At 36.2% G+C, this 115,343-nt stretch carries 87 protein-coding genes (2 of these 87 cut by a window edge); 45 read left to right on the forward strand and 42 right to left on the reverse strand.

Annotated elements, in window-relative coordinates; translation table 11 throughout:
- On the reverse strand, nt 1-4,089 hold the 5' portion of the coding sequence (locus tag I600_RS19575; protein WP_058103274.1) for a PKD domain-containing protein. Its footprint begins 3,939 nt before the window's first position; only the first 4,089 of its 8,028 coding nucleotides appear in the window; it begins with the start codon at nt 4,087-4,089; its stop codon lies off the left edge, out of view.
- A 398-nt stretch (nt 4,090-4,487) separates the two neighbouring features.
- On the opposite strand from I600_RS19575, the gene I600_RS04390 reads away from it, so the two are divergent.
- From I600_RS04390 to I600_RS04400, 3 genes are all read left to right on the forward strand, one after another.
- Nucleotides 4,488-5,174 carry a hypothetical protein gene (locus tag I600_RS04390; protein WP_058103275.1) on the forward strand — a complete coding sequence of 229 codons (687 nt, stop codon included), beginning with the start codon at nt 4,488-4,490 and terminating at the stop codon, nt 5,172-5,174.
- A gap of 114 nt (nt 5,175-5,288) precedes the next feature.
- Nucleotides 5,289-5,900 carry a formyltransferase family protein gene (locus I600_RS04395; protein ID WP_058103276.1) on the forward strand — a complete coding sequence of 204 codons (612 nt, stop codon included), beginning with the start codon at nt 5,289-5,291 and terminating at the stop codon, nt 5,898-5,900.
- Nucleotides 5,900-7,003: a GNAT family N-acetyltransferase gene (locus I600_RS04400; protein WP_058103277.1), complete on the forward strand. Its 1,104-nt coding sequence runs from the start codon at nt 5,900-5,902 to the stop codon at nt 7,001-7,003. Before I600_RS04395 ends, I600_RS04400 begins: the two co-directional genes overlap by 1 nt.
- A 47-nt stretch (nt 7,004-7,050) precedes the next feature.
- Here the strand turns inward: I600_RS04400 and I600_RS04405 are convergent, their stop codons facing one another.
- The 9 genes from I600_RS04405 to I600_RS04445 all read right to left on the reverse strand — a co-directional run bounded on the left by I600_RS04405 (nt 7,051) and on the right by I600_RS04445 (nt 17,936).
- Nucleotides 7,051-8,232, reverse strand: coding sequence for an OmpA family protein (locus I600_RS04405; RefSeq protein WP_058103278.1), 1,182 nt, complete (start codon nt 8,230-8,232; stop codon nt 7,051-7,053).
- Nucleotides 8,233-8,351: 119 nt separating this feature from the next.
- Nucleotides 8,352-8,759 (reverse strand): hypothetical protein, encoded by a 408-nt coding sequence (locus I600_RS04410; protein ID WP_157490842.1) that lies wholly within the window; start codon nt 8,757-8,759, stop codon nt 8,352-8,354.
- Nucleotides 8,760-8,790: 31 nt separating this feature from the next.
- Nucleotides 8,791-9,930 carry an N-acetyl-alpha-D-glucosaminyl L-malate synthase BshA gene (gene bshA / locus I600_RS04415; protein ID WP_058103280.1) on the reverse strand — a complete coding sequence of 380 codons (1,140 nt, stop codon included), beginning with the start codon at nt 9,928-9,930 and terminating at the stop codon, nt 8,791-8,793.
- Nucleotides 9,931-9,949: 19 nt separating this feature from the next.
- Entirely contained in the window at nt 9,950-12,859 is a 2,910-nt protein-coding gene (locus tag I600_RS04420; RefSeq protein ID WP_058103281.1) for a glycoside hydrolase family 3 N-terminal domain-containing protein, read from the reverse strand.
- A gap of 94 nt (nt 12,860-12,953) precedes the next feature.
- The gene (locus I600_RS04425) at nt 12,954-13,436 is read right to left on the reverse strand and encodes a hypothetical protein (RefSeq protein ID WP_058103282.1); all 483 of its coding nucleotides are present in this window, start codon (nt 13,434-13,436) and stop codon (nt 12,954-12,956) included.
- Between the two features lie 17 nt (nt 13,437-13,453).
- The gene (locus tag I600_RS04430) at nt 13,454-14,245 is read right to left on the reverse strand and encodes a (Fe-S)-binding protein (protein WP_058103283.1); all 792 of its coding nucleotides are present in this window, start codon (nt 14,243-14,245) and stop codon (nt 13,454-13,456) included.
- 8 nt (nt 14,246-14,253) lie between these two features.
- A complete protein-coding gene (locus I600_RS04435; protein WP_058103284.1) occupies nt 14,254-15,579 on the reverse strand; it encodes a (Fe-S)-binding protein in 1,326 nt (441 codons plus the stop codon).
- A gap of 15 nt (nt 15,580-15,594) precedes the next feature.
- The gene (locus I600_RS04440; RefSeq protein WP_058103285.1) at nt 15,595-16,560 is read right to left on the reverse strand and encodes an MlaD family protein; all 966 of its coding nucleotides are present in this window, start codon (nt 16,558-16,560) and stop codon (nt 15,595-15,597) included.
- Between the two features lie 47 nt (nt 16,561-16,607).
- Nucleotides 16,608-17,936: an N-acetylmuramoyl-L-alanine amidase family protein gene (locus tag I600_RS04445; RefSeq protein ID WP_058103286.1), complete on the reverse strand. Its 1,329-nt coding sequence runs from the start codon at nt 17,934-17,936 to the stop codon at nt 16,608-16,610.
- Nucleotides 17,937-18,115: 179 nt separating this feature from the next.
- Here I600_RS04445 and I600_RS04450 point away from each other — a divergent pair, with 179 nt between their 5' ends.
- Nucleotides 18,116-20,803 (forward strand): putative LPS assembly protein LptD, encoded by a 2,688-nt coding sequence (locus I600_RS04450; RefSeq protein WP_082642887.1) that lies wholly within the window; start codon nt 18,116-18,118, stop codon nt 20,801-20,803.
- Between the two features lie 20 nt (nt 20,804-20,823).
- Nucleotides 20,824-21,204 carry a RidA family protein gene (locus I600_RS04455; RefSeq protein WP_058103288.1) on the forward strand — a complete coding sequence of 127 codons (381 nt, stop codon included), beginning with the start codon at nt 20,824-20,826 and terminating at the stop codon, nt 21,202-21,204.
- 4 nt (nt 21,205-21,208) lie between these two features.
- Here the strand turns inward: I600_RS04455 and I600_RS04460 are convergent, their stop codons facing one another.
- The 4 genes from I600_RS04460 to I600_RS04475 all read right to left on the reverse strand — a co-directional run bounded on the left by I600_RS04460 (nt 21,209) and on the right by I600_RS04475 (nt 28,791).
- On the reverse strand, nt 21,209-22,060 hold the full coding sequence (locus I600_RS04460) for an N-acetylglucosamine kinase (protein WP_058103289.1): 852 nt from the start codon (nt 22,058-22,060) through the stop codon (nt 21,209-21,211).
- Between the two features lie 88 nt (nt 22,061-22,148).
- Nucleotides 22,149-23,150 (reverse strand): type I glyceraldehyde-3-phosphate dehydrogenase, encoded by a 1,002-nt coding sequence (gene gap / locus I600_RS04465; RefSeq protein ID WP_058103290.1) that lies wholly within the window; start codon nt 23,148-23,150, stop codon nt 22,149-22,151.
- A gap of 23 nt (nt 23,151-23,173) precedes the next feature.
- Nucleotides 23,174-24,160, reverse strand: coding sequence for a 6-phosphofructokinase (gene pfkA, locus I600_RS04470; RefSeq protein ID WP_058103291.1), 987 nt, complete (start codon nt 24,158-24,160; stop codon nt 23,174-23,176).
- A 158-nt stretch (nt 24,161-24,318) separates the two neighbouring features.
- A complete protein-coding gene (locus tag I600_RS04475; protein ID WP_455429466.1) occupies nt 24,319-28,791 on the reverse strand; it encodes a translocation/assembly module TamB domain-containing protein in 4,473 nt (1,490 codons plus the stop codon).
- 44 nt (nt 28,792-28,835) lie between these two features.
- On the opposite strand from I600_RS04475, the gene tsaD reads away from it, so the two are divergent.
- Together tsaD and I600_RS04485 are read left to right on the forward strand one after the other, a co-directional pair.
- Complete coding sequence (gene tsaD, locus I600_RS04480; RefSeq protein WP_058103292.1) at nt 28,836-29,864, forward strand: tRNA (adenosine(37)-N6)-threonylcarbamoyltransferase complex transferase subunit TsaD; 1,029 nt, start codon at nt 28,836-28,838, stop codon at nt 29,862-29,864.
- Between the two features lie 17 nt (nt 29,865-29,881).
- Nucleotides 29,882-30,589, forward strand: coding sequence for a 16S rRNA (uracil(1498)-N(3))-methyltransferase (locus I600_RS04485; protein ID WP_058103293.1), 708 nt, complete (start codon nt 29,882-29,884; stop codon nt 30,587-30,589).
- Here I600_RS04485 and I600_RS04490 read toward each other — a convergent pair whose 3' ends face one another.
- Entirely contained in the window at nt 30,590-31,381 is a 792-nt protein-coding gene (locus tag I600_RS04490; RefSeq protein WP_058103294.1) for a DUF1223 domain-containing protein, read from the reverse strand.
- A 34-nt stretch (nt 31,382-31,415) separates the two neighbouring features.
- Here I600_RS04490 and I600_RS04495 point away from each other — a divergent pair, with 34 nt between their 5' ends.
- From I600_RS04495 to I600_RS04530, 8 genes are all read left to right on the forward strand, one after another.
- Nucleotides 31,416-32,066 (forward strand): DUF4159 domain-containing protein, encoded by a 651-nt coding sequence (locus I600_RS04495; RefSeq protein WP_058103295.1) that lies wholly within the window; start codon nt 31,416-31,418, stop codon nt 32,064-32,066.
- Nucleotides 32,067-32,069: 3 nt separating this feature from the next.
- Entirely contained in the window at nt 32,070-33,167 is a 1,098-nt protein-coding gene (locus I600_RS04500; protein WP_058103296.1) for an AI-2E family transporter, read from the forward strand.
- Nucleotides 33,168-33,173: 6 nt separating this feature from the next.
- Nucleotides 33,174-34,352, forward strand: coding sequence for a THUMP-like domain-containing protein (locus I600_RS04505; RefSeq protein ID WP_058103297.1), 1,179 nt, complete (start codon nt 33,174-33,176; stop codon nt 34,350-34,352).
- 393 nt (nt 34,353-34,745) lie between these two features.
- Complete coding sequence (locus I600_RS04510; protein ID WP_245188841.1) at nt 34,746-37,916, forward strand: SusC/RagA family TonB-linked outer membrane protein; 3,171 nt, start codon at nt 34,746-34,748, stop codon at nt 37,914-37,916.
- Between the two features lie 4 nt (nt 37,917-37,920).
- On the forward strand, nt 37,921-39,615 hold the full coding sequence (locus tag I600_RS04515; RefSeq protein WP_058103298.1) for a RagB/SusD family nutrient uptake outer membrane protein: 1,695 nt from the start codon (nt 37,921-37,923) through the stop codon (nt 39,613-39,615).
- Between the two features lie 295 nt (nt 39,616-39,910).
- Entirely contained in the window at nt 39,911-43,243 is a 3,333-nt protein-coding gene (locus I600_RS04520; RefSeq protein ID WP_058103299.1) for a VCBS repeat-containing protein, read from the forward strand.
- A gap of 379 nt (nt 43,244-43,622) precedes the next feature.
- Nucleotides 43,623-46,913 carry a SusC/RagA family TonB-linked outer membrane protein gene (locus I600_RS04525; RefSeq protein WP_082642888.1) on the forward strand — a complete coding sequence of 1,097 codons (3,291 nt, stop codon included), beginning with the start codon at nt 43,623-43,625 and terminating at the stop codon, nt 46,911-46,913.
- Nucleotides 46,914-46,965: 52 nt separating this feature from the next.
- A complete protein-coding gene (locus I600_RS04530; protein WP_245188842.1) occupies nt 46,966-48,723 on the forward strand; it encodes a RagB/SusD family nutrient uptake outer membrane protein in 1,758 nt (585 codons plus the stop codon).
- A 92-nt stretch (nt 48,724-48,815) separates the two neighbouring features.
- Here I600_RS04530 and I600_RS04535 read toward each other — a convergent pair whose 3' ends face one another.
- The 3 genes from I600_RS04535 to I600_RS04545 all read right to left on the reverse strand — a co-directional run bounded on the left by I600_RS04535 (nt 48,816) and on the right by I600_RS04545 (nt 59,515).
- Entirely contained in the window at nt 48,816-50,018 is a 1,203-nt protein-coding gene (locus tag I600_RS04535; protein WP_058103301.1) for a cytochrome c3 family protein, read from the reverse strand.
- A 15-nt stretch (nt 50,019-50,033) separates the two neighbouring features.
- Nucleotides 50,034-50,750 carry a carboxylesterase family protein gene (locus tag I600_RS04540; RefSeq protein ID WP_058103302.1) on the reverse strand — a complete coding sequence of 239 codons (717 nt, stop codon included), beginning with the start codon at nt 50,748-50,750 and terminating at the stop codon, nt 50,034-50,036.
- 179 nt (nt 50,751-50,929) lie between these two features.
- Nucleotides 50,930-59,515, reverse strand: coding sequence for a T9SS type B sorting domain-containing protein (locus I600_RS04545; RefSeq protein WP_058103303.1), 8,586 nt, complete (start codon nt 59,513-59,515; stop codon nt 50,930-50,932).
- A gap of 126 nt (nt 59,516-59,641) precedes the next feature.
- Here I600_RS04545 and I600_RS04550 point away from each other — a divergent pair, with 126 nt between their 5' ends.
- Nucleotides 59,642-60,763 (forward strand): PQQ-dependent sugar dehydrogenase, encoded by a 1,122-nt coding sequence (locus I600_RS04550; RefSeq protein ID WP_058103304.1) that lies wholly within the window; start codon nt 59,642-59,644, stop codon nt 60,761-60,763.
- 69 nt (nt 60,764-60,832) lie between these two features.
- Here I600_RS04550 and murQ read toward each other — a convergent pair whose 3' ends face one another.
- Both murQ and I600_RS04560 read right to left on the reverse strand, forming a co-directional pair.
- Nucleotides 60,833-61,645, reverse strand: a complete 813-nt coding sequence (gene murQ / locus I600_RS04555) for an N-acetylmuramic acid 6-phosphate etherase (protein ID WP_058103305.1) — start codon at nt 61,643-61,645, stop codon at nt 60,833-60,835.
- A 4-nt stretch (nt 61,646-61,649) separates the two neighbouring features.
- Nucleotides 61,650-62,399 (reverse strand): DeoR/GlpR family DNA-binding transcription regulator, encoded by a 750-nt coding sequence (locus I600_RS04560; RefSeq protein ID WP_058103306.1) that lies wholly within the window; start codon nt 62,397-62,399, stop codon nt 61,650-61,652.
- 200 nt (nt 62,400-62,599) lie between these two features.
- On the opposite strand from I600_RS04560, the gene nagB reads away from it, so the two are divergent.
- The 8 genes from nagB (at nt 62,600) to acs (ending at nt 74,136) form a co-directional block, all read left to right on the forward strand.
- The gene (gene nagB / locus I600_RS04565) at nt 62,600-64,528 is read left to right on the forward strand and encodes a glucosamine-6-phosphate deaminase (protein WP_058103307.1); all 1,929 of its coding nucleotides are present in this window, start codon (nt 62,600-62,602) and stop codon (nt 64,526-64,528) included.
- A gap of 82 nt (nt 64,529-64,610) precedes the next feature.
- Nucleotides 64,611-66,128: a glycoside hydrolase family 10 protein gene (locus I600_RS04570; RefSeq protein ID WP_058103308.1), complete on the forward strand. Its 1,518-nt coding sequence runs from the start codon at nt 64,611-64,613 to the stop codon at nt 66,126-66,128.
- A gap of 1 nt (nt 66,129) precedes the next feature.
- A complete protein-coding gene (locus tag I600_RS04575) occupies nt 66,130-67,404 on the forward strand; it encodes an MFS transporter (protein WP_139254400.1) in 1,275 nt (424 codons plus the stop codon).
- Nucleotides 67,397-68,953, forward strand: coding sequence for a glycoside hydrolase family 3 protein (locus tag I600_RS04580; protein ID WP_058103310.1), 1,557 nt, complete (start codon nt 67,397-67,399; stop codon nt 68,951-68,953). The genes I600_RS04575 and I600_RS04580 overlap by 8 nt, the downstream gene beginning before the upstream one ends.
- Before the next feature lie 15 nt (nt 68,954-68,968).
- The gene (locus I600_RS04585) at nt 68,969-70,045 is read left to right on the forward strand and encodes an anhydro-N-acetylmuramic acid kinase (protein ID WP_058103311.1); all 1,077 of its coding nucleotides are present in this window, start codon (nt 68,969-68,971) and stop codon (nt 70,043-70,045) included.
- Between the two features lie 132 nt (nt 70,046-70,177).
- Nucleotides 70,178-70,438 (forward strand): DUF4212 domain-containing protein, encoded by a 261-nt coding sequence (locus I600_RS04590; RefSeq protein WP_058103312.1) that lies wholly within the window; start codon nt 70,178-70,180, stop codon nt 70,436-70,438.
- A 23-nt stretch (nt 70,439-70,461) separates the two neighbouring features.
- On the forward strand, nt 70,462-72,156 hold the full coding sequence (locus tag I600_RS04595; RefSeq protein WP_058103313.1) for a sodium:solute symporter family protein: 1,695 nt from the start codon (nt 70,462-70,464) through the stop codon (nt 72,154-72,156).
- 72 nt (nt 72,157-72,228) lie between these two features.
- On the forward strand, nt 72,229-74,136 hold the full coding sequence (gene acs / locus I600_RS04600) for an acetate--CoA ligase (protein WP_058103314.1): 1,908 nt from the start codon (nt 72,229-72,231) through the stop codon (nt 74,134-74,136).
- Between the two features lie 72 nt (nt 74,137-74,208).
- On the opposite strand, the gene I600_RS04605 is transcribed toward acs, so the two are convergent.
- A complete protein-coding gene (locus tag I600_RS04605; protein WP_058104277.1) occupies nt 74,209-75,927 on the reverse strand; it encodes a hypothetical protein in 1,719 nt (572 codons plus the stop codon).
- A gap of 161 nt (nt 75,928-76,088) precedes the next feature.
- Nucleotides 76,089-77,312: a multidrug effflux MFS transporter gene (locus tag I600_RS04610; RefSeq protein ID WP_058103315.1), complete on the reverse strand. Its 1,224-nt coding sequence runs from the start codon at nt 77,310-77,312 to the stop codon at nt 76,089-76,091.
- Between the two features lie 108 nt (nt 77,313-77,420).
- Between I600_RS04610 and udk the strand changes: the two genes are divergently transcribed.
- The 9 genes from udk to I600_RS04655 all read left to right on the forward strand — a co-directional run bounded on the left by udk (nt 77,421) and on the right by I600_RS04655 (nt 84,339).
- Nucleotides 77,421-78,035 (forward strand): uridine kinase, encoded by a 615-nt coding sequence (udk, locus tag I600_RS04615; RefSeq protein WP_058103316.1) that lies wholly within the window; start codon nt 77,421-77,423, stop codon nt 78,033-78,035.
- Nucleotides 78,035-78,367 (forward strand): FtsB family cell division protein, encoded by a 333-nt coding sequence (locus I600_RS04620; RefSeq protein WP_058103317.1) that lies wholly within the window; start codon nt 78,035-78,037, stop codon nt 78,365-78,367. Before udk ends, I600_RS04620 begins: the two co-directional genes overlap by 1 nt.
- A gap of 188 nt (nt 78,368-78,555) precedes the next feature.
- On the forward strand, nt 78,556-79,329 hold the full coding sequence (locus tag I600_RS04625) for a ParA family protein (protein WP_058103318.1): 774 nt from the start codon (nt 78,556-78,558) through the stop codon (nt 79,327-79,329).
- A gap of 2 nt (nt 79,330-79,331) precedes the next feature.
- On the forward strand, nt 79,332-80,240 hold the full coding sequence (locus tag I600_RS04630) for a ParB/RepB/Spo0J family partition protein (RefSeq protein ID WP_058103319.1): 909 nt from the start codon (nt 79,332-79,334) through the stop codon (nt 80,238-80,240).
- Nucleotides 80,233-80,892, forward strand: coding sequence for a DUF5683 domain-containing protein (locus tag I600_RS04635; protein ID WP_058103320.1), 660 nt, complete (start codon nt 80,233-80,235; stop codon nt 80,890-80,892). Before I600_RS04630 ends, I600_RS04635 begins: the two co-directional genes overlap by 8 nt.
- Before the next feature lie 2 nt (nt 80,893-80,894).
- A complete protein-coding gene (gene dapB, locus I600_RS04640) occupies nt 80,895-81,596 on the forward strand; it encodes a 4-hydroxy-tetrahydrodipicolinate reductase (RefSeq protein WP_058103321.1) in 702 nt (233 codons plus the stop codon).
- 94 nt (nt 81,597-81,690) lie between these two features.
- Nucleotides 81,691-83,391 (forward strand): signal peptidase I, encoded by a 1,701-nt coding sequence (lepB, locus tag I600_RS04645; protein ID WP_058103322.1) that lies wholly within the window; start codon nt 81,691-81,693, stop codon nt 83,389-83,391.
- A gap of 5 nt (nt 83,392-83,396) precedes the next feature.
- Entirely contained in the window at nt 83,397-84,026 is a 630-nt protein-coding gene (locus I600_RS04650; protein WP_058103323.1) for a WbqC family protein, read from the forward strand.
- Nucleotides 84,019-84,339 (forward strand): DUF6122 family protein, encoded by a 321-nt coding sequence (locus tag I600_RS04655; RefSeq protein ID WP_058103324.1) that lies wholly within the window; start codon nt 84,019-84,021, stop codon nt 84,337-84,339. The genes I600_RS04650 and I600_RS04655 overlap by 8 nt, the downstream gene beginning before the upstream one ends.
- Here the strand turns inward: I600_RS04655 and I600_RS04660 are convergent.
- From I600_RS04660 to I600_RS04690, 7 genes are all read right to left on the reverse strand, one after another.
- Nucleotides 84,326-85,351 (reverse strand): endonuclease/exonuclease/phosphatase family protein, encoded by a 1,026-nt coding sequence (locus tag I600_RS04660; protein WP_058103325.1) that lies wholly within the window; start codon nt 85,349-85,351, stop codon nt 84,326-84,328. The genes I600_RS04655 and I600_RS04660 overlap by 14 nt on opposite strands.
- A gap of 1 nt (nt 85,352) precedes the next feature.
- Nucleotides 85,353-86,231, reverse strand: coding sequence for a rhomboid family intramembrane serine protease (locus I600_RS04665; protein ID WP_058103326.1), 879 nt, complete (start codon nt 86,229-86,231; stop codon nt 85,353-85,355).
- Nucleotides 86,232-86,234: 3 nt separating this feature from the next.
- Nucleotides 86,235-86,978 carry a rhomboid family intramembrane serine protease gene (locus I600_RS04670; RefSeq protein ID WP_058103327.1) on the reverse strand — a complete coding sequence of 248 codons (744 nt, stop codon included), beginning with the start codon at nt 86,976-86,978 and terminating at the stop codon, nt 86,235-86,237.
- Nucleotides 86,979-88,832: a DNA mismatch repair endonuclease MutL gene (gene mutL / locus I600_RS04675; RefSeq protein ID WP_058103328.1), complete on the reverse strand. Its 1,854-nt coding sequence runs from the start codon at nt 88,830-88,832 to the stop codon at nt 86,979-86,981.
- Entirely contained in the window at nt 88,832-89,104 is a 273-nt protein-coding gene (locus I600_RS04680) for a riboflavin synthase subunit beta (RefSeq protein WP_317038720.1), read from the reverse strand. The genes mutL and I600_RS04680 overlap by 1 nt, the downstream gene beginning before the upstream one ends.
- Before the next feature lie 155 nt (nt 89,105-89,259).
- Nucleotides 89,260-89,742, reverse strand: a complete 483-nt coding sequence (gene ribH / locus I600_RS04685; RefSeq protein ID WP_058103330.1) for a 6,7-dimethyl-8-ribityllumazine synthase — start codon at nt 89,740-89,742, stop codon at nt 89,260-89,262.
- Entirely contained in the window at nt 89,742-90,509 is a 768-nt protein-coding gene (locus I600_RS04690) for a tetratricopeptide repeat protein (protein ID WP_058103331.1), read from the reverse strand. Before I600_RS04690 ends, ribH begins: the two co-directional genes overlap by 1 nt.
- Before the next feature lie 123 nt (nt 90,510-90,632).
- Here I600_RS04690 and recF point away from each other — a divergent pair, with 123 nt between their 5' ends.
- From recF to I600_RS04705, 3 genes are read left to right on the forward strand one after another with little or no spacing between them, the layout of a single operon-like run.
- Nucleotides 90,633-91,712: a DNA replication/repair protein RecF gene (gene recF, locus I600_RS04695; RefSeq protein ID WP_058103332.1), complete on the forward strand. Its 1,080-nt coding sequence runs from the start codon at nt 90,633-90,635 to the stop codon at nt 91,710-91,712.
- Nucleotides 91,712-92,131, forward strand: a complete 420-nt coding sequence (locus I600_RS04700; RefSeq protein ID WP_058103333.1) for a lipocalin family protein — start codon at nt 91,712-91,714, stop codon at nt 92,129-92,131. The genes recF and I600_RS04700 overlap by 1 nt, the downstream gene beginning before the upstream one ends.
- On the forward strand, nt 92,131-92,427 hold the full coding sequence (locus tag I600_RS04705) for a DUF721 domain-containing protein (RefSeq protein WP_058103334.1): 297 nt from the start codon (nt 92,131-92,133) through the stop codon (nt 92,425-92,427). The genes I600_RS04700 and I600_RS04705 overlap by 1 nt, the downstream gene beginning before the upstream one ends.
- Before the next feature lie 72 nt (nt 92,428-92,499).
- Here the strand turns inward: I600_RS04705 and I600_RS04710 are convergent, their stop codons facing one another.
- Both I600_RS04710 and I600_RS04715 read right to left on the reverse strand, forming a co-directional pair.
- A complete protein-coding gene (locus I600_RS04710) occupies nt 92,500-92,919 on the reverse strand; it encodes a nucleoside-diphosphate kinase (protein ID WP_058103335.1) in 420 nt (139 codons plus the stop codon).
- A 45-nt stretch (nt 92,920-92,964) separates the two neighbouring features.
- Complete coding sequence (locus I600_RS04715) at nt 92,965-93,981, reverse strand: alkaline phosphatase D family protein (protein ID WP_058103336.1); 1,017 nt, start codon at nt 93,979-93,981, stop codon at nt 92,965-92,967.
- Between the two features lie 75 nt (nt 93,982-94,056).
- Between I600_RS04715 and I600_RS04720 the strand changes: the two genes are divergently transcribed.
- From I600_RS04720 to I600_RS04730, 3 genes are read left to right on the forward strand one after another with little or no spacing between them, the layout of a single operon-like run.
- Nucleotides 94,057-95,073, forward strand: a complete 1,017-nt coding sequence (locus I600_RS04720; protein WP_058103337.1) for a DHH family phosphoesterase — start codon at nt 94,057-94,059, stop codon at nt 95,071-95,073.
- A complete protein-coding gene (gene gldI / locus I600_RS04725; RefSeq protein WP_058103338.1) occupies nt 95,070-95,621 on the forward strand; it encodes a gliding motility-associated peptidyl-prolyl isomerase GldI in 552 nt (183 codons plus the stop codon). The genes I600_RS04720 and gldI overlap by 4 nt, the downstream gene beginning before the upstream one ends.
- Nucleotides 95,622-95,634: 13 nt before the next feature.
- Nucleotides 95,635-96,771, forward strand: coding sequence for a peptidylprolyl isomerase (locus I600_RS04730; RefSeq protein WP_082642940.1), 1,137 nt, complete (start codon nt 95,635-95,637; stop codon nt 96,769-96,771).
- Nucleotides 96,772-96,840: 69 nt separating this feature from the next.
- Here the strand turns inward: I600_RS04730 and I600_RS04735 are convergent, their stop codons facing one another.
- Complete coding sequence (locus I600_RS04735) at nt 96,841-98,325, reverse strand: aminoacyl-histidine dipeptidase (RefSeq protein ID WP_245188843.1); 1,485 nt, start codon at nt 98,323-98,325, stop codon at nt 96,841-96,843.
- A gap of 29 nt (nt 98,326-98,354) precedes the next feature.
- Between I600_RS04735 and I600_RS04740 the strand changes: the two genes are divergently transcribed.
- From I600_RS04740 to I600_RS04750, 3 genes are all read left to right on the forward strand, one after another.
- Entirely contained in the window at nt 98,355-99,422 is a 1,068-nt protein-coding gene (locus I600_RS04740; RefSeq protein WP_058103339.1) for a DUF3810 domain-containing protein, read from the forward strand.
- Nucleotides 99,423-99,596: 174 nt separating this feature from the next.
- A complete protein-coding gene (locus I600_RS04745) occupies nt 99,597-102,551 on the forward strand; it encodes an amidohydrolase family protein (protein ID WP_058103340.1) in 2,955 nt (984 codons plus the stop codon).
- A 38-nt stretch (nt 102,552-102,589) separates the two neighbouring features.
- Entirely contained in the window at nt 102,590-103,882 is a 1,293-nt protein-coding gene (locus I600_RS04750; protein ID WP_058103341.1) for an amidohydrolase family protein, read from the forward strand.
- A gap of 75 nt (nt 103,883-103,957) precedes the next feature.
- On the opposite strand, the gene I600_RS04755 is transcribed toward I600_RS04750, so the two are convergent.
- From I600_RS04755 to I600_RS04800, 10 genes are all read right to left on the reverse strand, one after another.
- Nucleotides 103,958-104,365, reverse strand: a complete 408-nt coding sequence (locus tag I600_RS04755) for a hypothetical protein (RefSeq protein WP_058103342.1) — start codon at nt 104,363-104,365, stop codon at nt 103,958-103,960.
- Nucleotides 104,366-104,386: 21 nt separating this feature from the next.
- The gene (locus tag I600_RS04760; protein ID WP_058103343.1) at nt 104,387-105,577 is read right to left on the reverse strand and encodes a molybdopterin molybdotransferase MoeA; all 1,191 of its coding nucleotides are present in this window, start codon (nt 105,575-105,577) and stop codon (nt 104,387-104,389) included.
- Nucleotides 105,578-105,630: 53 nt separating this feature from the next.
- The gene (locus tag I600_RS04765) at nt 105,631-106,413 is read right to left on the reverse strand and encodes a sulfite exporter TauE/SafE family protein (protein ID WP_058103344.1); all 783 of its coding nucleotides are present in this window, start codon (nt 106,411-106,413) and stop codon (nt 105,631-105,633) included.
- The gene (locus I600_RS04770; protein ID WP_058103345.1) at nt 106,397-107,470 is read right to left on the reverse strand and encodes a HesA/MoeB/ThiF family protein; all 1,074 of its coding nucleotides are present in this window, start codon (nt 107,468-107,470) and stop codon (nt 106,397-106,399) included. Before I600_RS04770 ends, I600_RS04765 begins: the two co-directional genes overlap by 17 nt.
- Complete coding sequence (locus I600_RS04775; RefSeq protein WP_058103346.1) at nt 107,467-108,060, reverse strand: NTP transferase domain-containing protein; 594 nt, start codon at nt 108,058-108,060, stop codon at nt 107,467-107,469. Before I600_RS04775 ends, I600_RS04770 begins: the two co-directional genes overlap by 4 nt.
- Nucleotides 108,044-108,517 (reverse strand): cyclic pyranopterin monophosphate synthase MoaC, encoded by a 474-nt coding sequence (moaC, locus tag I600_RS04780; RefSeq protein WP_058103347.1) that lies wholly within the window; start codon nt 108,515-108,517, stop codon nt 108,044-108,046. Before moaC ends, I600_RS04775 begins: the two co-directional genes overlap by 17 nt.
- Nucleotides 108,517-109,500, reverse strand: a complete 984-nt coding sequence (gene moaA, locus I600_RS04785) for a GTP 3',8-cyclase MoaA (protein ID WP_082642890.1) — start codon at nt 109,498-109,500, stop codon at nt 108,517-108,519. Before moaA ends, moaC begins: the two co-directional genes overlap by 1 nt.
- Nucleotides 109,501-109,617: 117 nt before the next feature.
- The gene (locus tag I600_RS04790) at nt 109,618-110,034 is read right to left on the reverse strand and encodes a molybdenum cofactor biosynthesis protein MoaE (protein ID WP_058103349.1); all 417 of its coding nucleotides are present in this window, start codon (nt 110,032-110,034) and stop codon (nt 109,618-109,620) included.
- Nucleotides 110,034-110,273 carry a MoaD/ThiS family protein gene (locus I600_RS04795; RefSeq protein ID WP_058103350.1) on the reverse strand — a complete coding sequence of 80 codons (240 nt, stop codon included), beginning with the start codon at nt 110,271-110,273 and terminating at the stop codon, nt 110,034-110,036. The genes I600_RS04790 and I600_RS04795 overlap by 1 nt, the downstream gene beginning before the upstream one ends.
- 100 nt (nt 110,274-110,373) lie before the next feature.
- Entirely contained in the window at nt 110,374-111,171 is a 798-nt protein-coding gene (locus I600_RS04800) for a DUF6503 family protein (RefSeq protein WP_245188844.1), read from the reverse strand.
- An 82-nt stretch (nt 111,172-111,253) separates the two neighbouring features.
- Between I600_RS04800 and I600_RS04805 the strand changes: the two genes are divergently transcribed.
- The 3 genes in view from I600_RS04805 to I600_RS04815 are tightly spaced (at most 46 nt apart) and all read left to right on the forward strand, a layout consistent with a single transcriptional unit that may run on beyond the window.
- The gene (locus I600_RS04805; RefSeq protein WP_058103352.1) at nt 111,254-112,057 is read left to right on the forward strand and encodes a TrmH family RNA methyltransferase; all 804 of its coding nucleotides are present in this window, start codon (nt 111,254-111,256) and stop codon (nt 112,055-112,057) included.
- Between the two features lie 46 nt (nt 112,058-112,103).
- Nucleotides 112,104-113,336 (forward strand): M48 family metallopeptidase, encoded by a 1,233-nt coding sequence (locus I600_RS04810; RefSeq protein WP_058103353.1) that lies wholly within the window; start codon nt 112,104-112,106, stop codon nt 113,334-113,336.
- Nucleotides 113,337-113,380: 44 nt separating this feature from the next.
- Nucleotides 113,381-115,343, forward strand: the 5' portion of a protein-coding gene (locus I600_RS04815; RefSeq protein ID WP_058103354.1) for a RelA/SpoT family protein. It continues 242 nt past the right edge of the window; the window shows 1,963 of its 2,205 coding nt (coding positions 1-1,963); its start codon is at nt 113,381-113,383; its stop codon lies beyond the right edge, outside the window.

Genomic DNA, 115,343 nt, shown 5'->3' on the forward strand with positions numbered 1-115,343 from the left:
TAAGATAGTCCAATCATTACCAATTCTATAACTAATTCTCCATTCAGAATTTGGTTGTGGTTGATTAGGATATACTCCACCAAAGGTGATATAATTAACTTCCTTTCTATTAGCCCAATCTACCTGCCATTTAAAACCGTTATCTACATCTGGAGTTCCTAAGTTTTCACCATTGGCAACACCATATTCATTAAAATCAGTGACAACAAAGTAATTATCCTGTAATGGATCATATAATATAGCTTCAGGTGTACCTCGACCATTTTCTACCGAACCGCTTAATACAGCATCTGACAACAAGGCTAAATTCACATTAGCGTTTGCATTATTATCCACTGCACCTCCATTTGCAACAATTTTTATCGTTGATTCATCAGCGTTACCATCTGCATCAGTAACCGTTAATGTAGCATTATAAGTACCAGGTACCGTATATTCATATATTGGATCTTCTTCTGAAGACGTAGAACCATCTCCAAAATCCCAAGCGTAGGAAACTATGCTAACATCATCTGTAGAACCACTGCCCGTGAATTCAACAGTCAAAGGCGCAGGACCCGATTGAACATTGGAAGAGGCATTGGCCACCGGTATAACAGGAACTCCATCAACAGTTATACTTTGCGTAAAACTATCACTTAATCCATCAGCATCCGTTACCGTCAAAGTAACATCATAAGTTCCTGGACCTACAAAATCATAAACTGGGTTTTGTTCATCTGATGTCTCACCATCTCCAAAGTCCCAATCAAAGGTCACAATACCAACATCATCAGTACTTTCGGAAGTATCAAAAGTTACCTCCAGATCATTAGTTGTATAATCAAATCTTGCAGTTGGAGCACCATCATCTTCCAAATATTGAAACAAGGTTGCTTTTATAGGTTGGTCAGTGTCGTCAATTCTTAAAGAGTTACCTCCTCTTGCCCTTAAATGCGTACTTTCAATATCATTTACGCCATCACTATATAATTGCATACGGAAAGCATCAGCTTCAATAGGCTCTTGAGATTTACCTCCCCATTCATAAATTCCAGAATCGATCCAACCACCAACTCCTTCTTCTATTAATATCCAGTTGTCTCCTTGACGATAACTAAGTCTCCAAGCCGTATTGGGTTGAGGTTGATTAGGATAAGTACCCCCAAAAGTAATATAGTTGACTAACTTTTTATTCAACCAATCTACTCTCCAAGTAATCGCTTCATCTATAGGTAATGTACCCGCATCATGATATTGAAGAACTCCAAATTCATTCCAATCCGTTGCTACAACGTAATCATTGATTGAAGGGTCATATAATATATCCTGGGCTACCCCACGCCCCTCTTCACCATGTATTTGACTAGATAATATTGCATCACCAGCCAAGGCTACATTAATATTCTCATCTGCTGTATTATTAACAGCGCCACCAGTTACAGTAATTTCAATTGATTTTGATTCTGTTTGACCATCATTATCTGTAACTGCCAAAGTAGCGGTATAAACACCTGGTACTGTATACGTATGACTAGGATCTATTTCTGAAGATGTTCCACCGTCACCAAAAGTCCATTCATATGAATCAACAGACTCGTCATCGGTAGATTCATTACCTGTAAAATTGACTATCAAATCTATATTACCAAGCGTTTTATCTGCCGAAATTACCGGTGTGGGTGGAATTGATAAGTTAGTAATCCACTCCTCCAATAAGGCCACACCTGCTTCATCTACCTGACCTTTGGCTAACCACGGCATCATTACACCTGGTGTAGTACTATTAGCTCTATGATAAATTTGAGATTTAGATGGATCACCTACAAAAATAATCTGCTGATCCGATGGCATTTCTTCCACAGGTTCCGCAATTGATGCTGTCAATAAATTAGTTTCTATTAAACTTTTTGATAATCTTAAATCAAAATCTGCGCGAAGGTTATTATCCGATCGATGACAATAAGCACAATTTAAATCTAAGTATGATCTTGCTTTGTCATCAATACTCGCATTAATATCATTAATGGATGCATGGGTCAAAAAGTTTTGTGTATCGCCATCAGTTATGGTTTCCTCTATAAAACCAAGCTCACTTAATGTTACTAATTGATTACCAGAAACACCGCCAACACCAGTATAATCATAGTCACTATTCAAATTCCGAGTTCTTGGCCCTAAAGTTCCTTTTGATATTTCATTGTGACAACTTAAACATTCACTTGTGGATGGATATTGCCACGTAATTGTTTTGCTACCCCCACCTTCTAAAGCAACTTGAACATCTTGTGCATCACCAGAACTCATATCAATAAGAGTTGCATCGGTTTGTGCAGCATTCCACTTATATGATAAGAAAGTCCAATTTCCATTGCTATTTTTTATAGAAAATCTCGTCTCAACTTTTTGCGTCACCTCTGGGTTATTTTCATCTATAGGGTAATCAAAATGCTTTATCATTACCGAACCCACGGGAAATTCCCATATTCCATTTTCTGAATAATTAATTTGTTCATCAACTGTATCTGGATTTCCATCATTGGGAATAGCCATCCAACGTTTTTTCAATGCACCATCGGACCAAAAAGGATCAATTAGTTCGTACGGTAAAAAACCATCTTTAACCACCAAATTTTCAACATCAGTAAAAGCTCCAGTTGCTGTCAAGGTTTGAGGTACACCAGTAACAACTCCTGGTTCAACAAACCTTAGTAATTGTATATTATTACCTGCAGTAAGGTAAAATATGTCTCCATCAGCATCTTCTCCAAATGAAATAGGTCTTCTAGGCATAGAACCCAAAGTGGAAACCTCTCCCGAAGATATATCAACAGACAATATCTTTTCAGTAATGTAGTCCGCAGTAATATACTTTCCATTAAAAGACGTGAATTCCGAACCTCTATATACATGACCGCCAATGATAGAACCAGCATCCTCCCTTGAGAATGCAGTTAATGGTAATTCATGAGGCATGTCATTTAACAAACTAGTAATTCCGCAACCATTTTCAGGTCCCTGAACCTCACCTTCATATACAGGCCAACCATAATTTCCACCATATGTAAGTACATTTATTTCATCATGAGTACTTAGCCCTACATCACCTATATATATTGAACCGGTATCCGAATCTTTACTCATACGATGTGGACTCCGTATTCCAATAGCATAAAACTCTTCAAAATTATTACCTGATGGATCTAAAAAAGGATTATCATTAGGAATAAAATAATTCTGACCTGTAACTTCTTCGGGTGCCCCTATGTCTTCAGGCATTTTTCTTATTGCCGGATGACTTTTAGTAATGTCCATATCCACATCTATACGTAAAATACTTCCATCAATATTTTCAGATATATCTTGAGAGCTAATTGCACGTCCTTGTTCCCCTATTGCTACATATAAAAAACCATCATCTCCAAATACCAAAGCCCCACCTCGGTGTGCAGTGTTTAACATTCTACGTCTTATTAGCCTAATTCTAGAACCTTCAACAAAGGAAAGATCAACAGGGTCAATTTCAAAACGCTCTAAATGAATGTAATTTCCATGAAAATTATTGAAATCACATCCAAAGGTTCCATTTCCTCCATCATTTAAGGTATCATCACCTGTTTCTGATTCTGTAGTATAATATATAAACACATAATTATTACCACTTGTCCCAAAATCAGGGTGTAATTCTAGTCCTAATAGACCACCGTCCCAAACTTCAATATTTCCATCAGTTCTAGTACCCGCAGCAGAACCGACTTCTTCAGAAAAATCAACAATTAAGTTTTTAACATTTGCATTTTGATCATCTTGAAACCAAAAAATCTCCCCGTTTAGTTGACCAACTATTATCCGGTCCTGTAATGGCACAGGATTAAAGGTTAATGGATAATCAAAGGTTAAATTCTCAAATGCAACTTCATAAGGCTGAGTACTAATATTAAGATCTGGAAAGTTTGTATCCGAAAATGCTACATAAGGAGTAGCCTCAGTTAAACCAGGTCCAAAAAACATTGGACTAAAACTCATAAAAACCGCTACTGAACCTACAACACTTGTTGCTAGCAGTAATTTTTTTACATTACGAAAAGATGAAGTAATTTTTTTAATCATAATTCTAATTAATATAGAGATGGGTATAATTATAAAACAAAAAAAAAGCAATATTAACGAACACTCGATTAATATCGTTCAACGCCATATAAAAACGTTTAATTTCAATATATAAAGCTTATTTAGGGGGATTCAAAAACAACGATTTAACCGAATAATTCTTACAAAATAATTACATTTATCTACTATTGTTTACAAGTCAACAACTACTATATGAACTAGTTACTTGCAACTTTGTCAAAATATGCATTGTTAACTTATTTTCTTTGAATTAATTAAACCATTTAAATCAATTAACATGAAATAGTTACATTTACAATCAATACTTAGAGCGTTGAACATATAATCTTTAATTTTGGACTTTTTGCACTTTTACCAACCTCACTCTATTAGTTAAAATGAGAAAAACGACAATAATCTTCATATTTTTAATTTTCATAGGAATATATTCATGTGGTGTTGATGCTGAAGTTCTTGAGTACCAAAAAAACACCATTTACTTATTATATCCAGAAGACAATTCTGAGGTTAACGAAGGAATAATACTTACAGATACAACCAATACACTTGAATTCAAATGGGAATCTTCAACTGAAGATGAAAACCAAATATTTTACCTAGAGCTGACCAACCTCGACAACAAAATTGTTCAAGTGTATGAAAGTACTGGTAATAAAGCTTCAATTCCACTTAAACGAAACAACTCTTATTCATGGGCAGTAAGTGATTCTATAAATCACGGAAGTTCCCTTTGGACTTTTAAAAACATAGGCCCCTGGGGTACATCTACGGCGCCTTTGGCTGCAATTGCAATATCACCAGTATCAGGAGCATCAATATCGCAAACCAGTACCACCGTAAATTTAATATGGAAGGGCGAAGATGAAGACAATGACATTTTGAACTATGATCTGTATTTTGGGGAATCTGAAATTCCCGAAATTTTTATCGAGAATATTGAAACAACTAGATATAACGATATTCCCGTTGAAGCCGGCAATACATATTATTGGAAAATAGTAACAAGAGACTATGTTGGAAATGAAACTTCCTCATCGGTTTTCAATTTCAATGTTGGAAATTAAATTCTCCCTTAAAATATTCTTAATGAGAGAATAGAATGTATTTAATTAAATATACATTTACTATAAAATCTAACTCTTTGTAATCATAGATTAAACTTACTTCAATGAGATTACATGAAGAATTCCGATAAAGTAAAATGGGCATTATTGTGTAGCGGAAAAGGTAATAATGTATATGACATCATTAATTATTATCAAAAAAATCCTCAACAAAACTCCTTTGATATTTCTCTAATCATTTACGAATCAAGCGATTTTAGTGCGATTAAAATAGCAAAGAGTAACCGTATTGATGTTTTGCAAATATCAAGAAACACATTTAAAGATTCTATTGAACATCAAAAAAAACTAATCCACGAAATACTATCAAGAAGAATAGATTTTATATTTCTCCTGAACTATAAATACTTAATTAAACAAGAAATGTTAAGTACGTTTCCAAACAGAATAATAAATATTCATCCGTCTCTATTTCCTAGTTTTTTAGGAACAAAGACAGCTATTCAAGATGCCTTGGCTTATGGAGTTAAAATTACAGGAATTACCACTCACATTATAAACCATGAATATGACAAAGGAATTATATTAAATCAAGTAGCTATTAAAATAAATGACAATGATAATTTTGAATTACTTTACACAAAATTTCGTAAAAAAGGATTCAAAATAATTGTCAAAACAATTAATAAATTAACAGATGAATTTCAAGCAATTAAAATTGAATAATGAAATCCAACACTTTTAAAGTTTTCAATATAGACACACCAAAGAACTTTAGCTCTTACCTAAAAGAGTGTGCAAAAATTAATGATGACAACCCTTTTTTCAAATTTGATTTAAACCTTAACAATAAATTTTCAAAAAACTCAATCCATTGTTTTGTATTGCGTAAAGCCAACGAGCCCATAATACTAATGCCAATAGTTCTTCGACCTATTTTAATCAACAACAAACAAACCACTTTTAATGATGTTATTAGTCCATATGGATATAGCGGTCCACTAATATCAAAAGAGGCCAACGAAAAAGACATGAATGAATTTTGGCAACTTGCTGACCTGTGGTATAAGGAAAATAATGTTATTACAGAATTTATAAGGTTTAGCCTTAACAATAACACCTTAGGCTATAATGGTAAAATAATACCGACCTTAAAAAATGTTTGTGGGGAACTTACAGACCCAAATACAATATGGAATAAGTTTGATAAAAAGGTTCGAAATAACTTCAGAAAGTCTGTAGAAAATCAATTAACATTTCATGTATATTCAGGTAACATGGAACCTAAAATCGTTTCTCAATTTTATGACATATACAAAAACACAATGATTAGACGCAATGCGGATATTGATTTATACTTTTCTTTAAACTATTTCCAAAATTATGTAAAATTGAATCCACAACATTGCGCTATCGCTATAGTCTCTAAAGGTAACACCCCTATTTCCACGGAATTTTTATTATTATCAAAAGATACAATATACTCATACCTTGGCGGTACCAATGCAGAATTTTTTAATTGTCGTCCAAATGATTTTTTAAAAGTAAATATTATTAATTGGGCAATAGAAAACGGCTATAAAACCTATGTTCTAGGAGGTGGCAGAATTAACAATGACAATCTTTATGCATATAAAAAATCATTTTTCCCAAAAGAAAATGATATTACATTCTATACCGGAAGAAAAATCGTTAACCAAGAAATATACGAGTATTTGAATGAAGAAATTAAAAATTCACTTACAATGAACTCCATTAATTATTCAGACCCAAATACAAACGATTTTTTCCCTATGTATAGAAAACCAATTAATTCAATTTCTATATAAAACAGAAATGTAAATAAAACACGGAGAACGACTATTTAGATTAACATTTAAAACTCTAGAATAACAAACTCAGAACGTCTGTTCACAGCATGTTTATCTTCTGGACAATATGTATTATCATCACATTCGTTTAATAACATAGTTTCTCCGTAAGCTTCTGCAACCAATTTATCTTCAGATATACCCTTTGAGACCAAATAAGCCTTTGTTTTATCCACTCTACGTTGAGATAACCAATCATTATATTTAGAGGTTCCCCTTGAATCTGTATGAGAAGTAATCTTTAATTTTAATGTTGGTATTTCATCTAGAACATTTGCCAAAGAATCTAAAACTTTCTTAGAACTAGTATTTACGACGGAAGAATTTAAGGCAAAATAAACATTACCCAAGCTTTCTATTCGTGATTTAATTTCTTCCTTTTTCTTATTTAACGCATCTATTTTCGCCTTTTTAGCAGCTGCCAATGCATCCGCTTCTTGCTGCTTCTTAAGCCTTTCTGCCAATAAGGCTTCATCCTTTAATCGATTTACTTCATTGATTGAATCTTGCTGACGTTGTTTTTCTTTTTCAATTGCCGCTAACAACTCTAATTTTTCTTCACCTCGTTTAGAAAGACCTTTCTCGATACCAAATTGATAAACAACACCCGCTGCATGTTGTATGTGATTTGTAGCACCATCAGCTTGACTCATTGCCCATTTTCCACTTGAATTAAAATCTAAACCCCAACGATCCGAAAACCAAGTTCTGAATCCAACAACTGCGCTATACGTACCTCTACCCTTATTGTTAGCATCTGTATAACCAGCCCCTATACCAACATAAGGATCGAACCAACCAGTCTGACCAATAATTTTATTGAGATCATATGTTATTCTACCATCAAAGCTATAGTAATTGATATCTTCTGATATTACATTTCCATCAATTATATTACCCTCCATATAAGTGTTATAAGCTCCAATAGCTTCTAAACCCAATCCATTTTTAAAGTACCTACCAATACTTACCCTTGAAGGAAATGGAACTATGTTCCATTCTTTACCAACATTGAAAATACCATCAAAGACATTACCAGAATCATCAACGGCATTTAAACCTACACCAAAAATCCATGAACTTTGTACAATACTATCTTTAGCCGTTATCTGAAGCTCATCTTGAGCAAATGTGACAGACGATAGCATGAGCAGAAATATAAAACTAAAAATTTTAGTAGTTTTCATAATTAATAATTTGGGTTATAAAATGTAAAAATAATTGTAAATGAGGTCGTTAAAAAATAATTACTGTATACAGCAGTTAAAATCGTTTGATAGTTGAATGTAGAAATATTATCGATTAATTACTTTTTAATTTTAAGACTTTTTGTGCTTAATGGTAATTTATACATACTAAAAGGGCTTACCGCCAATTTACTTTCTTCTTTGAAAGTTTTGCTTTTAAGTTTATGAAGCTCTATAAATTTATCCTTTTCATTCAACTCGAAATTAGCATAGTTTGTTGCTGAACTATCGCCACACCAAACCAAAATCATTTCTGTTTCAAAGTCTATTATTGGCGGAGTCAACCCCGGCTTTCTGGTTCTATTTATTTTTCCGTAAAAAGCACTTAACTCTTTTTCGTTTTTTATCAAAAAATACTCCTCTTGTTCAAATCCGCTATAATTCTCATTTAAAATAAGTTTCATACCAACATCATCAGATTCTTGCAAACTACTTTGAGCAGTACTTTTACAAGAATTTAATTGCATTATGGCGACTAATAGTAAACAAATAGAATATTTAAACATTTTTCAATCTTCCATTATAAGCTCGCACATAAACTTCTTCGTATAGCGGCACCACTTTCTGAATATCAAATCGCTGGGCTTCCTTAAGTGCATTTAACTTAAACCTTTCCAGAACATTATCATTTTTCAAAATGGTAATTGCCTTAGAAGCCATGTCGTTAATATCACCCACATCACTTAAAAACCCACTAACACCTTCTGTGTTGACCTCTGGTATACCACCCGCATTACTAGAAATAACAGGCACCTTATTGATCATTGCCTCAAGTGCCGCAAGACCAAAGCTCTCCGATTGGGATGGCAAAAGAAACAAATCTGAAAAACACAGAATTTTATCTATCTCATTACTATTACCTAGAAATATAACTTTATCGGAAATACCCAATTCTTCGCATAAACGTTCTGCACCAGCTTTCTCAGGTCCTTCACCAACCATAATCAATTTAGAAGGAATTTCTAACTGAATTTTACTGAAAATTTTAATTACGTCCGGTATACGTTTTACCTTTCTAAAATTACTAATATGAGTTACAATACGTTCCTCCTCTGTTGCCATGTTAGACCTTTGGCAGTCGGTAAAAGAGGTACTATACTTTTTTGCATCTATAAAATTAGGAATGACTTCGATGTCACCTTGTATATCAAAAGTTTCTAAAGTTCCTTGTTTTAAACTTTCCGACACTGAAGTAACTACGTCAGATTGGTTTATTGAGAACGTTACGGCAGGCTTATAAAAGGGGTGTTTACCCACCAAGGTTATATCTGTTCCATGTAATGTTGTTATCATTGGCACATAGATACCTTCTTCCTCTAACATTTTCTTGGCCATATAGCCAGCATAGGCATGTGGTATGGCATAATGCACATGTAAAAGGTCTATTTTATGAAGCTTAATGGTGTCAACCAATTTACTGGATAAGGCAAGTTCATATGGTTGGTAATGAAATAACGGATACTCTGGAACATGCACTTCATGAAAGAAAATCTTATTGCTCAGCAACTCCAAACGAACTGGTTGCTTATATGTAATAAAATGAATTTCATGACCTCTATTGGCCAATGCTATACCTAACTCCGTTGCTACTACACCACTACCTCCAAAGGTAGGGTAACATACTATTGCTATTTTCATTACAACAAAATTACCTTTTTTAATTCAGAATTGAATCGTAAATGGCTTGTTGAATTCTAGTTCTTAACCCAGATTTAACTAAAAGTGTATTAGATGCGGACGGATAAGTTCTGTTAGATAAAAATACATATACAATTTCCTCTTCAGGATCTGCCCACGTATAAGTTCCCGTAAAACCACTATGCCCAAAACTTTTTCGAGAAACACAACCACATGTTGGTCCGCTGTGCTGTAATTGAGGCTTATCAAAGCCTACTCCTCTTCTTACATTGTTTTCACAGAAATAACAAGTGTTGAATTTCTTAACCGTTCTAGAATCAAAAAATTTTGTACCGCCGTAATAACCATCTTGAAGGTACATCTGCATAATTTTTGCAATATCATTGGCATTGCTGAACAAACCTGCATGACCACCAACACCTGCTTGCATGGCCGCTCCCATATCATGAACATATCCTTGAACCGTGCCGTACCTATAATAATCATCCTCTTCTGAAGGCACTATACTATTTTTATCAAATTTCTCTAAAGGATTGTAAGTTGTATGGTTTGCTCCTATTCTTTGGTATAAAAAATTATTGGTTAAATAATCTAACCTTTGTCCATAGCTATCCTCAATTACCTTTTTCATTACGTAGTAAGGAACATCACTATACCTATACCGGTTAGATTTTAAATCTTGCCTCCCTATTCTATTGTAAATGGAATCTTGGTAGGCATCTGTTAAATACAGATTATCATAAACTTTGGTAGAGAAACCTGGCAAAGGTGAATTTCTATAAAATTCACTTGAAGGTTTTTTGTTATCATCCAATGTTCTAATATAAAAAGGAATCCATGCCGGCAAACGTCCGTAATGGGACAATGCTTTAAGCACTGTTACGTTCTTAATTTCTGTATTGGAGTAATTAGGAACCAACTCCTCAAAGGTATTATTAAGCCCAATTCTACCCTCTTCCTCCATCTTCATGACCATAGGCAAGGTTGCCAATATTTTGGTAAGGGAAGCTAAATCATAAATATAATCGTTAGTAATGTTCTCTTTAGAATCATAGGTAGGTTTACCAAATCCTTTTTGATAGATTACCTTACCTTTTCTAGCCACTAGCACTTGTGCCCCCGGAAACATTAAACTATCAAGGCCGTCGTGCATTAATTCATCAATTCGTTTTAGTCCTTGTGAACTCATACCCACACGTTCTGGTATACTATAGCCCAATCTACTTAAGGACTTAACTTCTACTCCTGTATGCACCGGAAACTCTTCATGCGCCGTAACGGGCAATTTACCTGAAGCGCCTACGGCACCAAATAGTATTTCTGCAGTTTTTTCTTGGGCGATATCACTATTTTGATATGCCATTACCACAGCATCTATATTATTGAACGAATCGATATCCGATAGTGCGTATGGTTTTGCAAATACACATAATATAAGATTAGAAGTACGCTCATTAGCAATTTCCTGCAGCCATTCCAATTCGGAATTCGAGAACTTGTAAGACTTCCAAGGACTCTCATTATTCATATGATGACCAACAATAATCAAATTGAATTCTTTTAGTCTTGTTATTAAAGTAGTAATATCACTTGCCTCAATTACGGTAACTTCTGCATAATTCTTTAACCCTTGGACAAATGCCTCGTTGTCCGAATTCCCCATTTTAACATAGGCAATTTTTTTATTGTCCAAGTTCTTAATGGATAGAAGATCCAGTTTATTTTTAACTACGGTAATAGCATTTTCAATAGCTTGCTCATAAACAATATCATCTTCAAGGCCATTTAAATCGCTATATAAGTTTTCAAGCTTAATGGGTTTGTAATGATGTAAACCTGCCTTGTATTTTGCCATTAGAATTTTCTTAACCGAATAGGCTAAACGATCCTCTGTCAATTTACCTTTTTCATAAGCCTTAGTCAATTTCTCTTTGGCACTTACAATATTCTCTGGCATTAATAGCATATCATTACCTGCCATAAAAGCTGCAAGTTCTACACTACCCTCTTTACCGGTTGTGGATACTCCTTTCATATTAAGGGCATCTGTAAAAATCAAGCCATTATACCCTAATTCCTCTTTTAAAATTCCTGTAATTATTTGTTCTGAGATTGAAGAAGGCAGTTCTTTCTTCATTTCAAGAGCTGGCACCTCTAAATGGGCAACCATAATACTGCTTAAACCTGAACCTATTAATTTTTTAAACGGATACAATTCTAGACTATCCAACCTTTTTTTGGAAAAAGGAATTATGGGTAAATTATGATGAGAATCTACCTCGGTATCTCCGTGACCGGGAAAATGCTTCCCATTGGCCAACACACCAGCCCTTTCCATTCCTTTTATAAAAGCAATTCCTTTTTGAACTACATTATCCCTGTTTTCACCAAAAGAACGATTTCCTATAATAGGATTCTTTGGGTTGGTATTAATATCTAAATCTGGAGCAAAATTTATATGCACCCCTAAACGTTTGGCATGTTTACCTATTTGATAACCTACTCTTTCAACAATGGAACTGTCTTGTATAGCACCTAGTGTCATATTCCACGGAAAAGCATAAGTAGAATCCAATCTCATGGAAAGTCCCCACTCGGCATCCATCCCGATCAATAAAGGGATTTTAGATACGGCTTGATAATTATTGGTAAGTTTTGCTTGACGTACCGGCCCGCCCTTGGAAAAAATAACACCGCCCAAGTGCTCCTGAACAATCAGGTTTTTAATTTTATCGGTAGCCTGTTTGCTTTGGTTAGATGCTACACTGACCATAAACAATTGCCCCAGTTTTTCATCCAAGCTCATTTGAGCATATTGGCTATTCACCCACGCTTGTTGTGCTAAGCTGTCACCGGTAACTAACGGATTTTGGGCTGATAGTACCGAATAGCAAAACAACCCACAAATAATAATAAAAATATGGCGCATAAAATAATATGTACTGAGATAACTAATACAGGTTGAAATTATTGCATTTCATCGATAAAACCCAATAAATTCTAATACTTAAGAAGAAATTATGTTAAAGAAAACGAGCGTGCCAACTTTCGGAAGCAGGTACTTCCCAATGCTCTAAATACTCTCCTTTATTGGCAACCAGATTGTTAAATACAATAGTATTTTTAGAAATGGCTTTTTGTTTCGCCATTGCCTTAAAATCCAATAGACTTTTATAGGCTACGAACTCCCCCTGCTTATAAGAAACATTCATTTTATCCAAGAGCATAACATTGTACTTTCTTTCCAATTCTTGAATAAAACGCACAGATGCATCTATTGAACACCCTGTGGCACCTTGTGTAGATTGATCAAGTGCAATTACAATAAAGCGTTTATACTTTATTTCATAGCCGGCATTTAAATCATTACCATGCGCAGTCCAAGAAGTTAGAAAAGCATCTAAATCTGAACTGATCTCAGTTATTTCCACATCAGAAAATGAACGGTTGCACTGATAAATCCAAACTCTGGAAGTTTCCGGTAATGTTTTAAAGTCTACTAGCAATTTCTATACTTTTATATTTATAAATCTTCTGCGGTAGCAATTAATTCGGCAATATCCATTACCGCAACAGCACCTTCTTTTTCCTTGTTCTTAACACCATCGGTCATCATGGTGTTACAAAACGGACAACCTGCAGCAATTATTTCCGGCTTGGTTTCCAAAGCTTGCTCCGTACGCTCAATGTTTACATCTTTATCACCCTTTTCAGGTTCTTTAAACATTTGCGCTCCACCTGCACCACAGCATAAACCTCTTTGCTTACAGCTTTTCATTTCTATAAGTTCAGCATCCAACTTTCTGATCAAGTCTCTTGGTGCTTCATAAACTCCGTTAGCTCTACCCAAATAGCAAGGATCATGAAAGGTAATTCGTTTACCCTTAAAAGAGCCTCCTTCCATAGCTATTCTACCATCATTCAACAGGTCTTTAAGAAATTGAGTATGATGTACAACTTCATAATTACCACCTAGACCAGGGTATTCATTTTTTATCGTATTAAAACAATGCGGACATGCCGTAACTATTTTTTTAATTTCGTAGGCATTTAGCACCTCTATATTGGTAACTGCTTGCATTTGAAACAAAAACTCATTACCAGCGCGTTTTGCCGGGTCACCTGTACAACTTTCTTCTGTACCAAGTACAGCAAATGAAACATTCGCCTTATTCAAAATCTTAACGAAAGCCTTCGTTATTTTCTTTGCCCTATCATCAAAACTACCGGCACAACCAACCCAAAATAACACTTCGGGAACTGTTCCAGCTGCAAAAAACTCTGCCATTGTAGGCACTTTTAATTCACTTGCCATATCTCTCTTTAAGATTCTTTACTCCAATTTAAACGGTCCATTTGATTAAATGGCCAAGGTGCTCCATTATTTTCAATATTACCCATCATATTATTCAAATCTGTTGGAGCGGCAGATTGTTCCATGACCAAATACTGTCTCATATCCATAATGATAGATAGTGGATCAATACTAATTGGGCAGGCCTGAACACAAGCATTGCAGGATGTACATGCCCATAACTCTTCTGGCGTAATATAATCGTTCAGTAATTGCTTACCGTCATCTTTAAATTCACCCTTATTTTGATCGATATTCTTACCTACCTCTTCAAGTCTATCACGAGTATCCATCATGATTTTACGAGGCGATAGTTTTTTTCCGGTTTGATTGGCCGGACACTCACTTGTACAACGACCACATTCTGTACACGTGTAAGCGTTTAACAATTGTACCCAACTCAAATCTTGTACATCAGATGCTCCAAACTTATCTGGCACAGCAGCATCTTCAGCAGGTTCGGCATACGGATCCGCATCTGGGTCCATCATCATACGTACTTCATCTGTTACCGACTGTAAGTTCTTAAATTGCCCTTTAGGAGTAAGCTTACCATAATATGTATTTGGGAAGGCAAGAAGAATATGTAAATGTTTTGAATAATATAAATAATTAAGGAAAAACAATATTCCGGCAATATGTAACCACCAAGCTATACGCTCAACAAGTACAAGTGTAGGAATTGACATATTCTCAAAAATTGGTGAAAGCATGCTACTTATTGGAAAAGAACCTGCAGCCGCATAGTGGTCTGCCCCCATTTGTTGCAATTGATAATCAGCCCCATTCATGGTCAAGAATAGCACCATCAAAACCAATTCAATATAAAGTATAAGGTTACCATCGTTTTTTGGCCATCCTTCCATTTCAGGCTTAAGAAAACGCTTTAATCTTATGATATTTCTTCTTATCCAAAATATTACCACAGACACTATTACCAATAGCGCAAGAGCTTCAAAAGAGCCAATTAAAAAATCATAAACAGGCCCTAGAACGGCGAACATTCTATGGGTACCAAAAATACCGTCCAAAATAATTTCAAGAACCTCAATATTAATAATGATAAAACCAACATAAACAATGATATGCAGCATACCGGCAATTGGCCTTACGACCATCTTAGTTTGCCCAAGGGCAATTTTGGCCATGTTTTTCCAACGCTGTGGTTTATTATCATTCAAAGAAGCTTCTTTACCAAGGAATATATTTCTTTTTAGCTTGCTAATATTCTTGACAAAAAAACCAACACCTACAACAAGTAGGATTACAAAAATTACATTAGGGAGATATTGCATATAATTAAGTCTTCTTTAATTCTCTATAGAATTTGCGGCAGGATCATCTTCTGGTAATTCATAATCTTTTTGTTTCTTACCAAAAACCGAAACGTTTACATACCTTTTAGGGTTTAAACGAAAATCTTGCAGCAATAAGTCTAGCTCTCTAGAAGCATTGTTTAGATTTGAATAAAGCTCCTTATCATTCATAAGTAAGCCCATAGAACCATCGCCATTTTCAATTTTGGCTGTTAGCTGATCTAGATTTGCCATGGTAGATTCTAAACTGGCCAAGGTACGGCCAAGACCGGCAGCGTTTAAAGAATCTGATAGTTTCGCAAAATTAGCCGTAAGCTTTTCAAAATTTTCAAATGAAGTATTTAGTTTTTCTTCATTTCCGGCCAAAACGGTATTAAGTGTTGATGCACTTCCGTTTAAGCTAGTGATCAGTTCATTTAAACCACCTATAACTTCTTTCAGCTCTTTCTTGGTGTTTTCATCCAAGACAGAATTCACATTAACCAATACAGAATCTGCTCCAGAAATTGCAGATTCAACTTTACGTACCAATGGATTTAGTTTTTGCTGTGCTAGATCGGTAATACCAGGTCTTGTTTCAGTTTTTAAAGTATCTCCAGACTGCGCGGGTGCACCATCAAAAATAGGTTTTATCTGTAACCCCTTACCACCAATAATACCTGTATCATATAATTCTACCGTACTATTTTTAGAAAATTTAAAATCATTACCAACCGTAAAAGTTACCAATAGATTTCCCCTTTCATCTAAAAACCTAATATCATTAACCTTACCAACACTAAAACCATTAATAGAAACAGTAGTACCAGATTGAAGTCCGCCAACATTAGGGTATACTGCAAAAAAGGTTTTGCTATTATCAAAAATTGGAGTGGACTTTAAATAACTGAATCCCATGATGAACAGTAGTATGCCACCAATTACAATAATTCCCGTTTTTAATTCTCTAGATAGTTTCAAGCAACTGTATTTTTATTACACTCAAAATTATGAATAATATTTACACTTTATGGATTAAATTGAGAAACCTCGTCTATAGCCTCTTGAATAGGAATTCTTTCTCCAAGCTTGTAAGCTACAATATAAGCCGATTTATATCCTTTACCCTGTGCCTGACCTTGCATCATTTTAGCTTCTCTATATGACCTTGTTTCACCATACATATACCTGTATAAATTCTTATAAGGTTCTTGTGAAAGGTTTGAAAGTCCTTTAAAATTACCAGGGTTAAGTGCAACGTTCTTACTGCTTGCCATTAACTGAATTTTAAAGACAATGGATTTAGCTACTTCATTGGCATTGATCGCTTCTTTTACTTGCACGTTTGGAGCAACCTCTTCTTTCTTTACAACAACCGCCGGTGTATTAATAGGTTCCGTTTTTTCAACCTCAGAAACTTTTTCTGCAACCGTTTCTTTAGCTTCATTTTTTTTCTCTTCAATCTCAGCTATTTCTTTAACAGCCAGTTCCTTTTTTTCATCAGCTTTAGCCACCACTTCTTCTTTAATTGGCGGCACATTAGGTTTAGAAACCGTAGTTTCTACATTCTTTACAGTAGGTTGTACGCCTTCTTTATAATTCAATATGGCTTTCGCAATGGCATCTCCCATTTCATTCTGCCCTTTAGTAGAGTTTAAATAAGCACCTTCATCCTTATTGGTAAGAAAACCGGTCTCTACAAGAACACTTGGCATAAAAGTTTGGTGCAATACTATAAAACCAGCTTGTTTTACTTTTCTATCTGTCCTTTTAAGTTGCCTAGAAAAATTTTCCTGTATCATTGTGGCCAAAGCAACGCTTTGATCCAAAAACTCTTCTTGCATTATGGTCAAACCTATTACCGATTCCGGCGAATTAATATCATAATCCGCATACCTGTTTTCATAGTTGTCCTCTAAATAAATTACAGAGTTTTCCTTTTTCGCAATTTCGAAATTTTGCTTATTGGCATGCAACCCTAATACAAAGGTTCCTGCCCCATGCGCATCTGAGGTGTGGGAATCACAATGAACCGACACAAATAAATCTGCATTGGCTTTATTGGCAACCTCGCCCCTAACGTACAAATCAATGAACGTATCGTCTTTACGCGTGTAGATAACTTTAATATCCTTATTCTTTTCAAGAATTTCACCGACTTTCAAAACAATGTTCAAAGCAATTTTTTTCTCCAAATACCCATTTCCCAGGTTTCCTGGATCATGACCACCATGACCGGCATCTAAAACAACAATAAATGGATCATCAGATTCAACTTCTTGTTTATCAACAGTAAAAGACAGTAGAAATACGGCTGTAACTAAAACCAATGAAATGCTTAAGAATTTTATTTTCATATGTATTGGGGATTATATCGCCCTTATTATGGTTAAATTTATTGTAAGACCCTACATGGGGATTAAAAAATATATGTAAGTTTGACATCTCAAATAACGGCTCATTTGACCGCCAAACCTTTACAAAAATAGGATATATAGCCTTGCAATCAAACAAACAATACTTACTTTTCCTATTCATGGTTGTTGTCTGTGGTTTTTTTGCCATCGGTCAAGAAGGAAAAATCACTCCGCTCAATATCAAAGCAGAGAGAGATTCAATTATTGCACCACTATTTCCGCCAACCGCAATAAAAGACTCTATAGCCAATGATTCTTTGGCTACAGATTCCCTTAATCAAAAGCCTCCTTTACTTTTAGATAAAATCACTTATAAGGCTAAAGATTATGTGAAATTAAGCCAAAAAGAAAATAAAATTTACCTCTATAACGAAGCTGAAATCTATTATCAAGATACGGAGTTAAAAGCTGGTATCATCATCATGGATTACATTAAAAATGAGGTGTATGCCGGTAGAATGGTTGACTCACTTGGCAATTACAGCCAGCTACCCTATTTTAAACAGGGATCGAACATTGTTATTCCAGATTCTATCCGTTTTAATTTTGATACGCAAAAGGCACTAATTTGGAACTCACGAACAGAACAACAAGCGGCAGCCGGTGCTTTGGGCAGTGATGCCATGAAGGTTTATGCCGAGATTACCAAAAAAGAGAATGATTCCGTTTACTTTCTAAGCGAAGGAAAATTGACCACCTCAACGGACACTATCAACCCAGATTATTATATAAGGGTTAGAAAAGCAAAATTTGTTCCCAAGAAAAAAGTAATTGCCGGGTTCAGCAATTTATATATTGCAGACGTACCAACCCCAATAGCAATGCCATTTGCTTATTTTCCACTGAGTGTTGGCCGATCAGCAGGTGTTTTAATGCCTTCTTTCGGTAACGATCCAGATGCCGGTTACTTTTTGCAAGATATGGGGTATTATGTACCATTAGGTGATTATGCCGACATTACTTTATCCGGAGACTTTTATACGAACGGAAGTTACGCATTTAGAACAGCATCTATCTATACTAAAAGGTACAAGTATCGTGGTAATGTAAACCTAAGATTTGAAAATATCGTTAATAGCCAAAAAGGTTTTAGTGATTACAGTCTTTCAAGAAATTATAATATTCAATTTTCTCACACACAAGACACCAAGGCAAGTCCCAACTCTCGATTTTCAGCATCGGTAAATTTAGGAAGTAGTGATTATTACCAAAATTCCTTACAACAAAGAAATTTACCAAATACCCAGAACAACACCCTATCATCATCAATTTCATACTCTAAAACATTCCCAAATTACCCTTCTGTGAACATGAGTTTGACCGCTACCCACTCACAACTGACATCGGTAGCTACAGATGATGATGACGATGATGACAATATCAATATGACCTTGCCTACATTTCAAGCAAGTGTAGAGCGTATTTATCCGTTTGTAAAGCAAGACGGTGTAAAGAAAGGAATCATAGACAACATCAACTTTCAGTACAGCGTAAACGCACAAAATAGGCTAACAACAAATGATGAGGATTTTTTCACGGCTAGGATGTTTGACAATGCCCGTGTAGGTGCCAGCCATAGTATTCCTGTTGCAACGAACTTTAAGGTTGCTAAATTTTTCAGCGTTAGTTTGGGTGGTAACTATGAAGATGTTTGGACATTGGAAACATACAACAGAAGTTATGACGATGTTGCCGAGGAAGTTGTTATAGATACGGTTAGTGGTTTTGACCGTTACAATACCTATAATTTTAGTGCAAGTATTGGAACTACCTTGTATGGTACTTTTAATTTTGGTGAGGACAAAAAAATTCAAGCTATTAGACACACACTTAGGCCTTCTCTTAGTTATGGCTATGCACCCTCATTTGAGCAATTTTATGACGAATATTTAGGTGAAGACGGTGTAGAAGTACAATACAGTCGTTTTACGGGAACATTAAACGGAGCACCTTCTTTAGGGCAGTCTAACAGCTTAAGTTTTTCATTGGCCAACACTTTAGAAGCTAAGGTAAAGGATAAAGACTCCACAAAACTTGAACCTAAAAAAATATCTCTTTTAAGTAATTTTAATGTCTCCACCGGATATAATTTCGAATCTGATTCCCTTAGATTGAATCCACTGAGCATTAATGGTGGAACCAACATTTTGGACAACAAAATGTCCATTAATTTTTCTGCCGGTTTAGACCCTTATGCCATAGATAATAATGGTAGAAGAATAGACACATGGAATATTGACAATGGCGGTAGCCTATTTAGACTTACTAGAGCTAATGCCAATGTATCCTATTCTATTAGTAGTGATATGTTCAATAAAAAAGATGACAAAGGAAGGAAGGAAGAAGAAGATGAAGATCCTTTTGATTACGTAGCGCAAAGTGGTGGTAGAGATGACGACCTTTTTGGAAGGGCCGATGATTTCAATTCAAACCCCATTAGGAAGGACGACAAAAATGCCGATGTTGAAAACCCAGTATATGGAACCAAAATACCATGGAATTTTAGGTTAGCCTATTCCGCAAACTATAGCAACACAGCAAGGCAAAATGAATTTAGTAGTCACTCTTTAATGTTTTCCGGTGACATAGAACTTGCGCCAAGGTGGTCTATAGGAGGTTCATCTGGTTATGATTTCAAAAATCAAGGTTTCACCTTAACCCAATTGCGTTTTCAACGAGACCTTAAAAGTTTCACCATGCGTTTTAACTGGACACCTTTTGGCACCTATAAAAGATGGTATTTCTTTATTGGTATAGATTCTTCTATCTTAAAAGACCTTAAGTGGGAAAACAGAAGTCAGAATTAAAAAATTAAACATTAGCTACGATGAAAAAAATTATAAATACAGAAAATGCCCCAGCACCAATTGGCCCATATAACCAAGCAATTTTAAGTAATGGCACTTTATATATCTCTGGGCAAATTCCAATTAATCCAAAAAGTGGCGCATTAGTTTCAGGTGATATTAAATTAGAAACTAAACAGTCTATGGAAAATTTAAAGGCCATTTTAACCGAAGCTGAAATGACCTTTGAACATGTTGTTAAATCATCAATATTTCTCAGTGACATGAATCAATTCACCGATGTAAACGAAGTTTATGCCACTTACTTTAATGCAGAAACTGCACCTGCAAGAGAAACCGTTGAAGTAGCAAATTTACCTAAGTTCGTAAATGTTGAAATTTCAATGATTGCCGTAAAATAACGTTTTACATATTTGATCTGTGAAATTCCACAAGCCCTTCAATAGGTCTTTGCCTAATAACACCAACGATCAAATCATTTCTAAGCAGTACAGATGTTAATTCATCTCTTAGGTAATGCGCAATACTACCTACAAAATTGATTGGCACCTTTGTAGCCAATTCAAATTGCATTACGTAGTTATTTATAAATTGCTGAAAACCTTTATCTATAACCCCTTTAGAGTACGGGTGGTCTTTATTTTCAATTAAAAACCTAGCAAAGGTCGCCAAATATGTATTTGGGTTAGGCTGCTTATATAAGTTTTCTTTAATTACATCGGCATCTAAATCATGCGAAGCCGCAAACTTATGCGCTAGATCAGATGGCATTTTATGAAAATAGTAATCACGTATCAACTTACGTCCAAAGAAATTCCCACTACCATCATCCATAGGTATATACCCCAATGATGTTACTTTTTGAAATAATTGGTTACCGTCATAATAGCTACAATTAGACCCCGTACCTAAAATACAAACGATACCTTGGTGACCAACTTTGGTAGTAGCAAAAATTGCCGCATATGTATCTTCCTTTACATCTGCTTTTGCATTTGGAAAAAAGTCTTTGAATATACCTTTTAAAAAGACTTTCATACGATCGGTACCACAACCGGCACCATAAAAGTACAAATGACTGACTTTCTCCCTGTTCTTAGAAAGTTCAAAATTATTCGCTAAGCGATCTTCTATGACATCTTTTGTCAACACTTCTGGGCTTAAACCCAATGTTTGCGTTAAAAAAAGCTGTTCGCCATTTTCATCTAAAGCAATCCAATCTGACTTGGTTGCACCACTATCTACTATTAAAATCATATACCGAATGTCTTTAAAAAAATAAACCTGAAAACAAGACGCAAAAGCCTCATTTTCAGGATATATTATTGTTATACTAAAATGATGCTTACAACGTGTTAACGTGCTGAATTAGGTCTACCATTTTATTGGAGAAACCAGCCTCGTTATCATACCAGCAGATCAACTTGAAGAATTTAGAATTCAACTCGATACCTGCACCAGCATCAAATACACTTGTATGAGACTCACCTATGAAATCTTGAGAAACTACAGACTCCTCTGTATATCCTAAAACACCTTTTAACTCTCCTTCAGAAGCAGATTTAAATGCTTTTTTAATTTCTTCGTAAGAAGTTTCCTTTTCAAGACGAACAGTTAAATCTACAACAGATACATCTGCAGTAGGAACTCTAAACGCCATTCCCGTAAGCTTACCTTTCAAAGCAGGAATTACCTTGGTAACCGCTACAGCAGCACCCGTAGAAGCCGGTATAATGTTCAACATTGCACTTCTACCGCCTCTCCAGTCTTTCTTAGAAGGACCATCAACAGTCATTTGAGTAGCCGTTGTTGCATGAACAGTGGTCATTAAAGCCTCTTCAATACCAAATTTATCATTTAATACCTTAGCCATTGGAGCTAAACAGTTTGTAGTACATGATGCGTTTGAAACAATTGTATTATCAGCAGTAACCTCTGTATGGTTAACTCCCATTACAAACATTGGAGCATCTTTAGAAGGCGCAGAAATAACAACCTTTTTAGCACCACCATCTATATGATATTGAGCAGTTTCTAAAGTTGTAAAAATACCTGTACATTCAGCAACGGTATCTGCACCAACCTCATCCCACTTACAATTTTTAGGGTCTCTTTCCGCAGTAATACGAACAGTCTTACCATTTACGATCAATTGACCATCTTTTACATCAACAGTACCATCGAATTTACCATGTACCGAATCATATTTTAACAAGTAAGCCAAGTGCTCAACATCTAACAAGTCATTGATAGCTACTACATCAACATCTCCACGCTTGATTGTTGTTCTGAAGACTAATCTTCCTATTCTACCGAATCCGTTAATTCCTATTTTCAAATTTGACATTTTCTCTCTTTTTAATATTTAAATTATGTAGTCATTATTTCTGAAACTCTTATAAGCTCCTTATCAATTTTTGTATGTCCTTTTATCGCCTTGTTAATTGGCGTTAAAGTAAGTTGATTATCCTGTATACCCACCATAAGGTTCGTTTTGCCTTCTAATAATGCCTCAACCGCCTTTACGCCCATTCTACTGGCAAGCACACGATCGAAACAAGATGGCGCACCACCTCTTTGCATATGCCCTAGAACAGATACACGCACATCATATATAGGCAAATGTTCTTCAACATATTCTTTAAGTTCAAATACGTTTTTACCAGATTTGTCACCTTCGGCAACAATAACTATACTAGATGATTTACCAGACTCTTTACTTCTTTTCAAAGATTCTAACAACCTGTCTAAACCTAAGTTTTCCTCAGGAATCAAAATCTCTTCTGCACCTGCTCCAACACCGGCGTTAAGCGCAATATGCCCAACATCTCTACCCATAACCTCAACGAAGAACAATCTGTTATGGGAACTGGCAGTATCTCTAATTTTATCTATACACTCTACCACAGTATTCAAAGCTGTGTCAAAACCTAATGTAAACGTAGTACCAAAAATATCATTATCAATAGTACCGGGAATTCCAATTACAGGAAAGTTATACTCTCTATTAAAAATCATGGCACCGGTAAAACTACCATCTCCTCCAATAACGACAAACGCGTCTATACCTGCCTTTACTAGCTGATCATGAGCTGTTTTTCTTCCTTCTGGAGTTCTAAAGTCATTACATCTTGCCGATTTTAAAATAGTCCCCCCTTTATTGATAATATTATTTACACTACGGGCATCCATTGGTTTAAAATCTCCCTCAATCATACCTTGGTACCCTCTGTAGACTGCAACACAATCTACCTTCATATAGGCACACGTACGAACAACCGATCTAATTGCTGCATTCATACCAGGAGAATCGCCTCCTGAAGTCAGCACTGCTATTTTTTTAATTTGTGATAACATTGAAAAATTTAAGCCAACGAAAGTAACAAATCTTCATCAAAAAAGGAACTAACTTCCATCGCATTTTAAGAAAAAATCAACGAAAAGGATTTCGTTGTAACATATTGATGCTTAAATTCTTAAAATATTTAAATACTTAACAATTATGTAGCGTTTAGTTATTGATTTAATGATTTTGGCTTATTGTAAAAACGAATAAGGCTATCATTTCCCATTACAGATGATGGTGTTTCAATCTCTTTTACAGGTACCTCTTTTTCTTTTGGTTTGGTAGCCAGTATTTTTTGAAAAAGTTCCTTAAAATTATTGAAATCAACTTCATACGAAATTCCCGCGCCTTGGGTAGACCCCTGTTGATCCGACAAATATGCCTGTATTTCACTTTGTCTACTGAAAAAATTTGCACTTAACGTACCTTCTTCATTTAGCAACACCTGTATTTCAAAATCACCTGCGACCAAGGTTTCACTAGATGCACCCACCGGAACCCCTACTTTACCGTTAAATAGAATTCTATCCGATATTTGTGTTGATACCGTAACACCAATTCTATCGTCTGTCTCAATATCCGCAGAACGGTCTAAAATACCTTGCTCATAGGATAGACCAAGGTTGAACTTATCATTACCACCACTAAGAATTGAATTCAAAATGCTAGATGCGCTTTGAACCAAATTACCTGTAATTGCTTGTTGGTTAATACCACTTTGAGAATTTACAAAAGTACCTTGAGCCAATAGGAATATCGCATTTTTCTCCTCTACCGTGGGATCTTGCAGTCTGTATTCCAATTCTGATTTTACAATAGAATTAGTACCCGGAAAATCAATACCAAAATCAATATCTGGCTTTTGAAGCTGCCCGGTTAAACTTATAATTACGTCAGTAGGAATTCTACGGGTAAAACCGGCATCATCTAATAATGGAGCAGGATTCGCATTTAATGAATATATCGCCTCCATATTCAAAATGGCTTCTAATGGTTTTTGATCCCAATTAATGGTGCCCCCGGGTTCAACCGTAAATTTCTTATCTATAATACCACCAAACTTATAATTGAATTCACCTGTTACCACAACATAATCACCATACATTTCAAATTTACCATTGGTATTGATCTGTATTAAAATAATACCTACCCCTGTTCCTTTTAGGGAACTACCGGTTTTTGTATCCGTTACTATTTCAACTTCGGCATCAGGCGTTACATCTAAGTTAAATTCAAGTTCAAGACCTTGATAATCCTTTAATTGTCGCTGACTCTCTATTCTCTTTTTATCGTTCTTTTCAATAAAATTGATAAAAGAATAATCCCCTACACTAGCAACATCACTAAGCGGAATTTTTAAAGAAGTACCTTTTGCGGTAGTACCATCAACCGTAATATTCAAAGCAGTAGTAGGACCATAGATTCGTCCTGTTCCATTCAAATAACCAGTACCATAATATAACTCACCCTCTTTAAATTCTGTATTTAAAATCAAGAACCTATCATTCTTGGTATCAACATTCAAGTCCAGAACCCAATCTTTAAAGAAACTATGAGTAATGGTACCATCTAAATTTGCCGTAGTACCTTTAGCTACATCTTTTAATGCTATATTTTCAAAATCAAATGTTTGATTACTTAGAACAACTCTAGACCGGGGTGCAAATTCATAATCTACATTTAGGTACGGCACAGCAATACCAGCATTGTCCAAAGTAAGAAGCCCGTCAAAGTTTGGATTATCAACATCTCCCTTTATAACCACCCTACCGTCTATATCTCCCCTAATATGATCAATAACCCCTTCACCCAAAGGGCTAAAAGGTTCTAAATTAAAATTGCTGAAATTCGCAATTAAATCTGCCCTTGGTATATCTCCCCTATTCTCTACACTACCAACTACGCTAAATTTTTCCAAGCCATTATCAGACAGTTGGGAGTTCACTTGAAATTCTGTCAAATCTCTATTGCCAATGATATTAATAGCTAAATCACCTAAAGGAATATCATTAATACCGAATTTATCAATATTTAGATTTGATGATGGCAAATAAACACCATCTTTCTGTAAAACGTTTAAGGTACCATTGACCTCTCCCTGTAATTTCAAACTATCTATTACCGGAGTTATCTTATCTAAGGAAACAATTTTAAATTGCAACTGCAGGTCTTTGTAAGTAGAATCTGCCAATTGTCCTTTTAACCTTATCTTCTCTTTCTCTTCATTGTTCATTACAATTTCTTGAATTGTAATACTATCTAAAGACCTACTTAGAATAACCTTATTCTTTGTATTTCCCTCTTTGTTTAAAACCCACTTATTCCCCTTAAAATTAACATCAGAGGTTTTAAGACCAATTACAGATTTATTTTCCTTATTGAATGTATGGTAAAAGTTTAGGTTGTAAGAATCATTGAACTCACTACCGCCTTTAAACTCTGACCTAAAGAACAAAGTATCCTTTAAGGTAGTATTGATCAGGTTAAAATCCTTAAAATTATAATACGGGGTATCCAACTCACCAACAGATACATAGGTATTAAATAATGGATTTTTATTATCTATACGCACTTCAATTTTATCGGCTGCCGTACCAAAGGCCTCTATACTTGGGGACTCAAAATTTAATTTGAAATCACCCTCATCTGCTACTATATTACCTTTAATAAACGTATTAGGATCAAAGCGAACTTCCGGAAAGAACACATCTACGATTTTATTATAAATCTTAAAATTAAAGGAGAGATTTTGACCATCTGAAATTTGAAAAGGCCTATAGTTTGTATAAATACTACCCAAGGAGTTCTGCACAAGTTTACCCAATTCTCTGACCTTAAAATTACCTTTCATAAATCCGGTAATAATATCTGGAGAATTTATATTTATGGTTCGTTCCCTCTCTTGATCAAAACTAGAGGTAACCGCAAAATCATCAAAATAGTAAGTATCATTTTTATTTTGATAGCTAGTTTGTGTAAAATTGATATCACCAACAATATTATCAAGCGTGGTGCCCGTAATATCCATACTTACATTTCCTTTAAATACAGAAACGCTATCATTTATAATATTCAGTTTCTTTAAATCGGCATAATCGACCGAAGCGATAAAATTAAAATTGTTCCTAGTCTCGGCAACATTTGCAAGACCCTTAAAATCGAACTTAAAATTCTCGTCATTGCTTACCAAAGAACCATCAAACAATTGATCTTTTATAATCCCCGACACTCTAATATCTTGATAATTGTACTTATTAAACTCCAAAGAATAAATTTGACCAATTACCTCGGTGTTCAATTTTTCTTTTACAAAACCTTTACCCTCCACATTAAAATCCAAGGTTGTTTTTCCCAAGTTTTTATTCTCGGCAAAATCACCTAAATCAAAATCTATTAAAGAAATAAAACCTTTATAAGTTGCATTGTCAATATTATTAAAATCGCTAAGTACAATATCTGCATAACTACTACCCACGGCAGTATTTAAGTTCACTTTAGCATCAATAGAAGAATTGGTAATAAAAGCATTACCACGAATTGTAAATTGCCCTAATTTGCTAAATGACGACGGCAAAGAGTTACCAATTAAATTGGGCAATAATGCATTTAATTGATAATAACTACTTGTTACATTCCTCATTTCGGCATTTAAACTAAATGCTTTCTGTTTATTAAAGAGATTTTTAAAATTAAAATTACCACGAATACCGGTATCATCTGAAAACAAGAAAAGGTCATCTGTGTTCAAATCGTTCAATACTCCATTCACATTTGCATTGAAGGTTACTTCTTTACCTTTTCCAAATTCATCATAAAGTAAGTTGACTTCATCAAAAGCCACTTTAGACTCCTTAAACTCGGCAACTACATTAACCTTGTTCAAAAAATCGGCAAAATCTTCTCGGTTATAATTAAAAACCAAATTACCTTCTAAAGCAGATAATGGTGTATTGATGCTTAGAGAATCAAAACGCATTTGCTGCTTGGTATATTTAAAATTGGTAGCCAAGCGATCTACTTTTAACCCTCTATTGCTAAAGAATGACATTTCTTTAATATCCGCAGAAACCTCTGGTCCTAAAATTAAAAAGTCGCCCGCATTTATGTTTAGGCTATCAAAATTTAAAACTGTAGTATTTTGTAAATTCTCATCAATATATTTAAACTTACTATGCGCAATATCAACATTAGATGAAGATAATTTAAAAGGGGGCGTACCCTCTGCCCTTGGCTTGCCATCATCTAACTTATCCACAAACACTTCTAAGTTGGTATTTCTCTCGCCAAAATATGTTTTAAGTTTAAAGTTCAGTTGATCAACAGCGATATCACCAAATTCCAAATTACCTTGAGCAAGATTACCTAAACTTAGAATAGAGGTTTTAAGTTCATTTACATAAAAAAGTGTATCCTGCTGATAATCTTCAATATAGACACCCTCCAAACCTGTATTCCAAGAAATCAACGAAACCTTTAACCGCTCAATATTGATGTGCGTTCCATATTGATCGTTGATTTTTTTCGTAGCAAACTGTGCCAATAAGGTCTGTACCACTGGCAGTGAAAAAACGATGGTACCTAAAACACATATCAGTAAAATCACCAATAATGTTCTAACCAATATTTTTCTCAGTTTTTTGATAGGTCTTTATGTTTTACCTTTGTTATTCAAAATTTATTCCAAATATGCTGGAGCACAAAACAATTTATATACTTGCTATTGAATCTTCTTGTGACGACACTTCTGCGGCAGTTTTAATGAACGATAAAGTGCTCAGTAATGTTGTTGCCACCCAAGCAATTCACAAAGAATATGGAGGGGTTGTACCTGAACTTGCTTCAAGAGCCCATCAACAAAATATAGTGCCAGTTGTTCACCAAGCATTAGCCAAAGCAAATATCGATAAAAAACAATTATCAGCCATAGCATTTACACGCGGACCTGGCTTAATGGGTTCATTATTGGTAGGTACTTCATTTGCCAAATCGTTATCACTTGGTTTACAGATTCCTTTGATTGAAGTTAACCACATGAAAGCCCACATATTGGCCCATTTTATAAAAGAGGAATCCATGAAAGCACCTTCATTTCCCTTTTTAGCATTGACCATAAGTGGTGGCCATACACAAATTGTTCAGGTAAATGATTTTTTTAACATGAAAATCATTGGACAAACACTTGATGACGCCGTAGGAGAGGCTTTTGACAAAAGTGCAAAAATATTAGGGCTACCCTATCCCGGCGGTCCGTTAATAGATAAATATGCAGCTACTGGCGACCCACATAAATTTGATTTCCCCATACCAAATGTAAAAGACTTGGATTTTAGTTTTAGTGGATTAAAAACAAATATTCTTTACTTTATACAAAAGCAGACCAAGGCAGACCCAGATTTTATTAAAAACAACCTTGAAGACATTTGTGCGTCTATTCAATATACCATCATTACTATTTTAATGAAAAAATTAAAAAAAGCAGTGAAACAGACCGGTATAAAGGAAATAGCTATTGGTGGAGGGGTATCTGCAAATTCTGGAATACGCAATATTTTAACCGAAGCACAAACCAAATATGGATGGAATACGTACATCCCAAAATTTGAATTTTGTACAGATAATGCCGCAATGATCGGTATAGTAGGTTATCTGAAATATAAAAATGAAAAATTTTCGGATCAATACGTTACGGCAAAGGCCAGATATGTTATTTCATAGATTAAAACAAAAACCACATGCAACTTTTCTTTAATCCTGAACTAGACCCTACTGCCAACACCTTTACTTTTGACAGTAATGAAAGCAAACACATCATCAGAGTACTCAGAAAAAAGAATGGGGACAAATTATGGATAACGAATGGAGCCGGATACTTATTTGAAGCTACAATAATTGATGATGCCATTAAAAAATGTGAGGTAGAGATCAACTCATCTAAAAAAACACATGCCAAATCTCATTGGTTACATATGGCCGTTGCACCCACAAAAATGAACGATCGTTTTGAATGGTTTTTAGAAAAAGCCACAGAAATTGGCGTTGATGAAATCACTCCTATTATTTGTGATCGATCAGAACGTAAGATTCTAAAATTAGAACGAATGAAAAGGGTATTGGAATCAGCAATGAAACAATCACTACAAACCTATCTACCTAAACTTAACGAACCAATTTCCTTAGTTGAGTTTTTAGAAAAACCAATAACAGGGCTACAGTTTATTGCACATTGTGAAGAAACCGAAAGACATGAACTAAAAAGGCGTGTTGCCGCTGACAAAGACATTACTATACTTATTGGCCCTGAAGGTGATTTTTCAAATCACGAAATTAAAAGTGCATTGGAAAAAGGGTATGCCCCGGTAGCTATGGGTAAAACAAGGTTAAGAACTGAGACTGCGGCTATTGTTGCTTGTACCATTGTAGCATCTATCAACAATGGCTAGTTAAATAGCAACCTTTGCAGCACCAGTAATATCCACCTTTTCGTTCTCTACCAATAACATCAAAGTTATAGCTTCATTTTTACCTACAATGTTTGGAATTTCAATAGAACCAAAGCCTTTTGATTTAACATCATTTAAATATTTTTCGGCTACTACTATATTGGCATTCTTTAAAGTTCTATGACGATTTTCTCCCCTTTTAACCTCTGTGGTTCTTTCATTAAGCACCAAGACCGCCCTTATAGTTTTATCTTCAATTTTGCCATTAACGTTATATTTAAAAGTTGCTTTATCACCATCTCTTGTAATATTAGATATACCAATAACATTTTGAGACTGTAAATTGCTATATTTCTCAACAGCCCTAATAACATCCGCCCTATTTGACCCCACTATATGCTCTTTGCCGTTAACGACCAATTCTGGTGTATAATTACTGCGATACCTGAATTTTGTATTGTAAGCACTTTGTTTCACGGTAAATTTCTGATTACTGAAAGGATCTTTCCAACCTATATAATTCCAATAGTCCACATGATAGCTCAAAACAAAAACATTATCTGAATATGAATCCCTTATGGTTTCTAGAAGCGCATCTGCCGGTGGACAACTAGAACACCCTTGCGAAGTAAAAAGTTCAAGCACCACACTACCCTTAGATAATTTTTCCGAATGTTCAGAAAACAAAGCATCATCAACTTTATTATCTTTACTGGATTGAGACCAAATAATGGTGGTTAACAGAAGGCCTACTATAGAAAATAAGAAAACATAATTTTTTTTATCAATCATAATAATGTGATTATACTTTATTATTCGAAATAAAATGAAAAACCTTACTATATATCTTTTTCTTATAATGGCGTTTACATGCCTTAACTTAAGAGCACAGGAGATTGCAATTCTAAAATATCAAGGTGGCGGTGATTGGTATGCCAACCCTACAGCATTACCAAATCTTATAAAATTCTGTAATGACAATATTGGAACAACAATACAAAACAAACCCGAAACTGTAGAAGTAGGTAGCAGCACAATTTTTCAATACCCGTATTTACATATGACAGGGCATGGTAATGTGGTTTTTTCAGATGAGGAAATTGAAAACTTAAAAAGCTATTTAATGTCAGGTGGTTTTTTACATATTGATGATAATTACGGCATGAAACCATACATCACAAGGGAGATAAAAAAACTATTCCCCAACAAAAATTTAGAAGAATTGGGAGCTGATCACCCCATTTTCAATAATTCATATTCTTTTGCAAAGGGACTACCTAAAATACATGAGCATGACGGGCAACGTCCACAAGCTTTTGCAATTTTACAGGATAATAGGATTCTATTATTATTTACCTCAGAGTCTGATTTAGGTGATGGCTGGGAAGACCCAACAGTTCACAACGATGCTCCAGAAGTAAGACAAAAAGCACTTGAAATGGGAGCCAATATAATTACCTACGCTTTTAAAAACTAAGCTATGACATCAAAAACAATCTCACAGGGCATATTAAGAGCTATTGGCGTATTGGTAGGTATCGCCATTTTGCTATACTTTCTTTATACTATACAATCTGTTTTGGCCTACTTGGCCATTGCCGCTGTAGTAGCGCTTATAGGCAGCCCTCTAGTACGTTTTTTTAGAAAAATTAAGTTACCCAATATTTTAGCAGTAATACTGACCATGCTTTTAATGGTAGGTGTTCTAGCCGGTATCATAGCCTTATTTATACCATTACTTTCTGAACAAGGAAAAAACTTGTCCTTATTGGATATTGATGAATTACAAACCAGTTTAAACACCTTATACCATCAAATCACCAATCACCTTGGCCTATCATCGCATATCGTAGAAGACGTTATAGATGACGCCGGTTTAGAAAAGAATATTTTACAAGGTTTGGATATTGGGTTCATACCTAATTTTCTTAATTCATTTTTAAATGTATTAAGCTCTGCAAGCATTGGCTTATTTTCAGTGCTTTTTATTTCTTTTTTCTTTTTAAAAGACAGCAAATTATTTGAAAATGGATTGTTGATTTTCGTTCCAATTGATAAAAAGAAAGGCACAACGAATTCCATCGGAAAAATAAATGGCTTGTTATCAAGATATTTTGTGGGATTGTTACTTCAAATTTTTATTCTTTTCGTCATTTACACCATAGTACTTTTAATTGTTGGTATTGAGAATGCTGTAGTAATTGCTTTTCTATGTGCGTTGTTCAATATAATACCATACATAGGTCCAATAATTGGGGGTGTAATAATGTTAACCCTTACCATGACCAGTAATTTAGGATCGAATTTTAGTGAAGTCATACTCCCAAAAACAGGTTATGTATTCTTAGGGTTACTCTTTGGCCAATTGGTAGATAATTTCTTCTCACAACCATTCATATTCTCAAATAGTGTAAAATCTCATCCGTTAGAAATTTTCCTGGTCATTATTATTGCGGGGCTACTATTTGGTGTTGTAGGTATGATTGTAGCCGTACCGGGTTACACAGCAATAAAAGTTATATTAAAAGAATTTTTATCCGACAACCAAATTGTTAAATCATTGACGCATAATCTTTAGGTAGAGGTGAATTCAGAAATAGTTACAGACGAGGTACAGCAATATATTACGGATAAACTAGGCACAGATGTGCATAAAATACTTTTATCAAAACCGAAGTTCCTAGAAGTTTCCTCCAAAGAATTGGTAGAGCAAATTGAATCTAAAACAAAAGCCAAAGCAAAATTACCTTCTTGGTTTTCAACGAAAAATATATACTACCCAAATAAACTGAACTTATCACAAACTTCATCTGAAGTTACGGCACAATACAAGGCTTCATTAATCAATGGCAAGAGTATTGTTGACATTACAGGTGGCTTTGGGGTAGACGCTTACGCATTTTCACAAAAATTTGAACAAGTAACCCATGTTGAAAAAAATAGTTCCTTGTCTAACATTGCGCAACATAATTTTGAGCAAATGGGCGCTACTAACATCAACTGTATCGCGTCTGAGGGATTAGATTTTTTAAAGGCCACAACAACCACTTTTAACTGGTTATATATAGATCCTTCCAGAAGAGACAAAAACAATAAAAAAGTATACTATTTAGCTGATTGTGAGCCAAATATAGTCAATCAAGCATCTTTTTTATTTACAAAAGCCAATAACGTACTGGTTAAAACTGGTCCGCTATTGGATTTAAAAATTGGATTAACAGAATTGAGCAATGTAAAAGAAATACATATTGTTGCGATAAATAACGATGTAAAAGAGGTGTTATGGTTAATGGAAAAAGGTTACAATCAAGAACCTATTATAAAAACAATCAATTTTAAAAATAGCATAAAACAAGAGTTCAGTTTTAAACCTAGTGAGGAAGAAAATGCTATCTCCAACTTTTCCAAACCACAAAATTACCTTTACGAACCAAACGCAGCTATCTTAAAATCAGGGTCTTTTCAATTTATTGGAGCATTTTTTAAATTAAATAAATTACATCCAAACTCACATCTCTTCACTTCAACAGAGTTAATCAAGTTTCCTGGTAGAATATTCAAAATTCAAAATATCTATGAATATTCTAAAAAATCGTTTAAAAAATCCGGTATCAAAAAAGCCAATATTACCACGAGAAATTTTCCTGATTCAGTGTCTGAAATTAAAAGAAAACTAGGTCTAAAAGACGGTGGTGAAAACTATGTTTTTGCTACAACTGATTTAGACGGAAAACTAGTGTTAATTTCTTGTTTACGTTACTAATATTTTCTGAATTTCGGCATAATAACGTTCAAAAACCACATCAAATTAAAGAAGAAACATCGCAAACTACAACGTTGTATATTAACTTTTGACCTTATTTTTAGATACATAATTACAATAAGTTGTTAAAATTTTAACACCAAAAAGATGTTCTTTTCGACTCACAAATTATTGATATCTTAATATTTACGGTCTTCTAAAACGATTTTCATAATCAAAACAACGAAATTTAAAATTTTGACACTTGCAAATTAACGTTATCGAATCATCGATTATTAAAGGAAAATTGCTATTATTATACCGGATTTTGATTTTTTTAACATTTAATTCCGCAACTATAAATTTTAAAAAGTCAATTTCTACACAATTAATTTAAACTAACAAACAACAATTATGAGTCAAAAACGTGATTACACGTTGATGAGCTCCAGTAAAAGGTCTTCCTTTATTAAATCTGGGGTATTATCAATGCTTGTTTGCCTAGGCACACAATTAGTGCAGGCAAATGAAAACACAAGTACTTCAAACAAAGTTGAAGTAGGAGCAGTTCAAACTACTGTTACCGGAACCGTTCTAGATGACACAGGTCAACCTCTACCTGGTGCAAACGTCGTGGAGAAAGGTACTACTAACGGTACACAAACAGATTTTGATGGTAATTATAGCTTAAATGTATCTGCCGGTGCTACGTTGGTATTTAGCTATATAGGATTTAAAAGCACCGAAGTTGCCGTAAACGGCCAGTCAAATATAAACGCTACCCTAGCCGAGGATGCAGCTGCACTTGACGAAGTTATTGTTTTAGGATATTCTCAACAAACAAGAGGTGACCTTACGGGGTCTGTAGCTTCTGTAGATGTTTCTGAAGCAACCAAGGCACCAGTTGTAAATGCTGCTTCAGCATTACAAGGACGTGTTAGTGGTGTTACAGTGGTACAGAATGCTACACCAGGAAGTCCACCAAAAATCAATATTCGTGGATTTGGTACTAGTAATAACACCAACCCATTATTTATTATAGATGGGCTACAGACAGATGATCCATTTGTACTAAATAGTATAAACCCTAACGATATTGCCCAGATGAACGTTTTAAAAGATGGTGCAGCGGCAATTTACGGTGCAAGAGCATCTAACGGGGTAGTGATTATTACAACCAAAGGTGGTGGTTATAATATGGAAAAACCAATAGTATCTATTGATACTTATACTGGTTTCTCTTCAATAGCGAATACACCAGATTTCTTGAACGCACAACAATTAGGAGATGTTCTATTTCAAAGTGCAGCTAACGATGGTACAGCTTTTGACCACCCACAATACGGAAATGGTTCTTCAGCAATTGTTCCTTCTACCTTAAATGGTTATACCAGAGTTGTTTCTTATGACCCTATTGTAAGAGGTGACGCTTCGGCTACAGTTAACCCTAACGGTACTGATTGGTTAGATGCCATTACAAGAACTTCGGTAATACAAAGTGTTGCCTTTTCTGTTGCAAATGGTGAGGAAAATAGTAAATACTCTCTTTCAGCAAATTATTTAAACAACCCAAGTAACCTTGTAGATACATTTTACAAAATTGGTCAAATACGTTTAAATTCTGAATTTAAACTTGGAGACAAAGTAAGAATTGGAGAGCATTTCAGTGCTGCATATTCCAATGGTAACCAAGGTGGAGCTGGAGCAAGATATGAAGAAGCGGTAAGAAGCAGCCCATTAATTCCTTTATATGATGACAATGGAAACTTTGCTGGTACCGGTGCTCAAGGTACAGGTAACTCAAGAAGCCCATTAGCTCAATTAAGTAGACAAAGTGACAACTTTAATAAGACCTTAAGACTTCTTGGAGATGTATACTTATCAGCTGAGTTAATGGATGGCCTTACTTTTAAAACTACTATTGGTGGAACAATCAATTCATTCAACACCCGTAGTTTCCAAGCTTTAGATCCAGAACATAGTGAGCCGTTAGGAACTAACACACTAACAGAAATAAATCAAGATGGCTATTCTTGGACTTTTACTAACACCTTAAATTACAAGAAAACCTTTGAAAACAGCAAAATAGATGCCTTAGTAGGTATAGAGTCTGTAGAAGATGGAATTAAAGGAAAACAAGTTAGCCGTACAGGTTTCTTATTTGAAACTCCAGATTTTTATTTGTTGAATAATGGTAGCGGAACACCAAACATCGACAATGCTTTTGATTCGGCTACGTCTCTTTATTCTTTATTTGGTTCTGCAACGTATTCTTATGCTGACAAATATTTTATAACGGGTACCTTACGTAATGATACCTCCTCTCGTTTTTCAGGGGATAACAAGAGTGATACATTCCCTTCTATTAGTGCAGGTTGGGTAGTTAGCAAAGAAGATTTTATTTCTTCTGATTCAGCTTTGAGCTGGTTCAAATTAAAAGGTTCATGGGGTCAATTAGGTAATCAATCTTTACCAGCAAGTAACCCTACTATCAATATTTCTTCACTTAATGAGAGTTTAGGTAACTATGCTATTGACGGTAATGCAATTGCTACTGGAGCAATATTATCTTCTGTTGGTAACCCAAATTTACGCTGGGAAACTAGTGAAGCTATTAATGCAGGTGTAGAATTAGGCTTTTTCAATGACAAGTTCAATGTTGATTTTGAATGGTTTAAGATTACCACAAAAGATTTGATTACTCAAGATAACAGCTTGATCAGTACTACAGCAATTGATGCTGGAGCACCATATGTAAACTCAGGTAATGTAGAAAACACAGGTTTTGACATTAATCTTAGATACAAAGATGAAACTACATCTGGTTGGAAATATGGGTTTGATGTAAATTTCTCTCACTACAAGAATGAAGTAACAGATTGGATCAGTGAATTTCAAACAGGTGATGATAGCTTCCGTGGTGGAGCAGTATCTAGAACTCAAGTAGGTCAACCAATTTCGTCTTTCTTTGGTAGAGAAGTAATAGGTTTCACAGATGAAGGTAGATTTGAATATAGAGATATAGATGGTAATAATACTATAGACGATAGTGATAGAACATTTATTGGATCTCCGCATCCAGACTTTACATATGGCTTTAACTTTAACCTAGGTTATAAAGCTTTTGACCTATCATTATTCTTACAAGGTTCTCAAGGAAACGATGTATACAACTACGTTAAGATATTTACAGATTTCCCAACTTTTGTTGATGGAAATAGAAGTGTCAGAGTATTAGATTCTTGGACACCATCAAATACTAATGCTACTTTACCAGCATTAAGTAATTCAATACAAAACAGCGAAACGCAACCTAATTCTTACTTTGTAGAGGATGGCTCTTACTTGCGTTTAAAGAATATACAATTAGGGTATGCTTTCCCTGAAAAAGTGACAAGTAAAATTGGTCTTGATATGTTGAGAGTATACATTCAAGGAACAAACTTGTTTACTATTACAGGATATGATGGCTTTGACCCAGAAATTATATCATCTGTTACCGGTAATAACTTAACATTGGGTGTAGACAACCAGGTTGTACCACAATCTAGAATTCTTACACTTGGATTTAATTTAAAATTGTAAAAAAATGAAAAAGAAATTAATTTATTTATTCACATTATTCGCCGCTATAAGTGCATGTAGCGATGAATTTACAGAGCAACCCGCTATAGGTGCGCTAAGTGATGCTGCCGTTCAAAATGAAGACGGTGTAGAACTACTTTTAATTGGCGCGTATTCAACCTTAGATGGAATTAGAAACAATTTATCAGGTAACGGTTTTGCCGCTAGTGGTGACAACTGGTGGTTTGATGTTATCGCAGATGATGCCCACAAAGGAAGTACAGATGGTGACCAAGCTGATCTTTTTGAAATGGAAGTTTACAACTGGACCACAGGTAACCCATACGTTTTAGGTAAATGGTCGTCAATTTTTGCAGGTGTAAACAGAGCAAATGCCGTTATATCTCTTATTTCTTCAATTGAAGATGCAGATTTAACAGGTAAACTTGCCGAGGCCCGTTTTTTAAGAGGTCATTTTAATTTTGAGTTGCAAAGAATCTACGGAAATGTTCCTTACATTTCTGAAGAAAATTATGCAAATACAGAGTTTAACCAACCAAATCCAGGTCCTATTTGGGATCAGATTGAAGCTGATTTTCAGTTCGCAATGGATAATCTACCTGCTACACAAGAGCAATCCGGTAGACCTACATCTTGGGCAGCCCAGACTTATTTAGGAAAAGTACACTTACAGCAATCAGATTGGGCAGCTGCATTTGATTTATTAGAAGATGTAATCAACAATGGTCCATACAGTTTAAATGCTGAATTCTTGGACAATTTCATTAGCTCAGGTGAGAATAGTTCAGAATCTGTTTTCGCTATTCAGTTCACTGCAGATACCGGGCAATCTTTTAACGGTAATATTGGTGGAGTACTAAACTTCCCTAATCCAGGTCCATTTGGTTCATGTTGTGGCTTTTACCAACCTTCTCAAGATTTGGTAAATGCTTTCCAAACTGATGAGGACGGATTACCATTATTAGATACCTTTAATGCTGCAGGTAATGATGTAGCCAATGATTACGGTATTGAAGATGAAGATGCCTTTACGCCTCATACCGGACCTTTAGATCCTAGATTAGATTATACTGTAGGTAGAAGAGGTATTGATTATAATGGTTATGGTACATTCCCAGGACATTCTTGGATCCGTGCAACATTTGCTGATATATCAGGTCCATATTTACCAGCCAAAAACGTTTATCAATCTGGTGATACCGACAACCAAGGTACAGGTGCATGGGGTCAGCAACACTCTGGTATAAACTATAACATTATACGTTTTGCAGATGTTCTTTTAATGGGTGCAGAAGCTGCAGTTGAATTAAACGACTTAGCATCAGCATTAACTTGGGTAAACATGGTTAGAAACAGAGCAAAAAGCATGTCTTATGTGCAAAATGAAGCTGGTGATGCAGATGCAGCCAATTATGTAATTGAACCTTACACAAGTTTTTCTGATCAAGCATTTGCAAGAAAAGCAGTTCGTCATGAGCGCCGTTTAGAACTTGGAATGGAAGGTCACCGTTTGTTTGACCTAAGAAGATGGGGCAACGGAGTTGAAGTAATCAATGAGTACATTGCTAATGAAAGCCGTACTATTGAAAATTTTGGCACAAAAGCTAACGCATTCGAAGCTAAACATGATTTATTGCCTATACCTTTAAGTGCAATTGATTTAAGTGGAGGTATTTTAGAACAAAACCCAGGTTTTTAAGACCATAAATTCTTTATAATAAGCAGGACATCTAATTGATGTCCTGCTTTTTTTATATCCTAAAAAACTATCCTTATTTAGAATTACCCTGATTAAATTTTAAATAATTTAAGCCTATAATGCTATCTATTTAACTTTCATAAATTCATTGTAAAACACTATTTTGCATAGTAGATCAACAAATAGACTATTCATTCAAATAGTACTCCCTAACACTTGTCAAAACTCAATTATCTGATAAGAACAATACTTAAACAATAACTTACAACAAACAACACAACAAAAACTAACTGATATGCGTATTATTTCTTACTCTTCAATAATACTAATCGCCATTAGTATCTTTTCATGTACTAAACAAAAATCAACATTATTTCAAATGGTTCCGGGTAATGAATCTGGAATTACCTTCAACAATAAAATAATAGAAACGGATAGCTTTAATATTCTAACTAGCGAATACATTTTTAATGGTGGTGGTGTTGCCGTAGGTGATTTTAACAATGATGAGCTACCAGATATTTTTTTTAGCGGTAATCAAGTAAATAATAAATTATATCTAAATCTTGGTAATTTTAAGTTCAAGGATGTTTCAAAAGAATCTGGCATAGAAGCTATTGATCAATGGAATACTGGAGTTGCACTTGCTGACATCAATAATGACGGTTATTTAGACATGTATGTATGTTCTGCAATGTTGAATAGTGACGAGGCCAAAAATAACATACTATTTGTTCATCAAGGTCTAAATGAAAATGGCGTTCCAATTTTTAAAAATTTAGCAAAAGAATATGGTATAGAAGAATCCGGCAACAGTATGGGCGCTACCTTTTTTGACTACAATAAAGACGGCTTACTTGACCTATATGTACTAAATAATGTAGATATTCATATTTTACCTACCAACTACAGAAAGAAAATTACCGATGGAACTGCATTAAGCAATGATAAATTATACAAAAACAACGGCGACGGCACTTTTACAGATGCTACCGTTGAAGCAGGTATAACTATTGAAGGTTTTGGTTTAGGGCTCTCCATATCTGACCTTAACTATGATGGCTGGCCAGATATTTATGTAAGTAATGACTATTTAACCAATGACCTTCTTTATATCAATAATCAAGACGGAACATTTACCAATCAAATTGCATCTCGTATAAAGCACCAAAGCAAATTTTCTATGGGTAATGATATATCTGACTTTAACAATGATGGTTATTTAGATATTGTAACCTTGGATATGCTTGGCGAAACCAATAGAAGGTTAAAAACTACCTTATCTGGGCATAAATACACTGAATATATTTTGAACGAACGATTTGGTTATGAATATCAACATACTAGAAACATGCTTCAAAAAGGCAATGGCAACAACATACCTTACAGCGAAATAGGTTTATTGGCTGGCGTGTCAAAAACAGATTGGAGTTGGTCACCACTTTTTGCGGATATGGACAATGATGGCTACCAAGACTTAATGATTACAAATGGCTTTCCTAGAGATATAACCGATTTGGATTTTGGCGATTTTAAATTTAATGTTAGTAGATATCTTAGTCCTGCACAAATTTTAGATTCAATTCCTAAAATTAAGATTCCAAATTATGCCTATAAAAATAATCATAACAATGGTTTTACTGATGTAAGTAATGATTGGGGCATTGGCATACCATCATTTTCTAACGGTGCTGCATTTGCCGATCTTGACAATGACGGAGATTTAGACTATATCGTAAACAATATTAATGATGAAGCATCCATATTTAAAAATACTACAGATACAAGTGATGAAAAACATAATTATTTGAGCATAGCTTTAAATAACACCTCCTCCAAAACCTTAAAGGATGGTGCTAAAATTGTTGTTCGGCTAAATGATGGCACCTTTCAGTATAAAGAATATCACACCTATAGGGGCTACATGTCTACCGTTGAAGATATATTTCATTTTGGTCTTGGTGATGCAACTAAAGTTAAGTCTATCGAAGTTTTATGGCCAGATAATAGATATCAAAAATTGACCGACATTGAAAGTAACCAACGTATAATATTAGAGGACAAAAATGCAAAGACAGTAAAAAATAACAGCCTTGTTTTTCCATTCGTCCCCAAAAAGGAAAAACCAATTTTTAAAGAAGTTTCAAAAGATGTTGGGGTTACATTTTTACATGAAGAAAAGGATATCATCGATTATAACATACAACGTACATTACCGCATAAACTAACACAAAATGGTCCATTTACCACTGCCGGAGATTTAAACGGTGATGGTCATCAAGATTTTATAGTTGCCAGTTCCGCCGGTATGTCGCCACAATTATTTTTCCAAAATGCGCAAGGTCATTTTACACAAAAACCGTTGTTCACCGATGAGGAAAATAAAAAATATGAAGAAGAAAGTATTGCTTTGTTTGATTTAGATAATGATGGCGATCTAGACATGTATCTCGTTTCTGGCAGTAACGAGTTTGAATTGGACAGCAATTATTACAATCATAGGTTACTAACAAACGATGGTAACGGAAATTTCATGCTTACTACGGATAAAATGCCATTGGTTAAAACAAGTGGTTCTACAGTAGCCATTACCGATTACGACCATGACGGATATGTTGATCTTTTTGTTGGTGGCAAAACTCCTTTTTCTAAATTCCCCAATCCTGACAAAAGTTTTATTTTAAAGAACGAAAAAGGTATTTTAAAAGATGTTACGGACAATATAGCTCCAGACCTTCGTCATATAGGAATGGTAAACGATGCTGTATGGGCAGACGTTGATTTGGATGGAAATGAAGATTTAATTATTGTGGGTGAATTTATGCCTATTACCATTTATAAAAATAGCCTTACACGTTTTTCGAAATTGGAAAATACCGGGGTAGACAGTTTATTTGGCTGGTGGGAGAGTATAACAAAAACAGATGTTGACAATGATGGTGATATAGATTTTATAATAGGTAATTTAGGTATGAACAACTTTTACAATTCTACACCTGAAAAACCTGTTAATCTGATTGCCAAAGATTTTGATAACAATGGTACTTTAGACCCAGTCATGTTCGCTTACTTTAAAGAAAGCTTTGAAAACCCTACCTACAAATCATTTCCTGTAAACTTTTGGGGAGATTTAAATGGCCAAAGTCCTATTTTTAGAGCCAAGTACAATTCTTTTAAAGCCTATTCAAGGGCAACAATCACAAGCTTGTTTTCTAATGAAGAATTACAAAATTCAACTAAATTAACAGCTAATTACGACAAAAGCATAGTGCTGCTAAATGAAGGTGAGGGTAAATTTTCACATATGCCTTTACCTATTGATGCACAAGTAGCCCCTGTTAACGGTTCAATAGCGGTAGATTTTAATGAAGACGGTTATAATGACATCTTATTAATTGGCAATAATTTTGGTAATGAAGTTTTTGCAGGTCGTAATGATGCCTTGAACGGTCTGCTATTGCAAAATGATGGCAATGGTAATTTTAAATCGGTATCAACTAGCAAAAGCGGCTTTTTTGTACCTGGAGATGCAAAAAGTATCACTACCGTTAAAAATAGTAAGAACGCTCTACCCTATTTTATTGTTACACAAAACAGAGATTCTATAAGAATTTTTCAAAAAAACTAATCGCATGAATCATAAATTTGAGCAAGCCTAATTAAATAGAGGATATTTAAACATCTCAAGAGAATATCCAACTTTTGTTAGCTATTTAAATTAAAATAAAAAAGGGGTGAAATAATCTGTGATGTTACAGATTATTTCACCCTTTTTTGCTTGACACCTCACCTAACTTGTATTTATTACCCTACAAAATCATACCTGAACGACATCTAATAATCGACAAACAACACCACTGAAACTATAAATAAACTATTCATAAATTTTAATAGGTAAAATTGGTTTTTTGATAAATTATTAACTAATATTATAATAATATTACGTTAATCTTAACTAAACTTAAGATTAGTTAATAAATCAACAATTAATCAAACAACAACTAATTATGAATCAAAAACTAGATTTTAAATCATTAAAATCCAAGAAAAGACAGTCAGTCTTAAGAAGCGGATTTTTATTGATTTTAGCGTCTTTATGCTTAAATGGCCTTAGCGCTAATGAAAAGCTAAACGAAATTAAGTACAATGAACCCCTCAAGGTTCAAACAACTGTGACCGGTACGGTATTAGATGACCTAGGCACTCCGTTACCTGGTGCCAGTATCATTGAAAAAGGTACCACAAATGGAACCCAAACCGACTTTGATGGTAATTTTACCATAAACGTAGCTGCATCTGCGACCTTAGTAGTGAGTTACGTAGGTTTTAAAACTGTTGAAATAGCTGCTAGCTCCTCTCCTATTTCAGTAACCTTAACGGAAGATGCCGCTGCTTTGGATGAGGTTGTTGTAACAGGATATGGTTCTCAGTCTAAAAGAGATGTTACGGGTTCAGTTTCAACAGTAGATGTTGAAGAACTAAATGCCGTGCCTGCTACTACTTTTGCACAACAACTACAAGGTAGGGCTGCCGGTATTGGTATTGTAAATGATGCAACTCCTGGTGGTGAGGCTACGGTAAGAATTAGAGGTTTTGGTACCATTGGTAACAATGACCCTCTATACGTTATAGATGGGGTACCTTCAAGATCACAAGCAAACCTTAACCCAAATGACATAGAATCTTTACAGGTTCTTAAAGATGCATCCGCAGCATCAATTTACGGTTCAAGAGCTGCAAATGGTGTAATAATTATTACCACAAAAAAAGGTAAAATGGGTAAACCGGTCATCACCTATGATACCTATTACGGTTTACAGTCAGGATTAGGAGAAGTAGAAGCCTTAAATGCTGCAGAGTTAGGTGAATACCTTTATTTAGCCGATTTATATGCTGGCAAGGATCCTAGTCATGGTCAATATTCTTTTGGCCCAAATGGAGAAATAGGAATACCCGACTATGTTTTCCCAAGTGGTGCCATGGAAGGTGATCCCGGTACAGACCCCGATTTGTATTCATTGGAAGAAGGTAATATTTATGCTATTGTACGCGCCGCCGATACCAATTGGTGGAATGAAGTAACTAGAACCGCACCAATTTTAAACCATCAAATATCAGCATCTGGCGCAACTGAAAATGCAAGATACGCCTTTACACTTGGTTACTTTGCTCAAGATGCGATAACTAAATTTGTAGGCTACAATAGAACATCCATTCGTGCAAATACAGAATTTAAAGCATTAAATAAAAAGTTAACCGTTGGTGAAAACCTTTCTGTAAACTTTGATAATAGAAAAGGTGGTTTTGGAAATGATGAGGAACAAAATGCAGTTTCGGGTTCTTATAAACATCATCCACTTTTACCGATCTATGATATTGCCGGTAACTTTGCAGGTAGTAGAGGTGCTAACCTAGGTAACAACTTTAACCCATATGCAACTTTATACAGAGAGCAAGACAACAGAACATATCGTTTACGTGTATTCGGTAACGTTTTTGCCTCTTATGACATTACGGACGACTTGCAGGTGAAAACTAGTTTTGGTGTAGATGCTACAGGTGAAAGAGGTAGATATTTAAGAAGACAAAACCCAGAGTATGTTGAAGGAAACTTCATCAGCGGCTCAACTTCAACTAACAGGTATGAATATCAATGGCAATGGAATACGGTATTGACCTATGCTAAAACTTGGAATGAAGTCCATAATTTTGATGCTTATGTAGGGGTTGAGGGTATTGAGGCTTATGGTGAAGAATTTGGGGCCAGTAGAAATGGCTATGCTTTTGAAACGCTTGACATTCAACGCTATTTAGATTTAGGTGATGCTACCACGGCGAGTAACTACGGGTATGCATTTAGAGATTATACGCTATTTTCTGAATTTGGAAAGCTGAATTATAACTACGATGGAAAATATTTAGCTCAGTTTATATTAAGAAATGATGCTTCATCTAGGTTTCAATCTGCTTCTAGGAGTGCAATATTCCCTGCTTTTAGTTTAGGTTGGAGAGTATCAGACGAGGCCTTTATGCAAAATCTAGAAAAGGTAGATGAACTTAAACTTAGATATGGTTGGGGTAAAACGGGTAACCAAGAAATTGGAGATTACAATTCTTATACTACTTACCGCTCCAATATTTTCAACGCAGGATATCCAATTGATGGAGCAACGGGTGCACCAACTTTAGGTTTCGACGTTCAAAGTTATGGTAACCCAAATGCAAAATGGGAAACTACTACATCAAACAACATTGGTGTTGACCTTTCAATGTTCGATAGACGATTTAATATAGGTCTTGATTTATGGGACAGGATAACGACAGATATGTTGTTTAGAAGACAAATCACGTATACCGCAGGTGATGCACAAGCACCATTCTTCAATGTTGGTGAAATGACCAATAAAGGTGTAGACTTGCAAATATCTTGGGACGATAAAAAAGGCGACTGGGGTTACGGTGTTAGCTTCAACCTTTCTGCTTACAAAAACGAGGTTAACAAATTAAGTGAAACAGATGACGGTACCGTTTTGTTCGGTGATGCTTCAAGAGTTCCTTCTTTAACCATTACAGAAGTTGGCGAACCAATATCATCTTTCTATGGCTTTAAAACCGAAGGAATTTTCCAATCTCAGGCAGAGGCAGATGCTTGGCCTACATATGGCAGCTACAATGCACCTGGTAAATTGAAGGTAACAGATGTGAATAATGATGGGCAGATAGATGATGATGATAGAACGATCATTGGAAGTCCGCACCCAGATTTCACCTATGGTGTCAATATAGATGTTAGTTACAAAAACCTGGCCTTGAACATATTCGGTAATGGTTCTGAAGGAAATGACATTTACAACTACGTAAGGTATTTTGCAGATTTTAACACCTTTCAAGGAAACAGATCAAAAAGAGCGCTTTATGATGCATGGCAACCTGCCAACCCTTCTGCTCCCGTTAGCGAATGGGTAGCGGCTAATCCAAATGCCACTGTACCGATAATGGATGCTAACGATCAAATTAGTAGTAGACCTTCATCTTATTTCATTGAAGATGGTAGTTATTTTAGACTTAAAAATGTTCAGTTGACCTATTCATTCCCTTCAGATTTAATGGAAAAAATAGGTATTTCAAGAGGACAGATATATGTACAGGGTCAAAACTTAGCTACATGGACAAAGTACACAGGTTTAAACCCCGAGATACAAGCAGGTAATAGAGATGACGCTACATTAGGCTTTGATGGCGGTTACATGCCGGTATCGCGTACCTATACATTAGGTCTAAGATTAACCCTTAACTAAAAAATCTAATTGCTTAAAAAAGCTATCATTTAATGAAACATATAAAATTTTAATGATGAAAAGAAAAAATATAATATTAATGGTATTTATCTGTATGGCCATCTTTACGGTTGGTTGTAGCGATGAATTTTTAACACGAACTCCAGAGGGGCAATTTGGTACAAATAGTCTTGAAACGGAAGATGGTTTAGATGGCATACTATTGGGTGCCTATGCCATGATTGACGGTGCAGGTTTAGATGGCACTGCAGATTGGAACGTTACGGTAGAAAACTGGGCATTTAACATAGCTTCCGATGATGCATTAAAGGGTACCGATGCGGGTGACCAACCAGAGCAGTCTTTTATTGAAGCCTATGACTATCAATCTTTCAATGGTCATATTACAAATAGATGGAGATCATTGTTCAAAGGTGTAGCTAGAGCAAACAATGCCATTAACGCCGCCAATAGTTTAGAAGATCTTTCTGATGAAAAGAGAACCCAAGTGATTGCAGAAGCGCGATTTTTAAGAGGTATTTTTCATATGGAAGCACGCAAAATGTGGAGAATGCCACCTTACATTGGCGAAGAAGATTACATTTTAGATGATGTTGAAAGCACCAAAGTGCCTAATGATCGTGAAATATGGCCGTTTATTGAAGCTGATTTTGAAGCTGCAGCGGCAAGTTTACCCACAACACAAGGTCAAGTAGGTAGACCTACTAGTTGGGCAGCTAAAGCTTTCTTGGCCAAATCAAAAATGTACCAGGGTTGGGACGAGAATGGAACGCCTAATACCGCAAAACTTGGTGAGGCCAAAACTTTACTAGATGAAATTGTGAACTCAGGTGTATTTAGCCTTGCCACTAAATTTGAAGATAATTTTTTGGTAGCCACAAGAAATAACCCAGAGTCTATATTTGAAATTCAATATGCCGTAAGTAGTGCAGCAGATCAAGCCTCTAGTAGAGGTATGGGTCTTGCCCACCCATATACAGACCCTTGGGGCTGTTGCGGATTTTATCAGGTATCACAGAACTTGGTAAATGCCTATAGAACCGAAGCCGGTTTACCTTTGATCGATAATTTTGATGCTGAGGACATCAGTATAGATACCAATGAAGACGGTACTAGTGCTGAAACGGCTACTTTAGACCCTAGAATAGATCATACTTTAGGAAGACCTGGAATACTTTACAAAGGTTTCAAAATCTATCAAACCGATTTTGTTAGAGATTTGTCATATGCAGGTCCTTTCTTCTCTAAGAAGCATGTTGCAGAGCCAGAAGGTTTTGGTGTTGGCGGATGGGGAAATCTATCAGCAAACAATTACCGATATATGCGCTATGGCATGATTCTATTATGGTTGGCAGAAGCAGAAGTTGAAGTAGGAAGTTTAGAGAGAGCTCGTGAACTTGTAAACGAAATAAGAACAAGAGCCGCTAATCCTGAAGGATTTGTACCCTTGGCCACACAAGGTACGGACAGAAATGATTTCAGCATTGTAGAGGGCGAAGCTGCAGCAAATTATGATATTGCAACGTATGATGCACCATGGACGGACAAAGCTGCCGCAAGGGATGCCGTACGTTTTGAAACAAGATTGGAATTTGCCATGGAAGGTCACCGCTACTGGGATTTGGTTCGTTGGGGCATTGCCGCTGAAACTTTAAACAACTACATAGCCAGTGAGTCTCAACATAGAACATATTTAGTAGGAAAGTCTTTTACGGAAGGAAAAAATGAATATTTCCCTATACCAAGTCAAGCAATTGATAGATCTGCAGTTGATGGTCAACCAACATTGACTCAAGATCCAGCTTACTAATTAAAATTATTGTTAATTGTTAGTTGCATAAAGAGTGGTCAAATTATTTTTTTGGCCACTCTTTATTAACTTAAAACTACTTGGTTAAACGATTAATATACACCTATTAAATGCGTTCTAATATAGACCGGTATTTCGTTGAGACCATCGTCTAATTTTAATTTCATTATTTCAGAGGGTACCAAAGGCATATGGCAGGAAATACAATTTAGCGTTTCAGTATGTTTATTTACCTCAACGCTACTATTAACAGCTGTAATAGTATGGCAAGACAAACACTTTGCATTGAAAACATCTTGTTCACCTCGTTCATTTTCATGTGGACTATGACAAGTAATGCAATCCATTTTTAAAGAATTCACAAAACACTTGCTTTCACTGAGAAGCCCCATTTGATTTCCATGAACATCTAATTTGAGATTTCTATTGTTATTCTGATAATTTTTGGAGTAGGCCGATAATGTATCGCCAGCAATAAAGGAGAACGGATTACCTTTTACCTGTTGTGCTTGTAACCCAGAGTGACATACGGCACAGGCATCTAAGCGCTGTTGTTGGGTGTACTTACCATAATTATCTACATGCACACCTACTTTCGCATTAGGGTTGGTCCTATGGTAAACTACGTGTTCTTCTAATGGTCCATGACACCTTTGGCAATCAATACCTAGCAACAATTTATTTCGGTTATAAATATTTCCGTTACCAGATTCATTTTTGTTTTCGGCAAAGGTCACATGACATTTTAAACAATTATCATCTACAGGTCTATTGAAAGAGTACTCGGGAAAATTGGGACTATTGACCCAAGTATTGGCAGGCTCAAAATAGGATAGTTGTAATTGATATAGCTTATCATCTTCCCAGCTCAGATAACTTTGCCCTTTTACTCCAGAACCAATAGTAATATCCAGCTTAGATTTCACCAAGGCAGTATCGCCAAACTTTGGTTTGGTCAATTGATAAATCCCATCGTTTTCTTTTATTAATTTTAAACGCACTCCTTTTAGGTTCAGCTCATTGGAGCCTTCGGCAAGTTTACCTTTAATGTGTTCTTCATTGGCAATCGCTGACGTGTTGTAATGAGCTGTTTTTACATGGCTCTTAAAAATATCTTCATGACATTCCATGCAGGTATCCTGGGCTACAAAGTTTTTGCCATTATAATGTGTAGCTACAATTTCCGGCTCTAAATAATCCGAGATTGCAACAGTGTGTTTTAGATACCATAAGATATAAAAGAGCAATACAAGAACAATTGACCATAAAATGTATTTTGTATGCTTGCTTTTCATTGTAGTTTTTAAAATCTACTTTAATTCCTGGTTCATAAACCAATCATAAAGTGCATCGGTCTCATAAGCTTTTATCCATGCACTATGGCCTACGTTAGGATATCTTGTAAAAATTACCTCATATCCCATTTCCTTTAATTTAGCAACCATATTTTCAGACTCTGAGAATGGAATGGATTTATCTTTCTCACCATGAAATACCCATATGGGCATTTCCCTATTGATCCATGAAGCATAGGGCAATGGTGCCATACCACAAACTACTGCCATTGCAGCAAATGTATTGGGATATTGTACCGCCATTTCCCATGCAGCGCCACCACCCCTACTTAATCCGGTTATATAAATCCGTTTTTTGTCTATTCTATTATTATCCACAATAGAATCTAACAACTGTTTAACAGCCCTTGTATTCCACCATTTCTTGGCGTTGGGGTTCTGTGGCGCCAAAATCAAAAATGGGAACTTTTTTCCTTGAACTATCAATTTTGGAGGACCATTTCTCTTCACCGTGACCAAGCTATCACCAGATTCACCTCCGCCATGCAAAAACAATAAGATCGGAAACTCTTTATCAGGTTCGTCCTCATAATCCTCAGGATAGTACAAATAATAAGATAATTTCTCTTTTACATTGGTCTCCATCTCAGCGTCTATTAAACTAGGCTTTTCTTGAGATGCACAACTTTGAAAAATAATCAATAGAACTATATACGGAACAATCCTCATCATAAAAACAATTTACGCTCAAATGTACCTAAAAACAAGTTGTATTAAAGTTAAAGTATCATTAGATCAATTTGGATTTCAAATGCTATTTAACAAATCTAAGTTATAAGCAATCACCCCTAAACACAGAAGGAGATGCTAAGAGCATCTCCTTCTGTTAAAATCATATTATTTTAAAGTTATTATCTATACAATGTAAAGTGACCTACATATTTGATGGCATCACTGTTGGCATTTACAACATACCAATAATCACCCGTAGGTACCTCTTTACCTTCATAGGTTCCGTCCCAGCCACTGACCTCATCCAGTACAGCTACTACCCTACCGTAACGATCGTAAATTTTAACCACTACACCATCAAATAGCTCTCTATTATTTGGAGACCAAATATCATTCAAGTTATCACCATCAGGTGTAAAGAAATTAGGAAATTCTAACATTCCGGTGAATTCAAAAGGTACGCTAAGCTCCAGTTCACAACCTCTTGCATCTCTAACACGAACATTTACAATTCCGCTTTCATTAGTCGTAAATATGGTCTCATCTCCAAAAGATTGTCCGTTGAAAAAGAATTCATACTCTCCATAACCACCAGCGGCAGAAGCTTGAACTTCATTGGGACCAGTTTTATCAACCACCAAACTTAATGGCTCATAACCATCTATACTGAACTCAACACTATTGGTACAACCATTTTCATGATAAATATATACAATGTGATTACCGGCAGGTAAATCTCCCCATACATACTCATCCGTAGCATTAGCCGTAATAGCATCTGTAGGATCTATTGGATCCAGAGCAAACATTAGTTCTGGCAAAAGATTATCATTTTCCAGTTGAATAGTGGTTGTACTGGTTGGGAATATACCTTCGCAACCATATTGCACCTGAGGTGCTGCCGTTAAATCTACTCCAATATCTATAGTAAATAATTCTGAAGCCGTACATTGGTTTACATCTTGTATATAGATAACATAAGATGCACCACCTTGTAGGTCTTCTATTATTTCACCAGTATAGGGTGCAAACGTGGCGGTACCCGATTCATCTACCGGATCGATCATTTCTATTTTATATTCAAAATATGGTGTAGCACTTACTAAAGGATCATTGAAAGGAGTACCTCCAATGACATCAAATACCACAGTACCATTATTTGCACCTATACACAACTCAGGTGTAGTATCTATATTGATCACCTCTATTTGATCAGGCTCTTCAATAGTAATAAAATCCTTTTCAAAACAGCCATTATCATCCTTGATCAAAATCTCATACGTACCTGCCGCCAACTCATCAAAAGTATATGTACCAGGGTTATCCGAATCACTAAAGAACTCATTAAAATTAGGAGCAATCGCAAACTGTATTAACCCTTCACCACCGGCGCTAACAGATACGGTTATAGTACCATCCTCTTCACCGTTACATGAAACATTTGTAGGCACGGCGTCAAAAATTATAGGATCAGGTCTAACTATTGCGAACGGACCAGCAATATCACTACAAGTAGCTCCACTAGTTACCGCTATATAGTATTCGGTTCCTTCAGCTAAACCTTCAAATGTACCGTTATCTTGGGGACCTCTTACCACTGTTGCAGTAGCTGCCGGATTAAAAGCATCAACAGGATCACCTTCGTATAAATAGAACACATCTTCACCTACACCGCCGTTCACAAAAGATTCTATTCTACCATCCAATTCAGATGCACAAGAAATATCATCTGGTAAGTTAGGCAATAACGTTATTCCCGTAGCATCGGTCATAGTAATACCGTTTGATCTAATTGCGGGGCAAGCACCTGCTGCATTTACCTTTCTCACATCAAATTGATAAGTAATACCCTGTACTCCAGATATAGTAACAGAATTCCCTGTCATTGGTTGATAGGTACCAATGGTAACACCGTTTTCTACCCTTAAATATTCATAAGTAAACAAAGGGTCAGGGTTTTCAACGGTCATTCTCATTTCGCCATCCCCTCCACAACCAGGCACTCTTGTCTGTACCAATACCGGCTGAATTGGTGGTGGTGGATCTACATAATAAGCTTCGGTAACAAAAGAACATCCAAAACTAGACGAAACTTCTATTGCGTACCAGCCAGCACTAATGTACCCTCCACTATCTCCAATAAAGGTTGGTGTATTCTGCAAACCACTTTCAGATACTACAGCCGTATTATCATCACCACTTAAATACAATAATGTATAATTGTAACCTGCACCAGGAAAACCACCACTTGCTCCTGCCGTTGCAGTAATAGCATCACCAGACGTAATATCATAAGCTTCTAAAACCGCATTATTACCATTGGGACAATCTAAACTCTGTGGTTCTCTTATACCGGCAACTATTTGCGGTACTTCTTCTAATTCTATTTCCACTGTATTTGTACACCCTTCTACATCCCTAATTTCTATCTCATAGAAACCGAATGACAAGCCGGTAAATTCATTATCATTGGAAAATGCAGCAATTTCAGTGGTATAAGTAGCACCATTATCCGTGCTCATTAACAATCTATACTCATAAGGAGTAGTGTCCCAACCACCAGTACCTGTAGCAACAATTTCACCTGTGTCATTGGTACAGCTAACATTTCCTATAGACTCTGCCGTAACTTGTAGCGGACCGTTAGGTGTTCTAATATTGGCAACATTACTGATACCTGCACAATATGGATTACCCACAGAAACCACATCTACAATTAAATTACCACCAGGTAAATTATCTATACGGGCTTCATCGCCATTAACATCAGGGAAATTATTGGTATCAAAAGTTCCTGAAGCCAAAGGAGTTGTTCTAGCATCATCAGTAGCCTCATAAACGATGTAATCATATACACCATTATAATCACCTACGGTGATGAACAATGCTCCATCGTTACCAGGCACCGCACAGCTAACCGGTTTAGCCTCACTTATTAACACTGTTGGTGCAATAGGCGTGTTAACCGTGTGCACAGGCATTGGATAGGTACAACCTACTGTATTATCAACGATTTCGAATAAATAATCACCAACATCCGGTAAAAACACGTCTACATAATTATTTCCGGCTAAATTTGTTACTGGAGCAACTGCTGTAACCGAAACCGTATTTACAGTAAAGTCAGCTGTACCCGCAACTTCTATACGTACACGTTCATCATCTCTACAATTTAAAATATCAATATCTATGATTGTAGGTACTACATCTGTTGGCGGATTGATCGTAGGCACATCAAATGTAGTTTGACAACCATTGCCATCTATAGCATAAACCGTAATATTCTGGGCAGAACCATTATCAATGATTTCAAATGTATTACCTGTTTGATAGTTCTCGAACCCGGTAATACTATATTGATAACCTGAGCCTATGGTACCGGCATCAACAACGTTCACGGTAATAATGGTAGAACTATATCTATTAGCACCTGGCTCACAGGAAAAATCCGCCGCGCTGGCAGTAATACTAAAATCATCGGGGTTATTTATGGTATGTACCGAAGACAACACCTCACAGTTACGTGCAGTAACTACTTGTACTTGGTAATCTCCCGCAGGCAAACCTGAAAAGGCTCCCGTATTATTCCTTGTAACTTCCGTTGTACCAGATGTAACATCATTTAGGATATAGGTTAACGGCGTATCTTGCGAAGTAAAAGGAACCATTGCATTTGCAGGACCAACTATTACTTCTATAAACCCATCATTCTCATCTCTACAGCTAATATCATCAGCATCTTGAGCAACAATTACTGGTTGAGCAGCCTGATTAAGAATAATGTTAGATACCGTAGTTTCACAAAAACCAGTTCCATCATTTACAACACGGTCAGTGATTACAACTTGGTAATTACCAGGTTCTAAACCAGTGAATACCGGATCATTGGTTTGTAAGACCGGTGCCACCGCATTTGAATTATAATCTATACCTGTTAATTCATAATCGAAATCTCCACTTCCGCCATTGGTAGTTATTGTAATTTCTCCATCAGCATCATTACAAGTACTATCAGTAGTAAAGTCACCTGTTGCAGATAAGAAATCATACACCGTGGCAGTACCTTGACTTGTACATCCATTGGCATCAACTACATCTACTACATAATCACCTGGACTGCTTACCGTGTAAGTGTAAGTCCAATTTGTACCATTATCCGTAGGTAATTGTTCATCACCACCCAGAGTAAATCTCGGTGTATTCAAAGAATTTGGTACGGTAACGGTAATATCAAATGCCGTTGAGGTAGGATCACATTGATTAACAACGGTAAAAGTAGGAGCCGGTAAATCTGGATCTAAAGAAATAATGGTAGCAATATCAAAAGATGTACATCCGCTAGAATCTCTAACATATACGTCATAATCACCATCAGGAGCTGTAAATGTGGTATCTGTTGTCCAATCAGTACCAGTAGGCACATCACCATTGTTCATAAAGGCGAATTCATATGGTCCGCCAGAACCACCTCTTCCTTGAACCGTAACTTGACCAAAGGCATTACAATTTGCAGGAACCTCCTGTAAAATATCAATATCCGGTAAATTCTGATCAATAGTCACGGATGCAGCATCTGTACAAGTATCAGTTAAATTTTCAACCAAAATTTGATAATCTCCAGGCAATTCCGCGTAGGTACCGTTATAAGGTAAACCTGTAGTTGTCAAAGCAGCTTCTAACTCCGTTTCCGATCCATCCTCGTTATTGATCAATACTATTCTTAACTGATCACCAATAGTATAACCAGTAATTTCATAGGCTATTTCACCATTTCTGTTGATATCACAAGCACCAGGTGTGGAAGATGCCGTAACATCCAAAGAAGACGGACCCTCAACTGGTGGAATTTCTTGCTCATAGGTACAACCAGTACCCACATCCAATACTACAACAGTATACGCTACACCATATTGAATACCGTCTGTAGCGTTGCTAAAAGTATGGTCATTGACCCCTGGTGTATTATTTAGATTATAGAATGATGGCTGATCCAACAATCTTATCTGATAAGACCCTGAACCTCCACTAACATTAACAGCATAGGTGAAAGCAGTATCATCACAATCTAGAGGTACCGGTTGCGGAATTGGTGTAATCACCACTTCATTTGATGTAATGGTAACCGTATCAATATCGGTACAACCATTGGCATCTATCGTAATAATAGTATAATCTCCAGTTACCAATGAAGGGTCTAAGATTTGGATCGGAAAAGTACTTTGATCCTCTACACGAGTAATTTCTACACCTGTATTATCCTCTATAATAAAATCAAAACTAGGCGTACCATCTGTAACTGCATCAATACTTATACCTCCACTAACTGGACCACTACCACTACAAACTGCCTGTACTTCTGAAACCGTAGTTGCAGGTGGTGGCGTGCTATCCAAAATAATATCAAAAGTATCTGCAACGGTTTCACAACCTCTAGCATCTCTAACCAAATAAGAATACGTTCCAACGGTCAAATTTGAAAATACAGTTTCTGAACCCCAACCATTTCCGTTAAAATTTACTTCATATGGTGGCACCCCACTTGTTGCATCCGGTGTTATTGTTACTGCTCCATTATTAGTTGAGCTACAGCTAACCGGTCTAGGGGTAATATGGGCTGCCGCAATATTCTGTGGTGGGTTCAACGTTATTGCAACCGATTCCGCAACGCAACCACTACTTGTAGTATTGTTATCCGTAATTCTAAAGACATAATCGCCCGGTATAGCGGTATCGTATAAAAAATTGTTGAAAGTCAATGGTATTGCCGCACCAAAAGTTACCCCGTTATCAGAACTAACTTCATATTGTTTAGCCCCAGCGCCTGCAGTATAGCCACCGTTCACCTGAACTCTAATTTGACCAGGAGCTCCTCCACAAGGTATTTCAGTTTCAATACTGGTGTTTACCCTTAATTGGGGCTCAATGGTGATAGGTAAACTATCCGAGCAATCATTACCATCTACCACCTCAATAGTATAGTTACCAGGAGATAGGCCTGAGAAAGAAGCACTCGCCTGTAAAGTACCACCATTAATTCTATATTGGTGCGTACCTACTGCTGCAGTACCAGCAGTGGAGGTTACGGCAACCGTAGCTCCTACACCGGCTACAAAACAAAAATCTGAAGACGGACCATCTAATGCAATAGTTGGCGCATCAATTGGGGTTAAGTCAAAAGTGAAGGTATCTGTACAACCTTCAGCATCTTCTACAGATAATGTGTATGTTCCCGCTGCAGAAAGATTACTAAAGGTTCTTCCAGATCTTGGACCTATTTGTGATCCTACCGGAGGAGTCAAGGTATATCTATATGTTCCCCAACCACCGGTTGCATTTGCTCTTACACTTCCTAAATTACCATTGGCACAGCTCATTGCCGTAACCGTACTCGTGGATAAATCTAAAACAGGAGCCTCTTCAATATCAAAAGAAGTAGTATCCGTACAACCGGTATCGGCATCGGTTACTGTAATGGTATAGGTACCTGCACCTGATAAAGGAAGTGCTACTTCATTATTATTTTGAGGTCCTCCAGTGAATAATCCACCATTAATGTCATAGGTATAATTGTTAGCAAAACCATCTACAACAAAGGACCCCGTACCATCGGTTGCACCGTTACATACCCTTAAGTCGCCACCAGATTTTACTCGTACCCTAATAGAACTTATTTCAACCGGTCTAAAACCTTCAGTATACGAACATCCGTTAACATCGGTTATTTGAAAGATATACGCTTGTGAGGTCATTAAACCCGTAAACGTATCATTAGTACCATTGTCAACATACGCCGGACTAATTATTTCATATCTATTTATTGCAGCATTACTAGTAGGTGTCAACTGAACATCTGTAGTACCTGCTGCACAACTTGTATTACTTTGTGCAAAATCTAAATCCGTAGGTGGATCAACATCTAAAATATCAATAGCAGTAAGTTCTAATCTACAACCGCCAGCATCACGAATGATCGGTGTATAAGTTCCTGCCGCCAAATCTGTGTACGAAGTAACAGTTGAGAAGTTTACACCATCAATACTAAACTCATAACCACTACCCGAGCCTCCTGAAAATGGACCAACAAAATCAATTTGACCACCTACCGTTCCAGCTCCAGAACAGGTTACATCTGCCACTTTAGTAGCGCTTCCGGTCAATGAGCCCACAGTATCTACGGTTACAGATGGCAAATCTAAAGTACACTCAAAACCTCCTTGTTGGTATCTTACCTCTATATCATTATAGGTACCTGCCGCAACAGAAATCTGTGGCGTACTTACCCAAGGATCAGCTGCACTTTCCCTATATGAAATATTATAACCTCTACCATTATTAATGGTGAACTCTAATTTTGCACCACCGTTGCTACATGTACCATCTATACCTGTAACTGTAACATCTGGTGGTAACAGATCTTCTACATCAGATGAGGCATTTATAATACAGCCGTTGCTATCAGTAATTACAAAATCATAAGTTCCTGCTGCAGTTACCGTATAAGTTGTAGTACCAGAATCGGTAGCAGCATTTCCAAAAGAAGGTTGTACCGGACCACCATTAACCGTAAAGGTATAGGGTGCGGAACCACCAGAAGTATTTAAGGTAATATCTACACTTGAGATATCAGAACACCCAAAACTACTGTTTACCTCCGTAGATGCATCTAAAGCAGAAGCACCCGCACCAATAGTTAATGGATTACCATTGACATCAACATTTTGCCTAGGTGGATCAATTCCATTTAACGGATCACCAGTACATTGCTGTGTTTCTACCTGTACCGTATAAGTTCCAAAACCTACAGCAGAAAAAGTGTAGGGATTTGTAGAAACAAAAGCGGTAAACTCTTGGGCAACGCCACTAGAATTAAGCAAGGTATATTTATATGGACCAGGAACGTTTGAGGCGGTTACGGTAATACTACCGGTATCACCACTACAAAGGGCATCTGTAAACGTTGCCGAAATCTCAATTTCCTTTTCTTCTATAACTATAGGCTCATATGGGTATTCACAAGTATTTGCCGTATTTCTCAATCTAGCTTTTACATTATATGTACCAGGTGCCAAGTTAGAGAAAATAGCTCCTTGCCAAGCTCCAAATCCGCTACCACTATCAATAGCAAATTCATAGGCACTAGAAAGATTTGTTATTTGAATTCTACCATCAACCCCACATATATAGTCTTGTTTTACATAAGTTTGGGTAATGGTACTTTTTTTAACCTTAAAGTAATAAGGTTGTCCGTCTACTAAAACCCTATACTCAGCTCCAGAAGTAGAGGGTACAGAACTCGCATCAAGAGTAAAGGTTTGTTGCCCAGTTACAACATTTGAATAACAAGAAGCGGTGGTATTAGGACATTCCGTATTAACATCAGGTGAACAAGAACCTCCCAATTCTTGCCATATAACACTACTATAGGGACCTCCTGATAAACTTATTATACGATCATCATAATCCCCACATAAATTAAAGCGGGCAATTGTAAATCCGTTATCATTACACGTTTCGGTAGCATCTGCACCTACAATAACCGTATTGAACATTGCAGGAGCTGCTAAGCTAGCTTTTTGTGTAAGCGCTTCTTTATTTTCTTTTATGGGTTGATTTGTGGTAGAAATCGAAACAGCCTTTTCGATTACATGGGCCACCTCTGCATACAAAGTACTTACTTTGGAGTTGGCCAGAGCCGTAGTACCAATTACTGAAATAACAATCAGAAACAGTACATACAGCGTATACCGCTGTTGTTTTGGGAGCATAGGTTAAGTTTCGTTTTTAAGAACAATTTCGATTTGGGATCTTTATAGTTCTTTGGTGTAATTTTTTACTTATATTTTGTCTTTAATTTAATCACGTGTTCTTTAATATATTTCTAACGCCTCAATATGAAAAATAGTATTATCATCCCGCTTTTATTCGTTGTAACGCTTAATTTTTCTTGCGCACAAAACCTTGAAAATAAAGTAAATACCCCAAAAGAGATGTTTTTTACCCCTGAGCTGTTCGTCGATGAGCTACAGATTCCATGGGGCTTTACATTCCTTCCCGACAATAGTTTATTAATCACTGAAAAAGAAGGGAAATTGATACATTTTAACAAGGGCAAAAAATCGATAATCGGTAATATTCCTGAAGTTTATAATAGAGGTCAGGGCGGACTTTTAGATATTGCATTGCACCCAAAGTACAAAGAAAATGGTTGGATCTATTTAACCTATGCCTCTGTAGAAGGAAAGGAAAAAGGAGGGCACACTGCCCTAATGAGAGCAAAATTAAAGAACAACTCATTGACTGAACAGCAAGTATTGTACAAAGCAACACCTAACACTACCAAAGGACAACATTTTGGATCTAGAATTGCCTTTGACAAAAACGGTTTTCTATACTTTTCTATAGGTGAACGTGGCGACAGGGATACCAACCCGCAAGACATTAAAAGAGATGGGGGCAAAATTTACCGTTTGCACGATGATGGACGTATACCTGCAGACAATCCCTTTCAGGATGTCAAAGGTGCCAAAACAGCTATTTATAGCTATGGACACCGAAATCCCCAAGGCTTGATCATGCACCCCGTAACAGGAGAAATTTGGGACCATGAACACGGACCGCGAGGTGGCGATGAAATCAATATCATTAAAAAAGGTGCAAATTATGGTTGGCCATTAGTTACTTATGGCATTAATTACGGCGGAACACCTATTACTGATAAAACCGAAATGAAAGGTATGGAACAGCCTATTCATTATTGGGTACCCTCTATTGCACCTAGCGGCATGACTTATGTTACTAGTGACATCTACAAAAACTGGAAAGGGAGTATATTGGTAGGATCTTTGGCTTTCCAATATTTAGAACGATTGATTTTGGACGGTAATAAAGTAATTGCTAGGGAAAAATTAATGGACGGTATGGGAAGAGTTCGTGCCGTACATGAAGGTCCGGACGGATTAATTTATGTAGCTGTTGAAGGAAAAGGAATCTATAAATTGATTCCGAAAAGCTAAAGCATAAAAATGCCTGAATATAAATTTAAATATTCAGGCTTTCTCTTTAGCTAGAAGTAATCATCGCCTTTATTGTTTACCTGCATCTATAGCCAGTTTAACAGACCCATGCTTTTTCAATAAGGCAGCAGCTTCGGTATAATCAATATCAAGACCTTCCATAATATAACGCGTACCACGATCAACAAGCTTATCATTGCTCAATTGCATGTTTACCATCTTGTTCCCCTTCACCCTACCTATTTTAATCATTAAGGCAGTAGATATCATATTCAATACTAGTTTTTGAGATGTACCGCTTTTCATTCTAGTGCTCCCGGTCAGAAATTCAGGTCCCACATTAATTTCAATGGGAATATTCGCAATTTTTGCAATAGGAGCGCCAGGATTGTTGGTAATTGCAGCCGTTAAAATTCCATTTTTCTTTGCATCTTCCAGTCCCCCAATTACATAAGGAGTACTACCAGATGCCGCAATACCGACTACAACATCGGTATCATTGATATCATGCATCATTAAATCTACCCATGCCTGCTGTGTGGCGTCTTCAGCATTTTCTACAGCTTTTCTTATAGCCGTATCTCCGCCTGCAATCAAACCAACTACGCGTTCATGTGGCATACCAAAAGTTGGGGGTATTTCAGAAGCGTCAAGAATACCTAAACGCCCACTGGTTCCGGCCCCAATATAAAATAGCCTACCTCCTTTTGCAAAACGTTCTGCCAAAGCATCTACAAGCTTAGTAACCTGTGGAATAGTTTTCTCTACCGCCAATGCCACTTTCTTATCCTCTTCGTTCATTTTGTGAAGAATGGTCTGGGTATCCATTAACTCCAAATTATTATGATTAGAAGGAGTTTCGGTGATTTTTTTATAATCCATTTACTTATATAATTTTTATATCGTGATTTTTAAAGGCTTTCAATAACAGATCACTGGGGTTCAATTCAGTAATCATAGTATTAATAGAACTAATATCACATGTTTTATATCGATGTTGAGAATTTAATTTTTCTGAAATAGACAATAATACAGTTTTTTTAGAGGCTTTTATAATCGCTTTTTTTATTTGAACGATATCCCAATCAAACTCTGTTAAGCCAAAGGTAGCATCTACATATCCCGTTCCTATAAAACTATAATCGAACCTAATTTCAGAAATATGGTGAATGGCATTTGCACCAATAGCGATCTGTGCTTCTTTTGAAATTTGACCACCAATAGAAATCACATTAATATTGGCTTTATGAGAAAGCTCCATGGCAACGGGCAGACTTATGGTAAAACAGGTAAGATTTAAGTTTTCAGGTATTATTCGCGCCAATTCCATACACGTGGTTCCTCCGTCCAAAAAAATAACCGCACCATCTCGCAACATGGCAACTGCCTTCGTTGCAATAGTAACCTTATCCTCTAATTTATAAATATTAGTATTTCTGGCACTATTGGTCATATACCCCATAGAAATGGCGCCACCATGTACTTTTCTGAGCTTATTTTCCGCATCAAGCTCTTTTACATCTCGCCTAATGGTATCAATAGATACATCTAACGCCTCGGCAATATCTGTAATAAGAATTCTGTTGTGCAGATCCACCTCATTTAAAATGGTTTGTTGGCGTTCCTCTTTTAACATATTAACGGCAATTTTCTAATAAACATGGCAAATATAGCGAATTTTATGAGATGCCGTTTTATGACGTTAATATATTGTAAAGTATAGTTAAGGATAAATTAACAGCAAAAAGTCGCAAAATTTATTGCAAAAAACTGCAGTTAATAAAAATAACGCATATATTTGCATGATTTAAAAATCCAAAAACCTTTCAATATCAAATGAAAAACGCCGTAATAGATTCCAAAATTGACATCAGTCATAAACCCATTGGTCAATTCGAAGAAACCAGGTTTGAAAAAATTCATAATGTAATCTTTCAAGATTCAAACGAAGCTTCTATTCAAGTTGCTCATGAAATTGCAGCTTTAATAAAAAAGAGACAAGGGCAAAAAAGAAATTGCGTTTTGGGTTTAGCCACAGGATCGTCACCGATCAGGGTCTATGAAGAGTTGGTTCGCATGCATAAGGAAGAAGGTCTAAGTTTTAAAAATGTAATCACTTTTAACTTAGATGAATATTTACCCATGGAGCCAAATAATATTCAAAGTTATTTCTACTTCATGCACGAACATCTATTTAACCATGTAGATATACCTGAAAAGAATATTCACATTCCAGATGGCACGGTAAGCAATGAAGAAACTACGGCTTACTGCTTAAGCTATGAGCGTAAAATTAAAGAACATGGAGGGCTGGATTTTCAACTTTTAGGTATTGGTAGAACAGGGCATATTGGTTTTAACGAACCTGGATCTCACTTTAATTCCGGCACACGGGTAATTACATTAGATCATATTACACGTGTAGATGCCGCACCTTCTTTTTTAGGCATAGACAATGTACCTAGAAAAGCCATTACCATGGGTATTTCAACGGTAAGAAAAGCGAAACGTATTGTCTTATTAGGTTGGGGGCAAAACAAGGCGAACATTATTAAGAAAACAATTGAAGGGGATATATCTTCACACGTACCGGCCACATATTTGCAAGAGCATGACAATTGCACCTTTGTTCTTGATACGGGTGCCGGAAGCGAGTTGACAAAAAACAAAACTCCTTGGCTGGTAGATGCCTGTGAGTGGACAGAAGAATTGAAAGCTAAAGCTATCGTTTGGCTTTGTGAGACTACTGGAAAAACGATTTTAAGTTTAACCGATAAAGATTACAACGATAACGGTATGGCAGACTTACTGGCTCTAAATGATGCCTATAACTTGAACATTGAAATGTTCAACAAACTGCAACATACCATAACAGGTTGGCCTGGCGGAAAGCCTAACGCAGATGACACTCACCGCCCAGAACGTGCCACTCCTGCAAAAAAGAGAGTGATAATATTTAGTCCGCACCCAGATGATGATGTCATATCTATGGGCGGTACTTTTGACAGGCTTGTAGAGCAAGGTCATGAGGTGCATATTGTATATCAAACCTCTGGTAACATAGCGGTTTCTGATACAGACGCCAGGAAATATGCAGAAATAGCTTTACATATCAGTCCGTCAGACGAAGCTAATAAAATCATCAAATCTCTTTCGGAAAAGAATGAAACCCGTATAGACTCGCCAGAAGTTCGAAATTTAAAGGGCAAGATAAGAAGAGGAGAATCTTATGCAGCAACAAGATACATGGGGTTACAAGATGAAAATGTGCATTTTTTAGATCTGCCATTCTATGAAACGGGCACCATAAAAAAGAAAAATCTCTCTGATGAAGACATTACCATTGTCGCCAATATTATAAGCGATATAAAACCCCATCAAATATATGCAGCTGGTGATCTTGCCGATCCACACGGCACGCACAAAGTTTGTTTAGATGCAGTGTTTGCAGCCTGCGAAAAACTAAAGACCGAAGACTTTATGAAAGATTGTTGGTTATGGCTTTATAGAGGTGCTTGGCATGAGTGGGACATCAATGAAATTGAAATGGCAGTACCAATGAGTCCGGGTCAGGTTTTGAAAAAGCGTAATGCTATTTTCTGTCACCAATCCCAAAAAGATGGTGTAATGTTTCAAGGAGATGATTCAAGAGAATTCTGGATGCGCGCCGAAGAAAGAAATCGGGATACCGCTAATAAATACAAAGCAATGGGCTTATCATCATATGCAGCAATGGAAGCCTTTGTAAGACATAAATTCAACTAACAACTGAATTGAATTAAAAGGCCTATTTTTAAAATTAAAATGGGCCTTTTTTGTTAAAAGTCATTTAATCGGCTTCAACTTTATGATAAAACAGCTAACACTATTTGCTTTACTACTTATTCTTAATTCATGTGGCATTTTTAAGTCATATGAAAAATACCCTAAAAGAGAATTTAGAGGGGTTTGGGTAGCTACTGTGGTCAATATAGATTGGCCAAAGAATGGCAATGATTCAGCAGAAAAACAAAAAACCGATTTTTTAAAGATTTTAGATTTTTATGAAAGAGAGAATTATAACGCCGTTATAGTTCAAGTACGTGCAGCCGGCGATGCCTTTTACCAATCTGATTATGCGCCATATTCACGATTTTTAACAGGAGAAGAAGGTACAGCCCCTAAATGGAATACAGACGTCCTAGAATGGATGATCAACGAAACCCATGAAAGAGGCATGGAGTTCCATGCGTGGTTAAATCCGTACAGGGCAACTTTCGATGAAAATTTCGAAGTATTATCAGAAATCCATGACTACTGTACCCACCCAGAGTGGATAGTACATTATGGTAAGAAAAATTATTACAACCCAGGTTTGCCAGAAGTTCGTAACCACTTTTCAAATATTATAGCGGAGTTGGTGACTAATTATGATGTAGATGCCATCCATTTTGATGATTATTTTTATCCTTACAAGGTTTTAAATGAAGTTTTTGATGACTCGGTCGCTTTTAAAAAATACGCACAAGAGCATCAAAAATTAGATGATTGGAGACGTAGTAATATTGACTCTTTAGTAAGACAGTCTCACGAAACCATAAAATCAATTAAACCTTGGGTTCAGTTTGGTATAAGTCCGTTTGGGGTTTGGAAAAATAATAGTACAGATCCAAAAGGTTCTGACACCAAAGCAGGACAAACTACTTATGAAGATTTGTATGCCGACCCATTACTTTGGATGGAAAAAGGTTGGATAGATTATTTAGCACCCCAAGTATACTGGAGTATGGATCTACCTGTAGCATCGCACAGAAAAATTGTTGATTGGTGGGCAAAGAACAACTATAACACTAATCTATATGTTGGTAACGGACCTTATAAAATTAGAAATAACAGCGATAAAGCTTGGGAAGAAAAAAAGGAATTGCCCATGCAATTAGAGTTGGCGCGTAACACACCACAAATACAAGGCAATATCATGTTCAGTGCCAAATCATTAATGACTGACAAAGATGATGTGGTAGAATATATTCACAAAAAATACTACAAGAGACCAGCATTGAATCCTATTTCTGGCTTAGCCAAAAACCATAAGGCGAAAGCACCAAAATTAGTAAGTTCAAGTAAAAACGATACTGAATTAACACTAGAGTTCAATGACTTGAACAATATAAGATTTGCTTTAGTCTACTCATCTGGCATAAGGGTTAAAGACACCTATGACATAAAGAAATTAAGATCGAAAATTTATGTTGAGAACAATAACACAAGCCTAAACATACCACTTGACCAGTTGAAGAAAAAGTACAACGCCATTAGTTTCATAGATGTTTACGGTAAAGAGACCACTCCAATAATTATTAATTTAAAACAAGTGAATAAGTAGTATGGTACAAAAAGACAAAGGAGCTTGGGCATGGGTACCTGTGCTTTATTTCACACAAGGTTTGCCCTATGTATTGGTAGTTACGGTTTCCGTAATCATGTACAAAAAATTAGGGGTCAGCAATGAAGACATAGGCCTATACACCAGTATTCTCTATTTACCATGGGTACTTAAACCATTATGGAGTCCGTTCGTTGATTTAAAAAGCACCAAAAGAAAGTGGTTTTTAAGCATGCAACTACTAATAGCTATTGCATTGTTAGGTGTGGGCTTAACATTGCCCACTAATATGTTCTTTGTTTCATCTTTAGCCTGTTTCTGGATGGCTGCATTTGCCTCTGCCACCAATGACATTGCTTCAGATGGATATTACATGCTTGGCTTAACAGAAAAAAAACAATCGTTCTTTGTTGGCATGAGAAGTACTTTCTACAGACTTGCCATGGTAACGGGCGAAGGTTTAATAGTTGTACTTGCCGGTTTCTTAGAAAACAAATATGGCGACAACACCAAAGCTTGGAGCATAACCATGTCAGCTGCCGCTTTTTTAATGTTGATCATGACTGTTGCCAACTTTTTTGTTACACCAAAATATGAATCTGAAAATAAAGAGGATAAAGAAAAACCAGCAGGCTTTTTAGAGGTATTCGCATCATTTTTTAAAAAACCGGGCATAGGTATTGCGTTAGCTTTTATTCTTACGTATCGTTTAGGTGAATCACAATTGGTAAAAATGGCGTCCCCTTTTTTATTGGACTCACCTGATAAAGGCGGATTAGGATATTCTACTGAACAATTAGGAACTATTTTCGGTACCGTAGGAGTTATTTTTCTTTCCGTTGGCGGTATATTGGGTGGTATCTTAATTTCACGCGATGGTTTAAAAAAATGGATGTTACCCATGGTACTTTCATTGAACCTGCCTAATATTCTTTATGCCGTTTTGGCCATGACCAATACTACAAGTATCTATGCCGTTACGGCAACAGTGGTTTTTGAAAAATTTGGATATGGTTTCGGTTTTGCTGCCTTTTTAATGTACCTAATTTACATTGCCGAGGGCAAATCTAAAACATCTCACTACGCCATTGCCACCGGTTTTATGGCCTTAGGGATGATGCTACCCGGTATGATCAGCGGTTACATGCAGCAATGGCTGGGGTATGACGGCTTTTTTGTATGGGTAGTCATTGCGGCCCTACCAGCACTCTTACTTTTAAAATTTATTACCTACCCAGCAGATTTCGGCAAAAAAACAACGGTTACCAATGAATAGATTACTACCTACAAATAAAGCTTTAAAGCAACTTTCACTTTCAGAAAAAGTTGGTCAATTATTTATGCCCGCAGCTTTTATAAATGATACCGAAGAAGAAATACAGCAGCTAGAAAAATTAATTTCTGAACACCATGTTGGCGGGCTTTGCTTTTTTCATTCTCGGGCAAGTGCGGCAACTAACTTTGAAGGCAAAAAGAAAATTGTTGTCAATGAAAATAGTTTTGAAACTTTAAAAAACCTCATCAAAAGATATCAAAAAGCGGCTACTTACCCCCTATTGATTTCCATTGATGCGGAATGGGGTTTGGCCATGCGCATAGAAAACACCCCCCAATATCCGTACGCCATTACCTTAGGAGCCAATAAGGACAATAAAGACTTAGTATTTAAAGTAGGCCAGAACATTGCCAAAGATTGTAAAGCCGCAGGAATACATTGGAATCTTTCTCCTGTAGTAGATGTCAACGTAAACCCTAACAACCCCGTAATTGGGTATAGATCCTTTGGTGATGACAAAGAACAAGTAATCACATTGGCAAAAGCATTTGTAAAAGGAACTGAATCAGAAGGTGTACTTACAAGCATTAAGCATTTTCCCGGACATGGAGACACGGCTACAGATTCACATTTGGGGCTTCCTGTTATAGAGAAAACAAAAGCCGAGTTATTGGAGACTGAGCTGTACCCTTTTCAAAAATTAATTGATGAAGGTGTAGATTCCGTGATGGTAGGTCATTTATCTGTGCCTGCACTGACCACTAGCCCAGAATTACCATCTAGCATTAATAAAGATATAATAACCGGTGTATTAAGGCATGAAATGGGCTTTGACGGAGTAGTCATTTCAGATGCCTTGAACATGCATGCAGTATCTAAAAACTACCCGACCAAAGGAGAATTGGAATGGTTGGCCTTTAATGCAGGTAATGACGTTTTATGTTTTGCCGAGCATATAGAAGAAGGCATTCAATGTATTTTAAAAAATGCATCGGAAGCACAAATTAACAAGAGTATAGAACGTATTTGGAAACTGAAAGCAAAGGCAATATCAGAAGTTGATTCCACTCTAGAATTAACAGACCCAAGTGCTCTGAACAAACAAATAGCGGAGCGATCAATCACCTTACATAATGGCACTGCGCAAGGTATTGAACATTTTAGAACAACCAATTTCTGCACATTGACACTTAAAAGGTTTACCACAGATCAAACGAAACAAGATATTGTTAAAAATGTTATGGCAATGCGAAAAGAAGTTGAAAATGAAACCGAGATTCTTTTGCTGCTAACTCCTCCTCAAATAAAACCAACCAATAATTTTGGTTTTCTTCAAGAGGAAATAGATTTTTTAAATGATTTAATCACTACCAAAAAAGTGGTTCTGTATCATTTTGGAAACCCATATGCTCTACAATCTTTTAAAACGGATAAAACAACGGCTACCGTAATTGCATATCAGAATTTCAAAGAGTTTCAAGACGTTGCCACAGCACATTTTATGGGTACATTAGAGGCAAAAGGAAAATTACCTGTAAAACTAAATTAGCTTAAATGCACTTACATGAAAACATATAAAATTATCGGTCTCATGTCGGGCACATCATTAGATGGCCTTGATTTAGCCTACTGTCACATTTGGGAGAAAAAAGGAACTTGGCAATTTGAAATCAAAGAAACCAAGAGCATTAAGTATTCAACTGAAATGTTGAACACCTTAAAAAATGCCATTGATTTATCTGCAGAAAAACTTATAGAATTGCATAACACCTATGGTACTTGGCTAGGAGAACAGGTTTTGACCTTTGTTAACGACTATTCGTTGACAGTAGATTATATTGCCAGTCATGGCCATACCACTCACCATAGACCAGAGATGGGGCTTACATTTCAAGTTGGCTCAGGACAGCATCTGGCAAATGCTTGCGGTATAAAAGTCATCTGTGATTTTAGAACAAATGATTTGGCATTGGGTGGTCAAGGAGCTCCTTTAGTACCTATTGGAGATAGTATTTTCTTTAACCAATATGATTTCTGTTTAAATTTAGGTGGCATCAGTAATATATCTTTTGATGTAAAAGGAAAGCGAATAGCTTATGATATTGGTTTAGCAAATATGATTCTCAACTATATTACCAGAAAGGTAAATCTAGAATACGACGAGGACGGTAGACTAGCCCGCAAGGGTAAAATAAACAAAACCATGTTAGAAAGGTTAAATGGTCTAGAGTACTATTTATTACCACACCCAAAATCTATTGGGTATGAGTGGTTTTTAGCCGAGGTAGTGCCCATTGTAGAAGATACCAAAGATACCTTAGAGAACTTGTTACACACCAGTGTTCATCATATCTGCGATAAAGTGGCACAACAGATTCAATTGAATTTTAAACACAACAACCAAGAATTATTGGTAACCGGTGGCGGAGCTTTAAATTCCTTTCTAACCGAAACATTACAAGCTAAATTGGGCGAAGCCACAAATGTAGTGGTGCCCGAAAAAATAATTATAGAGTTTAAAGAAGCTTTGGTATTTGCTTTAATGGGCGTTTTAAGAGTTGAGCAACTTACAAATGTACTTTCATCTGTAACTGGAGCGAAAAAAGATTCATCAAGTGGAGTATTGTTCATACCTAATTAAACTTTTATGCCTAATTTACTTGATAATCGTGATTTAAAATAATAGAGCCTTTGCCCTGTCATGGTACAAGTTTTAAACGAATACGGCTTTAGTACACTCTAAGCGTATTCACTCATTAAAATAGCATATAAAATGTCTGAAAAACAAAAGAAAGCTACCGCTTATTGGAAAGAAAATGTACGTTATTTATTCATCTTGCTGGTCATTTGGTTTGCTGTATCATTTGGAGCTGGCATTTTATTTAAGGAAGCATTGGACACTATTAAGATCGGCGGATTCAAATTAGGTTTCTGGTTTGCGCAACAAGGGTCTATTTACATCTTTGTCATCCTAATTTTTGTTTATGTAAGACTCATGAACAAATTGGATAAAAAATACGGATACAACGATTAATCATACCAACTAAAACTAACAAAATGAGTGTACAGACCTGGACATATATTTTAGTAGGACTCACCTTTGCACTATACATAGGTATAGCTATATGGTCTCGCGCAGGTTCTACAAAAGATTTTTATGTTGCGGGTGGCGGTGTTTCTCCATTAGCCAATGGTATGGCCACCGCAGCAGATTGGATGTCGGCAGCTTCATTTATCTCTATGGCAGGCATCATCTCTTTTGCTGGCTATGATGGTTCTGTATATTTAATGGGATGGACAGGCGGATATGTGCTTTTGGCCCTATTACTTGCTCCCTATCTTAGAAAGTTCGGGAAATTCACCGTTCCGGATTTTATTGGTGACCGCTACTACTCAAAAACGGCTAGAATTGTAGCTGTAATCTGTGCACTGATCGTATCGTTTACTTATGTGGCAGGACAAATGCGCGGTGTAGGTGTAGTATTCTCAAGATTTCTTCAAGTAGATATCAATACGGGGGTGATTATAGGAATGATCATCGTATTATTCTATGCCGTGTTAGGTGGAATGAAAGGCATTACCTATACCCAAGTAGCACAATACTGTGTGCTGATTTTCGCCTTTATGGTTCCTGCAATTTTCATATCCATACAAATGACAGGAAATCCTATACCTCAATTAGGAATGGGCTCCACCTTAAATGATGGGTCTGGAACTTTTTTATTGGATAAACTAGACGGATTATCTACAGAACTAGGTTTCAACGAATATACCGATGGATCTAAATCTGTCACCGATATTTTTGCCATAACCTTGGCTCTAATGGTAGGCACAGCAGGCTTACCCCATGTCATTGTTCGCTTCTTTACGGTGAAAAAAGTAAAAGATGCTCGTAAATCTGCTGGACTCGCCTTATTACTAATCGCTATTTTATACACCACGGCCCCAGCTGTTTCCGTATTTGCAAAAACCAATCTCATCAACACGGTCAGTAATGAAGAATATTCAAACATGCCTGTTTGGTTTAAAAATTGGGAAGAAACCGGACTATTATCTTTTGATGATAAAAATGAAGATGGCAAAATTCAATATGTAGCTGATATGTCAAAGAATGAATTGACTATTGACAATGATATTATGGTATTGGCAAACCCCGAAATTGCGGATCTACCGGCTTGGGTAATTGCTTTGGTTGCCGCTGGCGGTCTGGCGGCTGCCCTATCAACAGCCGCAGGGCTATTGCTTGTTATATCTGCCTCGGTATCGCATGATTTGGTCAAAAAAGTCTTTAAACCTAACATCTCGGATGAGGCAGAATTATGGGTCGCAAGGGGATCGGCCACCATTGCCGTAATAATTGCAGGGTACTTTGGTATAAATCCACCAGGTTTTGTAGCTGCAGTTGTCGCCCTGGCATTTGGTCTTGCTGCCGCATCTTTTTTTCCGGCAATCGTACTTGGTATATTTTACAAAAAAATGAATAAAGAAGGTGCCATTGGCGGTATGGTCGTCGGCATCTTACTTATGCTCTTCTATATGACCAAATTTAAATTCGGTTGGTTTGGGGGCGGAACATCAAACGATTGGTGGTTTGGAATTTCACCAGAAGGTTTTGGTAGCATTGCAATGATCGCTAATTTTATAGTAGCCATTATTATACTGCAATTTACTCCTGAACCTCCAGAAGATGTTCAAGAAATTGTAGAAAATATTAGAATACCCAGTGGTGCAGGTGAAGCTACGGGACATTAAACAACATAAATCAATTAGAAACAACAACGACCAAAGGCCTCAACAACCTTTGCATATTAATTAACGCATACCATGAGTAATTACCACATTAAACATCTTGAGGAATACTATCAAGTCTACAGAAAATCGATCAGAAATCCCGAAGCATTTTGGGAAGAGATTGCAGAGGAGCATTTTGTCTGGCGCAAGCGCTGGGACAATGTATTGAGCTGGGATTTTAAAAAGCCCGAAATAAAATGGTTTGAAGGTGCAAAACTCAACATCACTGAAAATTGTTTAGACAGGCATTTACCCACAAGAGGTGACAAAACCGCCATCATATTTGAACCTAACGATCCTAAAGAAGAAGCTCTTCATATTACCTACAGGCAATTGCACGAGAGAGTTTGCCGAATGGCAAATGTATTATTGGACCATGGCGTAAAAAAAGGAGATCGTGTCTGTATTTATCTTCCAATGATTCCTGAGCTATCTGTCGCATTATTGGCATGTGCACGTATTGGCGCCATACATTCCGTAGTATTTGCAGGATTTTCTTCAAATGCCCTAGCAACACGGATCAATGATTCTGATTGTAAGGTTGTCATAACTGCGGATGGTTCTTTTCGAGGTAGAAAATCTATCGACCTAAAAGGAATTGTCGACAAAGCATTGGAAGGGTGCCCTGGTGTAGCCAATGTTTTAGTGACCAAACGCACAGGAACCAAAATAGACATGCTAGATGGCAGGGACAAATGGTTACAACCCTTATTGGACGAAGCTTATGCAGATTGTGTTGCAGAGATCATGGATGCCGAAGACCCATTATTTATACTATACACCTCTGGATCAACCGGTACCCCCAAAGGAATGGTACATACCACTGCAGGTTATATGGTATATACCGCCTATACATTTAAAAACGTATTTCAATATAGAGAAAATGATGTCTACTGGTGTACTGCTGATATAGGCTGGATAACCGGGCACTCGTATATAGTGTACGGTCCACTTGCAAATGGAGCAACCACATTAATGTTTGAGGGAGTTCCTTCCTACCCAGATTACGGACGTTTTTGGGAGGTTGTAGAAAAACATAAAGTTAATCAGTTTTATACCGCGCCAACGGCCATTAGAGCTTTGGCAAAAGAAAATTTAGATTTCGTTGAAAAACATGACTTATCTAGCCTTAAAGTGTTAGGCTCAGTAGGTGAACCCATAAATGAGGAAGCATGGCATTGGTACAACAACAATGTTGGCAAAAAAAATAGCCCTATAGTGGATACTTGGTGGCAAACGGAGACAGGCGGAATAATGATTACACCAATACCGTACGTAACTCCAACTACGCCTACATACGCGACTTTACCTTTTATTGGCATTCAACCGGCACTAATGGATGAAAATGGTAAAGAAATAAAAGGCAATCAAGTTGATGGTAGGCTGTGCATTAAATTCCCATGGCCGTCTATTGCAAGAACGGTATGGGGCAATCATGACCGTTACAGGGACACCTATTTTTCTGCCTTTGAAAACATGTATTTCACAGGTGATGGCGCATTGAGAGATGCCGTTGGGTATTACAGAATTACAGGTCGTGTAGATGATGTGATTATTGTTTCTGGACACAATTTGGGTACCGCTCCTATTGAGGATTCTATTAACGAACATCCTGCTGTTGCGGAATCCGCTATTGTAGGTTTCCCACATGATGTTAAAGGAAATGCACTTTATGGCTATGTTATTCTTAAGGAAACTGGTGAAAGTAGAGATCGTGAAAATTTAAGAAAAGAGATCAACCAGCAAATTACAGAACATGTAGGTCCTATTGCCAAATTGGATAAAATTCAATTTGTATCTGGTCTGCCAAAAACTCGAAGTGGTAAAATTATGCGAAGAATTTTACGCAAAATCGCCAGCAACGACACTAGTAATTTAGGAGATACCAGTACACTTTTAAACCCAGAAGTTGTTCAAGAAATTATGGCCAATGCACTATAGTTTACAATTACAACACATACTTTATTTAAACCAAGTTCGTCAAGCTCATTGAAAAAATGGGTTTGGCGAATTTTATTTTACACGAGAGGCGGTCAAAACAATATCGGCATTTTCCCAACTTTGCTTTCTTAGCAGTTCAACCTCTTTCACCTTATCCTGATTGTTTAAGTTTTCGTAAGCCAGTTTTAAACCGTGTAGCGCCCATCCGTTTTTAGGTAGCCTCAGCAAATCTTCTTTGTACGTACTTACTGCATCATTGTACAACCCAGCTTCTATTTGAATTGCTCCAAGGTGATGTCTTATTGAAAAAAACCAATCTGGCGGTTCATTATAATTTAATCCATCTTCTATTTCAATCGCTTCGCGTAACAATAATATACTTTCAGAATATTTAAATTCCTTTGCCAAAATCTCAGCTTTTAAAACATTTCTGGCAATTTGAACCAATACCGAAACGGTATTAATATCCCAAATGGTTATTTCTTTTAAACTTTCATCTTTCGCAAAAGTTTCCAAAGAGTATAATTCTTTTTTTGCTTTTTCCATTTCACCTAAACTTAAAAAAGCCATACCACGTGCATAATTAAGAATTGCGGCAGGGTATTTTAAAGAAGGTACCTCATTCTCCAATTCCAATATTTCTTCCCATTTGCCAAACTTTACACTAATATAAAACGGTATCGTGTAAAAATGCTGCAGAGTTCCCCAGCCGGGCTCTTTCATTAAGGTAGTGCTTGAATGTTTTGCTACATTGTACGAAGCATTTAACGCCAAACTACTATTTCCTTCCAACGCAGCGGTAGCAGCCAAAAAATGATAGTTATGGGGAAAATAGGCTATTGGGTATGCACCTTGGGCATTGCAAGCAGCCACATAATTGCTATCTACTACTACAGCCCGCAAATTTGCCAAAGTACCTTTATGATAATCACCCGTTCTTATATAAACATGAGAAGGCATGTGAATAAGGTGTCCAGCGCCAGGCACCAAACCTTCGTCAAAAATTTTGGCACTTTCCAAGGCTCCATCTGGGTGCAACGATGCTTCAAGCATATGAATTTTAAAATGATGGGCACCCGGGTGTTTTGGATCTATTTCCAAAGCTTTATTTACAACTTGAACAACTTCATTTGTTCTTTCTCTTGGATTTCCATTTTCATCCCACAAATCAAAAGGAAACATATCCATGATAGATTCGGCATATAAGGCAGCTACATCTGCATCATATGAATACTTATTATAAACTTCCCGTAACGCATTTGAATATTCTAGATCAAGTTCACTTCTATCCTCGACCGGGAATTGAACATATCTTTTGGATAAGGCATTAATTAAATCCTTTTCTTTTTGAGATGCATTCTTACTCGCTAATTCTTTTGCCTTTTGAACAGCATCATACGCTCTTTGGTAATTATCCGGCTCCATGCCCGCATTATAATTTGGACCCAAAACATAGGCAAAACCCCAGTATGCCATTGCGCAATCAGGGTCCAATTTAGTTGCATAATAAAAAGACCTTGCCGCTTCTGAATGGTTGAATCCATAAGCCAATACCATGCCTTGATTAATATATTTTTGAGCCAGCCTATCATTAGTAGTTACAGGAAACTCCATTACATCCAAACCATCGATCAATGGAGCTATATTATCTGATTGATACCAAGATAAATCTGTTGTAATAGGCGCACAAGCTATAAAAGGTCTGTTTGAAATATCGTGCGTATTTCCCCTATTCTTACATGCTACAAAAACAAGCCATAGTATTAGCACATAGAGAAAAGGATTTTTCATAGCTGCAAACATTATTATTTATTAAAACATAACATTCACAATATAAATTCACAGTTCTGAAAATCAACCAATTAACGTACAAATAGCCTTAAAAAGCGTATAGATAACAAAAACTCTAAAAATTTAAAACCTCAAGCAACAATTAGTCGCTTTTACAATGATTACTTAGAGAAGGCATGATTATTTGCGAACAAGGGCCTGGTTTTAAAAGACATAAACAACACTACCGAAATTAAGCCGCATACCCCTAAACCAGCAAATAGTGCCCAAACGGAATCCTCTATGAAACTTCCCACAAATATAGAAATAGGAATGGACAGAATTGTAGAAATGAATCCTGTTATGGCAGCACCTATTCCTGCAATGTGCCCAATTGGCTCCATAGCAATAGATCGCATATTACCCCAGATAAAACCTAAACATAAAAATTGTAACGAAAGAAATATCAATAGTATCGTTATACTCGGGTTTTGAGAATTTAAGAACAGTAAACTGTAAGACAAAGCAATTACCGTAAAGGCAACCAGTGCGGAAAAAGAGAGATTACGCATACCAAAACGCAAAACCAATGTACCGTTCATTAATGTTGAAAAACCAACGGACAATGCCAAACCTGCAAATACATATGGAAATGTATCTGTTAAACCATAAAGTTCTTCAAACACGTGTTGCGCAGAGCTTAAGTACACTAAGAAGGATCCTGTGATCAAACCCGAAATCATGGTACACGAAACAGTTTCTTTATATTTAAAAATCTCTTTGGTCCCTCTAACAAAAACATGAAAAGAAAATGGCACTTTATATTGGGGTTTCAACGTTTCTTCCTGTCTTTTATAAAACCAGATACCTACAACAAGAGCAAAAAACAATTGCATATAAAAAATTCCTTCCCATCCGGTATACTCCATTACCGCTTTACCTATAGCCGGAGCAACTACCGGTACCAAAATAAAAAATGCCGTAACAAATGACATGATTTTTGCCATGTAATCTCCTCTATAAGTATCACGAATTATGGATATACTGATTGTTCTTGGAGCAGATAACCCAATACCTTGCAAAATACGCCCCACCAACATAATTTCAAGATTTGGAGCCAACAAGCAAATAACACTAGCAATAAGAAACACCGTAAAACCTAAATAAACAATGGGCTTTCTACCTAAACTATCCGACAGTGGTCCGAAAAAAAGTTGACCTACCCCCAATCCCAAAAATATCATGGTTACCAATAGTTGATTCCGGGTTGGATCTAAACTATTGATAGCTATACCTATGTCTGCCATAGCCGGTAAAATGGCATCAATTGTTAAGGCAACAATTGACATTAAAGAAGCCATTAAGGCTACAAATTCAAAATTTGGCTTTACTTGTTCATTCTGCATTGTGCAAAAATACGGCTTAACCATACAAGCAATGTTAATTAAAAGTTGATTTTTAAGTTTAGGTAATTTTGAAATTCAAATATGTACTTTTGCATTAAATTTCAATGTATGCTCGTTATAGGTATTGCTGGTGGAACCGGTTGTGGAAAAACCACGGTAGTAAATCAAATCATCAATGAATTGCCCAATGAAGAAGTTGGTGTAATCTCACAAGATTCTTATTACAACGATCTGTCTCATTTATCATTAGAAGATAGACGAAAGACCAATTTTGACCACCCAAGCTCCATTGACTTTGCCCTATTGGAACAACACCTAATCGCCTTAAAGAACGGAGAATCAATAGAGCAACCGGTCTACTCTTTTCTTGAATGTAACAGAACCGCAAAAACTGTACTTACCCACCCTACAAAAGTTATCATAGTAGAGGGTATCTTAATCATGACCAATTCTGCTATTCGTAAAATGTTCGATATCAAAATATTTGTTCATGCAGATACAGATGAACGATTAATTAGAAGACTAAAACGAGATGTAAACGAACGTGGTTGGAATTTAGATGAAACCCTTGAAAAATATCAATCGGTCATTAAGCCAATGCACGAACAATTTATTGAGCCTACCAAAGAATACGCAGATATTATTATACCTAATAATAAATACAATACAGTAGCCGTTGAAATTGTAAAGAGTATCATCAACGAAAAAATAATGCAGTCATAATGGCATTCAAAGATTTAAAACAAAAAAAATGGTTTAAGATCATGACCAACATGTATGTGTTGGTCTTGACCGTTTTTGTTGTTTGGATGCTTTTTTTTGACACCAATTCATTGTTAATACACCTAGAGTTAAGAAAAGAAATTAAGAAGCTTGAGAAAACACAAGAATTCTTAAAAGAAGAAATTGCCAAGGATAAAAAGATTATAGAAAAATTATCTGACGAAGATGAGTTGGAACGATTTGCCAGAGAAGAGTATTATCTTAAGAAAAAGAACGAAGAAATTTATCTTATTGAATATGAGGATAGTCTAAAACTTAAGGATAAAAAATAATTTTCATATCATTTTAATAAGTTTTTTACTTTCTAAATACTTTATGTTACACCAAGTCTTAACCTTTTCAAAACTAAAAGTTTAACGCATAATTAATGAAAAGTGAGTGCTTATTCACTTAGTGTTAACAAAAAGCTTTCATTAGCCTCATAAATAATTGTATTTTTACCACCTAACTTACTTTGAACATGGGCAAGATTATTGCTATAGCCAATCAAAAAGGAGGTGTAGGCAAAACTACTACCTCAGTAAATTTAGCTGCCTCGCTAGGTGTATTGGAAAAAAAGGTATTATTGATAGACGCTGACCCCCAGGCGAACGCTACTTCTGGGCTTGGTATAGATGTCGATGGGGTTGAATTGGGTTCTTACCAACTTTTGGAACACACCAAAAGTGCTCGTGAGACAATCATACCGACCACATCACCCAATGTAGACCTTATTCCGGCACATATTGACCTTGTTGCCATTGAAATTGAACTGGTAGATAAGGATGAGCGCGAATACATGATGAAAAAGGCCATTACGGACCTTAAGAACGATTATGATTATATTTTAATTGATTGTGCTCCTTCTTTAGGATTGTTGACCTTAAATGCATTGACTGCTGCAGATTCAGTTATAATACCTATACAGTGCGAATACTTTGCACTTGAAGGTTTAGGCAAATTGCTGAATACAATTAAGAGCGTACAAAAACTACATAATTCTGAATTGGACATTGAAGGTATGCTGTTGACGATGTACGACTCAAGGTTGCGATTATCTAACCAAGTGGTAGATGAAGTAAGAAAGCATTTTGGAGATATGGTATTTGACACCGTAATTCAACGAAATGTTAGGTTAAGTGAAGCTCCTAGTTATGGTGAAAGTATTATCAAATACGATGCTGCCAGTAAAGGGGCAACAAATTATTTGAACATGGCTAATGAAATAGTCAAAAAAAATAAGCAGACGGTTTAAGTATGGCAAAAGCGACTAAAAAACAAGCTTTAGGTAGAGGACTTTCGGCTCTTTTAAAAGATCCGGAGAATGATATAAACACAGCATCTGACAAAAATGCAGATAAAGTTGTTGGAAATATAATTGAACTGGATTTAGACCATATAGAGGTAAATCCGTTTCAACCACGTTCAAATTTCAATGACGAACACATAAAGGAACTTGCTACTTCTATAAGAGAATTGGGGGTTATACAACCAATTACCGTTAGAAAACTAGGTTTTAATGAATTTCAGCTAGTATCAGGTGAAAGAAGGTTTCGTGCTTCTAAACTATTAGGTTTAGAAACTATACCTGCGTACATACGTATTGCCAATGACCAAGAGTCTTTGGAAATGGCTTTGGTTGAGAATATACAAAGGCAAGACTTAGACCCTATAGAAATAGCACTTTCATACCAGCGTTTAATAGATGAAATAAATCTTACACAAGAAAAGTTGAGCGAACGTGTTGGTAAAAAAAGATCTACTATTGCCAATTATTTACGCCTTTTAAAGCTAGACCCTATTATTCAAACAGGCATGCGCGATGGTTTTCTAAGTATGGGGCATGGTAGGGCTTTGGTCAATATTGAGAAAAAAGAAGATCAAATTTCAATTTACGAGAAAATCATATTTGACAACCTTTCTGTTAGAGATACCGAAAGCGCCGTAAAAGCATATCATTCTAAGGCAGAAGCCCCTACAGAGGTCAAAAAGCAGGCGAAGAACGATCCAGCTGTATTTGTTAGAAAAGGGATAAAAGAATTAACGGATGCCTTATCTGTAAAGGTAGATATTAAATCTACCGATAATGCCAAAGGAAAAATAACCATACCATTTAAGTCTCAAGAGGAATTTGACCGTATCAAAAAATTGATAACAGGTGCGTAACTATCTTTTATTATTTAGTACACTTTTGCTATTTATAAATTTCACCTTCTCACAAGAGGAGCAAGATTCTATACCTAAAACTGAAATAGATAGCGTACAGGCAGACCTTGCCAAAAAAGGGGTAGTCATTAAAGATTCTGTTGCCTTGAAAAAGGTAGAAAGGGAATTTAAACCATTAGCCCCAAGTAAAGCTGCATTTTACTCTGCCGTACTACCCGGTATGGGACAAATCTATAACAAGAGATACTGGAAAGTTCCAATCGTTTGGGGAGCCATTGGCGGCAGTATATACGCATATACATGGAATAACAATCAGTACAAAAGTTTTAGAACCGCCTTTAAAAGAAGGCAGGCCGGGTTTACAGATGATGAATATTATGATATCAATGGAGATAACCCAGCAGGTGCAGACCCAGATTTGGACTTAGATGACCTTGAATACCAACAAGAGCGTTTTCAAAATGACCGTGACCTTTGGTTGGTTGCCGCTATTGGCTTATACGCCCTTAATATTGTCGACGCCAATGTTGACGCACATTTAAAACAGTTTAATATTGACGATGACCTAAGTATAGACTTTGAGCCTTACTTAGATTTTAATCAAGTTACCAATAGTCCAAATTACGGCATGGCATTAATTATAAAATTTTAAGAATGAAAATTGCACTTTTCGGATACGGAAAAATGGGTCAGATGATAGAGCAAATTGCCTTGAATCGTGGTCATGAAATAGTAGCCAAAATTGATGAAAATACAGAAAACATTGACTTTAGCGTAATGGATGTTGCCATTGATTTTAGCATGCCTAGCGCTGCTTTCAATAACATCACTACTTGTATCAATAACAATGTACCGGTCATATCCGGAACAACGGGTTGGTTAGATCATTATGAAGATGCCGTTAGTTTGTGTAAGGATAAAAAAGGAGCGTTTATATATGCTTCTAATTTTAGCTTGGGTGTAAACATATTTTTTGAGTTGAATAATTATTTGGCTAAAATGATGCAGAATATACCAGAATATAAGGCTGAATTGGAGGAAATTCACCACACGCAAAAATTAGATGCACCCAGTGGCACAGCTATAACTTTGGCTGAAGGGGTTATTGCAAACTCCAATTATAAAGAATGGAAACTAGATAGTGCGTCTGCCGAAACATTGAAAATTACATCAAAAAGAATTGGCAAGGTTCCTGGAACACATACCGTTTCCTATGATAGTGTTGTTGATAGCATTCAGATAAAACATACCGCGCATAACAGAGAAGGTTTTGCTATGGGTGCGGTAACCGCAGCAGAATGGATTATTGGAAAAACAGGTGTATTCTCAATGAGAGATGTGTTAAACCTTGGTTAAAAACGTAACAAAAATAAATCTTTAAGACTCATGAATTATTGATATCTAGCGCATTTTATCATAATTCAAACTATTTCAATAAAAAACAAAGAAGATGAACGGCACTCAATGGATTATATTTATTCTCATTGTACAAGTTATCCATTTTTTAGGAACTTGGAAATTATACGTTAAAGCCGGTAGAAAAGCTTGGGAAGCTGCAATACCTGTTTATAACGCCATTGTCTTAATGCAAATCATCAACAGACCAAAATGGTGGGTGATCTTGTTGTTCATACCAATTATAAATCTTTTAATGTTTCCTGTCATTTGGGTAGAAACCATTAGAAGTTTTGGCAGAAATAGCAAGTTAGAAACATGGATAGTGGTTCTAACGCTAGGTTTTTATATTTACTATGTAAATTATGCCTTAGAAGTAACTTACATAGAAGACAGATCTTTACAACCCAAAACGGCTGCCGGAGAGTGGGTAAGTTCCATTTTATTCGCTGTTGTCGCGGCCACCTTGGTACACACCTATTTTATACAACCTTACGTAATACCTACAGGTTCATTAGAACGCACGCTTAGGGTGGGTGATTTTCTATTTGTTAGCAAGTTTCATTACGGAGCAAGAACACCAATGACAACGGTTGCTGCGCCAATGGTTCACGACACACTTCCTGTTTTAGGTGTGCCATCTTACTTAAAAAAGCCACAACTCCCTTATTTTAGACTACCAGGATTTACCAAAGTAGAAAGAAATGATATTGTAGTTTTTAGTTGGCCTGCCGATACAGTTAGGGTTTTCTTCAAAAAAGAAAAAGGTGTAGACAAACCTATTGATAAAAAATCCAACTACGTAAAACGCTGTGTGGGTATACCGGGGGATTCGTTAGAAGTTCGTGATGGTTACGTCTTTATAAACGGCAAGCAATTAGAACTACCTAAAAGTGCTAAACCTCAATTTGACTACACTATTTACAGCTCAAAAGGGGTTTCATCAAGAGCTTTGGACAACTTAGGTATTACGGATTTTACACGAAAATACCTATCAAACCCTTTAAACCAAGAACAGGTTAACGGAATAAGAAACTACATTATAGGGTTTAACCAAAATGAAAACGGACAAATTGAATTATTTACCAAAGCAAAAGGTATTCCTGCCAATCTAATTTCCAAATACAGGTTATCGCTAAAAGAAATTACCGATCGTGAGCGTACAGTTCCGCTAACCGCGGAAATGGTCAATTCACTAAGAAAAGATTCTAACATAGATTCTGTTGTACAACAAGTAACAGAAAAAGGTAGACGAGGGATCAATTTGTTTCCTCAAAGTGCTGACTATCCATGGAATTATAGTCAGTTAGGTCCTATTTATATTCCTCAGAAAGGTGCTACTGTAGCTTTAAATTTAAAAGTTCTTCCATTATATAAGAAGATAATCGAAGAATATGAGAACAACGAAATTTCTATATCCGGAAATCAAATTAGCATCAATGGAAAACCTACGACCAGCTATACATTTCAACAAGATTATTTTTGGATGATGGGAGACAACAGGGATCATTCTGAAGACAGTAGAGCTTGGGGCTATGTGCCTGAAAATCATATTGTGGGCACCCCTATCTTTATTTGGATGAGTTTTGACAATTTTACCGAAGGCATTTCCAATTGGAGACCTAGATGGGATCGTATTTTTACCACAGTAAATGGCGACGGAGAACCACAATCTTATTTTAAGTATTTCTTAATACTATTAGTTGCCTATCTAGTTGGAAATTGGTTCTGGAAACGTAAAAAGAGCACTAAATAAGCCAGATGAAAGTAATTCATCCTTCATACTTTCCAAATATACTAACGTTTAGCTATGTTCTGCATGAACCTACATGTTGGGAAATACATGATAATTATCAAAAGCAGACATTTAGAAATAGAACCTACATTTCAAATGATCGCGGCAAGCATATTTTAAGCATACCGATTATTCATGTTGGTAAAGAACAAGGCAGGCAGAAGTATAAAGATGTTTTAATAGACAATTCCTATCCATGGCAAAGGCAACATTGGCGCACCCTACAAACTGCTTACAGAACATCTCCGTTCTTCGAATTTTACGAAGACGAGATTAAGCAATTATATGACCAACCATATGATAAGTTGTTAGATTACAATCTAAAAACAATAGAAACAATATTCGAGTGTTTACAGATGGAAATGCCCAAAGAATCTACAAAAGAATTTGAAGTTTCCCTAAGTGAACATGAAGATTTTAGATTCTTGATCAATGCCAAATTAAAACACAACCTCACTATAGAACCTTATACTCAGGTTTTTGGTGACCGTCATGGTTTCATACCTAATTTAAGCATTTTAGACCTGCTTTTTAACATGGGACCAAATTCCATTGAATATCTCCGAAAAGATTTTATCTATAAAGATAATGCTTAGGTTTATAGCCCATTATGGCATTCATTTTCTAGTACCGATTGTCATTGCCATCTACTTTTACCGTGAAAACAAATTTTGGTCTGCAGTAATTCTTTTATCCGGTATTATTATAGATGTTGATCACCTGTTGGCTACACCAATGTTTGATTCTAACCGCTGCAGTATTGATTTTCACCCATTACATACCTATTGGGCGATAGCCATTTACATTTTATTATTTACTTATAAGAAAACGAGAATCATTGGTGCGGCACTGCTCATACATATATTGGCAGATGTAGTTGATTGCCTTTTTATTACTAAGGGATTTTAACAGTAGCCATAATTGGCTCATGATCAGATATATTGATCTTGTAATTTTTATGTGACACAACTTCGAATGAAGGGTCTGTTAGAATCATATCTATCCTAAAAGGAAACTTCCAAAACTTGATGGTTTCCCCGTAACCATGACCCGCTTCCAAAAAGGAATCTTTTAAATTTCCTTTGATATTAAAATACACTTTTGAGAATTGCGTATTGTTGAAATCTCCGCCAACAATAACCGGATATGGGCTACTTTCTATATGCTCTTTTACCAAATTAGATTGTCTTTCTTGCTTATCAAAAGAATCTCTTAAACGTACAAATAGCTTATCTGATCTTTCTTTTTTAATGTAGTTTGGTCTAATGCTCAACGATTCTAAATGTAGGTTATAAAAACGAATCGTATCCCCTTTAAATACAATATCAGCATATATTCCACCATTAAAAGTATTGGGAAAATCCAACTCTCCATTTCCAATGATTTTATATTTAGAGAAAATAGCTAAATTTTTACTGGATTCTCCCTTTTTAACTTCAAATTTATTAGCCTTAAACCTATAATCCTTCAGCATTTCATCTTTGAGATAAAATGGCTCAAATTCCTGAAAATAAATAATATCGGGATTCTCACCTTCTATAAACTGCACCACGTCAGGACTAGTGATTCTTTCCCATTCATTTTGATGCTTACTATGAAAACCCAATGAATTATAACTAAGTAGAGAAATGGTATCTTCTTCAATCTTCTCATTACCTCTACCATTAAAAGCGATAAAGGAACCCAAGGTGATATATCCATAAATCAATACGGACAGCGACAATAACATATTGATTTTTCTACCAATTAGCCAATATAAAAAAAACAACATGTTGAACAACACCAAAACCGGCACCGCCAAACTAATAAAGGCTAAACTAGCAATTGAGGTATAAGGTACTATACACGCTAAAAACAAAGTAAGAGTTGTAATCACGTTTAAAAACCACATGATTTTATTGAAAAAAGATAATTTCTTCATCTTAATTTTCTTTTCCCGCTTTAAACAAGAAATCTTTTTCAGCCTTAGATAAGCTTTCATAGCCAGATTTACTTATTTTATCTAGAATTGCATCTATTTTCTTTTGATGAGATTTCTTATCATAATCACTGACCGTGGATTTAGATTTTGATGTATTCTCTTTCTTATATACGGTCTTCATGTTGGACTTCTTTCCTGTCCCTTTGAACATGTTTGCTATACTATCCATAAACCTAGAAAAACCAGAACCAATATCATTTCCTTTTGCCAATTGACTAGCATATAAATACCCTAAAAACGCACCACCTAAATGCGCTAAATGTCCTCCTGAGTTACTGATCGGCAACTGTATTAAATCACTAAGCACAACGACTGCACCCACAATCCACAACTTCACATTAAAGAATATAACTCTAACCTCTTGATTGGGTAGATAAGTACATATAAAAATCAATACGGCACTAGCCCCTGCAGACGCACCAATTAGATAGGCATTTGTATTAAAAAATGCCGGAAAAATATTGTAACCCAAAACAAAAAACAATCCCCCAAGAATAACTCCTAATACATAGACATTAAGAAATCGTTTTGCATCAAAGAGATTTAAGAAAATGCGTCCAACAAAATAAATTAAAAGCATATTCCAAAATAAATGACCAAAACCACCATGAAAAAAAGAATAGGTAATTATAGACCATGGCTGAAAAGCAATATCTACAATATCATTTGGCAGTTCAAACCACTTAACAATACTATTGCCGGATAAGCCTAAGAGAAAAGGTACCAACGCATTTATTAGAAATACAATGACATTAATAACAATTAATTTTTCGGCAATGTTTAGCCTACTATATTGATATTTTAAATCTGGTTGAGCCATACTTTAGTTCCACCTATTATTATTAAACTGATTTTTCTTCCAATACCACATCATCAAAAATCCAAAGAGTGCCCCACCAACATGTGCAAAGTGGGCAATTCCTTGACCAAACAAACTATACCCGGTAACACCAGAAAACAAATCTAATGCTATTAAAACAGGAATAAAAAACTTAGCCTTAATAGGTACCGGTAAGAAAATTAAAAACAATTCACTATTTGGAAAAGACATACCAAAAGCTACCAAAATACCATAAATAGCCCCAGAAGCGCCCACTACAGGTGTATTGAACGCCCCTAAGAAATTATCTATGGTTGAACGATCCGCTATATTGTACCATTCTGTACTATACTGACCGCTATTAATGATTTCAAGAATACTACTTTCAGCTAAGCCTGCCTCCATTAAAGCACTCATACCCGCATTATAATAATAGTAGTTTACCCCTATATGTATTAAAGCGGCACCTAAACCAGCTGATATATAAAAGAACAGGAATTTATTTCTGCCCCACATTTGCTCCAAAGGCGAACCAAAAGCCCATAGTGCATACATATTGAAAAGAATATGCATAAAACCCCCATGCATAAACATATGGGTAATTATTTGCCATAGTTGAAAATGCTCGTTCTTAGGAAAATAAAGAGAAAACAACTCATACATTTGTTCCCCATACAACTGTGTGGCAATGAAGAATAGCACGTTAATAATCAGTAAATGCTTTATAGTTTCTGTTATTCTTCCCATCTATATAAATTTTCGTTCAATATCATTCTCGGTAATGGTCACGTATACTTTTTTGTTAAAAGGGCTTAATGTAGTCTCTTTACAAGCAAATAAATCGTTGACCAACTTTACTTGAGAAAACTCGTCTAATGATTCCCCTGATTTTACAGACAGGGTTTTTGCCAATGTCTTTGCCAACATATCACTTTGGGAAAAACTATCTCCAGGCACCTCTTGTTGAAAATCTGACATCAACTGCTCCATAATCATTTGTATTTCGCTCTCAGCGACCAAAACAGGAACTCCTTTTATCTCAACACCCTCATCGTCCAAATCACCAAATACAAAACCAACAGTGCAAAGGTTATCTTTAATTTCCTTTAAAATGTTCATTTCACCTGGTGAAAATGATAAAGTCAACGGAAAAAGTAATTGCTGACTTACGGCTTCTTTAATAGTTATGTTCTTTAAAAAGTTTTCATAAAGCACCCGTTGATGTGCCCTACTCTGATTTATAACTACCATTCCAGATTTTATAGTGGTAATTATAAATTTTTTACGCAATTGAAACGTAGTAGTAGTCGGCTCAATAGATTCTTTTTCATCATCAAAGATACTGCTATTCACTACCTCAGATTCAAATTCCAAATGACTAACATTACTTTCTACCTTGGTTTCTAGTCCCGCATATAAATTTTCCCAACCTTCTACTTTTGGTTTTTTATAATTACCTGTACTGTTATTTCCTTTTGATGTTTTAACAGTTGTTTCAAATGGATTAAAAGAAGCATCTACAACTACCTGCGGAATACCAACCTGCTTATTTTTATAAGAGTACGGAGTATCTAAGTTTTGGTCTTGTTCAAAATCAAGCGCTGGCACAACGTTAAATTGCCCCAAACTATGCTTAACGGTAGATTTCAACATAGCGTACAACGTATGCTCATCATCAAATTTAACTTCTGTTTTTGTAGGATGTATATTAATATCGATTGTACCTGGATCCACCTCTAAATTCAAAAAATAACCAGGATGCGTTCCTGGTCTTATCACTCCTTCAAAAGCACCTAAAATTGCATGATGTAAATACGGACTTTTTATAAATCTGTTGTTAGCAAAGAAAAACTGCTCTCCTCTACTCTTTTTAGCAAATTCCGGTTTTAGAATATATCCTGATATTTTTACTACCTGAGTTTCCTCTTCGACCGGAACCAGTTTCTCGTCGGTCTTTCTACCAAAAATATGAACTATACGCTTTCTGAATTCATTGGCCGGCAATTGAAAAACATCACTCCCGTTATTATAAAAACTAAATGCTACCTGAGGGTGTGCCAATGAAATTCTATGAAATTCATCGGTAATATGTCTATACTCGACTTGGTCAGATTTTAAAAAATTTCTTCTAGCCGGAATATTGAAAAATAAATTCTTCACCAACATAGAAGTCCCTTTTGGAGCAACTACTACTTCTTGTGAAACAATTTTACTACCTTCAATCTTAATTTTTGTACCAATATCATCATCTTCGGTTTTGGTCAACATCTCTACATGGGCAATAGCAGCAATAGATGCAAGTGCCTCTCCCCTAAAGCCTTTGGTATGCAAATTAAATAAATCTTCAGCTTTTTGAATTTTTGACGTTGCATGGCGTTCAAAACTCAAACGGGCATCTGTACCACTCATACCCTTACCATTATCAACTACTTGAATAAGTGTTTTACCACCATCTTTTATAATTAGTTGAATATCGGTTGCACCGGCATCGATGGCATTTTCCATCAGCTCCTTAACTACTGATGATGGGCGTTGTACCACTTCACCAGCAGCAATTTGGTTTGCTACATGGTCTGGTAAAAGTCTAATAATATCGGCCATTATGAAGAAAAGAAAATTGAGAGGTCAAAATCAATTATATAAAGAAAAATCAAAACCAAAACAGCTATAATGATGACCATTCTCATCTTAAGGTTACGATCACCTTTTCTTTTAGCGTCTTCTATGGCACTGTTGATTTTCCTCTTTAAACCTCGAGATGTATTCAGTGTACTGCGAAATTGATCAAATTTAGGCTCAATTTTGTAAGGATTCCCTTTTCCTTTATCATCATAAAATCTGGGGTTATACTCAAACCGCCTATTCTTTCGCAACTTTGTTATTTTACTCAACATCCCCATAACCTCAAAGTTACTTAAAATAGAAAAACAGGGCATAATAGGAATGCCAAAATTTGTTAACAGTTGAAGCTGCCAACCGTTACCTCTAAAATAGTTTGAAACAGATTAAAAATAAAAGACCGGAAACTTTAGTTGCCTAGAACAGCCATTTTAATTGCTGCAATAGCTGCCTCTGTGCCCTTATTACCATGTTTACCTCCACTACGATCAATAGCTTGTTGCATGTTATTATCGGTCAACACACAAAAAATAACAGGCACATCCGTAATCACGTTCAGGTCTTTAATGCCTTGCGCAGTGGCATCGCAAACAAAGTCAAAATGCTTGGTCTCACCTTGTATTACACTACCAATGGCAATCACAGCATCTACTTTATGGGATTGTATCATTTTTTTTGAACCAAAAGTAAGTTCAAAACTTCCGGGAACATCCCATCGAATAACATCAGAACGTTGGGCACCACAATCTAACAATGCATCAACAGCACCATTATACAGACCTTCGGTAATCTCTGAATTCCATTCTGAAACAACAATCCCAAACCGAAGTCCGTTCGCGTTTGGGATTGTTGCCTTATCGTAAGCCGATAAATTTTTATTTTCTGTTGCCATTATTCAGCACTTTTAGCCATACCAATAAACGCATCTATTGAACTAGCATTTTCTGATTTTGGAAAATCGTTCTTTATTCTTTCAAAAAACTCCAAAGCCTTATCCTTCTCTCCCATTTCCAATGCAGTAATACCTGCTTTATATAGAAATTTAGGAGCTGTATATTCATTACCGCTATGTTTTACAGCAGCTTCATAATACCCTAAAGCATCGGAAGGTTGGTCTAATTGCATAAAAGCATCTCCTAGACCTCCTTTGGCCAACGAACCTAAAATAGCATCGTCAGAACTGAAATCCTCTAAATAAGTGATAGCCTCTTGATATTTGTTCATATTCAAGTAAGACATACCTGCTCCGTAATTTGCCAAGTTTGCAGCTTTAGTTCCACTATACTCCTCAATGATATCCAAGAAACCGTATTTACCCTCAGCTCCTTCTAAAGCCAAAGTAAACAATGAATCTTTTTGACTGGTCGCTACTAAAGCTTGGTCAAAATATTGCTGCGGATAATACATTTCATTTGCCGCATTTGATTCCTTTGGCTTTTCAACAAACTGATTGTACGCCAAATATGCCAAAACACTGATAGCTATTACCCCAATGGCACCTAAAATATAGTTCTGATTCTTAGAAACCCACTCTTCTGACCTTGAAGCTCCTTCATCTAAAGAACTAAAAACCTCAGCTGTTGTGCTTTCCTGTTCATCAAATTCTTGCTGTTCAGCCTTTGTTTCAGGTTTATATCCTCTTTTCTTATATGTTGCCATCTGTAAATTTATTGATCGCGCAAAAATAATGGTTTTATTGAAATCGCAAAGTGTATTTATTCGTTATTTTTGGATATTTTAAGCTAGTTTTCATCCTACCAAATCTAAAATCGGAAATTTTTAATGCTGCTGAGACAATTATCACTGATCAATTATAAAAATTTTGAATCTAAAGAACTTGCTTTTGATGCAAAAATAAATTGTTTTGTAGGCGCTAATGGTATAGGTAAAACAAACATCTTAGACGCTATTTATCATTTGTCTTTTGGAAAAAGTTATTTCAACCCAGTCTCTTCTCAAAACATAAGACATGGGTCAGATTTTTTTGTGATTGACGGTACGTTTGAAAAAGAAGGTAGAGAAGAGAAAATTGTTTGCAGCCTTAAAAAAAACAACAAGAAAATAATTAAACGTAACGGTAAGGCTTATGAACGTTTTGCAGACCATATAGGACTGTTGCCGCTAGTTATCATATCTCCTGCAGACAGGGATTTGATCATTGAAGGAAGCGAAACACGAAGAAAATTCATTGACGGAGTCATTTCCCAATCAGATAAATCGTATTTACAAAACCTCATTAAGTATAATAAGGTTGTTTCTCAAAGAAATGCACTTTTAAAATATTTTGCGGCCAATAGAACTTTCAATAACGATACGTTGGCAGTTTATAATGAGCAAATGCATACTTATGGTTCTGAAATCTATAAAAAAAGAACTTCTTTCCTAGAAGCGTTTATTCCTATTTTTCAAGAACAATACAAAGCTATTACCGGCAATTCTGAAGATGTTTCCCTCTCTTATGAAAGTAAATTAAAAGATTATGATTTGCTTACGCTATTAAACAAAAATCTAGACAAAGACCGCGCCCTACAATATACAAGTGTTGGCATCCACAAGGACGACCTCAGCTTTGAGATCAGCCAATACCCAATCAAAAAATTCGGAAGTCAAGGCCAACAAAAATCATATTTGATTGCCCTAAAGTTTGCTCAATTTCATTTTATGAAATCTCAAAGTGGCACAACACCTATTTTAATTCTTGATGATATTTTTGACAAGCTAGATGAACATAGGGTCTCCCATATCATTACATTGGTGAACAATGAGAATTTTGGGCAAATATTCATTAGTGACACCCACGCCGACCGTACCGAGAGCATTGTTAAAAAAATTCATCAATCCTATAAAATATTTAAATTGTAATGATAAAAAAGCTTACTCTTATTCTCTCTCTATTTCTAATTTCTTGCAGTGCTAAAATTGACAAAGACAAATTACACTTGCTAAATGGGTATTGGGAAATAAAAGAAGTTACCTTCGTAGATGGAGCAAAAAAAGAATACTCAATTAATAGCACGGTCGACTATATAAAGTTAAATTCGTTATCAGGATTTAGGAAAAAAGTAGATCCAAAATTTAACGGCACCTTTGAAACCTCAAACGACGCCGAAGCTTTTTTTATTAGAATTTCTAATGACTCTATTTTCATGAAATACACTAACGATTCCAACATATGGGAAGAAGTGTTGACCTCATTAGATGAGAAAAGTTTTTCGGTAAAAAATAGCGAAGGTGTCACCTATAGATATAATAGATTTGAACCTATAAACATAACCCCATAATGGCAAGCAGAGGAAACGAAAATACTTCAATGAAAGAGGCACTTTCTGCATTTATTCAAAAAAATAAATTAGAAAAAGGAATAGACAAAGTCGATGCAAGAGCTGCATGGGCTAAATTAATGGGTAACGGTGTAGACAACTATACTACAGAGATTGAGCTGAAATTTGGCACCTTGTATGTTTCTTTAAGTTCTTCCGTATTGCGCGAAGAGCTAAGCCTAGGCAAATCTAAAATAGTACGAATGATCAATGAAGAAATTGGAAAAGAGGTAGTGAAGAAATTGATACTTAGATAAACATCTATAATTGAATAAGACAAAAAAAGCCAGTTCTTTAGAACTGGCTTTTTAATTCATAAAAATATTGTCTTAGAAAATTTCTATTCCTGCAAAGTGAAAAGCACCTTCAATAGCCGCGTTTTCGTCGCTATCAGAACCATGTACGGCATTTTCACCAATACTAGTAGCAAACATTTTACGTATAGTACCTTCTGCAGCATCAGCAGGGTTTGTAGCACCGATCAAAGCTCTAAAGTCTTCAACTGCATTTTCTTTTTCTAAAATTGCAGCTACAATAGGTCCTCTGGTCATAAACTCTACCAATTCACCAAAGAAAGGGCGCTCTCTATGCACACCATAAAATTCTTGTGCATCCCTTAAACTTAACTGTGTATATTTCATCGCTACGATTTTAAAACCAGCAGCAGTAATTTTTTCTAAAATAGCCCCAATATGTCCGTTTTCAACGGCATCTGGTTTAATCATTGTAAACGTTCTATTCGTACTCATATCTTAATTTTTGCGCAAAAATACGTTTTTCCACATATCTCACAACTATTCATAGACTTGTTCTAATTGCCCTAACACATTTCCGTTATCACCAACTATTTTAAAATCAACCGTTTTAGCCTTAAAATCAAATTCCAATATTCCGAAACTTTCGGTATAAACTACCTCTCCAACTCTGTATTTATTAGGTTCACCAGAAAATTCCTTATACGCATGAGTGAGCCCACTACTGGTAAAATCAATTAAAGGATAATCTATACCCTCTATTTTGATTTTTGAAAATTCAGAAATATGGCGGTCTCCAGATAACACAACAACACCTTTAGGCTTAGTATCCTCTATTAATTTTGCCAGCCTATCCACTTCATGCGGAAAATTCCCCCATGCCTCAAAACCATGTTCCTGAGATAGATATTGAATACTACTTACAATAATGTTGAAGTCCGCAGTAGAGTTTTGCAACTCCTTTTCTAGCCAGTTCCATTGTGTATCACCTAAAATAGTACCTACACCATACTCATTTGGTTTAATTCTCTTGTCCGTTTCGGTATCTGGTGTAAGTGGTGTTCTAAAATATCTTGTATCTAAAAGTATAATACGGACCTCATGACCATCAATTACATAATTTTTGGAATTATATACCCCTTTTCGTTTTCGCAACTCGCTACTCTCAGGTACGTTCATAAAATTCAAAAACTCTTGCTGGCTGGCATCTTTAGCCTTAAACTCAACACCTCCGTCATTCAACCCATAATCATGATCGTCCCATGTGCCTAAAACATCTGTTGTCTGAGCCAGTTTTCTATAACCAGGTTCATTCTTTTGTTGATCATACATAGCCCTCAAAGCTTTCATATCATCTGTATCTGCATAGATGTTATCCCCGCCCCAGATCCATACATCTGGTTCTGTATTAAGAATATCATCCCACAAAAGGTTAGGCAAATCAACCCTATTGCAAGATCCAAATGCAATTACAAAGTCTTTTTTTTCGGTTAAACTCTTTTTAGACGAACAAGAAACGAGCAGTATACCCCAAATTAAAAAAGCAAATTTTTTCATATAAAATAGTTAAGTCTGGGTAAAATTAAGGTATTCCGTTTAAAGCCTATATTATTAAATTGTATCTTTGCCGCCATGAATTTAGAGCACTTGAACGCCCTTAAAAAGCTACTTTCATCACCAAAGAAAATAGCTATTATACCACATAAAAATCCTGATGGTGATGCCATTGGATCTACATTGGCACTTTGGCACTATTTATCCAACAATGGTCATTCAGCAACTATTGTAGCGCCCAACGATTTTCCGAAATTTTTAAAATGGATGCCCGGGGCACAACAGATATTAAATTTTGAAAGAGAAAATTCTCAATCCAAGACAGTAATCAACGAAGCGGATATAGTTTTCACACTAGACTTTAACCACTTAGGTCGCGTTGGTCAAATGAGTGAAATTTTAGAGTCGGCGCAGGCTACTTTTGTGATGGTAGACCACCACCAAGAACCTTCTGACTATGCCAGTATCATGTATTCTGATGTAAGCATGAGCTCTACCTGTGAAATGGTATATGTACTCATTAATCAACTAGGTGATGAAAATAGTATTAACCCAGATATGGCAAACTGTATCTATACGGGAATTATGACAGATACTGGTTCGTTTAAATTTGCAGCAACCACAAGTAATACACATAGAGTTGTAGCAGACCTTATGGACAAGGGTGCTGAAGGCACAGAAATTCATCATCGAATTTATGACACCAATTCCCCAAGCCGACTACATTTATTAGGTTGTGCGTTAAAGAATATGGTCATTTTAAACGAATATGCTACGGCCTATATAACTTTGAGCCAAGAAGAACTGGACAAATACAATTACCAAAAAGGAGATACAGAAGGTTTTGTAAATTACGGTTTAACCTTAGACGGTATTAAATTTGCCGTAATTTTTATTGAGAATAAAGAAGAAGGAATTTTTAAAATTTCTTTTAGGTCCGTTGGCGATTTTTCTGTCAACGACTTTGCAAGAAAACATTTTAATGGTGGCGGGCACACAAACGCCGCAGGAGGCAGAAGTGAAGACAATATAGCAGATACCATTGCCAAATTTACCGCGTTATTACCATTGTATAAGAATCAATTACAATCATGAGAATATTATCTATTCTATTATTAGCTGTACTATTTAGCTGTTGTGATGGTCCTGAACCAAGAAAACCGGTACAGACCAAAAGCGGAAGCTTCTTTAAGGCATCTATAGAACGAAGCCGAAAGTTGCTAGAAGCCGAAGAAAAGAAAATTCAGGCGATTATCGAGTTAGATTCATTAAAACATTATGATCATAGCAAATCTGGCTCGTGGTATCATTATTTAACAGTAAATGAAACAAGTGACTACACACCTAAAACGGACGATTTGGTTGTATTTACTTATGATATATTAACATTGGACAATGACACCATATACTCTAAGGAAGATATTGGTGTTGTTAATTACAAGGTAGATAAACAAGAATTGTTCCTTGGCTTACGTGATGCCGTTAAAATGCTGAAAGAAAAGGAGCGCGCCACGTTTTTGTTTCCTTCCTCCATAGCCTTTGGTTATCATGGCGATGAAAATAAAATTGGCAGTAACGTTCCCCTTAAGTCTACCGTAACAATTTTACAAATAGAAAAACAACAAGAAAATACAGTAAATTAAAATGACCATTATGATTAAAAAAATGTATTTGCTTGCAGTTATCGGTTTAATTATGACCAGCTGTAAGACTAGCAAAAGAGCAGACTTAGGTGACGGTTTATTCGCCGATATCAAAACCTCTAAGGGCGATATCATTGTTCGCCTAGAGCAAGAGAAAACACCCGTTACCGTCGCAAACTTTGTTTCTTTGGCAGAGGGTACAAATACTTTTGTGAGCGAAGAGTACAAAGACAAAAAGTATTATGACGGTTTAACCTTCCATAGGGTCATGAAAGACTTTATGATTCAAGGTGGCGACCCATTAGGTCAAGGTACCGGAAACCCTGGGTATAAATTCATGGACGAGTTCAATGATTCTTTGGTACATGACAGAAAAGGTATTTTGTCTATGGCAAATTCAGGACCTGCAACAAATGGTAGTCAATTCTTCATTACACATAAAGAAACACCTTGGTTAAACAACAAGCATTCTGTTTTTGGTGAGGTCGTGGAAGGTATGGACGTCGTGGATTCAATTGCCAATGTACCTGTAGGAGCAGGCAACAAACCGGTAGAACCGGTTATTATGAATACTATAGAAATAATTCGCAATGGCAAAGAAGCTCGTAAGTTCGATGCTGTACAGATTATGACCGATTATTTTGATGGTGAAGAAGATAGACTGGCCGCCATAGAAAAAGAAAAAGCTGAGAAATTAGCTGCAGTGCAAAAAATAAAAGATGAGTTTGCAGCATCAATAGATGCTCAAAAATCAAAAGCTAAAACGTTGCCATCCGGACTTAAGGTATTGACTTTAGAAAACGGTACCGGAGAAAAGCCAGCAATTGGTAATAAAGTCAATGTTATGTATGCCGGGTATTTAATGGATGGTACCTTATTTGACAGTAACTATCAAGAAATAGCAGAAAAATATGGTGCTTTCGATGAAAGAAGATTGCAAGGTGGTGGCTACATGCCGGTACCAATGGACTATTCTCCTGAATCTCGTTTAATTGCGGGCTTTAGAGAAGGTCTTTTAACCATGAAGGTTGGTGATAAAGTACGTTTATTTATTCCGTCTCATTTAGGCTACGGTGAACAAGGTGGCGGACCAATACCGCCAAATGCAGATTTGATCTTTGATCTTGAAATAACAGGTTTAACGGAGTAATAACTCCTCAGAATCAAAAAAGCCCTTTAGTGATAATACTAAAGGGCTTTTTTATTTAAAATAGAATTTCTAATTGGTACGTTTTAAAACTTCTAAAAGTAAACTCCAGAACTTTTGAACAGAAGTTATGCTTACACGCTCATCTGGTGAATGCGCCCCTAAAATAGTTGGACCAAAACTGACCATATCCATTTCTGGATAATTTTGACCTAAAATACCACACTCTAAACCTGCATGACAAGCTACCACTCTAGGCTCATCTTTAAATAAACTTACATATGTATCTTTTACTACAGTAAGAATCTCAGAATTAGGATTAGGGTTCCATCCAGGGTAATCTCCACTAAATTCAACATCAAATCCACTTAATTCAAACGCCGACCGTAAAGAATTGGCTAAATCCAATTTTGCCGAATTTACAGAAGAACGGGTTAAACAACCAATGGTTATCTTACCATCTTCTACCTTTACCTTGGCAATATTGTTTGAGGTCTCTACCAAGTCATCAATTGCCACACTCATGGCATACACACCATTTTGTGCTGCATAAATGGCTTTGATCATTTTTTCTTGCGCACCTAGACCCATCACTCTTTTAGCTGGTTTTATATCTTCAATCTCAATAATCAAATTCGGCTCTTGTTCTTTTAGTTCCTGAATGATAACATTGGACAGTTCTTTTACTTTCTTTAAAAAACTATCTGCCTGTTTACGTACAATATTCAATTTACAAACACTTTCCCTGGGTATAGCATTTCTTAGACTACCACCGTTTAAAAAGCTAACGCGTACATTATGGTCTAACCCCAAGTATAGTAAACGGTTCATTATTTTATTGGCATTACCCCTGCCCCTATGAATATCCATTCCACTATGACCACCGGTTAAACCTTTAACGGTAATTTGAAATCCCGCATCGCCATGTGTGCCTTCTTTTTCATTATATGTTCTAGTAGCGGTCACATCTATTCCTCCGGCACAACCAATATCAATTTCATCGTCCTCTTCAGTGTCTAAGTTTAAGAGTATCTCACCTTTTAAAACTCCCTCCTTTAATGCAAATGCCCCCGTCATACCCGTTTCTTCATCTATAGTGAACAAAGCTTCTAGTGGTGGGTGAGGTATATAATTACTTTCTAAAAGCGACATAATAGCGGCAACGCCCATACCATTATCAGCACCCAACGTAGTACCTTTTGCTTTAACCCAATCTCCTTCAACGAACATTTCTATGCCTTGGGTATTAAAATCAAATTCAGTATCCGCATTCTTTTGATGCACCATATCCAAATGACTTTGAAGGGTGACCATCTTTTTACCTTCCATACCTTCGGTAGCCGGTTTTCTAATAATAACATTACCTGCTTCATCAGAAAAAGTTTCCAAGCCCAGTTTACTTCCAAATTCCAACATAAACGCAATTACCTCTTCTTCTTTTTTAGATGGTCTTGGCACTGCATTAAGCTTGGAAAAATTCCCCCAAACAGATGTGGGTTCTAGTTTATTGATTTCCATTCTACAATTTTCATGGTTAGATACCACAAAAGTACTCATAGAAAAAGGATTTCGCTATTTTTGGGTTAATGAAGATATCCTTTAAAACCTCCGTTGCCTTAACTATAATTCCTCAAATTATTGTTGTGAAATGGCTTGCTACCCGCACAGATTTAGTTGAACAATATTATAGCACAGGCATTTACCCCGTTATCTCTAATTTCTTCAGGCTTTTATTTGGATGGATTCCTTTTTCCATCGGTGACCTTTTATATTTCACATTGACATTTCTTGCCTTGTTTTATCTAGTTAAAAAAAGAAAACACATTTGGCGACATAAGTTGAAATTCTTGGAAAACGTGGGTATGGTACTAGCCGTTGTTTATTTTACGTTTCATATTATGTGGGGCATGAACTACTACAGGGAACCCTTATCCCATAAATTACAACTTACCCCTAATAAAGAATATACCGACCTTTTAAATTTTACAGAATTATTGATTCAAAAGACCAATGAATCTCAAGTATTCATTACCAAAGATTCTAGCTTAGCGGTAAAGATTCCCTACTCACAAAAAGAGATATTCAACAAAACCATAGATGGCTATAAACACCTTAAAACTATTCATCCGTTTCTTACCTATAACAACCCTAGTTTAAAAAGATCATTGTTCAGTACCGGACTCACGTATATGGGTTATGCGGGGTATTTAAATCCATTCACGAACGAAGCTCAGGTAAATGACCTATTGCCCAATTTTAGATTTCCTTTTGTTGCAGGTCATGAAGTAGGACATCAATTGGGGTATTCCGCTGAAAACGAAACAAACTTTATTGGCTACTTGGTCACATCTAACAACAAAGATCCATATTTTAAATATGCCGCCTACGCCTATGCCCTTGGTTATTGTTTAAACGATGTTAGGCGAACTAATAAAGACGATTTTGACAGAATTATGTTAGCGCTAAATGATGGTGTAAAAAAGAACTTTCAAGAAATGGCCATTTTCTGGAATTCTTATGAAAACCCTATGGAACCCGTCTTTAAATCAATTTTTGATACGTTTTTAAAAGCTAACAATCAAAAAGAAGGTATAAGAAGCTATAACGCCGTGGTTCTATTTTTGGTTGCTTACCACAAAAACCATCCGCTTTAATCTACCTTCAAAAGTTCGTGATCTTAGAGCTTTATTTCGGGTCATTTTATAAAATATTAAGAAAATAATCATTATTCCTAATTACGGATATTTCAACTGTTAAACAAAAGTGAAATACACCGTATTTAGTGTATAATCCGTGTATTTTTAGAATACTAATTCAAACCAAACGTAATGAAAAAACTATTCTTTGCACTATGCCTACTCGGGTATGGTTCATTTTTAACTGCCCAGGATTATTTTCCGGAAAATGCCGGAGTAAAGGTCAACAATAACAATTATACCGCCTTTACCAACGCTAAAATCTATGTAACTCCAACACAAGTAATCGAAAAAGGAACTTTATTGATCCAACATGGAAAAGTGGTCAATGCATCAAGCAATGTCAATATTCCTAAAAATGCCGTGGTAATTGACTTGCAAGGTAAATCAATATATCCATCATTTATAGATGTATACTCAAAATTTGGGGTAGAACAAGCTAAAAGAAAACCTGGTCGTGGAAGATCCACCCAATATGAACCTTCTAGAGAAGGATATTATTGGAATGATCATATTATGCCGGAGAATAAGGCAATAGAAAAATTCACTTATGATGATAAGGAAGCCAAAACACTTAGAGCAGCTGGTTTTGGTGTAGTTAACTCTCACATACATGATGGTATTGCCAGAGGTACAGGTGTGCTTATAGCTTTAAATGGAAAGGGTACCAATGCCAATAGAATTTTAGATGATCGTTCTGCGCAGTATTTTTCACTAAGCAGAAGTATCATTAAAGCACAATCTTACCCAAGTTCACTAATGGGAACATTAGCATTATTAAGACAAATGTATAGTGATGCAGATTGGTATGCTAAAGGGAACGCCACCACAACAGATCTTTCTTTAGAAGCATTGAACAGTAATAAAAATTTGGTTCAGATTATTGAAGCCAAAGACAAATCGCACGACTTACGTGCCGATAAAATTGGCGATAGTTATGGTGTACAGTACACTATTTTAGGCGGTGGAAACGAGTTTGAACGTATTGAGGAAATTAAGGCCACCAATGCAAAATTCATTATACCTATAAATTTTCCAGATGCGTATGATGTATCTAACCCGTATGCGGTTGACTATGTTTCTTTACAGGATATGCGTTATTGGAACCAAGCCCCATCTAACCCAAAAGTGTTAGCGGATAACGGAATAAAATTTTCGCTTACTACATATGATTTAAAATCTCCGGCTAATTTTAAGGAAAAATTAATAAAAGCCATAGATTATGGTCTTTCATCGACCAAGGCATTAGAAGCGCTAACGACCGTTCCTGCAGAAATTCTGGGAAAATCAAATGAAATAGGGGCATTAAAGACAGGCTACCTTGCCAACTTTTTAATTACATCTGGCGACATTTTTGACAAAACTACCACCTTGTATGAAAACTGGGTACAGGGAACAAAAAGCGTTATCAACGCTATGGACGTTAAAGACATTCGTGGGGATTACCAATTAATGGTTCAAGGAAAATCTTATGACGTAGTTATTTCAGGAGATGTTTCAAAACCTAAAATTGAAGTTAAGCAAGATACGACCAAACTAAGTTCAAAAATTGCATATGACAACAATTGGGTAACCCTTTCATTCGCTACAGATAAGGGTGAAAAAACCTATAGAATGATTAGTGCCGTTACCAATACATCAGATAACCTATCTGGGCGATTGGTTTTACCAGACGGAACCGAATCTAAATTTACGGCAACCAAATCAAAATCTTTTACCGAAAAAGAAACTGATAAAGAGAAAGCTGACAAATCTATACAGGTGGTACCAGTAACCTTCCCTAATGTTGGTTATGGCTTTGCCGCTAAACCAAAGGCACAAAATACCTTGTTCAAAAATGCAACGGTATGGACAAGTGAAGAAGCAGGTATTTTAGAAAACACTGATGTGCTGGTCAAAAACGGTAAAATAGTAAAAATAGGTAAAGACTTAGGTGCAGGTGGCGCTACGGTAATAGATGCCACAGGCAAACATTTAACCGCTGGTATTATAGATGAGCATAGCCATATTGCGGCGTTATCGGTAAACGAATCCGGTCAGAACAGTTCAGCAGAAGTTAAAATGGAAGATGTCGTAGACCCAGAGCATATGGGTATTTACAGATCACTTGCTGGTGGAGTTACCTCATTACAGTTACTGCACGGTTCCGCTAATCCTATTGGTGGTAGATCGGCTATATTAAAATTAAAATGGGGAGAAGAAGCTGATGGCTTGATCTATGACAATTCACCTAAATTTATAAAGTTTGCTCTTGGTGAAAATGTAAAACAAAGTAACTGGGGTAGTTTTTCGCGTTTTCCTCAAACACGTATGGGTGTAGAACAGCTGTACATGAACTATTTCCAAAGAGCCAAGGAATATGACACAAAAAAGAAAAATGGTGAGCCATATCGTTATGATGAAGAAATGGAAGTTCTTGCCGAAATATTAAACGGTGAACGCTTTATAAGCTGCCACTCCTATGTACAAAGTGAAATCAATATGATGATGAAAGTTGCAGAGCACTTTGGATTCAGAATCAATACTTTCACCCACATTCTAGAAGGCTATAAAGTAGCCGATAAAATGGCGGAACATGGTGTTGGCGCAGGAACGTTCAGTGACTGGTGGGCGTATAAATTCGAAGTAAATGATGCTATACCTTACAACGCGGCAATTATGCAAAAACAAGGGGTTGTAACTGCCATAAACAGTGATGACAGAGAAATGATAAGAAGGCTGAACCAAGAAGCTGCCAAGACTATAAAGTATGGTGGCATGACGGAATTGGAAGCTTGGAAAATGGTTACCATAAACCCTGCTAAACTATTACACCTAGATGACCGTGTTGGTAGTATACAAGAAGGTAAGGATGCTGATTTGGTATTGTGGTCCGGCAATCCGTTATCGGTGTATTCAAAAGCGGAAAAAACAATGATCGAGGGTATTACCTATTTTGATTTAGAGACCGACAAAAAAAATCGTGAAGCCATCAAAAAAGAAAGAAATGAATTGGTCACTATGATGCTAAAAGAAAAAAGCAGCGGTAAAAAAACCCAAGGTCCTAAACAAAGTGTCAAAAGAGATTTCACTTGCGAAAGCCTTTAATAGTATAAGAAGTATTCAAAATATATAAAACTTTAAAAATGAAAAAATTAATAACCTTGATCATTGCCCTTGGCTTGTTATTACCGACCCTTGCGCAGCAGACACCGGGCAATAAACAAACCGAAGCTATTACCATTGAAGGAGCAACGGCTCATTTGGGTAATGGCGAAGTCATTGAAAGCTCACTTATAATGTTCGAAGATGGCAAGATTACTTTTGTGGGTGATTCTAAAATGAGAATTGCAAGAAAAGGCAAAGTAATAGATGCAACAGGCAAACATGTTTATCCTGGCTTTATAGCGCCAGCGAAAACATTGGGACTGGTTGAGATCGATGCCGTGAGAGCTTCAAAAGATGAAGATGAAATTGGCGATTTTATTCCACATGTTAGAAGCTTAATAGCTTACAATGCAGAATCTAAAGTAGTAGAAAGCATGAGACCCAATGGAGTTTTAATTGGGCAAATAGCACCTTCTGGTGGTTTAATTTCAGGAACTTCAAGTATTGTACAATTTGATGCATGGAACTGGGAAGATGCGGCTATAAAGGTTGATGACGGCATTCATTTAAACTGGCCAAGTACTTTTAAGCAAGGTCGTTGGTGGGCAGGTGAAGACCCGGGTTACCATCCAAATAAAGACTACGCGGAAGAAATAGAAGCCATTGCTACCTTTCTTAAAAATTCACAAGCTTATGGCAAGACTACTCCTAAAGAAGTAAACCCCGCTTATGCAGCTATGAAAGGTATTTTCGACGGTACCCAAATACTATATGTTCATGCAGATGACGAAAAGCAAATTATAGATGCCGTAAACACTTTAAAAGCTAATGGCGCAAAAGAAGTAGTTTTGATCGGGGGATACCATGCCTATAAAATTCCAGAATTTTTAAAGAGCAATAATATCCCTGTTTTAGTACAGTATACGCATAATCTTCCGGTATTTGATGATGATGATTATGACCTGCCTTACAAACTGCCAAAATTATTAATGGATGCTGGTCTATTGGTAGGTATTCAAAATGCAGATGCGGCAAATTTCCAGACTAGAAATTTACCTTTCTATGCGGGTCAAGCCGCTCAACAGGGGTTGGACAAGGAAAAAGCCGTTCAACTACTGACCGGAAATACAGCCAAAATTTTAGGTATTGATGACCAATATGGCACTTTAGAAAACGGTAAGAACGCTACTCTATTTATTTCTGAAGGTGATGCTCTTGATATGGCCGGAAACATTTTAACCCACGCTTTCATAGACGGCAGAACAGTTTCTTTAGAGACACACCAAACTGAACTTTGGAAACGCTACATGGGTAAATACGAAGGCAAATAATTCCCAATTACAACATTGAACAAAAGAGGCTGCCTTATTCAGGGCAGCCTCTTTTATTTAGTATATTCTATACAATTATCTCTTAGCTAGCACATATCCTAAATATCCCATTGGCATATAGGCTACAATAATATCTAAAGCTGTAAACCACATTGGTCCGCCAAGCATAGCTATATTGACCGTACCTCCTATCAAAAAAAACAACCCTACCAAAAGTGCCATTAGCATTTTTTTACCAGCAGCTATTTTAGCGGCTACGAAAGCTCCTACCAATGTACCTAACGCATGTGCCAAAAAGGGAAAGATAAAATGTTTGGGTTCAAACAAATGCATTGTTGACTTTAACCCTTCCATAGTAGTAATGTCTCCTCCTTCAGGTGGTGGAATAATAGAACCACTTATCATAATTATTCCCATATTCACCATACTGCCTATAATAACTCCGGCAACGACAGCCAAAACGTTTTTTAATATTGGATTCATATCAAAAGATTTAATTGGTTACTATCTGGTCTTTACAAAGCGTACCACCTCTCCTACTTCATAAGCATTTTCCTTTGGCTCTAAACAAACAAAACCATCGGCCTTGGTCAAACTGGTTAAATCACCTGAGCCATTTTCTATGACCGGTGCCCCCCAAACAACTCCTTCTTTCAACTCCGTTTTTACATGTATAAATCTAGTTAATGGCGGTACTATTTTTAAAGGAACACCTAGCTTAATATACAAATTTTCTATCTGAACACCCCAAGAAGCATACAACCACGGTAAAAAATAAAGATGATAATTAGCAAAAGTAGAGACAGGATTACCGGGGAATGAAAAAACCACAGTCTTTAATTTAGCATGTACACCAAACCAAAAAGGTTTCCCGGGTCTTTGTGCTACCCTATGAAACACCTTTTCTACACCAAGGGATTCCATAACATCCGGAATAAAATCAAACTTACCCTTAGATACGCCTCCACTTAATAACAGAACGTCATTTTTAATCAGCGCCTTCTCCAATGCAGTTTTAATACTTTCTTTATCATCTAAAAGGTGTAACGAATTTGAAGGTATTGTACCGTTCAATAATGCCGCCTCAATGGTCAGCATATTTGATTTTCTAATTTGATGCGGTTCTGGCAACTGGTCAACCTCAACCAATTCATTACCGGTTGCTATGGTACAAATGTTCGGGTTCACTTTTACCTTTACCACAGATTTACCCACAGAAGCCAGAACACCTATTTCAGCAGGTGTAATCTTAATTCCTTTAGAAAGAACTACGGCACCCGCCTTTTCGTCACTACCTTTGTAGTGAATGTTTTGGCCTTTGGTAACTATTTCGTTAATGGTAACCTTGTTATCTTTAATAGTGATATGTTCATACATAATCACGGTATCGCAATGTTTAGGAACTACCGCACCTGTCATGACCTCTAAACAATGATTTGTATCATTTAAAGTTTGCTGGGCAACACCTGCCGCAGCTACCCCTTCAATGGTATAAGCATATCCGTTTTCCAACATACTTGAAAATTGAATGGCAATGCCATCTTTGGTAGCCCGATCAAAAGGTGGAAAATCACGATCTGCAAGAACATCTTCAGCTAAAACTCTATTTAAGCTGTCTATCAGTTTCACCTTTTCTGCTCCCAAGTCTAAGCGATGATCAATTACTTTTTCAAATGCTTCTTTAAATGTAATCATAGAATTAAAGGTAAAATTATAATGTAAACTTCTATTAAATGGACATCATCAAATCAAGATGAAAACAAACTTAAACCGTTGACCAACAATACTCTTACACCCACCACAAAAACAAGAAGTGCGGTTACTCTTTTAATTCCATTGGCAGAAAGTTTCTTTAAACTAATGCGAATACCCAACTGCCCCCCAAGAAGAACAGCTATAACCAAACATAAGGTTTCTTTTAAAGGTAATGAAAGTGCATTGCTGGTAATTAAACCAAGTAAACCCGAGATAGAATTGACCAATATAAAGAAGCTGGCGAGGGCAGCAATTTTAATAGCTTTTTTCCATCGTAAATGATTTAAGATCGGAGCCAAAAAAATACCGCCTCCAATTCCTACCAATCCAGATAAAAAACCTATTCCAGCACCTAATAAGTAACTCATATAATTTGGATAGTCATGTACTTCCTTCTTTGTCTTGTTCAATTCAAATGTCTGAATGGCCAAGAATAAAGCTGAAAGGATAAGGGAGCACCCAAGAATAATAAAAAACACACTTTCCTTAAGACGAAAGGTAGCTCCAATATATGCCAAAGGAATACTAGTTAACACAAACGGCAGAAAATCCTTGAATTTTGCATGTCCATTTTTAAAATAAAGATAGGTACTACCGGAAACCACCACCAAATTACAAACCAATGCTATGGACCTAATGGCAAAAAAGCTGGTCAAAAAAAGAGTCAATAGCGCCAAATAACTAGATCCACCACCAAAACCGACCGAAGAATATAAGGTAGCTATGATAAAAAAACCAACACATAAAAGCAGTAATTGCTCAATAGGTATCAACATAATTTTTCATCTGGTTCATGCCTCCTACCACATTTACAAAATCTTTACCAGGATATAGTTCTTGCAGCGTGGCTATTGCCTTTTTACTGCGCACGCCAGACTGACAAATAACGTAAACAGTTTCTTCTAAATTCAACTCGCTACTTCTATCTGCCAACTCGCTCAGAGGTATGTGCTTAACCTGGTCAATATGCTGCCTTTGATACTCTTTTGGTGTACGAACATCTAACAATTCAATAGCCCCTTCTGAAAGCAACTGTTGAAGGGCATTGGCTTCAATAGATTTTAATGGTAAATCACAGTTAAATTCATAACTTTTCTCCAGAACCTTAATCTCATTATGACCAGGCTGTAACTTAAAACTAATACGTTGGGTACGTTGGGTAAGTGTATCACACAAAAGTAAAATACCAGTTAAAACTTCCCCTAGATCCGTTATTATTTTTATTGTTTCCAATGCCTGTAAGTTTCCAATGATTCCCGGTAAAATTCCCAAGACTCCGTTTTCATTACAATTGGGTACAGCATCGGCAGCCGGCATGGTAGGGTACAAACAACGATATGTTGGTCCGCCTTTATAATTAAAAACACTTACCTGACCTTCAAAAGCATGCAAAGCCCCGTAGACAAATGGCTTATTCAATATAACACAAGCATCGTTTATAAGATACCTTGTCGGAAAATTATCTGTAGCATCAACAACAAGATCATATCCTTCAATAATTTCAAGAGCATTATCAACAGTCAAAAAAGTATGATATGTTCGTATTTCGGTAGATGAATTTTGGGCAGATAATTGACTTTTAACCGCTTCAACTTTAGAAATACCCACCATAGCTTCTGTATACAACACTTGACGGTGAAGGTTGGATAATGAAACTACATCTGCATCTACAACACCAAGGGTACCTACCCCCATGGCATTTAAATAAGTTAATACAGGAATACCTAGACCGCCAGCACCTACCACCAGTACTTTTGCTTCCTGTAATTTCTGTTGCCCTTCAATTCCAAAACCCGCTAAAGTGATTTGCCTCTGGTAACGATCTTGGTTCATAATGAAATTTTTAGCAATGCCTCTTCATATTCTGCCTTGGAATTCGCATTTAACAATACTTCTTTATGTTCTGGGAATACCAAATGAACATCTGCATTGATCAAAAATTTTCTAGGACATGAACCATTGCCCGCCTCTAAATAGGCGACCGATTGTTTTAGAGCCTCTGGCTCCCAAATAGCACAAAGTGGTTCTGGCAACGGGTTTTGCTTGTCGGCAAAAGCACTGGCTATTTTGCCTGTATTTCTGGATGCGATTAATTCTTCCAAAGCTTTTTTATCCATTAAAGGCAGATCGCAGGCTAGAACCAACCAAGCTGCATCTGGGTGGGCATTATGTGCAGAAAGCAAACCATTATAGGGTCCGCGAAACTCATCATTATCAACTATAGTATCAAAAGCATTTGAAATTTCATCTTTTTGATCTTTGCGGATACTTAAAAATGTTTGGTCACAAACCTCATTCAACAATGAATATAAATGCTCGCGTTGTGGAAGTTCATGATATTTGATCAAACCCTTATCTTCTCCCATCCTAGTACTTTTCCCTCCGGATAGCACTAGCCCATATAACTTATCTTTGGAAATCATTTTTTCCTCCTGTTTTTTGTTCTAATTGAATTGTACCGATTACAATATCTTGAGAAAGTGCCTTACACATATCATAAATGGTCAAAGCAGCAACTGACACACCAGTTAAAGCCTCCATTTCCACTCCCGTTTTCTCATTACATTTTACAGTACATGTTATTTGAAAAGCGTTTACAGAAGGAGTGATATCGATATTTATTTTAGACAAATTTATCTGATGACAAAGAGGTATAAGCTCAGACGTTTTCTTTACACCTTGTATACCTGCAATAACAGCAGTTTGCACAATACTTCCCTTTTTCCCAACAAAATCTTGATCAGACAAAGATTTAAAAACCTCTGAAGGAAATTGTATAGTACCACTAGCAATGGCAGTACGTACTGATGCTGTTTTTTGAGAAACATCTACCATGGTAGCATTCCCAGATTCATCTATATGTGATAATTTCTTCTGCATTAGCCGCCTATTGAAGTCATTGAATTACTGAATACGTCCTTATATTTTTCTTGCGCCTCAAAACCAGTTTTAGCACGACTGCCTACAGCCTTTAAAATTTCTTTTTTGATATTTTCCTCCATGTCATCAGCTCTCATTATATCTCTAAGATTTGCGCTTGCTTTAGCATACAAACAAGTAATAACATCACCTGTTGCCGAAATTCTTAAACGATTACAACTACCGCAAAATGTTCTACTAAAAGATGGAATTACTCCAAAAGTTCCTTTAAAACCCGGAATTTTATAATTTATAGACGTTGATGTCTTTGGAGATTCTAATTTATAATAATCTGGGTGTGCGCTTTTAATATGCTCTAGAATAGTTTTAAAATCCCACTTTATAGTCTGAAATTCTTTAGACCCACCGTTAAAAGGCATTTCTTCCAAAAAGCGAACCGAAACATTGTAATGTTTAGTTAGTTCAAGCATGGGTAAAATATCATCTGTATTCTGACCATCTAACGCAATAAAATTGATACGAACATTAAACCCTTCGGTTATTAAACGAATCATGTTATTATATACAACATCATACTGATTGCGACGTGTAATTCGTTCAAAAGTCTCACGATTAATGGCATCCATGCTTACGTTAATGTTCTTAATGCCCAATTGCTTTAATTCATCTATATATGGACCTATTAAAGTAGCGTTGGTTGTAACAGAGATATCTTTTAGACCGTTTAATTTAGATAAGCTTCTCAGCAAAACCATAAGATCCTTGCGTACAAAGGGTTCGCCACCAGTTATTCTAATCTTATCTATTCCTTGAGAAACCACAATTTCACTTAACCTCACAAGCTCATCTATAGTAAACAACTTATCATTTTTAGCAAAGTTTATCCCCTCTTCTGGCATACAATAATTGCAACGCAGGTTGCAACGATCTGTCACTGCCAATCTCAGGTAATTAATTGCTCTATTATGGTTATCTACTAACATACTTTTAAAAATACAAGTTCAAGAATCAAATTCGAGTTTAATAACATCTATACTCCAATCTCTTTACTCTTTTATCTAATTTCTATTCTCTATTTTCTAACTTCTCTTATACAAAAATCACGGATGTGCCGAAACCCAGACAGATTTATTTTTGAATTTCTCTTTTTTCCATATAGGAACTGTTTCTTTTAGTGTATCTATTAAAAACCTGCATGCCTCAAAACAAGCATCCCTATGCGCAGAAGATGCCCCTACAACAACAACGGGCTCTTCAACCCCTTTTTCGCCTACGGCATGCCGCATGACAACCTTGTTCAAAGTCCATTTTTCAAAAGCTTTATCCGCAATTTTATCCATCTCTTTCAATGCCATTGCCTGGTACGTTTCAAACTCCAGGGCAACCACTTCTTCATTATTGGTAAACTCGCGTACAGCACCTACAAAAACACAAATTCCGCCACTTTTGGCATCGCTCAACTCTGCATATACCTTTGCCGTATCTATATCATTAACAATTTCTATTACTTTCTTCATTAGCCTCCGCTTACAGGTGGTATAATTGCAATTTCCTCATTACCGGTCAAAACCAAAGTATCATCTGCATACTCGCTATTAACGGCAACCGCTAACGAATTCAGCTTAGAAAACTCAGGGTAAGCATCTATTAATTTCTTCTTTAACGAGCCAACGTTAGCCGGCTTTAATTCGTCATTAAAGTTAACCTCAGAACTACCCACGATGTCCTTGGTAATACCGAAAAAAAGTACATTCATATCCGTCTAAAATTAGATAAATTCCAAGTTAGGCATAAAAAATAAGGTGCCATAAAAATGGCACCTATTTTAAAAAAATTATATGATTTTGAGAAAAGAACTACTGGACCGTTACAGCATTCTCAGGTTTGGAATAAAACCCTTTTGGCTGCGCTTGAGTAGATATACTGGCGTTTTCAAAATTAACGGTTTTAGCAGCTTCTTTAACCTCTCCCTCCTCAACTTTATGCCAAGTAATTGCCTTAGGCAATAACACCTCATCGACTTTGTTCCATTCAGCATAGTTGATCCAACTAATTTTGTCCGATGGTTCACCACTAAAATAAGTCATGGTGTAGCCCAACCATTTCATTTGGTACGTATCTGCATCATAATGAATATAATATTCATCCGTAGAAGATGACCCAACTCCTGCATTATAAGAAATTTTATAACCTGGGTAAGACACACCTTCATAAACCATAGCATCTACTTCTTCATATTTTATACCATCATCGGACAATACAAATGGCATAGCATAGAAATAGAACATTAAATTATGATAGAACTTTGGTTTACCCTCATAATCACCAGTTTTGTCCAAAAGCCAAACTTCTTTTCCATCGTACCCTATAGTATTAGCAGGTGTAGATATCTTATCGAATCTCTTGTGAAGATCAATAGTTTGAACTTCATTGAAACCTTCTTTGGGCATTTCAAAAATTAAAGTTTTATAACTTTTCCATGCTTTTAAACCTCCATGAGCTTCAAAAACTTTATTCAACTCAGTTGAATATTTATCCGAATCTACCATTTTCACAACCTCATCTACAGGGGCTGCAGCCTTTTCTTTATTAGGAGCTTGCTTACATGAAAATACTGCTAATACCAAGACCAAAAGGTAAAGTTTGTTCATCATTTTAATTCTGTTTTTATTGTTTTAAAAATCGTTAGTCGAGAAAATATGAAGTACTTACCAAATTGAACTATTTTTGTACTACATGCAGGTAACAAAACATATAAGCAGCGCACAAAACCCTTTGATAAAAAAGGTTTTGGTACTAAAAGAAAAATCAAGGGAAAGAAAAAAAACCGGACTCTTTGTCTTAGAAGGTTTGCGAGAACTGCAGATTGCTATTGGCGCTGGTTACTTTATAGAGTCAGTATTATACTGTGAAGACATTATAGAGAATAGTACCCTCTTACATACTTTTAATGCAGATCAATTAATATCCGTTAGTGCAGATGTATATAAAAAATTAGCATACAGAGATACTACCGAAGGTGTAATAGCTATTGCAAAAAGTAAAGACCACCAACTTTCATCTTTAGAGTTCAACACAAAGAACCCACTGGTCCTAATTTCAGAAGCACCCGAAAAACCGGGCAACATAGGCGCTTTACTTAGAACTGCAGATGCTGCTAATCTTGATGCGGTTTTAATTGCCAACCCAAAGACCGATCTTTATAATCCAAATATTATACGATCAAGTGTAGGATGTGTTTTTTCTAGAAACGTAAAAACGGGCAGTACTAGCGAAATTATTTCCTACTTAAAAAAAGAAGGCTTTCAGGTATTTTGTGCAGCGCTAACTGCCTCTAAAGATTACACTACCGTTAATTTTACAGAACCCTCTGCCATAGTTGTTGGCACAGAACACTCTGGACTCAGCAATGAATGGTTGCAAAATTCCACCCAAAATATCATTATACCCATGGAGGGTGAAATAGATTCTATGAATGTTTCGGTATCTGCAGCAATACTTATATTTGAAGCAAAACGGCAACGTAAATTAAACACGTAGCATTTTATACTTTTTCTATTAATGTTTTCGTTTTCAATTACGCTATATGGACCAAACGATTGTTTTTTATTGTATTCTATTTATACTGGTAGGTGAATTTATACTTGCCACGGTAATGAATTATTTAAACGCAAAGCGTTTTAAAGACCCTATTCCCACAGAAGTTGCCGATGTATTCAACGCTGAAGAATACAAAAAGTCTCAAGCCTATAAGCTTACCAATTATAAATTCGGAATTATTACCTCTGTATTTTCCCTAGTATTAATATTAGCGTTCTTACTATTTGGTGGTTTTGCCTGGGTTGACCAAGTGGCTCAAAACATTAGTAACATCAGTATAGTCCAAGCATTGATTTTCTTCGGAATTATAATGATAGGTAATGACATCCTTAACCTACCTTTTTCTTATTATCAAACTTTTGTAATTGAAGAAAAGTTTGGATTCAATAAAACAACAAAAGCGACATTTTTCATAGACAAACTTAAACAGTGGCTAATGACCATAATCGTTGGTGGTATCATACTTTCTCTGATTCTTTGGTTTTTTCAATGGGCCGGCACAAATTTCTGGCTCTACACTTGGGCTTTGATTACCTTTTTCACGTTGTTCATGAATTTATTTTATAGCAAGCTTATTGTACCGTTATTTAACAAACAAGAACCTTTGGAAGCCGGTAGTTTAAAAAGTAAAATTGAAAACTATGCCGCAGAAGTTGGTTTTGACCTTCAGAATATTTTTGTAATCAACGGATCTAAGCGCTCAACAAAAGCCAATGCCTATTTTTCTGGTTTTGGAAAAGAAAAGCGCGTAACTCTGTATGACACTTTGATCAATGATTTAGAGGAAGAAGAAATAGTTGCCGTTTTGGCACATGAAATAGGTCATTACAAACGAAAACATATCATTTATAATTTGGCGACTTCAGTTTTACTTACGGGGGTTATGCTATTAATTCTATCACTTTTCATAAATAATCCAGAAGTATCATTGGCAATTGGTGTTGACAGACCTAGTTTTCATGCCGCCTTGATCGGCTTTGGCATACTTTATAGCCCTATTTCTGAGATTACAGGACTGCTAATGAATCATTTTTCTAGAAAATTTGAATATCAAGCAGATGATTATGCTAAACAAACTTACGCAGCTTTACCATTGGTAGCATCACTAAAGAAGTTATCAAAAAACAGTCTTAGCAACCTAACTCCACATCCGGCATATGTATTTATGCATTATTCCCACCCACCGTTAATCGATCGCATTCGTAATTTAAAGGCATAATTTTTGTTGCCCATCATTTAAGATTATCTTATTTTTAATCTAGTATGACACAGGCAGCAATAGAAGAGGAAAACAAGCTCATAGCTCAAGAGTACAAAGAGTTACTTAGAATTAGTTATCAAACCTTAACCGATGAGGATAAAAAACTAATACGTAGCGCTTTTGAAGTAGCTGTTGATGCACACAAAACCCAGCGAAGAAAATCTGGCGAGGCATATATTTTTCACCCCATAGCGGTGGCAAAAATTGTAGCTTCGGAGATTGGTCTTGATGCGGTTTCCATTGCCTCTGCCCTATTACATGATGTTGTTGAGGATACAGAGTATACCTTAGACGACATTGATCGTATGTTTGGTGAAACCGTGGCGCGGATTGTTGATGGACTCACAAAAATATCTCATTTAAAAAAAGACATGAACATCTCCCAACAAGCGGAGAATTTTAGAAAAATGCTCTTGACCTTAAATGATGATGTCAGGGTTATCATCATAAAGATAGCCGACCGTTATCACAATATGCTCACTATGGATTCTATGCCAGAGCATAAACAAGTGAAAATTGCCTCTGAAACCTTGTACATTTATGCTCCTCTTGCACATAGAATTGGTCTTTACAACATTAAGACAGAGCTAGAAGATCTAAGTTTAAAGTATACGGAACCGGAAGTCTACAACTCCATCAAGGATAAAATAGAAGACACCAAAGAAGATCAGCAAGCCTATATTGATGCATTTTCTGGCACTATAGACAATTCTTTAAAAAAGGAAGGGCTTAACTATATCATTAAAGGGAGGATGAAATCTATCTTCTCTATGCGCAAAAAGATGATTGCCCAAAATGTCACTTTTGAGGAAATCTATGACAAGTTTGCCATAAGAATCATCTACAAATCTGACTTACAGAACGAGAAGTTTTTAGCTTGGAAAATCTATTCTATAGTTACGGATCACTTTACCCCCAACCCCGTTAGATTGCGAGATTGGATATCATCTCCTAAATCTACCGGATATGAAGCCCTACACATTACCGTTATGGGACCAAAAGGCAAATGGGTAGAAGTACAGATCAGAAGTGAAAGAATGCACGAAATTGCCGAAAAAGGGTATGCGGCGCATTTTAAATACAAACATGGCGACCAAAAAGAACAAGGAATAGAAGTTTGGCTGAACAAACTTCAAGAAGCTTTGGAAAATGCAAATACCAACGCTGTTGATTTTGTAGAGGAATTTAAGCTAAACCTATATTCAAAAGAAATTTTTGTTTTTACCCCAAAAGGAGAATTAAGGTCTTTACCTAAAGGCGCTACACCGTTAGATTTTTCTTTCAATATTCACACTGAAGTGGGCATGAGAACCCGTGGGGCAAAAGTAAACGGCAAACTGGTGCCTTTAAATACTACCCTTTCAAGTGGAGACCAAGTAGAGATCATTACATCTGACCAGGCAAAACCAAATCAAAACTGGTTAGATTATGCAACTACTGCCAGAGCCCGTGCTAAAATTAAATCTGTTCTTAGAGAAGAGAAAAAAGTTGTAGCCGAAGATGGAAAAGAGATTTTACGCCGTAAACTAAAATCTCAAAAGATTACGCTTAATGAAGATTCCATAAACAAAATGGTGACCTTCTTTAAGTTAAAGACAAGTTTAGATTTATTCTATCGTGTTGGCATTGGCTCCATAGACAATACCATGATCAAAGACTTTGCATCATCTTACAGTAATGCATTCATTAGTTTCTTCAAGAACAGAATGCGCAAATCTCCATCACCGGAAGACATCAACAAAGATGAAATTACATCTAAGTATGATATGCTGGTTTTTGGTAAAGAAGAAGAAAAACTAGAGTATAAACTATCTCAATGTTGTAACCCAATTCCTGGTGATGATGTTTTTGGCTTTGTAAGTGTGTCAGAAGGAATTAAAGTTCATAAAAAGAACTGTCCAAATGCCATATCGTTACAATCTAATTACGCGTATAGAATTATTAGCGCAAAATGGATCGATTCTT

The organism is Maribacter dokdonensis DSW-8 (assembly GCF_001447995.1).
Taxonomy (GTDB): Bacteria; Bacteroidota; Bacteroidia; order Flavobacteriales; family Flavobacteriaceae; genus Maribacter; species Maribacter dokdonensis.

Bases quoted from the DNA above. Each gene is read 5' to 3' on its own strand.
- I600_RS04390 (WP_058103275.1), top strand. From the start codon at position 4,488: ATGAGAAAAACGACAATAATCTTCATATTTTTAATTTTCATAGGAATA.
- I600_RS04395 (WP_058103276.1), top strand. From the start codon at position 5,289: ATGAAGAATTCCGATAAAGTAAAATGGGCATTATTGTGTAGCGGAAAA.
- I600_RS04400 (WP_058103277.1), top strand. From the start codon at position 5,900: ATGAAATCCAACACTTTTAAAGTTTTCAATATAGACACACCAAAGAAC.
- I600_RS04405 (WP_058103278.1), bottom strand. From the start codon at position 8,232: ATGAAAACTACTAAAATTTTTAGTTTTATATTTCTGCTCATGCTATCG.
- I600_RS04410 (WP_157490842.1), bottom strand. From the start codon at position 8,759: ATGCAATTAAATTCTTGTAAAAGTACTGCTCAAAGTAGTTTGCAAGAA.
- bshA (WP_058103280.1), bottom strand. From the start codon at position 9,930: ATGAAAATAGCAATAGTATGTTACCCTACCTTTGGAGGTAGTGGTGTA.
- I600_RS04420 (WP_058103281.1), bottom strand. From the start codon at position 12,859: ATGCGCCATATTTTTATTATTATTTGTGGGTTGTTTTGCTATTCGGTA.
- I600_RS04430 (WP_058103283.1), bottom strand. From the start codon at position 14,245: ATGGCAAGTGAATTAAAAGTGCCTACAATGGCAGAGTTTTTTGCAGCT.
- I600_RS04435 (WP_058103284.1), bottom strand. From the start codon at position 15,579: ATGCAATATCTCCCTAATGTAATTTTTGTAATCCTACTTGTTGTAGGT.
- I600_RS04445 (WP_058103286.1), bottom strand. From the start codon at position 17,936: ATGAAAATAAAATTCTTAAGCATTTCATTGGTTTTAGTTACAGCCGTA.
- I600_RS04450 (WP_082642887.1), top strand. From the start codon at position 18,116: ATGGTTGTTGTCTGTGGTTTTTTTGCCATCGGTCAAGAAGGAAAAATC.
- I600_RS04455 (WP_058103288.1), top strand. From the start codon at position 20,824: ATGAAAAAAATTATAAATACAGAAAATGCCCCAGCACCAATTGGCCCA.
- I600_RS04460 (WP_058103289.1), bottom strand. From the start codon at position 22,060: ATGATTTTAATAGTAGATAGTGGTGCAACCAAGTCAGATTGGATTGCT.
- gap (WP_058103290.1), bottom strand. From the start codon at position 23,150: ATGTCAAATTTGAAAATAGGAATTAACGGATTCGGTAGAATAGGAAGA.
- pfkA (WP_058103291.1), bottom strand. From the start codon at position 24,160: ATGTTATCACAAATTAAAAAAATAGCAGTGCTGACTTCAGGAGGCGAT.
- tsaD (WP_058103292.1), top strand. From the start codon at position 28,836: ATGCTGGAGCACAAAACAATTTATATACTTGCTATTGAATCTTCTTGT.
- I600_RS04485 (WP_058103293.1), top strand. From the start codon at position 29,882: ATGCAACTTTTCTTTAATCCTGAACTAGACCCTACTGCCAACACCTTT.
- I600_RS04490 (WP_058103294.1), bottom strand. From the start codon at position 31,381: ATGATTGATAAAAAAAATTATGTTTTCTTATTTTCTATAGTAGGCCTT.
- I600_RS04495 (WP_058103295.1), top strand. From the start codon at position 31,416: ATGAAAAACCTTACTATATATCTTTTTCTTATAATGGCGTTTACATGC.
- I600_RS04500 (WP_058103296.1), top strand. From the start codon at position 32,070: ATGACATCAAAAACAATCTCACAGGGCATATTAAGAGCTATTGGCGTA.
- I600_RS04510 (WP_245188841.1), top strand. From the start codon at position 34,746: ATGAGTCAAAAACGTGATTACACGTTGATGAGCTCCAGTAAAAGGTCT.
- I600_RS04515 (WP_058103298.1), top strand. From the start codon at position 37,921: ATGAAAAAGAAATTAATTTATTTATTCACATTATTCGCCGCTATAAGT.
- I600_RS04520 (WP_058103299.1), top strand. From the start codon at position 39,911: ATGCGTATTATTTCTTACTCTTCAATAATACTAATCGCCATTAGTATC.
- I600_RS04525 (WP_082642888.1), top strand. From the start codon at position 43,623: ATGAATCAAAAACTAGATTTTAAATCATTAAAATCCAAGAAAAGACAG.
- I600_RS04530 (WP_245188842.1), top strand. From the start codon at position 46,966: ATGATGAAAAGAAAAAATATAATATTAATGGTATTTATCTGTATGGCC.
- I600_RS04535 (WP_058103301.1), bottom strand. From the start codon at position 50,018: ATGAAAAGCAAGCATACAAAATACATTTTATGGTCAATTGTTCTTGTA.
- I600_RS04540 (WP_058103302.1), bottom strand. From the start codon at position 50,750: ATGATGAGGATTGTTCCGTATATAGTTCTATTGATTATTTTTCAAAGT.
- I600_RS04545 (WP_058103303.1), bottom strand. From the start codon at position 59,515: ATGCTCCCAAAACAACAGCGGTATACGCTGTATGTACTGTTTCTGATT.
- I600_RS04550 (WP_058103304.1), top strand. From the start codon at position 59,642: ATGAAAAATAGTATTATCATCCCGCTTTTATTCGTTGTAACGCTTAAT.
- murQ (WP_058103305.1), bottom strand. From the start codon at position 61,645: ATGGATTATAAAAAAATCACCGAAACTCCTTCTAATCATAATAATTTG.
- I600_RS04560 (WP_058103306.1), bottom strand. From the start codon at position 62,399: ATGTTAAAAGAGGAACGCCAACAAACCATTTTAAATGAGGTGGATCTG.
- nagB (WP_058103307.1), top strand. From the start codon at position 62,600: ATGAAAAACGCCGTAATAGATTCCAAAATTGACATCAGTCATAAACCC.
- I600_RS04570 (WP_058103308.1), top strand. From the start codon at position 64,611: ATGATAAAACAGCTAACACTATTTGCTTTACTACTTATTCTTAATTCA.
- I600_RS04575 (WP_139254400.1), top strand. From the start codon at position 66,130: ATGGTACAAAAAGACAAAGGAGCTTGGGCATGGGTACCTGTGCTTTAT.
- I600_RS04580 (WP_058103310.1), top strand. From the start codon at position 67,397: ATGAATAGATTACTACCTACAAATAAAGCTTTAAAGCAACTTTCACTT.
- I600_RS04585 (WP_058103311.1), top strand. From the start codon at position 68,969: ATGAAAACATATAAAATTATCGGTCTCATGTCGGGCACATCATTAGAT.
- I600_RS04590 (WP_058103312.1), top strand. From the start codon at position 70,178: ATGTCTGAAAAACAAAAGAAAGCTACCGCTTATTGGAAAGAAAATGTA.
- I600_RS04595 (WP_058103313.1), top strand. From the start codon at position 70,462: ATGAGTGTACAGACCTGGACATATATTTTAGTAGGACTCACCTTTGCA.
- acs (WP_058103314.1), top strand. From the start codon at position 72,229: ATGAGTAATTACCACATTAAACATCTTGAGGAATACTATCAAGTCTAC.
- I600_RS04605 (WP_058104277.1), bottom strand. From the start codon at position 75,927: ATGAAAAATCCTTTTCTCTATGTGCTAATACTATGGCTTGTTTTTGTA.
- I600_RS04610 (WP_058103315.1), bottom strand. From the start codon at position 77,312: ATGCAGAATGAACAAGTAAAGCCAAATTTTGAATTTGTAGCCTTAATG.
- udk (WP_058103316.1), top strand. From the start codon at position 77,421: ATGCTCGTTATAGGTATTGCTGGTGGAACCGGTTGTGGAAAAACCACG.
- I600_RS04620 (WP_058103317.1), top strand. From the start codon at position 78,035: ATGGCATTCAAAGATTTAAAACAAAAAAAATGGTTTAAGATCATGACC.
- I600_RS04625 (WP_058103318.1), top strand. From the start codon at position 78,556: ATGGGCAAGATTATTGCTATAGCCAATCAAAAAGGAGGTGTAGGCAAA.
- I600_RS04630 (WP_058103319.1), top strand. From the start codon at position 79,332: ATGGCAAAAGCGACTAAAAAACAAGCTTTAGGTAGAGGACTTTCGGCT.
- dapB (WP_058103321.1), top strand. From the start codon at position 80,895: ATGAAAATTGCACTTTTCGGATACGGAAAAATGGGTCAGATGATAGAG.
- lepB (WP_058103322.1), top strand. From the start codon at position 81,691: ATGAACGGCACTCAATGGATTATATTTATTCTCATTGTACAAGTTATC.
- I600_RS04650 (WP_058103323.1), top strand. From the start codon at position 83,397: ATGAAAGTAATTCATCCTTCATACTTTCCAAATATACTAACGTTTAGC.
- I600_RS04655 (WP_058103324.1), top strand. From the start codon at position 84,019: ATGCTTAGGTTTATAGCCCATTATGGCATTCATTTTCTAGTACCGATT.
- I600_RS04660 (WP_058103325.1), bottom strand. From the start codon at position 85,351: ATGAAGAAATTATCTTTTTTCAATAAAATCATGTGGTTTTTAAACGTG.
- I600_RS04665 (WP_058103326.1), bottom strand. From the start codon at position 86,231: ATGGCTCAACCAGATTTAAAATATCAATATAGTAGGCTAAACATTGCC.
- I600_RS04670 (WP_058103327.1), bottom strand. From the start codon at position 86,978: ATGGGAAGAATAACAGAAACTATAAAGCATTTACTGATTATTAACGTG.
- mutL (WP_058103328.1), bottom strand. From the start codon at position 88,832: ATGGCCGATATTATTAGACTTTTACCAGACCATGTAGCAAACCAAATT.
- ribH (WP_058103330.1), bottom strand. From the start codon at position 89,742: ATGGCAACAGAAAATAAAAATTTATCGGCTTACGATAAGGCAACAATC.
- I600_RS04690 (WP_058103331.1), bottom strand. From the start codon at position 90,509: ATGGCAACATATAAGAAAAGAGGATATAAACCTGAAACAAAGGCTGAA.
- recF (WP_058103332.1), top strand. From the start codon at position 90,633: ATGCTGCTGAGACAATTATCACTGATCAATTATAAAAATTTTGAATCT.
- I600_RS04700 (WP_058103333.1), top strand. From the start codon at position 91,712: ATGATAAAAAAGCTTACTCTTATTCTCTCTCTATTTCTAATTTCTTGC.
- I600_RS04705 (WP_058103334.1), top strand. From the start codon at position 92,131: ATGGCAAGCAGAGGAAACGAAAATACTTCAATGAAAGAGGCACTTTCT.
- I600_RS04710 (WP_058103335.1), bottom strand. From the start codon at position 92,919: ATGAGTACGAATAGAACGTTTACAATGATTAAACCAGATGCCGTTGAA.
- I600_RS04715 (WP_058103336.1), bottom strand. From the start codon at position 93,981: ATGAAAAAATTTGCTTTTTTAATTTGGGGTATACTGCTCGTTTCTTGT.
- I600_RS04720 (WP_058103337.1), top strand. From the start codon at position 94,057: ATGAATTTAGAGCACTTGAACGCCCTTAAAAAGCTACTTTCATCACCA.
- gldI (WP_058103338.1), top strand. From the start codon at position 95,070: ATGAGAATATTATCTATTCTATTATTAGCTGTACTATTTAGCTGTTGT.
- I600_RS04735 (WP_245188843.1), bottom strand. From the start codon at position 98,325: ATGAGTACTTTTGTGGTATCTAACCATGAAAATTGTAGAATGGAAATC.
- I600_RS04740 (WP_058103339.1), top strand. From the start codon at position 98,355: ATGAAGATATCCTTTAAAACCTCCGTTGCCTTAACTATAATTCCTCAA.
- I600_RS04745 (WP_058103340.1), top strand. From the start codon at position 99,597: ATGAAAAAACTATTCTTTGCACTATGCCTACTCGGGTATGGTTCATTT.
- I600_RS04750 (WP_058103341.1), top strand. From the start codon at position 102,590: ATGAAAAAATTAATAACCTTGATCATTGCCCTTGGCTTGTTATTACCG.
- I600_RS04755 (WP_058103342.1), bottom strand. From the start codon at position 104,365: ATGAATCCAATATTAAAAAACGTTTTGGCTGTCGTTGCCGGAGTTATT.
- I600_RS04760 (WP_058103343.1), bottom strand. From the start codon at position 105,577: ATGATTACATTTAAAGAAGCATTTGAAAAAGTAATTGATCATCGCTTA.
- I600_RS04765 (WP_058103344.1), bottom strand. From the start codon at position 106,413: ATGTTGATACCTATTGAGCAATTACTGCTTTTATGTGTTGGTTTTTTT.
- I600_RS04770 (WP_058103345.1), bottom strand. From the start codon at position 107,470: ATGAACCAAGATCGTTACCAGAGGCAAATCACTTTAGCGGGTTTTGGA.
- I600_RS04775 (WP_058103346.1), bottom strand. From the start codon at position 108,060: ATGATTTCCAAAGATAAGTTATATGGGCTAGTGCTATCCGGAGGGAAA.
- moaC (WP_058103347.1), bottom strand. From the start codon at position 108,517: ATGCAGAAGAAATTATCACATATAGATGAATCTGGGAATGCTACCATG.
- moaA (WP_082642890.1), bottom strand. From the start codon at position 109,500: ATGTTAGTAGATAACCATAATAGAGCAATTAATTACCTGAGATTGGCA.
- I600_RS04790 (WP_058103349.1), bottom strand. From the start codon at position 110,034: ATGAAGAAAGTAATAGAAATTGTTAATGATATAGATACGGCAAAGGTA.
- I600_RS04795 (WP_058103350.1), bottom strand. From the start codon at position 110,273: ATGAATGTACTTTTTTTCGGTATTACCAAGGACATCGTGGGTAGTTCT.
- I600_RS04800 (WP_245188844.1), bottom strand. From the start codon at position 111,171: ATGATGAACAAACTTTACCTTTTGGTCTTGGTATTAGCAGTATTTTCA.
- I600_RS04805 (WP_058103352.1), top strand. From the start codon at position 111,254: ATGCAGGTAACAAAACATATAAGCAGCGCACAAAACCCTTTGATAAAA.
- I600_RS04810 (WP_058103353.1), top strand. From the start codon at position 112,104: ATGGACCAAACGATTGTTTTTTATTGTATTCTATTTATACTGGTAGGT.